Origin of the sequence: Mobilicoccus sp. (assembly GCF_032060985.1) — a bacterium.
Taxonomy (GTDB): domain Bacteria; phylum Actinomycetota; class Actinomycetes; order Actinomycetales; family Dermatophilaceae; genus Mobilicoccus.
This window is the reverse complement of the sequence record NZ_DAMBGD010000004.1, coordinates 115,344-230,686: the sequence shown is the minus strand read 5'-3', so window position 1 is coordinate 230,686 and position 115,343 is coordinate 115,344. Positions and strand designations below refer to the sequence as shown.

At 72.5% G+C, this 115,343-nt stretch carries 86 protein-coding genes and 1 riboswitch (2 of these 87 cut by a window edge); of the genes, 56 read left to right on the top strand and 30 right to left on the bottom strand.

The window, feature by feature from the left end; all coding sequences use genetic code 11:
• A protein-coding gene (locus RT054_RS05430) for a hypothetical protein (protein ID WP_312718195.1) crosses the window boundary here: on the bottom strand, positions 1 to 72 show its 5' portion. Its footprint begins 291 nt before the window's first position; the window shows 72 of its 363 coding nt (coding positions 1-72); it begins with the start codon at positions 70 to 72; the stop codon falls past the left edge of the window.
• Positions 73 to 366: 294 nt separating this feature from the next.
• Here RT054_RS05430 and dapB point away from each other — a divergent pair, with 294 nt between their 5' ends.
• A complete protein-coding gene (dapB, locus tag RT054_RS05425) occupies positions 367 to 1,110 on the top strand; it encodes a 4-hydroxy-tetrahydrodipicolinate reductase (protein WP_312718194.1) in 744 nt (247 codons plus the stop codon).
• Positions 1,111 to 1,120: 10 nt separating this feature from the next.
• Here dapB and RT054_RS05420 read toward each other — a convergent pair whose 3' ends face one another.
• The 11 genes from RT054_RS05420 to RT054_RS05370 all read right to left on the bottom strand — a co-directional run bounded on the left by RT054_RS05420 (position 1,121) and on the right by RT054_RS05370 (position 14,359).
• Positions 1,121 to 2,233: a glycosyltransferase gene (locus RT054_RS05420; protein ID WP_312718192.1), complete on the bottom strand. Its 1,113-nt coding sequence runs from the start codon at positions 2,231 to 2,233 to the stop codon at positions 1,121 to 1,123.
• Positions 2,230 to 3,210 carry an FkbM family methyltransferase gene (locus RT054_RS05415; protein ID WP_313022475.1) on the bottom strand — a complete coding sequence of 327 codons (981 nt, stop codon included), beginning with the start codon at positions 3,208 to 3,210 and terminating at the stop codon, positions 2,230 to 2,232. The genes RT054_RS05420 and RT054_RS05415 overlap by 4 nt, the downstream gene beginning before the upstream one ends.
• On the bottom strand, positions 3,207 to 4,649 hold the full coding sequence (locus RT054_RS05410) for a galactosyltransferase-related protein (protein WP_313022474.1): 1,443 nt from the start codon (positions 4,647 to 4,649) through the stop codon (positions 3,207 to 3,209). The genes RT054_RS05415 and RT054_RS05410 overlap by 4 nt, the downstream gene beginning before the upstream one ends.
• A complete protein-coding gene (locus RT054_RS05405; RefSeq protein ID WP_313022473.1) occupies positions 4,646 to 5,809 on the bottom strand; it encodes a hypothetical protein in 1,164 nt (387 codons plus the stop codon). The genes RT054_RS05410 and RT054_RS05405 overlap by 4 nt, the downstream gene beginning before the upstream one ends.
• The gene (locus tag RT054_RS05400) at positions 5,806 to 7,740 is read right to left on the bottom strand and encodes a galactosyltransferase-related protein (protein WP_313022472.1); all 1,935 of its coding nucleotides are present in this window, start codon (positions 7,738 to 7,740) and stop codon (positions 5,806 to 5,808) included. Before RT054_RS05400 ends, RT054_RS05405 begins: the two co-directional genes overlap by 4 nt.
• Complete coding sequence (locus RT054_RS05395) at positions 7,737 to 8,822, bottom strand: glycosyltransferase family 1 protein (protein ID WP_313022471.1); 1,086 nt, start codon at positions 8,820 to 8,822, stop codon at positions 7,737 to 7,739. Before RT054_RS05395 ends, RT054_RS05400 begins: the two co-directional genes overlap by 4 nt.
• Before the next feature lie 163 nt (positions 8,823 to 8,985).
• Positions 8,986 to 10,251: an MFS transporter gene (locus RT054_RS05390; protein WP_313022469.1), complete on the bottom strand. Its 1,266-nt coding sequence runs from the start codon at positions 10,249 to 10,251 to the stop codon at positions 8,986 to 8,988.
• A 143-nt stretch (positions 10,252 to 10,394) separates the two neighbouring features.
• Positions 10,395 to 10,616 carry a YbdD/YjiX family protein gene (locus RT054_RS05385; protein WP_313022467.1) on the bottom strand — a complete coding sequence of 74 codons (222 nt, stop codon included), beginning with the start codon at positions 10,614 to 10,616 and terminating at the stop codon, positions 10,395 to 10,397.
• Positions 10,616 to 12,892 carry a carbon starvation CstA family protein gene (locus RT054_RS05380; protein ID WP_313022466.1) on the bottom strand — a complete coding sequence of 759 codons (2,277 nt, stop codon included), beginning with the start codon at positions 12,890 to 12,892 and terminating at the stop codon, positions 10,616 to 10,618. The genes RT054_RS05385 and RT054_RS05380 overlap by 1 nt, the downstream gene beginning before the upstream one ends.
• 113 nt (positions 12,893 to 13,005) lie before the next feature.
• Positions 13,006 to 13,539: a dihydrofolate reductase gene (locus tag RT054_RS05375; RefSeq protein ID WP_312718179.1), complete on the bottom strand. Its 534-nt coding sequence runs from the start codon at positions 13,537 to 13,539 to the stop codon at positions 13,006 to 13,008.
• Between the two features lie 7 nt (positions 13,540 to 13,546).
• Complete coding sequence (locus RT054_RS05370) at positions 13,547 to 14,359, bottom strand: thymidylate synthase (protein ID WP_313022465.1); 813 nt, start codon at positions 14,357 to 14,359, stop codon at positions 13,547 to 13,549.
• 286 nt (positions 14,360 to 14,645) lie between these two features.
• Between RT054_RS05370 and dapA the strand changes: the two genes are divergently transcribed.
• The 5 genes from dapA (at position 14,646) to RT054_RS05345 (ending at position 22,298) form a co-directional block, all read left to right on the top strand.
• Positions 14,646 to 15,533 carry a 4-hydroxy-tetrahydrodipicolinate synthase gene (gene dapA, locus RT054_RS05365; protein ID WP_313022463.1) on the top strand — a complete coding sequence of 296 codons (888 nt, stop codon included), beginning with the start codon at positions 14,646 to 14,648 and terminating at the stop codon, positions 15,531 to 15,533.
• On the top strand, positions 15,530 to 17,215 hold the full coding sequence (locus RT054_RS05360) for a ribonuclease J (RefSeq protein ID WP_313022462.1): 1,686 nt from the start codon (positions 15,530 to 15,532) through the stop codon (positions 17,213 to 17,215). The genes dapA and RT054_RS05360 overlap by 4 nt, the downstream gene beginning before the upstream one ends.
• A 44-nt stretch (positions 17,216 to 17,259) precedes the next feature.
• Positions 17,260 to 18,231 (top strand): L-lactate dehydrogenase, encoded by a 972-nt coding sequence (locus RT054_RS05355; protein WP_312718172.1) that lies wholly within the window; start codon positions 17,260 to 17,262, stop codon positions 18,229 to 18,231.
• A 180-nt stretch (positions 18,232 to 18,411) separates the two neighbouring features.
• Positions 18,412 to 21,240, top strand: coding sequence for a DNA translocase FtsK 4TM domain-containing protein (locus RT054_RS05350; RefSeq protein WP_313022461.1), 2,829 nt, complete (start codon positions 18,412 to 18,414; stop codon positions 21,238 to 21,240).
• 65 nt (positions 21,241 to 21,305) lie between these two features.
• Positions 21,306 to 22,298: a hypothetical protein gene (locus RT054_RS05345; RefSeq protein WP_313022460.1), complete on the top strand. Its 993-nt coding sequence runs from the start codon at positions 21,306 to 21,308 to the stop codon at positions 22,296 to 22,298.
• Between the two features lie 70 nt (positions 22,299 to 22,368).
• Here RT054_RS05345 and RT054_RS05340 read toward each other — a convergent pair whose 3' ends face one another.
• Entirely contained in the window at positions 22,369 to 23,556 is a 1,188-nt protein-coding gene (locus tag RT054_RS05340) for a dipeptidase (protein ID WP_313022459.1), read from the bottom strand.
• Positions 23,557 to 23,652: 96 nt separating this feature from the next.
• On the opposite strand from RT054_RS05340, the gene rimO reads away from it, so the two are divergent.
• From rimO to RT054_RS05320, 4 genes are all read left to right on the top strand, one after another.
• On the top strand, positions 23,653 to 25,095 hold the full coding sequence (rimO, locus tag RT054_RS05335; RefSeq protein ID WP_312718167.1) for a 30S ribosomal protein S12 methylthiotransferase RimO: 1,443 nt from the start codon (positions 23,653 to 23,655) through the stop codon (positions 25,093 to 25,095).
• Positions 25,092 to 25,715, top strand: a complete 624-nt coding sequence (gene pgsA / locus RT054_RS05330) for a CDP-diacylglycerol--glycerol-3-phosphate 3-phosphatidyltransferase (protein WP_312718166.1) — start codon at positions 25,092 to 25,094, stop codon at positions 25,713 to 25,715. The genes rimO and pgsA overlap by 4 nt, the downstream gene beginning before the upstream one ends.
• Positions 25,716 to 25,731: 16 nt before the next feature.
• Positions 25,732 to 26,292, top strand: coding sequence for a CinA family protein (locus RT054_RS05325; RefSeq protein ID WP_396837214.1), 561 nt, complete (start codon positions 25,732 to 25,734; stop codon positions 26,290 to 26,292).
• A 140-nt stretch (positions 26,293 to 26,432) separates the two neighbouring features.
• Positions 26,433 to 26,735 carry a helix-turn-helix transcriptional regulator gene (locus RT054_RS05320; RefSeq protein ID WP_312718165.1) on the top strand — a complete coding sequence of 101 codons (303 nt, stop codon included), beginning with the start codon at positions 26,433 to 26,435 and terminating at the stop codon, positions 26,733 to 26,735.
• An 8-nt stretch (positions 26,736 to 26,743) separates the two neighbouring features.
• On the opposite strand, the gene RT054_RS05315 is transcribed toward RT054_RS05320, so the two are convergent.
• Positions 26,744 to 27,616 carry a DNA-formamidopyrimidine glycosylase family protein gene (locus RT054_RS05315; protein WP_312718163.1) on the bottom strand — a complete coding sequence of 291 codons (873 nt, stop codon included), beginning with the start codon at positions 27,614 to 27,616 and terminating at the stop codon, positions 26,744 to 26,746.
• Between the two features lies 1 nt (position 27,617).
• Entirely contained in the window at positions 27,618 to 32,561 is a 4,944-nt protein-coding gene (locus RT054_RS05310; protein WP_313022458.1) for a DEAD/DEAH box helicase, read from the bottom strand.
• Between the two features lie 126 nt (positions 32,562 to 32,687).
• Here RT054_RS05310 and RT054_RS05305 point away from each other — a divergent pair, with 126 nt between their 5' ends.
• Positions 32,688 to 32,924 (top strand): DUF3046 domain-containing protein, encoded by a 237-nt coding sequence (locus RT054_RS05305; protein ID WP_312718159.1) that lies wholly within the window; start codon positions 32,688 to 32,690, stop codon positions 32,922 to 32,924.
• Between the two features lie 85 nt (positions 32,925 to 33,009).
• Here RT054_RS05305 and RT054_RS05300 read toward each other — a convergent pair whose 3' ends face one another.
• On the bottom strand, positions 33,010 to 33,996 hold the full coding sequence (locus RT054_RS05300; protein ID WP_313022456.1) for a universal stress protein: 987 nt from the start codon (positions 33,994 to 33,996) through the stop codon (positions 33,010 to 33,012).
• Positions 33,997 to 34,453: 457 nt separating this feature from the next.
• On the opposite strand from RT054_RS05300, the gene recA reads away from it, so the two are divergent.
• The 5 genes from recA to dapF all read left to right on the top strand — a co-directional run bounded on the left by recA (position 34,454) and on the right by dapF (position 40,194).
• The gene (gene recA, locus RT054_RS05295) at positions 34,454 to 35,530 is read left to right on the top strand and encodes a recombinase RecA (RefSeq protein ID WP_313022512.1); all 1,077 of its coding nucleotides are present in this window, start codon (positions 34,454 to 34,456) and stop codon (positions 35,528 to 35,530) included.
• Positions 35,531 to 35,639: 109 nt separating this feature from the next.
• Positions 35,640 to 36,659 (top strand): regulatory protein RecX, encoded by a 1,020-nt coding sequence (locus tag RT054_RS05290; protein WP_313022455.1) that lies wholly within the window; start codon positions 35,640 to 35,642, stop codon positions 36,657 to 36,659.
• Positions 36,660 to 36,693: 34 nt separating this feature from the next.
• A complete protein-coding gene (miaB, locus tag RT054_RS05285; protein ID WP_312718154.1) occupies positions 36,694 to 38,241 on the top strand; it encodes a tRNA (N6-isopentenyl adenosine(37)-C2)-methylthiotransferase MiaB in 1,548 nt (515 codons plus the stop codon).
• A 16-nt stretch (positions 38,242 to 38,257) separates the two neighbouring features.
• Complete coding sequence (gene miaA / locus RT054_RS05280; protein ID WP_313022454.1) at positions 38,258 to 39,223, top strand: tRNA (adenosine(37)-N6)-dimethylallyltransferase MiaA; 966 nt, start codon at positions 38,258 to 38,260, stop codon at positions 39,221 to 39,223.
• Positions 39,224 to 39,285: 62 nt separating this feature from the next.
• Entirely contained in the window at positions 39,286 to 40,194 is a 909-nt protein-coding gene (dapF, locus tag RT054_RS05275) for a diaminopimelate epimerase (RefSeq protein WP_312718152.1), read from the top strand.
• 120 nt (positions 40,195 to 40,314) lie between these two features.
• Here dapF and RT054_RS05270 read toward each other — a convergent pair whose 3' ends face one another.
• Positions 40,315 to 40,950 carry a methyltransferase gene (locus RT054_RS05270; protein WP_313022453.1) on the bottom strand — a complete coding sequence of 212 codons (636 nt, stop codon included), beginning with the start codon at positions 40,948 to 40,950 and terminating at the stop codon, positions 40,315 to 40,317.
• 344 nt (positions 40,951 to 41,294) lie between these two features.
• Here RT054_RS05270 and RT054_RS05265 point away from each other — a divergent pair, with 344 nt between their 5' ends.
• Complete coding sequence (locus RT054_RS05265) at positions 41,295 to 41,942, top strand: SDR family oxidoreductase (RefSeq protein WP_313022452.1); 648 nt, start codon at positions 41,295 to 41,297, stop codon at positions 41,940 to 41,942.
• Positions 41,943 to 42,106: 164 nt separating this feature from the next.
• Here the strand turns inward: RT054_RS05265 and RT054_RS05260 are convergent, their stop codons facing one another.
• Both RT054_RS05260 and RT054_RS05255 read right to left on the bottom strand, forming a co-directional pair.
• Positions 42,107 to 44,182, bottom strand: a complete 2,076-nt coding sequence (locus RT054_RS05260; protein WP_313022451.1) for a hydantoinase B/oxoprolinase family protein — start codon at positions 44,180 to 44,182, stop codon at positions 42,107 to 42,109.
• Between the two features lies 1 nt (position 44,183).
• Positions 44,184 to 46,250, bottom strand: a complete 2,067-nt coding sequence (locus tag RT054_RS05255; RefSeq protein WP_313022449.1) for a hydantoinase/oxoprolinase family protein — start codon at positions 46,248 to 46,250, stop codon at positions 44,184 to 44,186.
• A 232-nt stretch (positions 46,251 to 46,482) separates the two neighbouring features.
• Here RT054_RS05255 and RT054_RS05250 point away from each other — a divergent pair, with 232 nt between their 5' ends.
• The 11 genes from RT054_RS05250 (at position 46,483) to RT054_RS05200 (ending at position 65,794) form a co-directional block, all read left to right on the top strand.
• The gene (locus tag RT054_RS05250) at positions 46,483 to 47,967 is read left to right on the top strand and encodes a helix-turn-helix domain-containing protein (RefSeq protein WP_313022448.1); all 1,485 of its coding nucleotides are present in this window, start codon (positions 46,483 to 46,485) and stop codon (positions 47,965 to 47,967) included.
• A 98-nt stretch (positions 47,968 to 48,065) separates the two neighbouring features.
• Positions 48,066 to 50,546, top strand: coding sequence for a sodium-translocating pyrophosphatase (locus RT054_RS05245; RefSeq protein WP_313022511.1), 2,481 nt, complete (start codon positions 48,066 to 48,068; stop codon positions 50,544 to 50,546).
• An 84-nt stretch (positions 50,547 to 50,630) separates the two neighbouring features.
• Positions 50,631 to 52,115, top strand: coding sequence for a GTPase HflX (hflX, locus tag RT054_RS05240; protein ID WP_312718146.1), 1,485 nt, complete (start codon positions 50,631 to 50,633; stop codon positions 52,113 to 52,115).
• A 137-nt stretch (positions 52,116 to 52,252) separates the two neighbouring features.
• The gene (locus RT054_RS05235) at positions 52,253 to 52,945 is read left to right on the top strand and encodes a type 1 glutamine amidotransferase domain-containing protein (RefSeq protein WP_313022446.1); all 693 of its coding nucleotides are present in this window, start codon (positions 52,253 to 52,255) and stop codon (positions 52,943 to 52,945) included.
• Positions 52,946 to 53,384: 439 nt separating this feature from the next.
• Positions 53,385 to 55,598 carry an ATP-dependent DNA helicase gene (locus RT054_RS05230; protein WP_313022509.1) on the top strand — a complete coding sequence of 738 codons (2,214 nt, stop codon included), beginning with the start codon at positions 53,385 to 53,387 and terminating at the stop codon, positions 55,596 to 55,598.
• Between the two features lie 86 nt (positions 55,599 to 55,684).
• Positions 55,685 to 56,686 carry a DNA polymerase III subunit delta gene (gene holA, locus RT054_RS05225; RefSeq protein WP_312718143.1) on the top strand — a complete coding sequence of 334 codons (1,002 nt, stop codon included), beginning with the start codon at positions 55,685 to 55,687 and terminating at the stop codon, positions 56,684 to 56,686.
• A 179-nt stretch (positions 56,687 to 56,865) separates the two neighbouring features.
• Positions 56,866 to 57,126, top strand: a complete 261-nt coding sequence (gene rpsT, locus RT054_RS05220) for a 30S ribosomal protein S20 (RefSeq protein ID WP_313022444.1) — start codon at positions 56,866 to 56,868, stop codon at positions 57,124 to 57,126.
• Between the two features lie 286 nt (positions 57,127 to 57,412).
• Positions 57,413 to 60,403 (top strand): class I tRNA ligase family protein, encoded by a 2,991-nt coding sequence (locus RT054_RS05215; protein WP_313022441.1) that lies wholly within the window; start codon positions 57,413 to 57,415, stop codon positions 60,401 to 60,403.
• A gap of 1 nt (position 60,404) precedes the next feature.
• Complete coding sequence (locus RT054_RS05210) at positions 60,405 to 61,265, top strand: DegV family protein (RefSeq protein WP_312718139.1); 861 nt, start codon at positions 60,405 to 60,407, stop codon at positions 61,263 to 61,265.
• Positions 61,266 to 62,017: 752 nt separating this feature from the next.
• Positions 62,018 to 62,866 carry a ComEA family DNA-binding protein gene (locus tag RT054_RS05205; RefSeq protein WP_313022440.1) on the top strand — a complete coding sequence of 283 codons (849 nt, stop codon included), beginning with the start codon at positions 62,018 to 62,020 and terminating at the stop codon, positions 62,864 to 62,866.
• 615 nt (positions 62,867 to 63,481) lie between these two features.
• On the top strand, positions 63,482 to 65,794 hold the full coding sequence (locus RT054_RS05200; protein WP_313022439.1) for a ComEC/Rec2 family competence protein: 2,313 nt from the start codon (positions 63,482 to 63,484) through the stop codon (positions 65,792 to 65,794).
• Between the two features lie 79 nt (positions 65,795 to 65,873).
• Here the strand turns inward: RT054_RS05200 and RT054_RS05195 are convergent, their stop codons facing one another.
• Positions 65,874 to 66,791, bottom strand: a complete 918-nt coding sequence (locus RT054_RS05195; protein ID WP_313022438.1) for a LysR substrate-binding domain-containing protein — start codon at positions 66,789 to 66,791, stop codon at positions 65,874 to 65,876.
• A gap of 202 nt (positions 66,792 to 66,993) precedes the next feature.
• Positions 66,994 to 67,719 (bottom strand): transcriptional repressor LexA, encoded by a 726-nt coding sequence (gene lexA / locus RT054_RS05190; RefSeq protein ID WP_312718133.1) that lies wholly within the window; start codon positions 67,717 to 67,719, stop codon positions 66,994 to 66,996.
• 440 nt (positions 67,720 to 68,159) lie between these two features.
• Between lexA and RT054_RS05185 the strand changes: the two genes are divergently transcribed.
• The 3 genes from RT054_RS05185 to RT054_RS05175 all read left to right on the top strand — a co-directional run bounded on the left by RT054_RS05185 (position 68,160) and on the right by RT054_RS05175 (position 72,767).
• Positions 68,160 to 68,618 carry a LysM peptidoglycan-binding domain-containing protein gene (locus RT054_RS05185; protein ID WP_313022437.1) on the top strand — a complete coding sequence of 153 codons (459 nt, stop codon included), beginning with the start codon at positions 68,160 to 68,162 and terminating at the stop codon, positions 68,616 to 68,618.
• A gap of 647 nt (positions 68,619 to 69,265) precedes the next feature.
• Positions 69,266 to 69,778: a transcriptional regulator NrdR gene (nrdR, locus tag RT054_RS05180; protein WP_313022436.1), complete on the top strand. Its 513-nt coding sequence runs from the start codon at positions 69,266 to 69,268 to the stop codon at positions 69,776 to 69,778.
• Positions 69,779 to 69,884: 106 nt separating this feature from the next.
• Entirely contained in the window at positions 69,885 to 72,767 is a 2,883-nt protein-coding gene (locus tag RT054_RS05175) for a vitamin B12-dependent ribonucleotide reductase (protein WP_313022435.1), read from the top strand.
• Positions 72,768 to 72,997: 230 nt separating this feature from the next.
• Here the strand turns inward: RT054_RS05175 and RT054_RS05170 are convergent, their stop codons facing one another.
• Both RT054_RS05170 and RT054_RS05165 read right to left on the bottom strand, forming a co-directional pair.
• On the bottom strand, positions 72,998 to 73,723 hold the full coding sequence (locus tag RT054_RS05170; protein WP_312718127.1) for a phenylalanine--tRNA ligase beta subunit-related protein: 726 nt from the start codon (positions 73,721 to 73,723) through the stop codon (positions 72,998 to 73,000).
• A gap of 39 nt (positions 73,724 to 73,762) precedes the next feature.
• Entirely contained in the window at positions 73,763 to 74,158 is a 396-nt protein-coding gene (locus tag RT054_RS05165; RefSeq protein ID WP_313022434.1) for a hypothetical protein, read from the bottom strand.
• Positions 74,159 to 74,395: 237 nt separating this feature from the next.
• On the opposite strand from RT054_RS05165, the gene RT054_RS05160 reads away from it, so the two are divergent.
• Both RT054_RS05160 and RT054_RS05155 read left to right on the top strand, forming a co-directional pair.
• Positions 74,396 to 75,385: a histidine kinase gene (locus RT054_RS05160; RefSeq protein WP_313022433.1), complete on the top strand. Its 990-nt coding sequence runs from the start codon at positions 74,396 to 74,398 to the stop codon at positions 75,383 to 75,385.
• Complete coding sequence (locus tag RT054_RS05155; protein WP_313022431.1) at positions 75,382 to 76,053, top strand: response regulator transcription factor; 672 nt, start codon at positions 75,382 to 75,384, stop codon at positions 76,051 to 76,053. Before RT054_RS05160 ends, RT054_RS05155 begins: the two co-directional genes overlap by 4 nt.
• Positions 76,054 to 76,108: 55 nt before the next feature.
• Here the strand turns inward: RT054_RS05155 and RT054_RS05150 are convergent, their stop codons facing one another.
• A complete protein-coding gene (locus RT054_RS05150) occupies positions 76,109 to 77,203 on the bottom strand; it encodes a hypothetical protein (protein WP_313022429.1) in 1,095 nt (364 codons plus the stop codon).
• A 270-nt stretch (positions 77,204 to 77,473) separates the two neighbouring features.
• On the opposite strand from RT054_RS05150, the gene RT054_RS05145 reads away from it, so the two are divergent.
• From RT054_RS05145 to RT054_RS05130, 4 genes are all read left to right on the top strand, one after another.
• Positions 77,474 to 78,364: a universal stress protein gene (locus tag RT054_RS05145; RefSeq protein ID WP_312718119.1), complete on the top strand. Its 891-nt coding sequence runs from the start codon at positions 77,474 to 77,476 to the stop codon at positions 78,362 to 78,364.
• Between the two features lie 317 nt (positions 78,365 to 78,681).
• Positions 78,682 to 80,463, top strand: a complete 1,782-nt coding sequence (locus RT054_RS05140; RefSeq protein WP_313022428.1) for a glycoside hydrolase family 15 protein — start codon at positions 78,682 to 78,684, stop codon at positions 80,461 to 80,463.
• Positions 80,464 to 80,543: 80 nt separating this feature from the next.
• Positions 80,544 to 81,884 (top strand): serine hydrolase, encoded by a 1,341-nt coding sequence (locus RT054_RS05135; RefSeq protein WP_313022426.1) that lies wholly within the window; start codon positions 80,544 to 80,546, stop codon positions 81,882 to 81,884.
• 12 nt (positions 81,885 to 81,896) lie between these two features.
• Positions 81,897 to 82,943 (top strand): pirin family protein, encoded by a 1,047-nt coding sequence (locus tag RT054_RS05130; protein WP_312718116.1) that lies wholly within the window; start codon positions 81,897 to 81,899, stop codon positions 82,941 to 82,943.
• Positions 82,944 to 83,084: 141 nt separating this feature from the next.
• Here RT054_RS05130 and RT054_RS05125 read toward each other — a convergent pair whose 3' ends face one another.
• Positions 83,085 to 83,516, bottom strand: coding sequence for a hypothetical protein (locus RT054_RS05125; protein ID WP_313022425.1), 432 nt, complete (start codon positions 83,514 to 83,516; stop codon positions 83,085 to 83,087).
• 321 nt (positions 83,517 to 83,837) lie between these two features.
• Between RT054_RS05125 and RT054_RS05120 the strand changes: the two genes are divergently transcribed.
• From RT054_RS05120 to RT054_RS05110, 3 genes are all read left to right on the top strand, one after another.
• The gene (locus RT054_RS05120; RefSeq protein WP_312718113.1) at positions 83,838 to 84,869 is read left to right on the top strand and encodes an NAD(P)H-binding protein; all 1,032 of its coding nucleotides are present in this window, start codon (positions 83,838 to 83,840) and stop codon (positions 84,867 to 84,869) included.
• 46 nt (positions 84,870 to 84,915) lie between these two features.
• Positions 84,916 to 85,428 (top strand): hypothetical protein, encoded by a 513-nt coding sequence (locus RT054_RS05115; protein ID WP_312718112.1) that lies wholly within the window; start codon positions 84,916 to 84,918, stop codon positions 85,426 to 85,428.
• 260 nt (positions 85,429 to 85,688) lie between these two features.
• Positions 85,689 to 87,011, top strand: coding sequence for an aspartate aminotransferase family protein (locus RT054_RS05110; protein ID WP_313022423.1), 1,323 nt, complete (start codon positions 85,689 to 85,691; stop codon positions 87,009 to 87,011).
• Between the two features lie 17 nt (positions 87,012 to 87,028).
• Here the strand turns inward: RT054_RS05110 and RT054_RS05105 are convergent, their stop codons facing one another.
• A complete protein-coding gene (locus tag RT054_RS05105; protein WP_313022422.1) occupies positions 87,029 to 87,418 on the bottom strand; it encodes an SRPBCC family protein in 390 nt (129 codons plus the stop codon).
• A gap of 228 nt (positions 87,419 to 87,646) precedes the next feature.
• Here RT054_RS05105 and hppD point away from each other — a divergent pair, with 228 nt between their 5' ends.
• The gene (gene hppD / locus RT054_RS05100; protein WP_313022421.1) at positions 87,647 to 88,852 is read left to right on the top strand and encodes a 4-hydroxyphenylpyruvate dioxygenase; all 1,206 of its coding nucleotides are present in this window, start codon (positions 87,647 to 87,649) and stop codon (positions 88,850 to 88,852) included.
• A gap of 121 nt (positions 88,853 to 88,973) precedes the next feature.
• Here hppD and RT054_RS05095 read toward each other — a convergent pair whose 3' ends face one another.
• Both RT054_RS05095 and RT054_RS05090 read right to left on the bottom strand, forming a co-directional pair.
• Positions 88,974 to 89,885 (bottom strand): alpha/beta hydrolase, encoded by a 912-nt coding sequence (locus RT054_RS05095; RefSeq protein ID WP_313022420.1) that lies wholly within the window; start codon positions 89,883 to 89,885, stop codon positions 88,974 to 88,976.
• A gap of 184 nt (positions 89,886 to 90,069) precedes the next feature.
• The gene (locus RT054_RS05090; RefSeq protein WP_312718107.1) at positions 90,070 to 91,623 is read right to left on the bottom strand and encodes a sugar transferase; all 1,554 of its coding nucleotides are present in this window, start codon (positions 91,621 to 91,623) and stop codon (positions 90,070 to 90,072) included.
• 440 nt (positions 91,624 to 92,063) lie between these two features.
• Between RT054_RS05090 and RT054_RS05085 the strand changes: the two genes are divergently transcribed.
• The 5 genes from RT054_RS05085 (at position 92,064) to RT054_RS05065 (ending at position 100,766) form a co-directional block, all read left to right on the top strand.
• On the top strand, positions 92,064 to 94,385 hold the full coding sequence (locus RT054_RS05085) for a glycosyltransferase (protein ID WP_313022417.1): 2,322 nt from the start codon (positions 92,064 to 92,066) through the stop codon (positions 94,383 to 94,385).
• Positions 94,386 to 94,727: 342 nt separating this feature from the next.
• The gene (locus RT054_RS05080) at positions 94,728 to 96,773 is read left to right on the top strand and encodes a malectin domain-containing carbohydrate-binding protein (protein WP_313022416.1); all 2,046 of its coding nucleotides are present in this window, start codon (positions 94,728 to 94,730) and stop codon (positions 96,771 to 96,773) included.
• A 213-nt stretch (positions 96,774 to 96,986) separates the two neighbouring features.
• Entirely contained in the window at positions 96,987 to 98,546 is a 1,560-nt protein-coding gene (locus RT054_RS05075) for a glutamine synthetase family protein (RefSeq protein WP_313022414.1), read from the top strand.
• A gap of 130 nt (positions 98,547 to 98,676) precedes the next feature.
• A complete protein-coding gene (locus RT054_RS05070; protein WP_312722698.1) occupies positions 98,677 to 99,393 on the top strand; it encodes a DUF6308 family protein in 717 nt (238 codons plus the stop codon).
• 119 nt (positions 99,394 to 99,512) lie between these two features.
• Positions 99,513 to 100,766, top strand: a complete 1,254-nt coding sequence (locus RT054_RS05065) for a DUF445 domain-containing protein (RefSeq protein WP_313022413.1) — start codon at positions 99,513 to 99,515, stop codon at positions 100,764 to 100,766.
• Positions 100,767 to 100,842: 76 nt separating this feature from the next.
• Here the strand turns inward: RT054_RS05065 and RT054_RS05060 are convergent, their stop codons facing one another.
• Positions 100,843 to 102,684, bottom strand: coding sequence for a long-chain fatty acid--CoA ligase (locus RT054_RS05060; RefSeq protein WP_313022412.1), 1,842 nt, complete (start codon positions 102,682 to 102,684; stop codon positions 100,843 to 100,845).
• Positions 102,685 to 102,884: 200 nt separating this feature from the next.
• Here RT054_RS05060 and RT054_RS05055 point away from each other — a divergent pair, with 200 nt between their 5' ends.
• From RT054_RS05055 to RT054_RS05025, 7 genes are all read left to right on the top strand, one after another.
• A complete protein-coding gene (locus RT054_RS05055; protein WP_312722640.1) occupies positions 102,885 to 104,387 on the top strand; it encodes an ABC transporter substrate-binding protein in 1,503 nt (500 codons plus the stop codon).
• A gap of 11 nt (positions 104,388 to 104,398) precedes the next feature.
• Positions 104,399 to 105,337: an ABC transporter permease gene (locus tag RT054_RS05050; RefSeq protein ID WP_313022411.1), complete on the top strand. Its 939-nt coding sequence runs from the start codon at positions 104,399 to 104,401 to the stop codon at positions 105,335 to 105,337.
• Entirely contained in the window at positions 105,334 to 106,251 is a 918-nt protein-coding gene (locus tag RT054_RS05045) for an ABC transporter permease (protein WP_312722636.1), read from the top strand. The genes RT054_RS05050 and RT054_RS05045 overlap by 4 nt, the downstream gene beginning before the upstream one ends.
• Before the next feature lie 11 nt (positions 106,252 to 106,262).
• The gene (locus tag RT054_RS05040; protein ID WP_313022408.1) at positions 106,263 to 108,083 is read left to right on the top strand and encodes an ABC transporter ATP-binding protein; all 1,821 of its coding nucleotides are present in this window, start codon (positions 106,263 to 106,265) and stop codon (positions 108,081 to 108,083) included.
• Entirely contained in the window at positions 108,080 to 109,162 is a 1,083-nt protein-coding gene (locus tag RT054_RS05035; RefSeq protein WP_313022406.1) for a P1 family peptidase, read from the top strand. Before RT054_RS05040 ends, RT054_RS05035 begins: the two co-directional genes overlap by 4 nt.
• On the top strand, positions 109,159 to 109,821 hold the full coding sequence (locus RT054_RS05030; RefSeq protein ID WP_313022405.1) for a YigZ family protein: 663 nt from the start codon (positions 109,159 to 109,161) through the stop codon (positions 109,819 to 109,821). The genes RT054_RS05035 and RT054_RS05030 overlap by 4 nt, the downstream gene beginning before the upstream one ends.
• Before the next feature lie 59 nt (positions 109,822 to 109,880).
• Positions 109,881 to 109,995: riboswitch (SAM riboswitch) on the top strand.
• A gap of 60 nt (positions 109,996 to 110,055) precedes the next feature.
• On the top strand, positions 110,056 to 111,366 hold the full coding sequence (locus RT054_RS05025; protein WP_313022404.1) for a bifunctional o-acetylhomoserine/o-acetylserine sulfhydrylase: 1,311 nt from the start codon (positions 110,056 to 110,058) through the stop codon (positions 111,364 to 111,366).
• A 169-nt stretch (positions 111,367 to 111,535) separates the two neighbouring features.
• Here the strand turns inward: RT054_RS05025 and RT054_RS05020 are convergent, their stop codons facing one another.
• Positions 111,536 to 112,033, bottom strand: coding sequence for an Lrp/AsnC family transcriptional regulator (locus RT054_RS05020; protein WP_313022402.1), 498 nt, complete (start codon positions 112,031 to 112,033; stop codon positions 111,536 to 111,538).
• A gap of 179 nt (positions 112,034 to 112,212) precedes the next feature.
• Between RT054_RS05020 and pdhA the strand changes: the two genes are divergently transcribed.
• The 3 genes in view from pdhA to RT054_RS05005 are tightly spaced (at most 1 nt apart) and all read left to right on the top strand, a layout consistent with a single transcriptional unit that may run on beyond the window.
• Complete coding sequence (pdhA, locus tag RT054_RS05015) at positions 112,213 to 113,406, top strand: pyruvate dehydrogenase (acetyl-transferring) E1 component subunit alpha (protein WP_313022400.1); 1,194 nt, start codon at positions 112,213 to 112,215, stop codon at positions 113,404 to 113,406.
• Position 113,407: 1 nt separating this feature from the next.
• Positions 113,408 to 114,463, top strand: a complete 1,056-nt coding sequence (locus RT054_RS05010) for an alpha-ketoacid dehydrogenase subunit beta (RefSeq protein WP_312719387.1) — start codon at positions 113,408 to 113,410, stop codon at positions 114,461 to 114,463.
• Positions 114,460 to 115,343, top strand: the 5' portion of a protein-coding gene (locus tag RT054_RS05005) for a dihydrolipoamide acetyltransferase family protein (protein ID WP_313022398.1). It continues 643 nt past the right edge of the window; the window shows 884 of its 1,527 coding nt (coding positions 1-884); its start codon is at positions 114,460 to 114,462; the stop codon falls past the right edge of the window. The genes RT054_RS05010 and RT054_RS05005 overlap by 4 nt, the downstream gene beginning before the upstream one ends.

The window sequence follows — 115,343 nt, the reverse complement described above, 5'->3', positions numbered from 1 at the left end:
CTCACCCAGATCACGCCGAAATCGGTCGAGGACGACGAGATTCGACAGTGTGGCGGGTGTTACGACAGACATGGTCACCAACTCGGCATGTGCGGGAAGATCCCATGCTAAGAGCTCGTCCCACCTCCTAGTAGGGCCCTCCGTCCATCGTCATCCCGACTTGCGTGCATCGTCATCGTCCCGTGACCACCGGCGGTCGGGTCGCGTGTGTCGGGGCCGGCCGGCGGGACCGACGGCCCTGGCGGAGGTGTCGGGAGAGACGTGACGCGAGGGGGTTGGGCGGCGCCGGGACGAACCTGCGAGGATCGGCACGGATCCGGTCGGCGACGGCGCCCCACCGGGGGCGCAGAGCGAGGAGTGCGTGACATGACGAAGATTCGGGTGGCAGTCATCGGGGCGGCGGGGCGCATGGGCAGCACCGTCTGCGAGGCCGTCGAGGGGGCCGACGACATGGATCTCGTCGCCCGCATCGACGTGGGCGACGAGCTCGGCGACCTCGGCGGCGCGCAGGTCGCCGTGGACTTCACCGTGCCGGAGGCCTCGCCCGGCAACGTCGCCCACTGCCTCGCCCACGGCGTGCATGCCGTCGTCGGCGCGACGGGCTGGACTCAGGAACGCCTCGACGTCGTCGCGCGCGACCTCGAGCAGCACCCGGAGCTCGGGGTCCTCATCGCCCCCAACTTCGCCCTCGGGGCGGTGCTGATGATGCGCTTCGCCCAGGAGGCGGCCCGCTTCTACGAGTCGGTCGAGATCGTCGAGCTGCACCATCCGCGCAAGGTCGACGCCCCGTCGGGGACGGCCGCGAACACCGCCCGGCTCATCGCGGCGGCCCGCAGCGAGGCGGGGCTCGGTGCCGTGCCCGACGCGACCGAACACGACCCCGACGGTGCCCGCGGCGCGCAGGTCGAGGGGATCCACACCCACGCCGTGCGCCTGCGTGGCCTCGTCGCCCACCAGGAGGTGCTGTTCGGTGCCGAGGGGGAGAGCCTCACGATCCGCCACGACTCCTACGACCGGGTGAGCTTCATGCCCGGCGTGCTCACCGGCATCCGCGAGGTGGGCGGTCGCCCCGGTCTCACCGTCGGCCTGGAGAACTACCTGGACCTGTGACGCAGGGCGTTCACAGGACGAAGGCGCGTCCGCCGATGCGGTGCCGGCCGCGACGGTAGACCGGCCGCATCTCGTGGAACAGGTCCTCGTAGGCGTCGAGCATCGCCGTGAACGACAGGCGCGCGACGGCGTCGGCGCGCACGGTGCGACGGTCGAGGGCCAAGGCCGCGTCGACGACCGCGGCGAGCGCGGCGCCGGCGTCCCCGGTCGGGCCGGGGTCGGGCACCGTGAGGCCGCCGAGCGCTCCGACGACCTCCGGCAGTCCGCCCCGGGCCAAGGCGACGACGGGCGTCGCGCACATCATCGCCTCGGCGGCGACCATGCCGAACGGCTCGTCCCAGCGGGGCGTGACGAGGCAGACGCCGCTGTGGGCGAGGACCTCACGGATCTGCGGGTGGGACAGATGCCCGAGGTAACGGATGCCGTCCCCGAGCAGCGGTTCGACGTCCTCGCGGTAGTGCACGGCGTCGCTCACCGGACCGACGATCGACAGGTTGCGCCCCGAGAGACGGGCCGCGCGGATCGCGATCGGCAGACCCTTCTCGGGGGTGATCCGGCCGACCCACACGAGGTCCGGCCCGCCCGGCCCGGCGCGGAACAGTGACTCGTCGACCCCGTTGGGGATGACGTCGACCTCGGGCAGCGTCGTCCACAGCCGCGCCATCGCCGTGCTCACGGCGACGTAGCGCGACTCCGGCGCGGCGAGGGAGGCGCCGTGCTCCATCCACGGCAGCGCCGGGGTGTGCAGGGTCGTGAGGACCGGCGCGGGGATGAGCGGGCTGAACGCGAGCGGCAGGTGGTGGAGGCTGTGGTTGAGGACGAGGTCGACGTCCCCCCGGCGCAGGATGTCGGTGACCGCGGCGGTGAAGACGTGGTGGTCGGTGAGGAACTTCGGTTCCGGCAGGTGGGGGTCGAGCAGGGCGGTGTCGCTGAGTGCGGGCGGGCCCGGGTAGGCGACGAGTTCGTCGGCGAGGTCGCGCGGCGTGGCCTCGTGCGCGTAGAGGCGGACGAGGTGGCCACGCCGTCGCAGACCGGAGACCAGCGCGGCGACGACGGACTCCATGCCGCCGGCGTACGGCTCCTCCAGGGGATTCCAGTTCGGCCCGATGACGGTCAGTCTCACCGGCGTCCTCCGCTCGAGTCGGTGTCCGGGTGGTCGGTGCGGGCCGGGTGGGGCGGGTCCTCGAGGCCGAGGGCGGTGGTGAGGAGATCACGGAGGCGGGTCTCGGCGTCCCGTCCGAGCGCCCCGCGACGGACGAGTTCCCGCACGCACACGAGCCCGAGGCCCATCGCCCCGTAGGCGCCGCAGGCGAGGACGGCACCGGCGCGCAGCAGATCGACGGGGAGCGCGGTGAGGCGGGCGAGATCGCGGACGTAGAGCAGATCGGCCTCGACGAGGTGGCGGGCATGCGCCTCGAGGGGGTCCTCCCAGATCACCGGGGCGAGTGGCCACGTGCGTGTCGTGACGAACGTGTGCGGGACGAAACCGGCCGCCCGCAGGCGGGTGTCGACGTCGGCGAGGGTGGGTCCGTCCTCGTAGAGGCGGTGGAACCCGACCTCGACCTGCACCGCGACGCACGTCCGAAGCACACGGGACGCGCCGTCGAGGATCGCGGGCTCACTGCCCTGCACGTCGAGCGCGAGCAGATCGGCGCGCGCGACCTCGGTGTCGTCGAGGCGCACGGTGTCGACCTCGTCCCGGCCGACCACCTCGGCGAGTCGGGGGAAGTCGGTGAGGACGGCGAGCTGGGCGGCGTCGGGTTCGAGGAGGGAGGAGAAGCCACCGGCCGCGCACCGGCGCAGGGTGTGGCGGCCACCGTCGCCGACGGCGTGCGGAAGGTACCGGGAGAGCTCCCCGGCGCGGGCCTGGAGCTCGGCGAACGCCGCCGCATCGGGCTCGAACCCGGTGACCGTCGCGAGACCGGCGGCGAGGAGGTCGGCGTAGGCGGGCGGCTCCCCGACGAGCGGGCTCGCGCCGACGTCGACGACCTCGACGGGGCGGTCGAGGCCGATGAGCGTGGCGAGGCGGGACAGGTCCGCACCCGTGAGGCGGGGGCCGAGATGCTCGGTGAGGGCCCTGTCGGTGCGCTGGGTCGTCATGCGCGCTCCTTCGTCGAGTGCGGGTGGGTCGCCGGTGTGGTCGGGGTGGCCTCTCGTGCCACCGGCAGGGTCCGGGGGGAGCGCCAGCCCCACTCCGCCTCGAGCGAGGCGTCGGGGCGGGCGGCGCGGACGTGCGCGTGCGGGGTCGGCGGGGCCGGGGTGAGCCCGCGGGCGAGGTCTCGGGTGCGGACGACGAGGAGACCGGGTGCGTGGAGCGCCTCGCCCGGCGTGGCGCTCTCACACAGGGCGGCCACGGTGGTGCTCAGGCGGATCGGGGCCTCGACGTACGCCCGGAATCGGGCGCGCCCGAGCGCGGACGCGGGGACGGGGCCGAGGCACACCCGCGGGTCGGATTCCGGCCACAGCCCGTCGCGGAGGATCGCACCGTCGGTGAGCCACACGCGGGCGTCGGTGCCGCGGACGAGGTCGGCGCAGGTGAGCAGGACGTCGACCGCGCGCAGACCTCGGTCGTCGACCGTCACCACGACGTCGGGGTGCTCCCAGATCAGACCCGGGTCGCGCGCACCGGGCTCCGTGATCGAGGCGGCGACGCGGCGGGTCTCGGCGAGCCGACGAGCCGCGGCCGGTGGCGTCCGCTGATGGGGGCCGTCGTCTTCCCGGTCGGCCCGGTCGTCGCGACCGGCGGCGTCGGGGCCGTCGTGCCAGGCGAGGGCCTCGGGGACGTGGACGAGGTCTGCGCCCGCGAGCCAGGCGCGCCAGGCCAGGTCCCAGTCCTCGCCGCCGTAGCCGACGAACGTGGGGTCGAAGCCGTCGACGGCCTCGAACAGGGCGGGGGAGAGCGCGAGGACGGCGCTGATGACGAATCGGTAGCTGCGCTCATCGGCGGCGCGCAGGTTCGCCGTGGCCGCGTAGCCCTCCTCCAGCCAGGCCGGGTCGGGGAGGAGACGCGCGGGGTCGGGGTCGTGGATGAAGGCGGTGACGCCGGCGTCGTCGAGCCCGTCGAGCTCGGCGTACCGCCGCCGTCCGACGGCGAGGGCGCGGCCGTGCGGGGCGGTGGACGCGAGCGCGGCGACGGCATCCGCGAGCGCCTCGACGTAGCCCGGGGTCGGCATCGTGTCGCCGTCGAGGAACAGCAGGGCGCGCACGTGGTCACCGGCGTCGGCCGCACGGGCGAGCAGATGGCGGGCCCCGAGGTTGCGCGCGGCCGCGGCTCGGAACCCCTCGTCCTCCTGGGCGACGAGCTCGACCCCGGGTCGATCCGACAGGTCCGGCGGGGTGGTCGAACCGTCGTCGGCGACGACGACGCGCACAGGGGTGTGCGTGCCACCTCGGCCGACCCTGCCGGTGGTTCCGGCGGCGAGGGGGGTGCCCGACGTGCCGAGTGCGTCGAGCACCCGCCCCAGGCCCACGGGGTCCTCGTAGTGGACGACGACCACCCCGATGACGCCGTCGCGGCCGATCCCCTCGTGGTGTGTCATGACGCGGCCTCCGCGCTCCAGCCGTCGACGATGCGGACGAGCCGCGCCGCGGCCTCGTCGCCGTCGGGGGCGAGCCGGGTGCCGGGGGCGAGCCAGGTGAGGCTCGGGTCGGCGAGGGCCGCGCGGGCGGCGGCGGCGAGGTCGGGGTACCCCGTGCCGGGCCCGTAGCGCACCAGGGCGCCCGGGCAGCGCGCGTCGAGCTCGTCGACGTACGCGCCCGCGGGGACGAGGGGACGCCTCCTTGCGGACAGCCACGAGGAGATCGAGCCCGAGGCCGAGACGTGCCGGTGCGGCGCGACGGGCACCCGGGCGCGGCGCAGGGCCTCCACCAGTCCGTCGTCGGGGACGTGTCCGGTGAGGACGACCGGGCGACCGAGATCCTCGGCGCGGGAACGCAGGTCTGCGACCTCGTCCTCGTGACCGGGGGAGACCTCCCCGAGCGCGGTGAGGCCGACGTCCTCGAAGCCGGGCCCGAGGTCGGCGAGCGCCTCGAGGGCGTCGCGGTGCCCCTTACCGGGGTAGACGTACCCGAACACGACGAGGGAGCGCGGCCCGATCGGACCCTCCGGTCGGTCCGGCACGGGCGGCAGGCCGGGAGCGTCCCGCCCGTGCGGGTCGAGGGGCTCGAGGGGGAGGGGGACGACGTGCGTCGGCGGCGGGGTGAGGCCTTCGGCCGCGAGGGCGGTGAGCAGGAGCGTCCGCTCGTGCTCACTGGCGACGACGACCCCGCGTGAGGCCGACGCCATCCGCGCGTACGCGGCCCGCCGCCGTTCGAATCGGCCGGGGCCGTCGGCCGGTTGTGGCAGGTCGTGGAGCGTGAGGGTGAGGGGGTGTCGCGCGGCGAACCGCGTGACCACGGTCGCGCAGGCCCCCGCGGTGGCGCCGAGGAGGTGATCGGTGAGGTGAACGTGCACGTGGGTGCGCCCTCGCCGGCGTTCGTCGCCACTCTCGGCCGGGACCACGACCGCGCGTTCGAGGAGGGCGAGGGTGGCCCGGCCGGTGGGGTCGTCGCCGAGGCGCGTGGGCAGGACCCGGCGCACGACATGCCCGGCCGCCGCCGGACGCGCGAGGAGGTCGACGGCGTGGCGGGTCACGCCGTGGCGGGTGGGGCCGGGCACGAGATGGACGACCAGGGGTGCCGACCCGCGGGACGTCGTCACGAACTCTCCTCCGCGACAGGAGCGCTCACGACCCACTCGGGGCCGTCGCGGTGGGCGAGGCCTCGCGCGGCGAACTCCTCGAGCCACCCCTCCATCGGGTGCCGACCCCACCGCCGGGCGAAGAGGTTGGCGTTGCGGACGATGTCGTCGAGGTGCTGCACCGGAGGCCGCTGCGTCGGGTGGTGTTGGTGATAGGCGTCCGCACCGCCGAGCCACCAGAGGGTGCCGCCGAGCTCGGCGAGGCGCATCGCGACGTCGGTGTCCTCGCCGCCGTAGCCGACGTAGTCCTCGCAGAATCCGCCGAGGGCCGCGTAGTGGGCGGGGGTGAGCGCGAACGACAACGACCAGAACAGCCGCAGGTCCTCGGCGCGCAGCACCTCACCGGGTGCCGGCGCCGGGCGGGCGGGATGCGGGTCGGCGGACGTGGCGATACGCGTGAGGTCGTACCGACCGGCGCGGGTGGCGTCGCGGGCCTCGTTCGCGGGCGCGGGCTCCGCGGGCGGCAGGTAGGACACCGGGCCGGACCACACGACGGGGCTCACCTCGTCGGCACGGGAGCGCACCGCCTCGGTGTACGTCGCGACGAGGTCGGGGCCCGGGATGCAGTCGACGTCGAGGAACACGAGGGTGTCGCAGCCGAGTCCGGCGGCGGTGGCCGCGCCGAGGTTGCGGGCGCGGGCGAGGGGGAGCCCGAGGGGCTCGGCGTCGATCTCGACGATCCTCGGGCGCAGTCCCGTTCCGGCGCAGGCATCGTCGAGAACGCGGTGGGCGTCGGGGTCGGCCATCGCGACGACGACGAACTCCTGCGGCACATGGGTTCCGGCGGCGAGGCCCGCGACGAGGCCGCGCAGGTGTTCCGCGCGCCCGTGGACGAGGGTGACGACGGCGGTCCCGGCGGCGAGGCGGCGTCCGCGTGCGGCGACCTCGAGCATGGCGGCGGCGCGGCGGGCACCGTGCCCGTCCGACCAGCGTGCCCACCGGCGCCCGTCGCGGGCCGCGGCGCGATCGAGCAGCGAGGGCCAGTCGAGCGACCGTGGTCCGTCGGCGGCCTCGGCGGCATCGACCGTCTCGGCGAGGTCACCGGCACGCAGTGCGGCGAGAGTCGCGACCTGCTCCCCGTGCGGACGGTCCAGGGCGACGACGACGGCGGGGCGCCGCGCGGCCGCGACCTCGGCGACGGCGTTCTGGCCGGCGTGACACACGACGACGTCCGCGGCGCGCAGCTCCATCCACACGCGGTCGGGCTCGGCGCCCAGGATCCACGTCCATCCCGGCGTCGTGGCCGCGACGGCGTCCCAGTCCGCGGCAGGGACGTCACCGCCACCCCGTCCCCACAGGACGAAGACCCGGCGCCCCGGCCCCTCCCCGCCGGTCCCGCCGTCGACGGAGGACCCCGTGGTCTCCGGGGCGAGCAGGCGCCCGTCGAATCGGGAGATGCCGCCGACGTGCACGGTCCTCGCGGCGACCTCGGGACGCAGGTCCGGTTCGGGCAGATGCGCGGGCCAGGGGGCGAGGAGACCGACGGCGACGTCGTGCGCGAGACGGTGGGGCAGGTCGGTGCGGTCGCCACGCATCGCGGCGACGACGACCGGCAACCCGAGCAGACGCGCGAGGAGCGTCACCTCCACCGACACGTCGACGTACAGCAGCTCGACACCCTCGCTTCGCAGGCTCCCGGCGAGCAAGGCCATCCGCGTGGCGTAGGGGTGCGGCCCGGTCGGCGCCCAGTGGAGGACCCCGCCCGCGGTCGGGTCGGAACCGGGGCCGGCCGTGACCGCGTCGTCGGGCAGGTCGATCCAGCGACCGGGCCACCCGTCGGGACGCGGCAGGGTGGAGAACCCGACGACGTCCGGACCGCACTCGACGGCGATGGCGAGGGCACGGGTGAGGTGACCGGCGCCATGGTGATGCACGTAGAAACCGATCGTCACCGTCGTCCTCCCCACGCGTCACGACGGGCCCGCGCACGGACCTCCGCGTGCAGGCGGGCATGGAGCGCCCGGACGTCCTCGCGTTCCCGTCGGCGGGTCCTCGCATCGAGGCGGCGGGGCCGCGTGCCCGGGTCCGTGGCGTGGTCGCGGTGGGCGCGAACGATCTCGGTCATCACGGACGAGGCGGAGCTCGGCTCGTACGTGCGGGTGCCGCGCTGCTGGTAGGCGTACCCCACGCGCGAGACGAGGGTGTCGGCGCCGAGGTCGTGGGCCATCTCCAGCCAACCCGAGTGCGTCCCGAACCGGTAGGGGAGCAGCGCGAGGTCGACGTCGAGCAGGTCGGCCCAGAGGGCGTCGTCGGTGAGGGGCGGGTGGACCCGCGCGTCGACCTCGGGGGAGTTGAGGATGACCCGCAGGCGCGGGTCGTGGCGCGGGTGGGAGCGGCACAGGACGTCCTCGTGGACGTGCAGCCGGAGGGAGACCGCCCCGCCGGCACGCGCGAGCCCGGCCACGGCCTGCTGCGCCCGGGCGAGGGCGGGGACGTCGAAGGAGGCCCGGAGCGACTTCGCGTGGACTCCGACGATCCAGGTGTCGTGGACGGGACGGGGCGCCTCCAGCCACGCGTCGTCGACGACGTGTGGGTGGGGGTGGACGACGGCCTCCCGGCCCCACCGTCGGGCGATCTCGCGGGCCGCGCCGGGGGTGAGGGTCGTGACGGCGTCCGCGGCGGGGACGAGGACCGAGAGGAGGTCGTCGTAGCCGTCGTCCGGGCCGAGGTGGGGGTTGATCAGGTCGTGGACGGTGACGACGAGGCCGATCCCGTGGGCGCGCAGGGCCTCCACCCAGGCGCGCATCTGCGCGGCGCTGCGGTGTTCGAAACCGAAGTGGAGGTGGACGACGTCGACGTCCGCGCTCGCGATCCAGGCGGGTTCGAGGGCGGGGTGGGGCCACCACTGCCCGGTCGGGGCGCCCGGGACGGGTGGATCCGGATGCACGTGGCCCTGCGGAGCGACCGAGCGGGCGTAGCCGTGCTGCGCGGGGACGTGTTGTACGCGGGGGGCGCCCGCTCTGTCGGCGTGCACCGCCTCTGACCTCCGTCCTCATGCCCATGCGAGGTGGGCGGAACACGTCCACGCCCAGGGTCTGGAGCCGGATCGGGGCTCAACCTAACCCCCCGGGGCCCCCTTCGCCACCGGAGCGACGCAGCCCCCGTCCGCCTGGAGGGCGCAGACGGGTGACCCTCGTTCAGAGAGGACGGATCCGGTCGCGGCGCGCCAGGGTGAGGAGTCCGAGGAGGGCGAGGAGGGTGACGCCGCCGTAGGCGAGGCCGACGCCGAGGTAGTCGATGCCCCCCATGACGAGGCCCGCGGAGGCTGCGGCCATGGCCCCCACGAGGGAGACGAGCGCGTCGGTGAAGCCCTGCGCCTCGACGCGTCGGGAGGGCGGCAGCGAGGCCGTGAGCATCGTCGCGCCCGCCACGGTGGCCGCCGACCAGCCCAGCCCGAGGAGGACGAGCGCGACCGTCACGAGCGGCAGATGCACGGCACCGAGGCCCGCGAGGAGTGCGGCGACGAGGGTGCCGACGAGTCCGACCACGGTCATGGTCCGGGAACCCAGACGGTCGGTGAGGACGCCCATGACCGGTGACAGGGCGTACATGCCGGCGATGTGCAGCGAGATCGTGAGCCCGACGACCTGCAAGGTGTCGGGGGAGCCCGCGTCGTGCATGTGGTGCGCGATGTGCAGCGGGGTCATCGCCATCACGCCGACCATCGTCGCGTGTGCGCCGATCATGCCGACGACGGCGGCGAGAGAGGTGGGGTTCGAGGCGACGATGCGCGCACCCGCCGCCCACGAGTGGGACCCCCGTGCGACCGGAGGCGCGTCGTCGAGCCGGCGCCGGGTGAGGAGGGGGTCGGGGCGGAGGAACACGATGATGATCGCGCCGCCGATCACCATCCCCGCCGCGGAGATGAGGAAGGCCCCCGCGTGGGCGGGCATGCCGATCGCGGCGGCGAGCACCGCGCCGGGGCCACCGGTGTTCGGCCCGAGGACGGCGCCGACGGTGATCGCCCAGACGACGAGCGACAGGTCACGGCCGCGCTGGTGCGGCTCGGCGAGATCGGTGACGGCGAACCGGGCCTGGAGGTTGACGGCGGTCGCGACCCCGACGAGGAGTGAGCCGAGGGCCACGAGCGGGAACGAGGAGAACACCACGGCGCCGACCATCGCGAACGTCCCGACGATGGCGACGAGCAGACCGGTGCCGAGGGCCACCCGTCGTCCGCGCAGGGCGGCGAGTCGTGCGAGTGGGACCGCCGAGAGCGCAGCCCCGAGACCGAGGGCCGTCGTCGCGGTGCCCGCGAGTGCCTCGTTCCCCGAGAGCTCGACCGCGAGGATCGATCCGAGGGCGAGCGTCGAGCCGTTGCCCAGGGAGGAGAACACCTGGGCGCAGGACAGCGCGATCCGGACACGGCGCTGGATCTCGGCCGTCGAGGTGGGGGTGGACACGCCCGCCATGGTGCCATCGTTCCCGGGCCAGCCGCGGCGCCCTCGGCAGTGGTGGGCGTCGAGACACCGGGGCCGACCCACGGGTGGTGGGTCGGCCCCGGTCGGTCGCGAGTGGCGGGTCGCGAGGTGAGCGGTTCGACAGGTCAGCAGCAGCGGGTGCCGGGATTGCGTCCCATCTCGACGTAGTGCTCGCGCCAGAAGTCCCGCTCGGTGGGGATCGGCTCGTCCGGGTGCGTCCGGCGGAGGTGGTCGACGTAGCGGTCGTACCGGTCCTCCCGCGTGACGCCGCGGACGAACCACCGCACCGTGCGTGCTCCCTCCTGTGCGCGGGCGAGAAGCCCCGCGCCGCCGGTTCGGGCCGACATCAGTGGTGCCCGTCGACGGGGGCCGGATCGAGGCCGGCCTCCTTCCACTCCCGCAGGACCTGCTTCTCGAGCGGGGTGGCGATGAACCCGCTCGGGGCGAAGATCCGCGACGGCGGCGCCTCGTGCTCGGTGACGGGGTTGCCGACCCCGCGCATGGCGCGGGTGACGACGACCATCGCCGAGACGAAGACGATGAGCACGAGCACGGCGTAGACGATCGAGAGCGTGCCCTGCACGGCGGTGTTGCGGACGACGGCCTCGATCTCCGCCGGCGTCTTGGCCGTCTGGAAGGTCTGCTTGCCCGCCGCGAGCGCATCGCGCGCCTGGTTGTGGATGGTCCAGTAGCCGATCTTGGGGTTGCTGCTGAAGATCTTCTGCCAGGAGGCGGTCATCGTCACGATGAGGACGAACGCCATGGGCAGACCCGGGATCCACGCCCACCGCAGGCCGACGCGCTTGACGGTGACGGCGAAGACGACCGACAGGGCGATGGCCGCGAGCAACTGGTTGGCAATGCCGAACAGCGGGAACAGCATGTTGATGCCGCCGAGCGGGTCGGTGACGCCCATGTAGAGGATCGACCCCCACGCGAGGACCATGACGGAGGTCGAGATCCACGCGCCGGGACGCCAGCTCGGGTCCTTGAAGGCGCCGAGGCCGCGGACGTTGCCGATGGCGTCGGAGAACATGAAGCGCGCGACACGGGTGCCGGCGTCGATCGTCGTGAGGATGAACAGTGCCTCGAAGAGGATCGCGAAGTGGTACCAGAACGCCTTGTCGCCGAGCAGGTTGAGCAGCGGCGTGCGGTGCATGACCTCGGACATGCCGAAGGCGAGCGTGGGGGCGCCTCCCGTGCGGGAGACGATCGACTTCTCGCCGACGTCGGCCGCGGCCTGGGAGTACAACGACGGGTCGACGTCCGGCAACGGAGCGCCGGAGCCGGAGACGAGGTTGAGGCCGTTGGTGTACGCGGCCGCGCTCTCGGGGGTTCCGCCGGTGAGGCCGGGAGGGGCGTTCATCGCGAAGTAGACGTGCTGGTCGATGATGCAGGCGGCGACGAGGGCCATGATCGCGACGAAGCTCTCGGTGAGCATGCCGCCGTAGCCGATCATGCGGGCCTGCGACGGCTTCTCGATGAGCTTGGGGGTCGTGCCGGAGGCGATGAGCGCGTGGAAGCCGGAGATGGCGCCGCACGCGATCGTGATGAAGAGGAACGGGAACAGGCTGCCGGCGAACGCCGGCCCGGTGCCGTCGTGGGCGAAGTGCGTGACCGCGGGCATCTGCAGGTCGGGCCGCACGACGAGGATCGCGAGCGCGAGCATGACGATCGTGCCGACCTTCATGAACGTCGACAGGTAGTCACGAGGCGCGAGCAGCATCCACACCGGCAACACGGCGGCGACGAAGCCGTACACGGCGAGGCAGATCGCGAGGGTCGGCTTGTCGAGGACGAAGTAGTGGGCCCAGTCGCTCTGCGAGACGTACCGGCCGCTGACGATCGCGGCGAGCAGCAACGCGACGCCGATGAGCGACACCTCCGAGACCCGGCCCGGGCGCAGGTAGCGCAGGTAGAAGCCCATGAAGACGGCGATCGGGATCGTCATCGCCACGGCCCACACGGCCCAGGCGCTCTCGGCGAGCGCGCCGATCATCACGACGCCGAGGACGGCGATGAGGATGACCATGATCGTGAGGACGCCGAGGATCGCCGCCCATCCGCCGATCGGGCCGAGTTCGTCACGCGCCATCTGGCCGAGGGTGCGGCCGCGGCGGCGGATCGAGAGGTTGAGGACCATGAAGTCCTGGACCGCGCCCGCGAGGACGACACCGAAGACGATCCACAGCGTGCCGGGCAGGTAGCCCATCTGGGAGGCGAGGACGGGCCCGACGAGCGGCCCCGCGCCGGAGATCGCCGCGAAGTGGTGCCCGTAGAGCACCCGGCGGTCGGTCGGCATGAAGTCCTTGCCGTTGTCGAACTCCTCCGCGGGCGTCATCCGCGTGTCGTCGGGCTTGTGGATCTTCAGCTCGATGAGGCGGGCGTAGAACCGGTACGCGATGAGATAGGTGCCCACCGCCGCGAGCACGATCCACATCGAGTTGACGTGCTCACCGCGAGACAGGCCGACGACACCGAAGCCGATCGCGGCGATCACGGCGATGACCGCGAAGACGGCCTTCTCCTTACCGGAGATTGCCGGCGACTCGATCACCGCCACGGGTGGCCGGTTCGGATCGGTACGGAGCGTCGTTGCTCCGTCGACTACCTCAGTGGACATGGCGGCTCCTGACGGACATGGCGGCTCCTGACGGGTGATGGGTCCGATGTGGCGAACGATAAGGGCCCGTGGGGCCCGCGGGAGGGAACACGCGCCGCGAGCATCGCACCGAGTCAGCGCCGCTCGTAGGTGACGAACGCGAACGCGAGCCGATCGTCGCGACGGACCTCCCGCCACGCGTCCGGGTCGATCGCGGGGAAACGGACCTCACCCCGTGCGGGCGCGTCCACCTCGGTGAGCTCGAGTCGATGGGCCCGGTCCATCGTCAGTCGGTAGATCTCGCCGCCGCCGAGCACCATGATCTGCTCGCCGCCGGGTAATGCGGCGGCGGTGGTGACCGCCGTGTCGAGGTCGTGGGCGACCTCGACACCGGGCGCCCTCCACGACCGGTTCCGGGTGAGCACGACGCTGCGACGGCCTGGCAGGGCCCGTCCGATGGCCTCGTGGGTGCGCCGACCCATGAGCAGGGGATGGCCCATCGTGAGGGCCTTGAACCGGGCGAAGTCCTCCCGGAGCCGGAAGGGCTGGTCCGCACCGTCGCCGATGACCCCGTTCGACGCGACGATCGCGACGAGGACGAGCTCGGGGTGCCCGGTGTTCGTGCCCGCCTCGCCGGCGCCGGTCGTCGCGCGACCCTCGTTCGTCATCGGGATCTCACACCGCGATGGGGGCGGAGATGGCCGGGTGCGGGTCGTACCCCTCGAGGGCGATGTCGGCGAGCTCGAACCCGTCGATGGTGGTGACCGCGGGGTTCAACCGCAGGGTGGGCAGCGGACGAGGGCGGCGACCGAGCTGCTCCCGGGCCTGGTCGAGATGGTTGAGGTAGAGGTGGGCGTCACCGATCGTGTGGACGAAGTCGCCGACCGCGAGCCCGGTGACCTGCGCGACCATGTGGGTGAGCAGGGCGTAGGAGGCGATGTTGAACGGCACGCCGAGAAAGGTGTCGGCGCTGCGCTGGTACAGCTGGCAGGACAATCGGTCGGGGCCGCCGCCTCGCGACGGGCCGACGTAGAACTGGAACATCGTGTGGCACGGCGGCAACGCCATCTGCTCGACCTCGGCGACGTTCCACGCCGAGACGAGGTGGCGCCGTGAGTAGGGCTCGGTGCGGATCGACTCGACGAGCCCCGCGATCTGGTCGACGGTGCGTCCGTCGGGAGTCGGCCACGACCGCCACTGGTGCCCGTAGACCGGCCCGAGGTCGCCGGACTCGTCGGCCCACTCGTCCCAGATCGTGATGCCGTGCTCGTGCAGCCAGGCGACGTTGGTGTCGCCCCGCAGGAACCACAGCAGCTCCCCGAACACCGACCGGAGGTGCACCCGCTTGGTGGTGACCACCGGAAACCCCCGGGCGAGGTCGAACCGCATGTGGTGGCCGAACACCGAGAGCGTGCCGGTGCCCGTGCGGTCGCCCCGTTCCGTGCCGTCGTCGAGGATCCGCGTGAGGAGGTCGAGGTAGGGCTGCATGGGATCACCGTAGCGACGCCTGCCGACAACCGTCCCACCTGCGCCGACGCGGTGACCGGGGAGGTGGTCGCGATGACATCGGCGCGCGCCGTGCCGCACGAATGTGACGGGCATCACGTCACGTCACCCTGCCGCGACGTAACGTCTGCGCGCCTCCGGCGATAACCCCCTTGAACACGGCGCTACTCGAACCCCCGAGCGAGTAGCGCCGCGTTCGTCGTGTCCCGGGTCCGACGCCTCGGCGCCACGGGTGAGTCCGTCGGTGGGTGGCGCTACCGTGTCTCCCATGTCGACACCTGCCTTCGGCCGCCTGCTCACCGCCATGGTCACCCCGATGGACGAGCGGGGGGCGCTCGATCTCGACGCCGCCGCACGTCTCGCCCGCCACCTCGTCGACGAGGGCAACGACGGGCTGGTCGTCAACGGCACCACGGGGGAGTCGGCCACCACCTCGGACGAGGAGAAGGCACAGCTCGTCGCCACGGTGCTCGAAGCCGTGGGGGACCGCGCGAAGGTCGTCGCCGGGGTCGGCACGAACGACACCGCGCACACCCTGCACCTCGCGGCGCAGGCGCAGGAGCGCGGCGCTCACGGGCTGCTCGTCGTCACCCCGTACTACTCGAAGCCGCCGCAGAACGGCCTCCTGCGGCACTTCCGTGAGGTCGCCGACGCGGCCACCGTGCCCGTCATGCTCTACGACATCCCCGGCCGTTCCGGGGTGCCCATCGCGACCGAGACCCTCATCGCCCTCGCCGAGCACGAGCGCATCGTCGCGGTCAAGGACGCCAAGGGTGACCTGTGGGCGTCCTCGCACGTCATGCGTGCCACCGACCTCATCTGGTACTCCGGGGACGACGGCGCCACCCTGCCGCACATGGCCCAGGGCGCGGTCGGTGTCGTCGGCGTGACGACCCACGTCGCCTCGCGCGCCTACGCCGCGATGGTCGCCGTCGCCGCCGGGAACGACTTCGACACCGCCCGCCGCATCCACCTCGACCTCGTCCCGGCCGTCGACGCCGTCATGGGCCTCACCCAGGGGGCGGTCGCGGCCAAGGCGGCGCTCGTCGAGCAGGGCGTGCTCACCTGCGCGACCGTGCGCGGTCCGCTGCCACCGATGGAGGACGACCAACTCGAGCGCCTGCGTGCCGGTCTGCGCGAAGCGGGTGTCCTGTGAGCAATCAGCACCTCGAACTCCCGCAGCCCGGTCCGCTCGCCCCCGGCGGAGTGCGGGTCACCCCCCTCGGCGGCCTCGGCGAGGTCGGTCGCAACATGACCGTCCTCGAGCATCGCGGGCGTCTGCTCGTCATCGACTGCGGGGTCCTCTTCCCCGAGGACCATCACCCGGGCGTCGACCTCATCCTGCCGGACTTCTCCTCGATCGAGGACCGCCTCGACGACGTCGAGGCCATCGTCCTCACCCACGGCCACGAGGACCACATCGGCGCCGTGCCCTACCTCCTGCGGCTCAAGCCCGACATCCCCCTGCTCGGCTCCACGCTCACGCTCGCGCTCGTCGAGGCCAAGCTCAAGGAGCACCGCATCAAGCCCTACACCCTCGGGGTCACCGAGGGTCAACGCGAGCAGCTGGGCGTCTTCGACCTCGAGTTCATCGCGGTCAACCACTCCATCCCGGACGCGCTCGCCGTCGCCGTCCGCACCGAGGACCAGCTCATCCTCCACACCGGCGACTTCAAGATGGACCAGCTCCCGCTGGACCGGCGCATCACCGACCTGCGGGCGTTCGCGCGCCTCGGCGAGGAGGGCGTCGACCTCTTCCTCGTCGATTCCACCAACGCCGAGGTGCCGGGCTTCACCGTCCACGAGAAGGACATCTACCCGGCCATCGAACGGGTCTTCGCCAAGGCGCAGCGCCGCATCATCGTCGCCTGCTTCTCCTCCCACGTGCACCGGGTGCAGCAGGTGCTCGACGCCGCGGCGGAGTACGGCCGCAAGGTCGCGATCGTCGGGCGCTCCATGGTCCGCAACATGGGGATCGCCGAGGACCTCGGGTACCTCCACGTGCCTCCGGGCGTCGTCGTCGACTTCAAGAAGCTCGACGACTACCCGGAGGAACGGCAGGTGCTCATCTGCACCGGGTCGCAGGGCGAACCCATGGCCGCGTTGTCGCGGATGGCCAACCGCGACCACAAGATCGAGATCGGCGAGGGCGACACCGTGCTCCTCGCGAGTTCGCTCATCCCCGGCAACGAGAACGCCGTCTACCGCGTCATCAACGGGCTCATGCGCCTCGGGGCCGACGTCGTCCACAAGGGCAACGCGCGGGTCCACGTCTCCGGGCACGCGAGCGCCGGGGAACTCCTTTACTGCTACAACATCATCCGGCCGCGCAACGTCATGCCGGTGCACGGCGAGTGGCGCCACCTCGTCGCCAACGGTCGCCTCGCCGAGCAGACGGGCGTCCCCAGGAGCAACGTCCTCCTCGCCGAGGACGGGGTCTGCATCGACCTCGTCGACGGTCGGGCGGAGATCTCCGGCGCCGTCGACTGCGGGTACGTCTACGTCGACGGGTCCTCCGTCGGCGGCACCACCGAGGCCCTGCTCAAGGACCGGCGGATCCTGCGCGACGAGGGGTTCGTCACCGTCGTCGTGGGCGTGGACGTGAGCACCGGGCGGGTGACGACGGGTCCGGAGATCCTGGCCCGCGGATTCGCCGAGGACCTCGACGTCTTCGGCACCATCGCGCCGCAGATCACGAAGGCGGTCGAGGAGGCCGCGGGCAAGGGCGTCACCGACACCCATCAGCTCCAGCAGGTCGTCCGGCGCACCGTCGGCAGCTACGTGGGCGGCAAGCTGCGCCGCCGCCCGATGATCATCCCCGTCGTCATCGAGGCCTGAGCGGCGGGCGGGGCCGCGCACGCGAGCGAGGAGAGGACGAAGCCATGAGGACCTCCGGGCACGGATCGAAGATCGGCGTCGTGGGCGCCGGTGCCGTCGGGACCGCCGTCGCGTACAACGCGCAGATCCGTGGGCTCGCCCGGGAGATCGCGCTGTACGACGTCAACCGCACCAAGGCCCGCGCCGAGGTGCGCGACATGGCCCACGGCAGCCAGTTCACGAACTGCCGCGTCATCGGCGGCGACGACCCGGACGTCCTCGAGAACGCCGACGTCGTCGTCGTCACGGCGGGCGCGGCGCAGAAACCGGGGGAGACCCGCCTCGACCTCGTCGCCAAGAACGTCGCGATCATGCGCTCGGTGCTGCCGCAGGTCCTCGCGCAGTCACCGGACGCGGTGATCGTCCTCGTGACGAACCCGTGCGACGTCCTCACCGCGGTCGCGGTCGAGGAGTTCGGGGTGTCCCCGGCCAGGCTGTTCAGCTCGGGGTGTGTGCTCGACTCGAGCCGCCTGCGGTGGCTCGTCGCGGAGATCGCGCGGGTTGCGCCCACGAGCGTCCACGCGATGGTCGTCGGCGAGCACGGCGACAGCGAGTTCCCGCTGTGGTCCTCCAGCCGCATCGGCAACATCCCGATCACGGAGTGGACCGAGAAGGGCACCCGCCTCTTCAGCCCGGAGATCCTCGCCGACATGACCCACGGTGTCGTCCGCGCGGCCTACACCGTCATCGAGGGCAAGGGCGCGACGAACTACGCGATCGGTCTCGCGGCGGGGCGCATCATCCAGGCGGTGTTGCGCGACGAGCACGTCGTCCTGCCCGTCTCCCGGGTGCAGACCGCCCGTGAGCTGGATCCGTCGCTGGAGGCCCTCGAGGGCGTCGCCATCAGCCTGCCGACGATCGTCGGCGCCGGGGGGGCCGAGCGGGTGGTGAGCCCGCCGCTCGTTCCCGAGGAACGCGAGATGCTCCTGGCCAGCGGCGCCGCGCTGCGCGAGGTCATCGATTCCGTGCGCCGATGACGAATCCGGTGCCTCCTGCGGGCGGTCCACGTCGTCCTGGTCCTGCCGTGGTCTGTCGGCAGCGGCCGTTCCCGATCGGGTCCGTCGGGCTGGAGGCGTCGGCGTGGGCCGGCGTTCCGCGGGGTCTCGGGGCGGGGTGTCGGGTGCGTCGCCCTGGGGGTTCTCGCCTAGTCTGCGACCGTGGCCTCTCGTAACACCTCCTCGACCCGCCGTCCGACCCGATCGGCCGGCGGCTCGAGTCGTGCGTCCGGGAGTCGCACGTCGGGACGCTCGACGGGCGGGGCCTCGCGCGGCGGGAGCCGGCCGGCCTCTTCGCGGGGGTCGTCGCGGCCGAGCGGTGGTCGCGGCGGAGGTCGACGCAGCAGCGGGCCGAGCTGGCCCGTGCGTGCGGTGAGTTCGACCTGGAACGGCATGGCCCACGTGGCCGGTGGGGCGGTGCGACGAGTGGGACGGAGTGCCTCGGACCTCGAGCCCGAGCATCAGCGCGACGGCATCGGGCTGTTGTTCCTCGCCGCCGCCGTCATCGTCGCCGTGCGCGAGTGGTGGGGTCTGCCCGGCGTCGTCGGTGACGGCATCCACGCGGTCGTCGCCGGCACCGTGGGTCTCGTGGCCCTCGCGTTGCCGCTCGTCTTCCTTCTCATCGGCCTGCTCATCCTTCGCGCCCCCGACGACGACCGTCGGGTCAACCGCATCTCGATCGGCATGACCGCGCTGCTGTTCTCCGCGTGCGGGATCACCCACCTCGCCACCGGGGCACCCTCGCCGGCCGACGGGTTCCCTCCGCTGCGCACCGCCGGCGGCATGATCGGCTACCTCGCCGCCGGGCCCCTGGAGGCCGGGCTCACCGTGTGGGGGGCCGTGCCGCTCCTCGTCCTGCTCGGCTTCTTCGGACTCCTCGTCGTCACGGCGACGCCCGTGCACCGCATCCCCGAGCGGCTGGGGGAGGCGGGCGACGCCCTCTTCGGCTCCGCTCATCGATCCTCGGCCGAGGACACCGAGGTGCTCCGCACGACCCGCGGGCGCCGCCGCGCCTCGGACGACGGTGAGCAGGCCTTCGAGCAGGCCGCCGAGGTCCATCGCCGCCGGTCACGGCGTCTCGCCCGCAAGGACGGCGACGATGACGGCGCCGGGTCGGGCCGCGCAGCCTTCGGCGACGATGCCGAGGCGCCCGCGCCGTCACGTGGCCGGGCCCGTGGCGCCACCGCCGCCGACCCCACCCCGCCGACGCCCGCGACAACCCCCGACACCGAACTGCTCGAGACCACGTCGGGTGCCGGCGGACGGGGGAGCGGTTCTCGGGCCGCGGGGAGCGCATCGGGCGCCTCGGCGCGCGCAAAGTCGGTCCCCGAGACCAAGGTCGATCTACCGGCGCCGCCCACCGAGCCGCTGCCGCAGCGGGTCGAGCAGCTCGTCATCACCGGCGACGTCTCCTACGCCCTTCCCGACGCGGCCCTGCTCGAACCCGGCACCCCGCCCAAGGCCCGCAGCGCGGTCAACGACCAGGTCGTCGAGTCCCTCACGGGGGTCCTCGACCAGTTCGGCATCGACGCCCAGGTCACCGGGTTCTCGCGCGGCCCGACGGTCACGCGGTACGAGGTCGAACTCGGCCCCGGCGTCAAGGTCGAGCGCGTGACGGCCCTGAGCAAGAACATCGCGTACGCCGTCGCGAGCGCCGACGTCCGCATCCTCTCGCCGATCCCCGGCAAGTCGGCCATCGGCATCGAGATCCCCAACGCCGACCGCGAGACGGTCTCACTCGGCGACGTGCTGCGCAGCGAGGTCGCGCGTCGCAACCACCACCCGATGGTCATGGGTGTCGGCAAGGACGTCGAGGGCGGCTACGTCATCGCGAACCTCGCCAAGATGCCGCACCTGCTCGTCGCGGGGGCGACCGGCTCGGGCAAGTCGAGCTTCGTCAACTCGATGATCACGTCGATCCTCATGCGGGCCACGCCCGACGAGGTGCGAATGATCCTCGTCGACCCCAAGCGGGTCGAGCTCACCGCCTACGACGGCATCCCGCACCTCATCACGCCGATCATCACCAACCCCAAGAAGGCCGCCGAGGCCCTCCAGTGGGTCGTGCGCGAGATGGACGCCCGCTACGACGACCTCGCGGCGTTCGGGTTCAAGCACATCGACGACTTCAACAAGGCCGTGCGCTCCGGGGCCGTCACGCCGCTGCCCGGGTCCGAGCGCGTCCTCCAGCCCTACCCCTACCTCCTCGTCGTCGTCGACGAGCTCGCCGACCTCATGATGGTCGCGCCCCGCGACGTCGAGGAGTCCATCGTCCGCATCACCCAGCTCGCGCGGGCGGCGGGCATCCACCTCGTCCTCGCGACGCAGCGGCCGAGCGTCGACGTCGTCACCGGCCTCATCAAGGCCAACGTGCCGAGCCGCATGGCGTTCGCGACGAGCTCGCTCGCCGACTCCCGCGTCGTCCTCGACCAGCCGGGCGCCGAGAAGCTCATCGGGCAGGGCGATGCGTTGTTCCTCCCCATGGGTCGCAGCAAGCCGATGCGCACGCAGGGGGCGTGGGTCAAGGAGTCCGAGATCCACGGGGTCGTCACCCACGTCACCGAGCAGCTCAAACCGGTCTACCGCGACGACGTCACCCTCAAGGCCGAGAAGAAGCAGATCGACGAGGACATCGGCGACGACCTCGAGCTGCTCCTCGCGGCCGCCGAGCAGGTCGTCACCACGCAGTTCGGGTCGACGTCGATGCTCCAGCGCAAGCTGCGGGTCGGGTTCGCGAAGGCCGGGCGTCTCATGGACCTGCTCGAGTCGCGCAACATCGTCGGACCCTCCGAGGGCTCCAAGGCCCGCGACGTCCTCGTCAAGCCCGACGACCTCGACCTCACCCTCGCCATGATCCGCGGCGACGAGCCCCCCGCGCCGGCGGCGGGCCCGGGTGGCCGGACCGAGGCGATCGACGAGGTCGAGTTCGTCGACGAGGAGGACGACGACAGCGAGGACGCCTGGGAGCTCACCGGGCGCGATCGCTTGTGAACCCCGCCCCGGGCGGACCGCGCATCCCGCGGCAGCGTCCCGTGGGTCGTCGTCGACGCGGGTCCGTGCTGGCGGCCCTCGCTGCGGCCTCCCTCACGGTGGGGGTGAGCGCAGGCTGCGGTGGGATCCCGCCCGATCCGACCCGTGGGCCTTCCGCCACGCAGGCACCCCCGGCCCTCACCGTGCCCGCGCTGCAGTCGGAGTTCGACGCCTTCGCCGCGCAGCACCCCGGCGAGCTCTCGCTGGCCTGGGCGCCGGTGGGCGCCCCCGACAAGGTGCAGACACTCGGCACCACGCGGGACGCCGATGCGTGGTCGACGATCAAGGTGCCCATCGCCGTCGCCGCACTCGGACATGCCGGGGGCGCCGAGAAGGCGCCGGAGTCGATGTTGACCTGGGTACGCGCCGCGATCGAGTGGTCCGACAACGACGCCGCGGAAGCGCTCTACACGAGCCTCGGCGCCGACAAGGTCGCCGAGGAGGCCGTCGAGACCGTGTTGCGGGCGGCCGGCGACACCCGCACCGACGTCGATCCCGACGAGGGCGAGAACCACGGCTTCGGTCGCTCGGTGTGGCGGGTGGAGGACTCCGCGCGGTACGCCGCCCACCTCCCGTGCGCGTCGGGCGACTCCGCGGTTGTCTACGACGAGATGGCGCGAATCGAGGCCGAACAGCGCTGGGGTCTCGGCGCTCTCGGCGACCGGGCGCGGTTCAAGGGCGGGTGGGGGCCGAGCGACCACGGATACCTCGTTCGGCAGATCGGCACCCTCGACCACGACGGGGGACGCACCGCCGTGGCGTTCCTCGTCGCCCCGTCCGACGACGCCCACGAGACCGCCACGACCACCGCCTCGGCCCTCGCCACGTGGTTCGCCGGGCGCCTCGGCCCCGCCGACGCGGGCACCTGCCCCGGCGGTGAACCCACGGCGCCCATCACCCTCACCCCTCGGCCCTCGGGCACGACGAGCGAGCCCGGCACCGCGACCCCCACGAGCACGACACCCGGCTCACCCGCGCCGACGGCCTCCTCCCCGACGGACGGGACATCACGCCGATGACGTGATCCACATGAGGGCGGCCGCGACGGGTGTGGGGGCGGAGGTGGGAGGCGACCGGCCGTGTGTCCGATCACCAGGCGCGGTGGAGGACCGCCTCGAACTCGGGAGCGACGTGTGCGGGCACGTCGTCGAGGTCCTCGATGCGGGCGAGGCTCGGGGACTCGTCGGCGCGGGATCGGGCGACGGCCTCGGCGTCGCGCATCACCCGCAGCACGTTGCCACCGGCGAGCAGGTCGAGTTCGCCCTCGCACCAGCCACGGTCGCTGAGCTCGGCGAACAGGCGGGGATAGCCCGCGACGTCCTCCAGGCCCGAGGGCAGCTGCGCGGTGCCGTCGAAATCCCCCCCGATGCCGACGTGCTCGAGCCCGGCGATCTCCCGGAGCGCCTCGACGTGGTCCGCGACGTCGCGGACCCCGACCGGCGGGGGCGTCTCCGACCCCTCCCGGAGGAACGCGACCATCGCCGCCCCGTCGTCGGTGTCGACACCGCGGGCGGCGGCGCGAGCGCCGACCTCCTGCTCCCAGGCGTGCCGTTCCGCGGAGCAGAACGCGGGGACGAACGTCGCGCAGCAGACGCCACCGTCCTGCGCCATCGTGCGCAGGACGTCGTCGGGCACGTTGCGCGGATGGTCGGTGAGGGAGCGGGCATTGCTGTGGGTGAAGACGACCGGCACCCCCGAGGCGTCCAGGGCGTCGCGCATCGTCCCCGGCGACACGTGGGCGAGGTCGACGAGCATCCCCAGCCGGTTCATCTCGCGCACGACCTCGCGTCCGAACGGGGTGAGACCGCCGGCGCGGTCGGGACGGGCGGCGGAGTCGGCCCACGGCACGTGCTCGTTGTGGGTGAGGGTGAGATAGCCGACGCCGAGCGCGTGCAGCATCCGGAGCACGCCGAGCGAGCAGGCGATCGCGTGCCCACCCTCCGCGCCGAGGAGGGAGGCGATGCGGCCCTCGGCGTGGATCCGTTCGACGTCGTCGGCCGTGCGGGCCAGGGCGAAGACGTCGGGACGGGCCGCGACGAGCCGCGTGACCGCGTCGATCTGCTCGATCGTCGCCGTCACGACCTCGTGGCCCGGCAGAGTCCCCGAGACGTACACCGACCAGAACTGCGCGCCCACTCCGCCTGCCCGCAACCGGGGGACGTCGGTCTGCGTGGGCGCGTCGTCGAGATCCAGCCCCGACCAGTCACCGCCGGCCACCTCCCGGCAGGCGAAGGGCAGGTCGTTGTGCATGTCGAGGAGGAGTCGGCGCTCGGACATGGCGCCAGCCTGCCACGGACACGGCGGGTACGGTCGGACGCCCCGACGGATTCGGGCGGTGCGACGACCCGCGCGGGGCAACCGTAGAGTAGGCGCATGTCGATGAACGGGTCGGTCGCGATCGTGACCCTCGGGTGCGCGCGGAACGACGTCGACTCCGAGGAGCTCGCCGGCCGCCTGCGTGCCGGTGGCTGGGATCTCGTCGAGGACCCGGGCGAGGCCGACGTGGCCGTCGTCAACACCTGCGGGTTCGTCGAGCAGGCGAAGAAGGACAGCATCGACGCCCTCCTCGAGACCGCCGACCTCAAGGACGCGGGACGCACGCAGAAGGTCGTCGCGGTCGGGTGCCTCGCAGAACGATACGGGGAGCAGCTCGCCGCCGAGCTGCCCGAGGCCGACGCGGTGCTCGGGTTCGACTCCTACACCGACATGTCGCGACAGCTCCAGGCGATCCTCGCGGGCGAGCGGCCGGAGTCCCACGTCCCGCGTGACCGTCGCACGCTGCTCCCGATCACCCCCGCGCAACGCCCCGCCGCCCTCGCCGCCGACGAGGTCGTCGTCCCCGGTGTGTGGATGCAGGCCACGCCGCGGGCGCGGCTGGGTTCCGCGCCGTGGGCGCCGCTGAAGATCGCGAGCGGCTGCGATCGGCGGTGCTCGTTCTGCGCGATCCCGGCCTTCCGCGGGTCCTTCGTCTCCCGCCGCCCCTCCGACGTGCTCGCCGAGGCGCGGTGGCTCGCCGAGAACGGCGTCCGTGAGGTGCTGCTCGTCAGCGAGAACTCGACCTCCTACGGCAAGGACCTCGGCGACCTCCGCCTCCTCGAGACCCTCCTGCCGGATCTCGCGTCGGTCGACGGCCTCGACCGCGTCCGCGTCTCCTACCTGCAACCCGCCGAGATCCGGCCCGGTCTGCTCGAGGTCATGACCGGCACGCCGGGTGTCGTCCCGTACTTCGACCTCTCGTTCCAGCACGCGAGCCCCACGCTGCTGCGCCGCATGCGCCGCTTCGGTGGCGCGGAGGACTTCCTCGGGCTCACCGACCGCATCCGCGCCCTCGCCCCCGAGGCGGGCATCCGCTCCAACGTCATCGTCGGGTTCCCCGGCGAGACGGAGGAGGACGTCGACGTCCTCTGCTCGTTCCTCGAGGGGGCGCAGATGGACGTCGTCGGGGTGTTCGGGTACTCCGACGAGGACGGCACCGAGGCCGTCGGACTCGAGGACCACCTGCCCGAGGAGGTCGTCGCAGAGCGCGTCGCCCACGTCTCCGACCTCGTCGAGGAGCTCATGAACCAGCGGGCCGCCGAGCGTGTCGGCAGCGAGGTCACCGTGCTCGTCGACGAGATCGAGTCGGCCGAGGACGACACCACCACGGCCCGTCGGGACCCGCGCCCGTCCGTCGGGCGCGCCGAGCACCAGGGGCCGGAGGTCGACGGCGTCTGCCGCCTCACCGCGCCCGTCGAGGTCGGCCGGTTCGTGACGGGGCGTGTGATCGACTGTGACGGCGTGGATCTCGTGGTGGAACCGACCGGGGAGGGGACATGAGCACACCGACCGCGCCGGCCTCCGGCGCATCCGGCCGCGCACCGAGCAACTGGAACGTCGCCAACGGACTCACGGTCCTGCGCATCGTCCTCGTGCCCGTCTTCCTGTGGCTGCTCCTGCGCCACGGCGGCCTCGACACCACCGACCGTTGGTGGGCCTTCGCCGTGTTCGTCGTCGCGATGATGACCGACCGCATCGACGGCGACCTCGCTCGCAAGTACGGGCTCATCACCGACTTCGGCAAGATCGCCGACCCCATCGCCGACAAGGCGCTCACCGGTGCCGCGTTCATCTCGCTGTCGGTCATCGGCATCCTGTGGTGGTGGGTGACGATCGTCGTGCTCGTGCGCGAGATCGGCATCACGCTCATGCGGTTCGCGATCATCAAGTACGGCGTCATGCCCGCGAGCAAGGGCGGCAAGCTCAAGACGGCCCTGCAGGCGCTGTCGCTCGCGCTGTTCATCGCCCCGCTGCAGGGTGTGTTCTTCTGGATCGCCTGCGCCGTGATGGGCGCTGCCGTCGTCGTCACGGTCGTCACCGGTCTCGACTACGTCCTCGCCGCCCGACGGCTCGTCAGCGAGGCGAAGGCCGGCGGCGGCACGACCGGCGAGTCGGCCTGAGGCCGGGGGGCGCGGCGTGAGCGACGAGGACATCACCGCCGCCCCGCCCAGGGGATACCGGCTCGACCCGGTCGTGCTCGAGCGGGCCGCGCGGTTGCTCGACCTCCTGCGGAGCCGGTCACAGACCCTCGCCGTCGCCGAGTCCCTCACCGGTGGCCTCGTGCTCGCGACCCTCACCGACATCCCCGGTTCCTCCGACGTGGTCCGCGGCGGCGTCGTCTCCTACGCCACCGACCTCAAGACCGGAATGCTCGGCGTCGACGCGGCGTTGCTCCGGAGCGGCGGACCGGTCCAGGCGGAGGTCGCCGCGCAGATGGCGGGCGGTGTGGCCCGGCTCTGCGGCGCCACGTGGGGACTCGCGACGACGGGCGTCGCCGGCCCCGGGCCCGCCGACGGGCACCCGGCCGGCACGGTTCACCTGGCCGTCGCCTCCGCCGACGCACGCTCCCACACCCCGCCCATCACGTATCTCGACCCGAGTCTCGTCGACCTCGCCGGTCAGGGCGCGGATCGCACTGTGATCAGAGCCGCGTCGGTGGCGAGGGTGCTGCGCCTCGCCCTCGACACGCTGAGCTGACCTCGCCCGGCGACATACGACGTGCCGGCCGCCCGCGCAGGTCGGTACCCTGGTGGGGTCGTCGAGCACGGTGGACGCGAGTCGCGCACACCGGCGTGCCGACGGCACCGGCACACACGTCGAGAGGAGGCGTCACGCACATGCTGCTCCGCACCCACCTGGGTGAGGTCATCCGGGACTCCCGCAAGGTCCAGGGCCGCACTCTTCGCGACGTGTCCGCCTCCGCCCGCGTCTCCCTCGGCTACCTCAGCGAGGTCGAGAGGGGCGAGAAGGAGGCGTCCTCGGAGTTGCTCGCCGCCATCTGCGACGCGCTCCAGCTCCCCCTGTCCCGTCTGTTCGCCGAGGTCTCCGACCGGTTCGCCGGCGAGGAGAACGAGACCCTCGCGACCCCCGTCGCCCTGCCGGTGCGCCCCCAGCCCGAGGCGCAGGCCCCGGCCGCCTGAGCACAGCCTCACCCCCGCCCGCGCGCAACGTACCCCCGGCGTCTCTTCGCGGGCCCGGTGCCGAGGGGACGTTGACGACCGCCGTCGTCGGTCGGGGCGAGACCGCCCTGACAGGTGGGGCAGTAGAACATCGTGCGTTCCTGCGGGGGCGTCCCGATCATCGCGACGCGCACGAGCGTGCGGCATCGTCGGCAGGCATGTCCGGAGCGGGCGTGGACGTAGACGCTCTCGCCCTGGCGGCGTGACCCGGTCGTCGACTGGACCGCGTGTTCGACGTTGGCGTGCAGGAGCCGGTGGGCACGACGGACCACTCGCCGCACGGCGTCCTCGCCGAGGTCGGCCGCGGGGGTCCACGGCTGCGTGGCTTCGAGGAAGAGGGCTTCGCTGCAGTACATCGTGCCGACGCCGGCGAGGTTGCGCTGGTCGAGCATCGCGGCGCCGATCGTCGCCCTCGAGGACAGCACGTGGGCGACGGCGAGGTCCTCGTCCCAGTCGGCGCCGAGGACGTCGGGGCCGAGGTGGCCGACGAGGCGGTGCTCGTCGTCGGTGCGGAGCAGGTCGAGCATTCCGAGGCGGAGGCCCAGACCGGTCCAGCGACCCGTCGAGAGCACCGCCCGGATGTCGCCGCGCCGCGGCACGGGTTCGCTCGCGGCCGTGATCCGCCAGCTGCCCTCCATGCGCAGGTGCGAATGCAGTGTCCAGCCGCCCTCGACGCGGTGGAGCAGGTGTTTGCCGCGGGCGACGACCTCGCTGGTGACGGCGCCGACGAGGACGTCGGCGTCGCGGTCACCCCACCGCAGTTCCGCCCGGGTCAGCTGGGCGCCCGCGAAGGCCGCGTGAAGACGACGGGCGGTGCGCAGGACGGTGTCTCCCTCGGGCATGTCAGGACCTCCTGATCCGCAGACCCTGAGGGCTCGTGTGGAACCCCGCGTCGATGAGCGCGTGCGCGAGTGGGTGCGTCGAGCCGAGGGCCTGATCTCCGTCGATCGTCGCGACCGTGAGCCGGGCGAGCGCACCCCCGCGGACGGCGTCGGCGAGCGCCGTGGCGGCGAGGGTCCACGCGGGATCCTCGGCGTCGCGGTCCGGCGTGGTCGCGCTCTCGCCGTCGTCCCCGCCCTCGGCGGGGTCGCGCGGGAAGGTGAGGACCGTGCGTCCGCCGCGTTCGAGGAAGCACACGAGCGCGCCGTCGACGAGGACGACGAGTCCGCCGGCCTTGCGGCCGGGCCGGTGACCCCCCTCGCCGCGCTCGGGCCACTCCAACGTCGCGCCGTAGGGGTTGGCGGGGTCGGTGGCGGCGAGCACGAGCGCCCGGACGTCGGTACCGCCGTCCTCCGCGCCGACGGGACGGGCGAGGGCCCGGAGACGATCGACGGCGCCGGCCGAGGCGAACTGGGCCGCTCCGAGGTGCTCGACGAAGTACCCGCGGCGCACGGCCCCGGCGTCCTCGGCCGCCGAGAGCACTTTGTACATCGCCGAGAACGCCCCCTCGACGCCCTCCGACTCGACCGCCCCGCGGGTGAGCACGCCGTACCGGTCGAGGAGCACCTCGGCGGTGGCGAGGGTGCGGGCAGTCGGGTCCGGGTCGACCGCAGGCAGCAGGGTCCACCGGCCCACCCCGCGCGGTGGCGTCGTGCGAGGCGGGCTCGCCACCGACCGGGAGCCCAGCGCGCCGATGCCGCGACGACCCAGGCGGGCCGGGCCGGGCCGTCGGCGGCTCTTGTGGGCACCGTGGCCACCGGCGAGCAAGGCCCTCACCGGCGCGAAGGTGTCGTTCGACAGCCGTCCGCTCCACACGAGGCGCCACAGCGCCTCGAGGACCGCGTCGTCCCCGGTGGCGCCGGCCTCCGCGCGGAGCGCGTCGAGCAGGGCGGGAAAGAAGTACCCGCCGCCCGCGCCGAGGAGGTCGCGCACCCGGGCGTCGAGGGAGACGGCGTCCGAGGGCTCCCCGGCCCCGGGGTCTCCGAGAGCCGGGTCGCCTTGGGCCGGGGCGCCGGGCGGCGACGGGTCCTGCGGAGCGGCGAGCGTGAGAGCGGCGGTGTCGGCGAGATGCAACGACACCCAGCCGTCGTCGCCCGCGATCGTGCCGTGACCCTGCCACAGCACGTCACCGCGTGCGAGGGCCTCATCGAGCATCGCCGGGGTGTAGCCGACGACGCGGGAGGGCAGCACGAGCGACTCCAGGGCGCTCGCGGGCACCCGTGCCCCCGAGAGCTGTTCGACGGCACGCAGAAGCCCCGCGGTGCCACGCAGTGTGGGGCGGGGTGCGCCGGTGTCGTCGGCCACGCCCTGCCACGCGGTGGAGAACCGGGCGTAGTCCCGGGGGGAGGCGGGTTCGACCTCGGCGCGGAGCGCGGCGAGGCTGCGGCGGCGGAGGCGGCGGAGGATCTCCGCGTCGCAGTAGTCGGTCCCACTGCCGGCCGGCCGCAGCTCGCCCTCGACGACGCGGCCCGAGGACACGAGGCGCCGCAGCGCATCCCGGACCACCGCGGCGCCGAGCCCGAGGCGATTCGCGAGGTCGGCGGCGGGGAAGGGGCCGTGACAGCGGGCGTAGCGGCCGACGAGGTCGCCGAGGGGATCGGCGAGGGGTTCGAGGAAGACGTCGGGCAGTCCGGGTGGGACGGCGACCCCGAGCGCGTCGCGCAACCGGCCGGCGTCCTCGACGGCGGCGCGGTAGGTCTCACCGGTGAGGCGGACCTCGACGAGTCGTCTCGCGCCGGTGAGCTCGGCGAGGAACGCCGGCACCTGGTCGCGGACCTCGTCCCTGGTGCGGGCACGGATCTCGGGGTCGGTGAGCGGGCCGATGCGTCGCACCATGTCGGCGATGTCCTCGGCGTGCCGACACCGGCGTTCGGGGTCGAGGTATTGCAGCTCGCGTTCGGTGTTCTCGACGATCCGTGGGTCGAGCAGGTCGCGCAGCGAGGCACCCTCACCGCGCCCGAGCAGTTCGGCGAGGAGGGTCGGGTCGAGGGCCAGGGCGGCGGCCCGACGTTCGGCGAGCGGGGAGTCGCCCTCGTAGAGGAACTGGGCGACGTATCCGAACAGGAGGCTGCGAGCGAACGGGGAGGGGTGCTCGGTGTCGACGGTGACGAACGAGACGCCGCGACTGCCGATCGCCCGCATGAGCTCGACGAGGCCCGGGACGTCGAAGACGTCCTGGAGGCACTCGCGGACGGCCTCGAGGACGATCGGGAACTCCGGATAACGCGAGGCCACCTCAAGCAGTTGGGCCGCCCGCTGACGCTGCTGCCACAGGGCCTGGCGCCGGCCGGGGTCGCGGCGGGGGAGCAGGAGCGCGCGCCCCGCGCACTCCCGGAACCGGGAGGCGAAGAGCGCCGACCCCCCGACCTGGGCGGTGACGAGATCGGTGACCTCCTCGGGGTCGAGGGTGACGAGGTCACCGATCTCGGCGAGCACACCGGCGGCGTCGGCCTCGAACTCCAGGTCGGGCAGGCGCAGCACGATGCCGTCGTCGCCGTGCATCGCCTGGACGTCGACACCGAAGCGTTCGCGCATGCGGGCGGAGATGCAGAGGGCCCAGGGCGCGTGGACCTGCGACCCGAAGGGGGAGTGGATGGCGATCTGCCAGTCGCCGATCTCGTCGCGGAACCGCTCCACGACGATCGTGCGGTCGCTCGGCACGACCGAGGTGGCCTCGGCCTGCTCCCGCAGGTAGGCGAGGAGGTTGCTCGCGGCCCACTCGTCGAGCCCCGCGGCGCGGGCGCGCCCGCGCGCGGCCTCGTCGGGCAGCGCGCTGATCTCCCGCACGAACGCCCCGACGGCCCGGCCCAGTTCGAGGGGGCGGCCGAGGGTGTCGCCCTTCCAGAAGGGCAGCTTGCCCGGCACGCCCGGCGCGGGGGAGACGAGCACGCGGTCGTGCGTGATGTCCTCGATGCGCCAGCTCGAGGTGCCGAGGGTGAAGACATCGCCCACGCGGGACTCGTAGACCATCTCCTCGTCGAGTTCGCCGACCCGGCGACCGGGCCCGTCGCCCGCGAGGAACACGCCGAACAGCCCACGGTCGGGGATCGTGCCGCCGCTCGTGACCGCGAGGCGCTGTGCGCCCGGGCGGCCGGTGAGGGTGCCGGTGAGTCGGTCCCACACGATGCGGGGGCGCAGCTCGGCGAACTCCTCGCTGGGGTACCGGCCCGAGAGCAGGTCGAGCACGGACTCCAGCACGCCGGGCGACAGGTCGGCGAACGAGGCCGACCGGCGGAACAGGGCGAGGGTGTCCTCGACGGTCCAGGCGTCGAGCGCACACATCGCGACGACCTGTTGGGCGAGCACGTCGAGCGGGTTGGCGGGGATGCGGAGCGCCTCGATCGCACCCGCACGCATCCGCTCGACGACCACGGCCGTCTGCACGAGGTCGCCCCGGTACTTGGGGAAGAACACCCCGGAGGACACCGCTCCGACCTGGTGACCGGCGCGCCCCACGCGCTGCAGCCCGCCTGCGACGCTCGGCGGTGACTCGACCTGGACGACGAGGTCGATCGCCCCCATGTCGATCCCCAGCTCCAGACTGCTCGTCGCGACGACCGCAGGCAGACGTCCGGCCTTGAGCGCACCCTCGATCTCGGCCCGTTGCTCCCGGCTCACCGAGCCGTGGTGGGCCCGCGCGAGCACCGGCGCGTCCGGATCACCGCCCCGCGACGCCCCGGCCTGGGCCATGATCTGCGCCGGGGCCCGCCTCAGCTCGGCGACCGCACGGGACAGCGGCACGGGGTCGCCGGGAGGCAGGTCGGCACGGCGACCGTCGGTCCCCTCGTCGCGGACGGCACCGGCGCCCCGGTCGTCCCCGTCGTTCGACTGCGCCGCGTGGCCTAGGGTCTCGGCGGCCGAGAGCCGGTCCTCGTGGATCTCGTTGAGGCGGGTGGTGAGGCGTTCGGCGAGTCGGCGGGAGTTGGCGAAGACGAGCGTGGAGCGCTGGGCGTCGATGAGATCGACGAGACGCTCCTCGACGTGAGGCCAGATCGAGGTGCGCTGTTCCGCGCCCGCGGCTGCACCCGAGAGGTCGCCGGTGACCTGGCCGAGAGCCGCCATGTCCTCGACCGGGACGACGACCTGCAGGTCCCACTCCTTGCGGGACGGGGGCGCCACGGTCGTCACCGGTCGACCGCCGGCGAGGTAACGAGCGACCTCCTCGAGGGGGCGCACCGTGGCGGAGAGGCCGATGCGCTGGGCCGGGGCCGGCAGGAGGGCGTCGAGCCGGTCGAGAGTGACCGCGAGGTGGGCGCCCCGCTTGGTCCCCGCGAGGGCGTGGATCTCGTCGATGATCACCGTCTCCACCCCCGCGAGGGACTCGCGCGCCTTGGACGTGAGCAGGAGGAACAGCGACTCGGGGGTGGTGATGAGGATGTCGCTGGGGCGCCGGGCGAAGGCGCGACGTTCGTCGGCGGGGGTGTCGCCGGAGCGCACGGCGACCGTGACGTCGGGCTCGGGCAGATCGAGGCGCCGTGCCGCGTGCCCGATTCCGACGAGGGGGGAGCGGAGGTTGCGTTCGACGTCGACCGCGAGGGCCTTGAGTGGGGAGACGTAGAGCACCCGACACCGCTTCCTGGGGTCGCGATCGGCCTCGGACGCCGGGTCGGATGCGAGCCGGTCGAGCGCCCAGAGGAACGCCGAGAGCGTCTTGCCGGAACCCGTGGGCGCGACCACGAGAGTGTGGTCGCCGCCGCTGATCGACCGCCACGCCCCGGCCTGGGCGGGGGTGGGTTCGCTGAACGAGGCCGTGAACCATTCCCGCGTCGCCGGCGAGAACCGCGCGAGCACGTCGGGATCGCCCGCGGTGTCGGCGGGCTCGGTGCGGGAGAAGGTGGTCTCGTTCATCTCAGGCACAGCGTGCCACCCGGCTCCGACAACCCTTCGGTCCGCGCGTCACCGGAGCCGCCGGCGGTCCGCGCGGGTACCGGGGCAGGAGGTCGGGCCCGGTCCCCGCGTGCTTGACTCCCTCGGGTGAGGGAAAGCGAATTCTGGATGCTCATGAACGACGAGTTCGGCGAGGCCTACGCGGGCGTCGTCGCCCGGTCCCAGCACATGGCGGCCCTCGACGGGCGCTCGGCGCAGGAGGCGCTCGATGCCGGCGTGCCGCCGCGCCGCGCGTGGGAGGCGCTCTGCGAGCACATGGGGATCCCGCCCGAACGCCGCCTCGGCAAGGACCGTCCCCTGCGCCGCGGCCCGATCGACGAGTGACCCGATCGACGGGTGACCCGATCGAGGACCGACCGGGTGGGCGCCGGACCCGGGCGGCACGTGCCCAGGGCGTCTCGACGTCTCGTCAGTGACGGAGCCGCGACACGACCGCCACGGGGCACTCGGCCCCCGTGAGCATGTGTTGGCTCACCGAACCGAGCATGAGTCCGGCGAACCCACCGCGGCCGCGTGATCCGACGACGAGCAGGTCCGCGCTCTTCGAGGCCTCGATGAGCAGTTCCGAGGCGGGGGCTCGCTCCACCCGGACCTCGACGCTCACCTCGGGGTGCTGTGCGGGGAGGTCGCCGATCGCGGCGCGGACCTTCGCCTCGTGACCGGCGACCACGCGCTCCCACGCCGGGGACTCCGGGGTCGTCACGACGACGCCGTCGACGACCTCGAGCCACCACGACTTCAGCGCCGTGACCCGGCCCGCGGGGGAGGCGCAGTCGAAGGCGAAGCGCAGGGCGCGTTCGGAGTCCCGGGACCCGTCGACGCCGACGACGACCCTGGCCGAGCCGTGCGTACGGGCATCCTCGCTCCGGTCCCCGCGGATGACGACGACGGGGCATCGGGCGTGTGAGGCGGTCTGCAGGGAGACGGTGCCGAGGATCGCGGCGGTCTTGCGACCCCGGCCGCGGGTCCCGACGACGACGAAGGACGCCCGTTCGCTCGCGGCGACGAGCACCTGAGCAGCACCGCCCCAGGGCCGCGAGCAGGTGATCTCGACGTCCGGGGCCACTTCGAGCGCATGCCCCCGGGCCCTGGTGAGCATCGCGTCCCCGCCGTCGTCGAGCACGACCTCCCACGGGATGGTCCCCTCGACGGACGCCGTCGGCAGGGCGTAGGACTCACGGGCACACAGGAGGTGGACGGGCAGACCACGGGAGGCGGCCTCACGGGCACCCCAGGCCAGGGCGGCGTCCGAGGCGACGGATCCGTCGATACCGATGACGACGCTGCCCTCGGGCACGTCGGCGACCTCCTCGAGCGGGGAGATCGGCGACAGGTCGCGCGGCGTCGCGCCGGAGTCGGAGTCGGATCCCGGGACGGTGGTCTCATGGTCGGTCATGACGGCAGTCTGGGCCGGACCCGGTGGGGAGGACAGGGCCCAAGTGCCCGCCTCGCCCGCTCCCCGACCTCGAGACGGAACGAGCCCATCCCGAGACGCCGAGGCGTCGGGCGAGAGGACGAGACACGGGTCATGGGTCCGGGCACGGCACGCCGCGAGCCGTGAGTGCGGCCGTGCGACGTGACGGCACGCGACCCGCCGCGACGCGCCGGGCCGGAAGTGTTGGCGCTCGAACATGCGTTCGGTAGGGTCATCCCCAGGTGGCGACACCGCCGGCCAGTCCTCCACAGGCATCGCCTGAGGTGAGAGGGCTGTCGGTGGCTCCACCTAGCGTCCGACCCGAGACGCCGACCGCGGCGCCAGGGTTGCCGGTGGGCGCGCCCGAATCGAACCGACAGAAGGCAGGTGCACGGCGATGGCCGCATCCAACTCCTCCACGACCGCCGAACAGCGCGCGATGGAACAGCGCGTGAAGTCCCTCGACACGGTCATGGCGCAGATCGAGAAGAACTACGGCAAGGGCGCGGTCATGCGCCTCGGCGACGACGTGCGCCCGCCCATCGGCACGATTCCCACGGGGTCGGTCGCGCTCGACATCGCGCTCGGTATCGGTGGTCTGCCGCGGGGGCGCATCGTCGAGATCTACGGCCCGGAGTCCTCCGGTAAGACGACCGTGGCGCTCCACGCCGTGGCCAACGCGCAGAAGGCCGGCGGCATCGCGGCGTTCATCGACGCCGAGCACGCGCTCGACCCCGAGTACGCCAAGAAGCTCGGGGTCGACACCGACGCCCTGCTCGTCAGCCAGCCCGACACGGGTGAGCAGGCGCTCGAGATCGCCGACATGCTCATCCGCTCCGGCGCGCTCGACATCATCGTCGTCGACTCCGTCGCCGCGCTCGTCCCGCGCGCCGAGATCGAGGGCGAGATGGGCGACTCGCACGTCGGGCTGCAGGCCCGGCTCATGAGCCAGGCGCTCCGCAAGCTCACCGGTGCCCTCAACAGCACCGGCACCACGGCGATCTTCATCAACCAGCTTCGCGAGAAGATCGGTGTCATGTTCGGTTCGCCCGAGACCACCACGGGTGGAAAGGCGCTCAAGTTCTACGCGTCCGTGCGCCTCGACGTCCGGCGCATCGAGACCCTCAAGGACGGCACGGACCCGGTGGGCAACCGCACCCGGGTCAAGGTCGTCAAGAACAAGGTGTCCCCGCCGTTCAAGCAGGCCGAGTTCGACATCCTCTACGGTCGTGGCATCTCCCGGGAGGGCGGTCTGCTCGACATGGGCGTGGAGCAGGGGTTCGTGCGCAAGTCCGGTGCCTGGTACACCTACGACGGCGACCAGCTCGGTCAGGGCAAGGAGAACGCCCGCAACTTCCTCACCGACAACCCCGAGCTCGCCGACGAGTTGGAGCGCAAGATCCTCATGAAGCTCGGCATCGGCCAGTACGCCCAGCAGGCGGAGGTCGACGCGGAGACCGACGCGGCGGCCGAGAGGTCGGCAGCGCCCGTCGGTGAGCCGGCCGTCTCGTTCTGATCGGTCTCGCGCGGCGAGGGCCCGTCCCCGCTGCCGGGGCGGCGGGGACGGGGCTTTCTGCCCAGGTCATCGGCCGCGGGGTGCTGATCGTCGATGAGGGGAGATCCTCGTGACCGGCTTCGGTCGTGCCATGCCGCCGGGGCGTGAGCCCGAGCAGGAACCGGATCGCGTCGTGCGGGACGGCGAGACGCCGGAGGAACGGCTCGCCCGTGCCCGCGCGGCTCTTGCCGAGGCGGAGACCCTCGCCACGGCGCCGCCGCCCGACGACGCCGAGCGCACCGCGTCACGGTCCACGCGCACGTCCGCGCGTGGCGCATCCGGACGACCCACGGGGGGCTCGTCCCGACGCGCTGCGCCCAGGTCGCGCCGCGGCGCACCGGCGCGGCGATCCGGCACGGCGGGCCGCCCCGAGCGCGAGGGTGGCCGTGGAGGTGAGATCGATCTGTCGTCGTGGCCGGGGGCCGGGCCGGCGCCCGACTGGGTGCCGGAGGCCCCGGCTCCCGACACCTCGTCGGATGAGTCCTCCGGAGGGGCGGGGCAGCCCGCAGGTCGGCGAGGTCGGGCCGCTCGTCCTCGCGACGCCGGTGTTCGTGACGTCGAATCCGGCGGGTCCGAGGACGCTGCCTCCGGCGTCGAGGTCGACCCGCACGAGGAGGCGGCGAGGGCGCGTCAGGTGGTGTTGCGGCAGTTGGCGATGGCGCCGCGGAGCCGGGCTCAGCTCGTCGACAAGCTCGCGGCCAAGGACATCGACCCCGACATCGCCGACGAGGTGCTCGACCGGTTCGAGGAGGTCGGTCTGGTCGACGACGCCGCGTTCGCCGAGGTTCTCGTGCGGTCGCAGCCGGAGTCGCGTGGTCTCTCCAAACGGGGGCTGCGGCACGAGCTGCGGAAGAAGGGCGTGGACCCCGACATCGTCGAGGACGCCCTCGCCCCCCTCGACGCCGAGAGCGAACGCGCACGGGCCGAGGATCTCGTCGCCACCCGCATGCGTCGCCTGCACGGTCTCCCGCGGGAGGTCCAGATGCGCCGCCTTGCTGGCTTTCTCGCCCGCAAGGGTTACCCCGGTGATCTCGCGTTCTCGGTCATCAGGCAGGCCGTCGACGCCGCAGAGGAACACCGGCGGGACTGACGGCGCCTGACGGCCCCGTACCCTGGAGGGTGCGATGACGACCACGAACCTGCTCAAGACCTACGACGTCCGCACCCACGGGTGCCAGATGAACGTCCACGACTCCGAACGCCTCGCCGGCCTCCTCGAGACCGCCGGATACGTCGACCTCGCGAGCATCCCGATGCCCGACCGGCCCGAGGTCGCCGACGTCGTCGTCTTCAACACGTGCGCGGTGCGGGAGAACGCCGACAACAAGCTCTACGGCAACCTCGGTCAGCTCCGGCCCGCCAAGACCCGCAACCCGGAGATGCAGATCGCCGTCGGCGGCTGCATGGCGCAGAAGGACCGCGACACGATCGTCGCGCGGGCACCGTGGGTCGACGTCGTCTTCGGCACCCACAACATCGGGTCGCTGCCCGCGCTGCTCGACCGCGCCCGGCACAACAAGCGGGCCGAGGTCGAGATCCTCGAGTCGCTCGAGACGTTCCCCTCGACGCTGCCGACCCGGCGCGACTCGGCGTACTCCGGGTGGGTGTCGATCTCCGTGGGCTGCAACAACACGTGCACCTTCTGCATCGTGCCCAGCCTGCGCGGCAAGGAGCAGGACCGCCGTCCCGGCGACATCCTCGCCGAGGTCGAGGCGCTCGTCGCCCAGGGCGTCGTCGAGGTCACCCTGCTCGGTCAGAACGTCAACTCCTACGGCGTCGAGTTCGGTGACCGACAGGCGTTCTCCAAGCTCCTCCGCGCGTGCGGGGAGATCGACGGCCTCGAGCGCATCCGCTTCACGAGCCCCCACCCGGCCGCGTTCACCGACGACGTCATCGATGCGATGGCCGAGACCCCCACGGTCATGCCGAGCCTGCACATGCCCTTGCAGTCCGGGTCCGACCGCGTCCTCAAGGACATGCGCCGCAGCTACCGCAGCACGAAGTTCCTCCGCATCCTCGACGACGTGCGAGCCCGCATCCCCGACGCGGCGATCACGACCGACATCATCGTCGGATTCCCCGGCGAGACCGAGCAGGACTTCCAGGCCACCCTCGACGTCGTCGCCGCGTCCCGGTTCTCCAGCGCGTTCACGTTCCAGTACTCGATCCGCCCCGGCACCCCGGCGGCGACCATGGGCGATCAGATCCCCAAGGCCGTCGTGCAGGAGCGGTTCGAGCGGCTCGTCGCCCTCCAGGACGAGATCTCGTGGGCGGAGAACCGCCGCATCGAGGGCCGCGAGGTCGAGGTGCTCGTCGCGCCGTTCGAGGGTCGCAAGGACCTCGAGACCGCGCGCATGTCCGGCCGCGCCCGCGACAACCGCCTCGTCCACTTCGCGCTGCCGGAGGGGTTGCCCGAGTCCGAGCGACCGCGCCCCGGCGACGCCGTCACGGTCGGGGTCACCTACGGTGCGCCCCATCACCTCGTCGCCGATTCGGCCCTCCGGGGCGGGGCGTTCTCCGTCCGCCGAACGGCCGGTGGCGACGCGTGGGCCGCGAGCCAGGACAACCCCGTGCCGGGGCGCCCGGCGGTCTCGCTCGGCCTTCCCTCGATCGGTCGGCCACAGGCCGCCTTCCCGCCTGCGGGAGGGTGCGGAACGGCGTCGTGCGGCTGAGGGGGGAAGCTGCGCCGTGAGCACAGACCCGCCCACGCCGCACCTCGTCGTCGCCGTCGTCGGTGCCACCGCGACGGGGAAGTCGGCGCTCGCGCTCGACCTCGCCGAGCGGCTCGGCGGCGAGATCGTCGGCGCGGACGCCTCGCAGCTCTACCGGGGGATGGACATCGGCACGGCCAAGGTGCCCGCGGAACAGCGCCGGGGCGTGCCACACCACCAGATCGACGTCCTCGACATCGAGGAGGACGCGAGCGTCGCCGCCTACCAACGCGAATCACGGGCCGATCTCGACGGCATCCTCGACCGGGACCGGTGGCCGATCCTCGTGGGCGGTTCGGGCCTGTACGTGCGCGCCGCGACCGACCGTCTGGAGATCCCCCCGACCGACCCCGAGGTCCGCGCCCGGCTCGAGGCCGAGGCCGAGCGGGTGGGCACGCCGGAGATGCTGGCGAGGCTGCACGCGCTCGACCCGGAGGCCGCGGGCCGCCTGGAGCCGAACAACACGCGCCGCATCGTCCGGGCATTGGAGGTGGTCGAGCTCACCGGACGGCCGTTCTCGGCGACGATGCCCCGGCGCGAGTACCTGCGTCCCACGATCACCCTCGGCCTCGGTCTCGACCGGCACCTCCTCGACGAGCGCATCGCCCGCCGGACCGCCGCGATGTGGGCAAACGGGCTGCTCGACGAGGTCGCCGCGCTGGAGGAGCGGGGGCTGTCGCGCACGCGGACGGCCTCCCGCGCCGTCGGCTACCGCGAGGCGCTCGCCGAACTCTCCGGGCGCCTCACCCGCGGGGAGGCGATCGAGGCGACGACGACCGCGACCCGTCGCCTCGTCCGCCGACAGGAGAGCTGGTTCCGCCCCGACCCCCGCATCGTGTGGCTCGACGCCACCGACCCCCGGTTGCTCGAGCACGCCCTCGGGGTCGTCGAGGCGGCGGGCCGGGGCGACCTCGGCGTCCCCGGCCGGTCCGACGACGGGTGAGCGCGGTGGCCCGGGCGCCACGGGGGCGGGGGCTGTCGGAGGCGGATGTCAGACTTTCACCCGTGACCACCGAGAGCGCGCCCACCCACCAGCGAGTGCCCTTCACCAAGGGGCACGGCACCCAGAACGACTTCGTCCTCGTGCCCGACGTCGACGGCGAGCTCGACCTCTCCGATGCGCAGGTCCGGTTCCTCGCCGACCGCCGCGGCGGCATCGGGGGCGACGGGGTGATCCGCGTGGTCCGCACGCGGCACGCCGAGGAGCCGGAGGTCCGGGCCCTCGCCGACGAGGCCGGGTGGTTCATGGACTACCGCAACGCCGACGGCAGCCGAGCCGAGATGTGTGGCAACGGGACCCGGGTCTTCGCCGCGTATCTGTCGCGCGAGGGGCTCGCCACCGGGCCGCGCATCCCGATCGCCACCCGCGCGGGGGTCAAGGTCGCCGACGTCGCCGAAGCCGAGAACGGCGAGACCTCCTACGCGGTGGATCTCGGCCCCTGGCGACTCACGGCGTCGGAGGCGATCACCGCGCAGGGGTACGACACGCTCGTCGCCGTCCCCGGGCTCGACCCGCTGCCCGGCATGAGCCTCGACCTCGGCAATCCGCACGTCGTCGTCGTGCTGCCCGAGAGCGCCGACGTCATGGACCTCGATCTCACCACCGCGCCGGTGCTCAACCCCGCGCCGAGCTCGGGCGCGAACGTCGAGCTGGTGCAACCGCTCGGGCCCGGACACCTGCAGATGCGCGTCCACGAACGCGGCGTCGGTGAGACGCGCTCCTGCGGCACGGGTGCCGCCGCCGCCGCCCTCGCCCTCATGACGTGGAGCGGAGCACCGCGCGAGAACGACCGGTGGCGCGTCGACGTCCCCGGCGGCACCCTCCACGTCCGCGCCCTGCCCGGGCAACGGGTCGAGCTGGCGGGACCGGCCGCCCTCGTCGCCGACGGAGTGGTCGACGTGCCACGACACTGACGACGGGACCTGCCGGCACGGGGCGGCACGCATCGGGAGGCGGCGACGCGACCCGATGCGCGTTCCCGGCGTGTTCGCCGCGGTCCTACCTCGTTCCGGGATCGCGCGGATGCCGGCGCCTCAGGCGCCCTCGACGGGCGGCGTGAGGTGGCGATGCACGGTGAGCACCCGGAAGCCCTTGGCCGAGGCGAGGCGGGCGGTCGAGAAGGACGACCCGAGTGTGCCGCCGAGCCAGGCGTGCAGGGAGTCGGCCCCGAGGTTCTTCTGGACGACGAGAGAGGCGGTGCCGCCCGGCGCGAGGCGCGGCAGCCACTGCAGGAGCATCTCGTGGAGCGCCGCCTTGCCGACGCGGATCGGGGGATTGGACCAGATCGCCGCGAACGACACGTCCTCGGGCACGGCGCCCGGTTCGGCCGCGCGCACGTTGTCGAGCCCATGACGTGCGGCGTTGCGGGCGAGCAGGTCGAGGGCGCGGCGGTTGACGTCGACCCCCCACACCGTGGCCTCGGGAGAGAGGGAGGCGAGGGTGAGGCTGATCGGACCCCACCCGCAGCCGAGGTCGAGCAGGTGGCCGTGCTGGGGCGGGTCGGGGACGCTGCGCAGGAGGACGGACGTGCCGAGGTCGAGCCGCTCCGGGCAGAAGACGCCGGGCGCGGTCTCGACCGTCATCGGTGCTCCGGCGATGGGGACGGTCAACGCCCGGCGCTGGTCGGCGCTCGCGGGGTCGGCCGTGAAGTAGTGCTCCTGCGCGTCCACACCGCCGGAGCCTAGTCGGGACCGACGCGGTCGGGCGCCCGCGACGCGTCGCCGGGCGCGGACCGCGGTCCCCGAGACCGGCGCAGACGTCGGCGGGAGTCCCCTCCGGCCCGACACCGTCCGCAGGCGACCCGTCGAGCGCCTCACCCGAGCATGCCGAGCACACCGTCACGGCGCTCACGGACCGGACGACGTCCACGCACCGGGACCACCACCACGGACCGATGACCGCTCGCCGCCTCCGGCGCCCGATCACGGCCACCTCGCGCCCGCGACGGAATACCCGAGGCCGGATCCGCCTTGAAGAGAAGGCACCACACACCGTCGTCTTGGAGGTTTTCCCCATGTCCCGCATCGTCGTCATCGGTGGCCACGGCAAGGTCGCCATGCGTCTCGCGCCGCAGCTGGTCGAGGCCGGGCACGAGGTGATCTCGCTCGTGCGCAACCCCGACCACGTCGCCGAGGTCGAGCAGACCGGCGCCCACGCGCAGGTGGCCGACGTCGAGTCGCTCAACGTGGCCGGTATCGCAGAGGTGTTCTCCGGGGCGGACGCCGTCGTGTGGTCCGCGGGTGCCGGGGGCGGCGCACCGGAGCGCACGTACGCCGTCGACCGCGACGCCGCGATCCGCTCGATGGAGGCCGCCGCCCAGGCCGGCGTCGACCGGTACGTCATGGTGTCGTACTTCGGTGCGGGCCCCGAGCACGGTGTCGACCCCGACGACGGCTTCTACGCCTACGCCGAGGCCAAGGCCGCCGCGGACGCCCACCTCAAGGGCACCGACCTCGCGTGGACCATCCTGGGCCCGAGCGCCCTCACCCTCGAGGCCGGCACGGGCCGCATCGAGACCGGTGCCGGCGTCACGGGCAGCGAGGCGAGCCGCGACAACGTCGCCCAGGTCATCGCCGCCACCCTCGCCGACGATTCCACCGTCCGCCGGGTCATCGAGTTCAACGACGGCGACACGCCGATCGCGGAGGCCATCACCGCCTGAGGCGGCCGTCCCCCAGGGGCGCCACGTGTCACCGCACTCATCACGCAGGGGTGCGACCCACGGCCATGAGCCGAGGGTCGCACCCCTGCGTCGTCCCGTGCTTCATCCGTGCCGCGTCCCGTGCCCGATCGAGCAGGGGCGTCGCGCGGTCGGAGGGGCCGGGATCAGTCCTCCCAGGCCGCGGTGACGCGCCGGGTGACGGATTCGCGGAACTGGCGCGTCGTCTCGGGGAGGAGTTCACCCGTCCCCCAGTCGACGATCACGGCGTACCGGCGGATGAGGTCGAGGGTGTCGAGCTCGCCCTCGCGGTACCGTCGGGCGACGTCCTCGGGGTCCTCCTCCAACCACCCACGGCGGGCGCCGCGGATCTCGGTCCGCAGCCGCCGGGTGGCGTCCTCGTCGAGGCGGTAGTCGTCGAGTTCGGCGTCGACCTCCTCGATGACGACCCCGTAGTCCGTGCCGGCCCGGACGAGCGAGACGTATCCGTCGATGACGTCCTCGAGCACGTCGCGGGGGTCGCGGTCCAGCGGGTCGCCCAGGCCGCCGCCACCGGCGGAGGGACGCTCGAACGTGTCGCCCGGCCCCACCGGCACCGAGGAGAACACGCTGCCGAGGAAGCGCTCCTGCGGGGTGCCCCGGTTGAGCCACACACCGTGGGGGTTCGAGGCGAGCCCGCCGTCGATCCCCCACGTGATCGACCGTGCGCGGTCGCAGCAGTAGGACATCACCGTGCGGTCGGCGTCGGTGAGGGTGCCGCCCTTCTCGATGCCCACCCCGCCGCGGTGCCGGCCGGGACCACCGGAGTCGGTCGCGATGGCGTGCTTGGTGGTGAGGACGGGGGACAGCCGCTCCTGCCCCTCGACGGGCTGGACGGCGAGGCCGACGCCGAAGACGGGGGCCGAGGTCCCCGACCCGTCGCGGTCGCTGCGACCGCCCCAGCCGCCGGCCATCCAGTCGTACCACATGAAGAACGGCTTCTCCGGGGAGCGCCCGTCGCGCCCGCCGACCAGCAGGTATTCCAGGTTGAAACAGCCGGCGAGGGCGCGCTCGGGCATGAGACCGGACCAGATCTCGAAGATCGCGTTCATGATCTTCTCGTAGGGCCCGGAGCAGAACCCCGTGACCGCGTACGGCCAGCCGGCGTTGACGACCGTGCCCTCGGGGCCGATGTCCGCCGAGACCGCCCGGTAGAACCCGGAGTTGAGCGGGACGTCGGGGAAGAACGTCTTGGTCCCGGCGTAGAGCGCCGAGTGCGTCGTCCCGTAGCCGGAGTTGAGGAACGAGGCGACCGCGGGGGCAGATCCCTCGAGGTCGTAGTGGATCTGGTCGCCCTCGATGTGCAGGTTGACGACGATCGGGACGAGGCCCTCCCCGCGACCGGGGTCGGCGTCGAGGTAGTCGGTCGTCGACCAGGTGCCGTCGGGCAGGTCCGCGACCCGCTTGCGGACGAGGGTCTCGACGTAGTCCTGCACCTCCTGCATGGCGGCGACGATCGTGTCCTTGCCGTAGCGCTCGACGAGCCGGAGGATGTCGCGCTCGCACACGGCCGTCGCCTCGGACTGCGCGTGGAGGTCGCCGAGGCTGATGCCGGGGGAGCGGGTGTTCTCGACGAGGAGTGCGGCGACGTCGTAACGCAGGGTGCCCCGGTCGAAGATCCGGATCGCGGGGATGCGCAGACCCTCGCCGAAGTGCTCGGTGGCGTTGACGTCGAAGCTGCCCGGCACGTTGCCGCCGATGTCGGCCCAGTGACCCTTGTTCTGGGCGAACGCGATGATCTCGTCGCCCACGAAGATCGGGCGGATGAAGCTCACGTCGTTGAAGTGGGTGCCGCCGCGGTAGGGGTCGTTGATCGCGAAGACGTCGCCGGGATGGATGTCGTCACCGAACTGCTCCAGCACCGCCTGGCACTGGAAGTGCAGGGTGCCGACGTGGACGGCGATGTCCTGGCTGCCCTGCATGACGGTGTTGCCGCGTGCGTCGCACAGGGCGGAGGAGAAGTCCCGGCTGTAGATGACGAAGCTGTAGCAGGTCCGCAGGATCTGCTCGCTCATGAGGTCCACCGAGGTGGTGAACGCGTTCTTGAGCACCTCGAACGTCACCGGGTCGAGGGTGCGACGTCGGTCCGAGGACGAGGTGGTGGTGGCGGCGGTCGAGGGCGTGGTGCCCCTCGTCCCGTCGGTCGTCGGACCGTCGTTCTCGCCATGTGCCGTGGTGCCGCGGTCGGTGAGCTGTGTGGTCATGTCAGGCCTCCTTCGAGTCGTGGCCGGGCGCGCTCGAGGCGTCGAGGTGGATGCGGATGTTGAGCCACTCGTCGATCTCCGCGCGGGTGCCCGGCGGGACGACGGTGGTCGAGTCGAACTGGTCGACGATCGCCGGGCCGGCGAACGTCGTGCCGACGGGAAGGGCGTCGCGGTCGTGGACGGGGACCTCGACCCAGCCCGTCTCCTCGAACCAGGCCCGCCGCCGCGAGGCGGGCTCGGGGTCGGCCGTGCCCGTGCGCTCGTGGGGCGGGAAGGCCGGCTTCGGCGTCCGGCCGACGGCACTGAGTCCGATCTGATAGAGCTCGACGGGCGCGTCGTCGCGCCGGAACGCGAACTCCCGCTCGTGCTGTTCGTGGAAGCGGGCGACCGCCTCCTCGAGGGCCTCGGCCCCCGAACCCACCTCGACGGCCAACGACCGCCACTGCCCCGCGTAGCGCATGTTGATCGAGCGCTGCAGGACGGCGTTCTCGGCCGTCACGCCCTCGTGCAGGAGGCGCTCGGTGGCCTCGGCCTCGAGGGCGGTGAACGCCTCCTCGAGCTCGTCGTGGTCGACCTCGTCGGCGTGGTGGCTGAACATCGTCGAGAGGTCGTGTCGGATGTCGACGAGCAGGCAGCCGAGGGCGGAGGTCACGCCCGGGTTCGGCGGCACGATGACCGTGGGGATCGAGAGCTCCTTGGCGACCTCGGCCCCGTGGAGGGCGCCCGCACCGCCGAACGCGACGAGGGCGAAGTCGCGCGGGTCGAGGCCCCGTCGGATCGACACGAGGCGCACGGCGTCGGACATGTTGGCGTTGGCGACCTTGAGCACCGCTCCCGCGGCCTCCTCGAGCGACATGTCGAGCGGCTCGGCGACGTGCTCGGTGAGCGCGCGTTCGGCCCGTTCGGGCTCCAGGGCCTTGGCGCCGCCGGCGAGGGTCGTCCCGAGACGTCCGAGGGCGAGGTTGGCGTCCGTGTTCGTCGCCTCGGTGCCGCCCGTGGCGTAGCAGGCCGGGCCGGGGTCGGCGCCCGCCGACTGAGGACCGTTGCGCAGCGAGCCCGCCGGGTCGATCCACGCGAGTGAACCGCCGCCTGCGCCGATCGTGAGGACCTCGATGCTCGGGAACGTGATCGGGTGGCCGTACTCGACCTGCCACTCCTTGGTCACCCGCAGCTCGCCGCCGTGGACGACGCAGATGTCGGTGCTCGTCCCACCCATGTCGAGGCCGATCGCGTTCTCGAACCCGCACTGCGTCGCGATGGCGCGGCACGCGATGGCCCCCGCCGCGATGCCGGAGGCGGCGAGGCGCACCGGGTACTGCGAGACCATGCGGGGAGTCATCGAGCCGCCACCGGAATGGAGCAGCAGCAGGTCTCCCTCGTATCCGCCGTCGGCGAGCTCATCGGCGAGGCGGTCGACGTAGCCGCTCACGAGCGGGGCGAGCACCGCGTTGGCGACCGTCGTGTTGAAGCGCTCGAACTCGAAGATCTCCGGCAGGATCGACGCCGACGTCGAGACCGAGGCCTCGGGCATCTCCTCGAGGAGGATCTCCCGCATCCGCTCCTCGTGGGCCGGGTTGGCGTAGGAGTTGAGGAAGCAGACGGCGACGGTGGTCGCGCCCCGACGCCGCAGGAGCCGGGCGACGCGGCGGGCCTCGTCCTCGTCGAGCGGGGTGACGACCTGACCGTCGTACCCGATGCGCTCGGGGACCTCGAACCGGTCACGTCGGCGGATGTAGGGCGGGGTGACGTCCTGGTAGGCGTCCCAGAGGTCGTCCCGCGTCCCGTCGCGGATCTCGAGGACGTCGCGGAAGCCCGTCGTCGTCACCATGGCCGCGGGCGGGAACCGCCGCGTGATGAGCGCGTTGGTCGCGACGGTCGTGCCGTGGGAGAAGAGGGAGACCGACGACAGGTCGATGCCTGCACGGTCGACACCCGCCATCACGGCCCGCATGGGGTCGTCGGGGGTGGAGGGGACCTTGCTGACGAAGAAGTCCTTCGTGTCCTCGTCGACGACGAAGACATCGGTGAACGTTCCGCCGACGTCGACGGCGACTCGCTGTGCGCCCACGGGCACCTCCTGGTGAATCGGGTTCCGGCCGTGAGGGATGACGGCGAGCGGACCGGTCGCGTCGCCGTTGGTGAGTCACCCTGCGGTAGCCGCCGCCGGCTCGTCACTAGCGGATTCACGAGGCGGGGTGAGATTCTTTGTCCGATCCGACAAAGGTCGGCCCCGGGCCTGGGTGCCTCGGGGGTGATCGGGAGGGGCCGACCAGCACCCCGGGAGGGAGGAGAGCAGGCGCATGACGACCGACGACGTCGCGGCAGGCGAGGTCGAGATCCGGCGGCTGAGGCGGGAGATCTGGTTCCATCACGAGCTCCTCGCCGCGCTCGGCGACGAACGTCCGCTCCAGGCCCTCATCGCCCGGCTGGGGCAACTCGTCCGTGGTACCGCCGTGCTCTACGACGAGACGGGTCGCATCGCCGCGTCCGTGGGCGAGGGTCCGGTGCGGCTGCTGTGGCACGAACTCGACCACCGCGAACGCGTGTTCACGAGGTTGGACATCGGCCGCTACCGCGTCCTCGCCACCCCGATCGTCATGCGGGGCGCAGGCTTCTGGGTGGCGCTCGCCAGCCGCGACGCCGACGCGATCGAGGCCTCGGGCGAGCCTCTCCTCCTCACCGCCGGGCGGATGCTCTCGGCGATGCGGGGAGCGAGGACCCTCGCCCTCACCCAGGAGCTCACGAGGGCGAGGCACCTCATCACGATCCTGCTCGGTGAGGTGACCGCCGACCGCGTCGCCTCCCTGTGGCGCCGTCTGCGCGAGCTGCGGTTCACGGTCAACCAGCCGCTGCGGGCCGTCGTGGCGACCCCGGTGTCCCCGGAGTCCGAGACCCCACGGCGACGGGTCGACCGGCTCGAGGCCATGCACGAGCGCGCCTATCTCGCGGGGCTGCCCCTCGTGCTCTCCGACGCCCCGACCGGCGCCCCCCTCGGACCGGGACGCCGCAGCGGTGCCGTCCTCGCCCTCGTCGCCGACGAACCCGCGCTCGGCGCCTGGTTGGAGCGCCTCGCCGCCACCCATGTCGTCGGCGTGAGCGAACCCTTCATCGACCTTCTGCGCGCACCCGCCGCCTACCGGGACGCCGGAATGGCCCTGCGCGTCGGACTCGTCACGCAGGCCGGTGGGAGCCCCGGCCGGCCCGAGACCGGCGAGGGTCGGGGCGCCGGGACCGGGACCGGGCAGGGGCCCCGCAGGGAAAGGGCAGCCGACACCGACACCGGTTCACGTGGTGGCACCCCGGAGGCGACCGGTGCCGTCGTCCACTTCGAGGACGTCGACCTCGCGACCTGGCTGACCTCCAGCCGCCCGGCGGCCGACCTCGAGGCCCGCACGAGGCGCCAGTTCGGAGCTCTGCTCGACAAGGAGGACCTCCGCGAGACGCTCGTCGTCCACCTCGCGCTGGGATCGGACGTCAACGCCACCGCGCGGCGGCTGTATCTGCACCCCAACACCGTCCGTTATCGCCTGCGTCGGGTCGAGGACGAGATCGGTGGCCCGCTCGGCTCCGCCGCGACGATCGCCAACCTCTATCTCGCGTTGCAGGAGGAGATCGCCGCCGTGCCGCGGCCCGCGCCGCCCTCACCGCCGCCCCCCGGACCGTCGGCGAGGCCCTCCACGGCGCCGCGGCCGTCCGCCCCGCGGGCAGCGCCCCCGGCGCCCGGCGCGGCCCCCTCCACCGCTGCACGCAGCGGCGACGCCCGGGGGACGCGAGGAACCCGATGAGGCCGTTCGCGCCTGTGAGCCGACGTCGTGGTCCAGACTGTGACGATCCCACGACGACGTGAGCGTGATCCCAACGGCGGGAGGCACAGATGGGTCCGATGCACCTGGCGGCATCCCGGCTGGAACTGAGCGGGGGTGATCTCACCCTCGTCCTCGTGATCGGGGCCATCGCCCTGGTCGCCCTGGTCGTCGGCGGACTCTTCCGCGCCGAGGTCCTCCGCGCCGATGCCGGCACCCCGGGGATGCAGGAGATCGCCCGGGCCGTGCAGGAAGGGGCCTCGGCCTACCTCGACCGACAGATGCGCACCCTCGTGTGGTTCGTCGTCGCCGCGGTCGCGCTGCTGCTGGTCCTGCCCGCACCGGACCTGTCGAGCCGCCTCGGACGAAGTCTCGCGTTCGTCGTCGGCGCCGGGTTCTCCGCGGCCATCGGCTACCTCGGCATGACACTCGCCGTGCGCGCCAACGTCCGGGTCGCCGCCGCCTCCCGCGACGGGGACCGGACGCCGGGGTTCCGCCTCGCCGTCCGCACGGGTGGGGCCGTCGGCATGGTCACGGTCGGCCTCGGGCTGTTGGGCGCGGCCGTCGTCGTCGTCCTGTTCCGCGACCGGGCCCCCACGGTGCTCGAGGGATTCGGGTTCGGCGCGGCGCTGCTCGCCATGTTCATGCGTGTCGGGGGCGGCATCTTCACCAAGGCCGCCGACGTCGGCGCCGACCTCGTCGGCAAGGTCGAGCAGGGCATCCCCGAGGACGACCCCCGCAACGCCGCCACGATCGCCGACAACGTCGGCGACAACGTCGGCGACTGTGCCGGCATGGCGGCCGACCTCTTCGAGTCCTACGCGGTCACGCTCGTCGCCGCGCTCATCCTCGGCAAGGCCGCCTTCGGGGCGCACGGTCTCGTGTTCCCGCTCATCGTGCCCGCCGTCGGCGTGCTCACCGCCGTCATCGGGATCTACCTCACGCGGGTCCGACCGGGGGAGAACGGGCTCCGCGCGATCACCCGCGGTTTCGCGATCGCGGCCGGGGTCTCGGTCATCGGCTGCGGGATCGCGGCCTTCGCCTATCTCCCGGACGCGTTCTCGGGACTCGTCGGCGTGAACGCCGAGATCATCGGCCTGACCGGCGACCCCCGCCTCCGCTCCTGGGCCGCGGTGACCCTCGGGATCGTCCTCGCCGCGGTCATCCTCTTCCTCACCGCGCACTTCACGGGCACCGACAACGAGCCCACCCGCAACGTCGCCCGCACCTCGGTCACCGGCGCCGCGACCGTCGTCCTCGCCGGTATCGGCGTCGGGTTCGAGTCGGCCGTCTACACCGCCGCGGTCATCGGCGCCGGGGTCTACGGCGCCTACCTGCTCGGCGGTGGATCGATCCTCGTGTCGCTGTTCTTCGTCGCGCTCGCCGGTTGCGGGCTGCTCACGACGGTCGGCGTCATCGTCGCGATGGACACCTTCGGGCCGGTCAGCGACAACGCACAGGGCATCGCCGAGATGTCCGGCGACGTCACCGGCGACGGCGCCCAGGTGCTCACCGAGCTCGACGCGGTCGGCAACACCACCAAGGCCATCACCAAGGGCATCGCGATCGCGACCGCCGTCCTCGCCGCGACCGCGTTGTTCGGCTCCTACAACGACTCCGTGAGCGAGACCCTCGCCGCCCGGGGCGAGGACGTCATGGCCTCGATGCACGACTACGCGATCGTCCACCCCGCGACCCTCGTGGGCGTCATCGCGGGCGCCGCCGTCGTGTTCCTCTTCTCCGGTCTCGCGATCGACGCCGTCACCCGCGCCGCGGGCGCCATCGTCCTCGAGGTGCGTCGGCAGTTCCGCGAGCACCCCGGGATCATGGAGGGCACCGAGAAGCCCGAGTACGGCCGCGTCGTCGACATCTGCACCCGAGACTCGCTGCGCGAACTCACCACGCCGGGCCTGCTCGCCGTGCTCGCCCCGGTGGCCATCGGGTTCTCCCTCGGGTTCGGCGCGCTCGCCGGGTTCCTCGCCGGCGCCATCGCGGCGGGCGTCCTCATGGCCGTGTTCCTCGCGAACTCCGGCGGCGCCTGGGACAACGCGAAGAAGATCGTCGAGGACGGCGCGCACGGCGGCAAGGGCTCCGAGGCCCACGCCGCGACCGTCATCGGTGACACCGTCGGCGACCCGTTCAAGGACACCGCCGGACCCGCCATCAACCCGCTCATCAAGGTGATGAACCTCGTCGCGGTGCTCATCGCGCCCGCCGTCGTCGCGCTGTCGACCGGCTCCGGGTGGGCGCTCGCCGCGCGCCTCGGCATCGCCGCCGTCGCCGCGTTCGTCATCATCCTCGCGGTCGACCGCACCCGGTTCCGCGCGACCAAGACCCTGCCCGACGTCGAGGCCGCGGTCGATGAGCAGGGGAGCCCCGTCGAGTCGATCCACGTGCCGCCGGACTACCCGATCCTGCAGCCGCGGGTGCCGCACCTGCCCACCGTGCGACACGAGGAGAAGGGCGAACGGGGCCGCCCGCTCGTGCGGGTGGAGGGCCAGGATCCCGCACCCCCGGAGGACGCCGACGAGGAGCCGGAGGCCCCCCGCGGGCGGACCTGAGCGGTGTTCCCCGGGGAGGACGGCCCGGCTGCCGCGGAAATCGCGTCGACGCACGGTGACGCGAGATGTCATCCTGAAGGGGATATGACGAACGACATCCAGGCAGAACAGCGCCGCGACATCCTCTCCGGGCGCGCCAGTGCTCTCTCCGACAGCGACGACTGGCACACCTCCGACCCCGACTTCGTCTCCTACGACGGCGACCAGCTCGAGCGCGAGGAACGTGCGGCGATGCGTCGTGTGGCGGGCCTCTCCACCGAGATCGAGGACGTCACCGAGGTCGAGTACCGGCAGTTGCGTCTCGAGCGGGTCGTGCTCGTCGGTGTGTGGTCCGACGGCACGCTCGAGGAGGCCGAGAACTCCCTGCGCGAGCTCGCCGCACTCGCCGAGACCGCCGGTTCGACCGTGCTCGCGGGCGTCGTGCAGCGTCGCCACCGTCCCGACCCGGCGACCTACGTCGGCTCCGGCAAGGCCGAGGAGCTGCGCGACATCGTCGTCGCCGAGGGCGCCGACACCGTCGTCGCCGACAGTCAGCTCGCCCCCAACCAGCGGCGTGCGCTCGAAGACGTCGTCAAGGTCAAGGTCATCGACCGCACCGCGCTCATCCTCGACATCTTCGCCCAGCACGCGAAGTCCAAGGAGGGCAAGGCGCAGGTCGAACTCGCCCAGCTCCAGTACCTCCTGCCGCGTCTGCGTGGGTGGGGTGAGTCGATGTCCCGGCAGGCCGGTGGTCAGGTCTCCGGCGGTGCGGGCATGGGCTCGCGTGGCCCCGGTGAGACGAAGATCGAACTCGACCGCCGCCGCATCAACAGCCGGATCGCCAAGCTCCGCCGCGAGATCCGTGAGATGAAGACCGTCCGGGACACCAAGCGCAGTGGCCGCCGGGCCAGCCACATGCCCGCCGTCGCGATCGCCGGGTACACCAACGCGGGCAAGTCCTCGCTGCTCAACCGCCTCACCGGCGCGGGGGCGCTCGTCGAGAACGCCCTGTTCGCCACCCTCGACCCGACCATCCGCCGCGCCCAGACCCCCGACGGGCGCGAGTACACCCTCGCCGACACCGTCGGGTTCGTCCGCTCGCTGCCGCACGAACTCGTCGAGGCGTTCCGCTCCACCCTCGAGGAGGTCGGCGACGCCGACCTGCTCCTCCACGTCGTCGACGGCTCCCACCCCGACCCCGAGGGGCAGATCACCGCCGTGCGGGACGTGCTCGCCGACGTCTGGGATGACCCGAACGAGCACCCCAAGGAGATCGTCGTCGTCAACAAGGCCGATGTCGCCGAACCCGAGGTGCTCGACCGTCTCCTGCGCACGGAGAGGTACTCGATCGCCGTGTCCGCGCGCACGGGTGCCGGCATCGAGGAACTGCAGGCGCTCATCGCCGACGAACTGCCCACCCAGGACGTCGCGCTCACCCTTCTCGTGCCCTACGACCGCGGTGACGTCGTCAACGCGCTGCACACCGACGCCGAGGTCCTCACCGAGGAGCACCTCGCCGAGGGAACACGACTGCAGGTCCGGGTGTTCGCACACCAGGCCGACGCGTTCGCCGAGTTCGTCGAACGGTGACGTGCCCGCCGTGGTCCGGTGCCACGGCGGGATCCCGGACGCGGGCCCTGACATGAATCGTGGGCCGCTCTCGCCTCGCGCGCGTCGTGGCGGTCGGCGGTGGGTTTGTCCGCCGCGGCCACGGGAAAGAAGAAGTCATGGGTAAGAAGACGAGCAAGCGCATCCTCGCGATCACCACCAGTGCCGGGGAGTACGAGAAGAAGGGGTACCGCACGGGCCTGTGGCTCGGGGAACTCACCCACTTCTACGACGAGGTCACCAAGGCCGGGCACGACGTGGTCATCGCGAGCATCGACGGTGGCGTGGTGCCACTGGATCCCGAGAGTCTCTCGACCGGCGTCCTCGCCATGGGGGGCACGAAGAAGCGGTACGCGGATCGTGGGTTCATGAACCTGCTCGACACGACCCCGGCCGTCGCGGACCTTCAGGCCGAGGACTTCGACGCGATCTACCTCACCGGCGGGCACGGCACGATGTTCGACTTCCGCAACCCCGCCCTCGCGCGTCTCGTCGCCGACTTCTGGCGCCAGGGCAAGATCGTCTCGGCCGTCTGCCACGGCCCTGCCGGGCTGCTCGACGTCCAGGTCGAGGGCAAGCCCCTGCTGCGGGGTCGTAAGGTCACCGGCTTCTCCTGGCCCGAGGAGAAGCTCGCCGGCCGCGACGACGCCGTGCCGTTCGACCTCTCCAAGGCACTCCAGGAGAGGGGCGCCAAGTACAAGAAGCCGTTGCGCCCCATGGCCAAGAACGTCGTCGTCGACGGCCGTCTCATCACCGGTCAGAACCCCATGAGCGCCAAGGCCGTCGCCAAGGCCGTGCTCAAGGCGCTCTGAGCCCACCACGACCGGGAGCAGACCCGGCGCCACGGAACGCGGTATCCCCGGTCACCGGGGGTGCCGCGTTTCTCGCGTGCCGGCAACCTCCGGGGGTCGGTGGCCGGCTCGCCTGGGTCGCGTGTCGCGAACGATGTGGCAATGTCGGCGGAGTCGAGGGCTCGACCCGCCGTGGCGGCCTGGCCCGATTGCTGGTCAGCGGGTCGGCACCGTCACGGCCCCGGCGCCGACGCCGCTGGAATTGCCACATCGTTCGCGGCACCTCACCGGTGGCCGGCCACGGGGCGCGGGGGCGCGAGGGCCCCACCCCTGTGGAGGGCGGACCTGGACGGCGAGCTCGAGGCACTAGCCTGTGCGGGTGCGTGGAGCCCGAGTCGATGACCTGCTCGCCGCCGCCGTCGAGGCGGTCGGGGGTACCGAACGACCTGGTCAGAAGCGCATGGCCCTTGCCGTCGAGGACGCCGTCGCGGCCCAGGAGCACCTGCTCGTCCAGGCCGGGACGGGTACCGGCAAGTCCCTCGCCTACCTCGTCCCCGCCGTCGCCGACGCGGTGAACACGGGCACGCCCGCCGTCGTCGCAACCGCGACTCTCGCCCTCCAGGCCCAGATCGTCGACCGCGACATGCCTCGCGTCGCCGACGCGCTCGCACCGATGCTCGGGCGACGACCCACCTACGTCCTCGTCAAGGGGCGCCGCAACTACGTGTGCCTCCACAAGCTCGCCGGCGGATTCCCCGAGGACGACGGAGCGCTCTTCTCCTCGGCCGGCCTCGTCCGAAGCGACGCCGGGGAGGCGAAGGAGGACGCCGACCGCGGGGGTGCGCGCGGCGAGGGGCCCTCCCGGCTCGGCGCCGAGGTCCTCCGCCTGCGCGAGTGGGCCGAGAGCACCGAGTCCGGTGATCGTGACGAGCTCGTCCCCGGCGTGAGCGAGCGGGCGTGGCGGCAGGTGTCGGTGGCCGCCCGCGAGTGCCTGGGCACCAAGTGCCCGATGCGCACGGAGTGCTTCGTCGAACGCTCGCGTGAGGCGGCCAAGGACGCCGACGTCGTCGTCACCAACCACAGCTTCATGGCCATCGACGCCTTCGAGGGCCGGGCGATGCTGCCCGAGCACCACCTGCTCGTCATCGACGAGGCCCACGAACTCGTCGATCGGGTCACCGCCACGGTGACCGACGAGCTCTCGCCCGGCATGGTGACGAGCGCGGCGCGCAAGGCGGCCTCGTACACCGGGACCGACGACCTCGTGGGCGCGGGGGAGGTCTTCGCGCAGGCCTTGCAGCCCATCCCCGAGGGCCGGTTGATCACGGTGCCGGAGTCCCTGGCCGGCGCCCTCGCCGTGCTGCGGACCGATGCCCGCGCGGTTCAGAGCGGTATGAAGTCGGACTCCAAGGGCCGTGATGACACCGACGGCGCCCGGGCCGTGGCGAAGGCGGCGGTCGACGAACTCGTCGACGTCGTCGACCGACTGCTCGAGGAGCGCCACCTCGACGTCGCCTGGGTCAACCAGAACCCGCAGCGGGGTGCGGTGCTGCGGGTCGCGCCGATGAGCGTCGCGATGGACCTGCGCGACAAGCTCTTCGCCGAGCGCACGGTCGTCCTCACCTCGGCGACGATCGAGCTCGGCGGCTCGTTCGACGCCGTCGCCGGCACCCTCGGTCTGCGGGGGGAGGGCGCCCCGGACTGGCAGGGCCTCGACGTGGGCAGTCCCTTCGACTACCCGGCCCAGGGCATCGCCTACGTCGCCGCCGGATTGCCCGCACCGGGGCGCGACGGGCCGAGTCCGGCGATGTTCGACGAACTCGAGCAGCTCATGCGTGCCGCAGGCGGCCGCACGCTGGGGCTGTTCTCCTCGATGCGCGCCGCCCAGGCGGCGGCCGAGGAGATGCGCGAGCGCCTCGGGGACGACATGCCGATCCTGTGCCAGGGCGAGGACCAGATCACGACGCTCGTCCGGCGGTTCGCGGCCGACGCGCGCACGTGCCTGTTCGGCACCCTCACGTTGTGGCAGGGCGTCGACGTGCCCGGGCCGGCATGCCAACTCGTCGTCATCGACCGCATCCCGTTCCCGCGGCCCGACGACCCGCTCGCCTCGGCCCGCACGCAGGAGATCGGCCGCATGGGCGGCAACGGGTTCATGGCGGTCTCGGCGACCCATGCGGCCCTGCGCCTCGCCCAGGGGGCGGGGCGACTCATCCGCCGCTCCGACGACCGGGGCGTCGTCGCGTTCCTCGACTCCCGCATGGTCACGGCCCGCTACGCCGGGTTCCTCCAGCGGTCGTTGCCGCCGTTCTGGCCGACGACGAACACGGCCGTCGTCCATGAGGCGCTGCGACGTCTCGACGCGTCGGCCGCGCCGGTCGTTCCCGTGGCCCCGCCTCCGGCGCGGGGGGTCGTCGCGGGCGAGAACGAGCACCCGCCGCCGAGCGGGGCCGCCACGCCCGTCGTCGAGCGGGTCAGCGACGCGGTCGCCACCGGCGCACCGGCGGCAGCCGACTCCCGCACCGCGGTCACGAGCGGTCACGCCTGGTCCCGCGAGGACGACGAGGAACTCAAGGACGGCCGCGATCTCGGGCTCGACGCCGACGAACTCGCCGACCACCTCGGCATCCCGGTCGAGGCCGTCCAGGCGCGCCTCACGCTGCTGCGCCTGTGACGACCGCGCCCCCCACGCCACGCCTCCGGGGTGGGTGCTGGGTGGGGCGACGAAGGGGTGTCGGGACGTTTTGACATCCTGACCCCGTGAACACCGACGACGACTGGTCCCCGAGTTCGCCGCGTGGGGGAGTCCCGCCCCTGGTGCTCGTCACCGGGCCCGAGCAGATCCTCGCCGAGCGCGCGATCACGGCCACGATCGAGGCACTGCGGTCCCTCACGCCCGACGTCGAGTACATCCGGGTCGACATGGAGTCCTACGAGCCCGGCCAGATCGGGATGCACTGTGCCCCCTCGTTGTTCGGTGGGGACAAGTGCGTCGTCGTCCGGGGCGCGGATCAGGCGGGGGACGAGGCGCAGGCCGACCTGCTCGCTCAGATCGAACGCCCCGAACCGGGGATCACGCTCGTCGTCGCGCACGCCGGGGGCAACCGCGGCAAGAAGGTCCTCGACGCGATGAAGAAGAACGGTGCGCGGGTGCTGGAGGCGCCGGCGATCAAGTCCGACCGGGAGAAGGCGGAGTTCGCCCAGCACGAGTTCCGCCGGGCCCGCCGCAAGGCGACTCCCGAGGCGATCCGTGCGCTCGTCGAGGCCGTCGGCAAGGACGTGCGTGAACTCGCTTCCGCCTGCACCCAACTCATCGACGACACGACGGGGGTCATCGACGAGCACGTCGTCGCGACCTACCACGGCGGCAAGGTGGAGGCGAGCGGGTTCCGTGTCGCCGACGCCGCGCTCGCGGGCAACGCCCCGGAGGCCCTCCGGCTGTTGCGACACGCCCTCGCGAGCGGCGTGGACCCCGTTCCCATCGTCGCGGTGCTCGCCGTGCAGCTGCGGCAGCTCGTCAAGGTCGCCGGCGCGGGGCGGTCGAGTTCGGGCTCCCTCGCCAAGGCCCTCGGCATGGCGCCGTGGCAGATCGACCGCGCCCGGCGGGCGTTGAACGGGTGGGACGTCGAGGGCCTCGGCCAGAGCATCCAGGCCGTCGCCGCCGCCGACGAGGCGGTCAAGGGCGGTGGCCGCGACCCGCTGTACGCCGTCGAACGGGCGGTGCTGACGATCTGCGCGAACCGATCCGGCCGGGGGCGGTGAGGACGCCGCCGTTTTGGGGAGGCGTGGACGGCGCTGGTAACGTGGGTCCTCGCGTGTGCGCTCAGGTCGTGCGCCGACACGCACCACACAGTCCGCCCTTGACCGGAGCCCGACCAGCACCGGACCCGAGGGCGGGCCTGTCCTTCCTGACAGCCGAACGACCGGAAACGAGAGTCACCATGGCGAACATCGCCTCGCAGATGAAGCGGATCAAGACCAACGCCAAGCGCACCGAGCGCAACAAGGCCTACAAGTCCGAGCTCCGCACCTGGATCCGTCACTTCCGTGACGCCGCCGCCACGGGCAACAAGGAAGAGGCGGGCAAGGCTCTCGCACTCGCCAGCCGCAAGCTCGACAAGGCCGTGAGCAAGGGCGTCATCCACAAGAACCAGGCCGCGAACAAGAAGTCGGCGATGGCCAAGGCGTACAACGCGCTCTGAGTCACGTCGCGTCGGTGGCCGCGGGCCACTCGCGCCAGGCGGGCCGCTCCCTTCTCGGGGGCGGCCCGTCGTCGTACCCGGGGTGTCGCAGGCGTGGCGACGGCACGTCGCGGGCGCCGGGCGGCGGAAGGACGAGCCGCCCTCGCAGGGCGGTGGATATGCCGGATGGCGCGTCGAGGCGCTGGGTTAGGCTGACTCACCGGCCCGAGCACCGCGGGCCGATGGCCGCTCTCACCGGCCGGCGCCGGGTTCGCCGCCGGAGAGCACCCGAGGAGCGAAGGACGCGATGAACGACACCCCCTACCGGTACGACCCCGCGCTGGCCGAGCAGATCGAGCTCTCCTGGCAGGACCGGTGGGCGGAGGAGGGGACGTTCCGCGCCCCCAATCCCGCCGGGCCGTGGGCCGACGCCCAGGGCGTCGGCGACCGCGAGAAGCTCCTCGTCCTCGACATGTTCCCCTACCCCTCGGGCGCGGGTCTGCACGTCGGTCACCCGCTCGGGTACATCGCGACCGACGTGTGGGCGCGATACCACCGCATGATCGGCAAGAACGTCCTGCACTGCCTCGGCTACGACGCGTTCGGCCTTCCGGCCGAGCAGTTCGCCGTCGCCACCGGACAACATCCGCGCGAGACGACCGAGGCCAACATGGTCGTCATGAAGCGGCAGCTGCGTCGCCTCGGCCTCGGCCACGACGACCGCCGCACGATCTCGACGATCGACCCCGAGTACTACCGCTGGACCCAGTGGATCTTCCTGCAGATCTACGAGTCCTGGTACGACCCCGACGCGGAGCGCGCAGACGGTGGTCGCGGCAGGGCCCGGCCCATCGCCGATCTCGTCGCGGCCCTGGAATCCGGTGAGCGGCCTTTGGACGGCACATTCGCCGGGCGGGCCTGGTCCGACCTCGACCGCACCGAACAGCACGCCTACCTCGACGAGCACCGCCTCGCCTACACCGCGGAGGCGCCGGTCAACTGGAGCCCGGGCCTCGGCACGGTCCTCTCGAACGAAGAGGTCACCAACGACGGGCGCTCCGAGCGCGGCAACTACCCCGTCTTCCGCGCCAACCTGCGTCAGTGGATGATGCGCATCACCGCGTACGCCGACCGGCTGGCCGACGATCTCGACCGTGTGGACTGGCCCGAGAAGGTCAAGCTCATGCAGCGCAACTGGATCGGGCGCAGCCACGGTGCGCGGGTCGACTTCGCCGTCGCCGACCGGGGCGGTGCTGCGGGCCCCGGCGCCGCGCCGCGGACGGGCGTCGACCCCATCACGGTGTTCACGACCCGCCCCGACACCCTCTTCGGCGCGACGTTCATGGTCCTCGCGCCCGAGCACCCGCTCGTCGACGAGCTCGTCGAGGACGTCTGGCCGAGCGACGTGCCGCAGGCCTGGCGCGGCACGACGGTCGACGGTGCGCCGGTCGAGGCCGCCTCGCCGCGCGAGGCCGTCGCCGAGTACCGGCGTGCGGCCGGTCGTAAGTCCGACGTCGAGCGGCAGGTCGAGGACAAGACGAAGACCGGCGTCTTCACGGGCGGGTACGGCATCAACCCCGTCAACGGCGAGGCCATCCCCGTCTTCGTCGCCGACTACGTCCTCATGGGGTACGGCACCGGCGCGATCATGGCCGTCCCGGCCCACGACGCCCGCGACTATGCGTTCGCCTCCGCCTTCGAGCTGCCGATCCGCGACGTCGTCGCGCCTTCCGACGCCGACGTCGCCACGTTCTCACCCACGACGTCGCTCGATGCGGGAGCCGCCTTCACCGCCGGGGGAGTCGCGGTCAACTCCGCCAACGACGAGGTGAGCCTCGACGGCCTCGGCCTGGAGGAGGCCAAGGAACGGATCTCTGCGTGGTTGTCGCAGAAGGGCCTGGGTGAGAGCACCGTCACCTATCGCCTGCGGGACTGGCTGTTCAGCCGGCAGCGGTACTGGGGGGAGCCGTTCCCCATCGTCTTCGACGAGGACGGCCTCGCCCACGCGCTCCCGGACTCCGCGCTGCCCGTCGAACTGCCCGACGTGCCCGACTACAGCCCCAAGACCTTCGACCCCGACGACGCCGACACCTCCCCGGAGCCGCCGCTGTCGCGGGTGCCGGAGTGGGTCGAGGTGGAACTCGACCTCGGCGACGGGCCCAAGCGGTACCGCCGCGAGACGAACACGATGCCCAACTGGGCCGGGTCGTGCTGGTACTACCTGCGCTACCTCGACCCGGCCAACGACGAGGCGTTCGTCGACCCGGCGGTCGAGGAGTACTGGATGGGGCCGCGCCCCACGACCGTGCCCGGTGCTCCCGCGGGGGTCGCCGACCCGGGCGGCGTCGACCTGTACGTCGGCGGCGTCGAGCACGCGGTCCTCCACCTGCTCTACGCGCGGTTCTGGCACAAGGTGCTCTTCGACCTCGGTCACGTGAGCAGCGAGGAGCCGTTCCGGCGGTACTTCAGCCAGGGCTACATCCAGGCCTACGCCTACCGCGACCACCGCGGCCAGCCCGTCCCGGCCGCGGAGGTCGAGGAGAGCGCGGCCCCGGACGGCACGGCGACGTACTCGTGGCGGGGCGAGTCCGTGTTCCGGGAGTACGGAAAGATCGGCAAGTCGCTCAAGAACGTCGTCAGTCCCGACGAGATGTACGAGGCCTACGGCGCCGACACCTTCCGCGTGTACGAGATGAGCATGGGCCCGCTCGAACTGTCCAAGCCGTGGGAGACGCGGGCGGTCGTCGGCTCGCAGCGATTCCTCCAGCGGCTCTGGCGCAACGTCGTCGACGAGACGACCGGCGAGGTCGTCGTCACCGACGACGCCCTCGACGACGAGACGGCCCGGCTGCTGCACCGCACGATCGACGGCGTCCGCAGCGACTACGCGGGGCTCCGCTTCAACACGGCCGTCTCCAAGCTCATCGAGTTCAACAACCACCTCACCAAGCGCGACGCGACGCCCCGCTCGGCGGCCGAGCCGCTCGTGCTCATGGTCGCGCCCGTCGCACCGCACCTCGCCGAGGAACTGTGGCGTCGGCTCGGGCACGAGGAGAGCCTCACGTACGAGTCGTTCCCGGAGGCCGACCCGGCGATGCTCGTGGAGGACACGGTGACGTGCGTCGTCCAGATCAAGGGCAAGGTGCGGGCCCGCATCGAGGTGCCGGCCGACGTGAGCGAGTCGGAGCTCGAGGCGACCGCGCTCGCGGAGCCGCGGGTGGCGGACCTCATCGCCGGTCAGACGGTGCGCAAGGTCATCGTCCGCGCGCCGGGTCTCGTCAACATCGTCACGGGCTGACGTGCCGGTCGCGCTCGTCACCGACTCCACGGCCTATCTCGCGACGGAGTTCCTGGAGGACCTCGGCATCGCCGTGGTGCCCCTGCACGTCTTCGCCGACGAACACGAGTACACCGAGGGCCTCGACCTCGACGACGACGAGCTGGTGCGTCTGCTCAGACGCGCGAAGACCCTCACGTCGTCGAGGCCGTCGCCGCAGGCGTTCCGCACCGTCTACGAACGGCTCGCCGCCGAGGGGGCGACCGGGATCGTCTCCGCACACCTCGCGGAGGGTCTGTCGGGAACGTGTGACGCCGCGCGTCTGGCTGGCGAGGCGGTCGACGTCCCCGTCACCGTCGTCGATTCCGGGACGATGGGGATGACCCTCGGGCACGCCGTCGTCGCGGGCGCCCGCGCGGCGGCCGACGGAGCCGCCGACGCGGAGGTGGCCGAGGTCGTCCGCGCGCGGGCCGCAGCCGGAGATCTGCTCTTCTACGTCCACACCCTCGAGTTCCTCCGCCGTGGAGGGCGCATCGGCAACGCCGCGGCGTTCTTCGGTTCGGCCCTCGCCGTGCGGCCGCTGCTGCGCCTCACCGACGGGCGCATCCAGCCGGTCGAGAAGGTGCGGACCACCGGCCGTGCCCTCACCCGCCTCGTCGAGCTCGCCGGCGACGCCTGCCCTGGTCAGTCCGTCTCCGTCACCGTCCACCACCTCGCCGATGAGGTCGGTGCGCACCGCCTCGCCGCGCGGCTGGAGGAACGCCTGGACGGACGCCTCGTCGCCGACGTCGCCGTCCGCCCCATCGGGGTCGTCGCCGCGGTCCACCTCGGTCCCGGCGCCATCGCCGTCTCGCTCAGCCCGGTCGTGACGCCGGGGTCGTGAACCGCGTCGGCCGGTTGCTCGTGCCCCTGCCCGGGGCGCCGCCCGCCGTGGTGCCGTCGCGGCCGGCCGGGGGCCGGTCATCCACACCCTCGCTGGGTGGAGGTCGGTCGTCCCCAGGACCGCGCGACCCGGACCGGGGACCGTCGGCGCATTTCTAGCGTGTCGTCATGCCCGTCGACCGCGCCACCGCCCTGCTCACCGCCGCCCGAGCCGCGCGGCAGGAGAGTGCGCCGTTCGGCGCCGCGCCCGGTGATGCCGACGGACGCTCTTCGGGGGCCCATCGTGACCATGTCGATGACCCACCGTGGCGCGGGTCGAGGTACCCACGCGGCTCGGACGAAGGCGGGGACGAGGTCGCGGACGGCGCTGAGGGCGAGTGGCCCGAGCCGTCGGGCGCGGCGAGGGGGCCGGCGTCGTTCCCGGGGCGTCGCGAGACCGAGACCGGCGAGGATGTCGGCCATGGGGGAGGCGAGTCCTCGGGGCGGGTGGGGGACGGCGCCGATCGACGCCGACGCCTCGACCGGCCGGGGGACGGCATCCCGGCCGACCTGTGGGGGCCGGACACCGAGGCCCTCCCGGCCGTCGTCACCCCCGCCCGCGCGCCGTCGACGCCGATGAGCAGGCGCGCGCGCAGAGAGGCGGAGGAACGGGGACGACGGCGCCCGGCGGACCGGGGCCGCACACCGGGGCGATCGCGGGTGATGCCGTCGCAGTCCTGGGAGGAGCCCCCGGAGTCGTGGGCGCCGGGACCCATGGAGGCAGAGCCATGGCCGTCGGCGACGGGAGAATCGTCGACGACGCGCGAACGGTCGACACTGCCGTCGGAGGCGCTCGTGCGTGGGCGGGACGGAGTGTGGGAGTTGCCGGTGACCCTCGCGGGGGCGCGCGTGTCGCCGCCGTGGCTCGCCGTGGGGGGTGCGGCCCTCGTCGTCGTCGCGGCGGTCGCCGTCGTCGTCCTCGCGTTCGTTCGGGGAGAGCCCGCGTCCGAGCCCGTCCCGACGCGTGTTCGCCCGGCGGCATCCGCCACGGCCGCCCGGAGCGCGACGAGTGAGAGCGGCGCCGGAGGCGACCGCGGCGGCGCGACGATGACGGCCCCGCCCTCGGCCAGCGGCAGCCCAGGGGCCGTGGGTGCCGCTGCCACGCCCGCGGGGGAGTACCTCGTCCACGTCGTCGGCAAGGTGCGCCGCGCGGGCGTCGTCGCGGTCCCGGCGGGGGCGCGCCTCTCCGATGCCATCGCCAAGGCGGGAGGCGCGGCACCGGGGGCGGTCCTCACCGGGGTCAACCTCGCGCGTCCCGTCGTGGACGGGGAGCAGATCGTCGTGCCCGACAAGAACGGCGCCCCCATCCCCGTCAACACCATGCCCCCGCCCGCGACACCCCGGCCGGGTGCGGCTCCGGCGCCCCCGGCACAGCTCATCGACCTCAACACGGCCGACCAGGCCGCGCTCGAGTCACTCCCGGGCGTGGGCCCGGCGCTGGCCGGTCGCATCCTCGCCTGGCGGACCGAGCACGGACGGTTCACGTCCGTCGACGAGCTCGGTGAGGTGAGCGGGATCGGAGAGAAGCGACTGGAGGACATCCGGCCCAAGGTGCGGGTGTGAATGAGAAGAGGGGTGCGCGGTGCTGGGCCGATCGGTCGAGCAGGACCGAGGACGTCAGCCGGCCGCGAGGTGGCCGGCAGCGCCCGGTGGCCGACAGGACGAAGTGGCCGACAGGGCGAAGTGGCCGACGACGTCGCGATGGGCGACTGGGCCGGGCCGATGAGAGCGACGAGGGCTGTCGAGCCGACAGGAGAGATGAGTGCGGCAGCGCCCGCGCGAAGCCGCCGGGTGGGCGGGAAGACCGGACCGGCTCGTCGTGGCGGGGATGACCGTGATGGTGGGGATGACGGTGCCGTCGAGGTCGGGGCGTCGGGCGCGATGCTCCGCGACCGGAGGGGGCCGACGCGGGAGGGGGCGCGTCAGGATCACCCCCCGGCGGACCTGCGCCTGCTCGGCCCGGCGCTGCTGGCCTGGGCGACCTCCGCCGCCGCGCTGGGGCGTGGGCCGGGGTGGCCTCTGGGAATCGGTGCCCTGCTCGGCGTGACCGGGCTGGCGCTCGCGCTGTGGGCGAGGCGTCCTCGGCACCGCGGCGGCCGTGGTGCCGGGCCTCCGCGGACCACCCGCGCCGCGCGGTGGAGAACCCGGGACGGAGGGGCCCCGGCCCCACATACGATCGTGGCGCGGTCCGCAGGCCTCGCCCTGGGGCTGCTGCTCTCCTCCGCCCTGCTGCTCCGGGTGGCCGCGGAGGAACACCGATCCGGCGCCGGGCCCCTCACCGATCTCGCACGGGACAGGGCCACCGTGCGTCTCGAGGGCCGGGTCGCCGGGGAGCCACGCCCGCTCCGGCGGAAGGAGGCCGGGGCGGCACGGGTCGCCGTCGTCCTCACGGCGAGTCGGGTCGACGCCCGTGGGTCGAGTACCCCGGTCCGGACACCGGTGCTCGTGCTCGGGGGGACCGAGTGGGCGGACGTCGGCTGGCGTGACGTGGTCGAGGTCCGGGGTCGTCTGGCCCCGGCCCAGCCTGGCGATCAGGTGCGCGCACTGGTCGTGACAGGCGACCCGCCGACGATCCGCGCCGGCCCGGGCGCGGTCGTGGCCGCCTCCGACGTCGTGCGTGTCGCGATGCGCGAGGCCACCGCGCCGCTGCCCGCGGACGCCCGGGGCCTCGTGCCCGCGATGATCATCGGCGACCGACGGGCCGTCCCCGAGGACCTCGACGACGCCATGCGGGCCACGGGAATGACCCACCTCACGGCCGTCTCGGGGACGAACTGTTCACTCGTCGTGGGCGGCGCGATGTGGCTCTGCGGCTGGGTGGGGGTCCGGCGCCGCTGGCGTCCGGCGGTGGGACTGTGCGTCCTCGCCGGCTTCGTCGTCCTCGCGCGTCCGGACCCGAGCGTCCTGCGCGCCGCCGTCATGGGGGCGGTCGGGCTCGTGGGGTTCGCGCGGGCGCGGCGGGCGGTCGGACTGGCGTCCCTGGCAGGCGCGGTCCTTCTGTTGCTCGCCGCCGACCCCTGGCTCGGACGATCCTTCGGATTCGCTCTCTCGGTACTCGCCACGCTGGGGCTGCTCGTGTTCGCGCGACCCTGGTCGGACGCCCTCGCCACCGGACTCCGCCTGCCGCGGGTGGTGGCGATCGCGCTAGCGATCCCCCTCGCCGCCCAGGTGACGTGCGCACCGGTGATCGTGCTGCTGCAGGACGAGATCAACGTTGTGGGCGTCCTCACTAACGCCCTCGCCGGCCCACTCGTGGCGCCGGTGACGCTCCTCGGTGCCGGCGTCGCCGTCCTCGCGCCCGTGTGGGCGTGGGGCGCCACGGCCGTGGCGTGGGCAGCGGCACTCCCCGCCCTCGGGATCGCGACGACGGCTCGAGTCGGGGAGACCGCGCCGCTCCGGGCCATCCCGTGGCCGGGTGGCCCCGGCGGGGCCGGCCTGCTCGCGGTGGTGCTCCTCGTCCTCCTCCTCGGCGGGCGGCCCCTGTGGCGCCGGCTGCGGGGCGACCCGCATCGCGGTCCCGGTCGCCCTCGCCCACGGGTGGCACTCACCCTCGTCGCCGTGCTTCTCGTCTCGGTCGGGGCCGCTCTCCTCGTCCGCACGCGCACCGGTTTCCCGGGGCCGGCTCCCCAGGTCGTCATGTGCGACGTCGGGCAGGGAGATGCCTTCGTGCTCCTGTCCGGTCCCGGCCGGGCGGTGGTCATCGACGCCGGACCCGATCCCGACCTCCTCGACGACTGCCTCGACGAGGTGGGCGTGCGCGTCGTGGAGGCCGTGGTGCTCACGCACTTCGACACCGATCACGTCGGAGGGCTCGGGGGTCTGGCCCGGGGCCGCGAGGTCGGGGACGTCGTCGTGTCGACGGCGTCGATGGTCGACGTCCGCCCGCGCGTGGAGCGGTGGTGGCACGACCACGGACACCCCGTCCACGAGGTGGCCCAGGGCGACCGGCTCGCCTGGGGAGGAGTGTCGGCGCTCGTGCGCGGACCACGCCGGACGGGGCCGGCGCGGTCACCCAACGACGGCTCCCTCGTGCTCGACGTCGTCATCGACGGACCGGGCGAGGATGACGCCGTCCGTGGGCTCTTCCTCGCCGACGCCGGTCAGGAGGCCGGCACCGTCGTCCGCACCGACCTACGCAGGTCGTGGGCACCCCCGAACGGTCGCGACATCGGCGGTCCCGCGCACGACAGCGGGGCCGGCGGGACCGAGGACGCGAAGGGGAACGCGGAGATGCCGTTCGACGTCGTCAAGGTCGCCCACCACGGATCGGCCGACCACGATGCCCGCCTCCTCGACCTCGCGGCGGCACCCGTGGCACTCGTCAGCGTCGGCGAGGACAACACCTACGGACACCCCACCCCGAGCCTTCTCTCCCACCTGCAGTCCGCGGGCTCGGTCACCTATCGCTCCGATCACGACGGCTCGGTCGCGGTGCGTAAACAGGAGGGCCGCCTCCTCGTCGTGAGACAACGGGGCCGGGGCTGGTGGTGACCGTGTCGGTCGATCGAGGTGCCGGGGGAGCGAGCGCGAGGTCGAGAGCGTCTGCGGGAACGGCGGGCGTCGCCGAGGGTCAGGCCCGGGCGCGCAGGTCCCGAGAGCTCTCGCAGAGGGCATCGAGTGTCGCCCTCACCGCGGGCACGCGCTCGAGATCGGGGGTGGTGACGACGTGCACGGTGCGGTGCGACGGCGGGTCGAGCGGACGGATCGCGACCCCGGGGTTGGTGATCGCCGCGAGGATGAGATCCGGGATCAGCGCGACGCCGAGGCCTGCGGCGACGAACCCCTGGACGGCGACGTAGTCCTCGGTCTCGTAGCGCACGGCGGGCTCGAAGCCCGCCGCGTGACCGAGGGAGAGCAGATGACCCCGGCAGCGCGGGCATCCCGCGATCCACGTCTCCCCGGCCAACTCGGCGAGGGGGACCACGTCGGCCTCGGCGAGCGGGTGCGTGGGGGGAAGGGCGACCCGCACGGCATCGTCGAGAAGTGCGTGCGTCGTGAGTCCCTCGAGGTCCTCACCGCGCGCCACGTCGGTGCCCTCGTAGGCGAACGCCACGGCGAGGTCGCAGTCTCCGGCCCTGAGCGCGGCGAGCGATTCCGGGGGCTCCGCCTCGGTGAACGTGACGGAGACGTCGGGGTGTCGCTCCGCCATGAGCGCCAACGCGTGGGGGAGCAGGGTGCTCGAGGAGGAGGGGAACGCCATGAGCCGCACCCGCCCCGCCCGGAGACCGGCGATGGCGGCGACCTCGTCCTCGGCCTCGTCGAGGGCCGCGAGAACCGGGCCGGCGTGCCGCACGAGCACCTCGCCGGCCTCGGTGAGCCGGATCGAGCGACCGATGCGCTCGACGAGGACGGTGCCCAGACGCTGTTCGAGTCGCCGCACCATCTGCGAGACCGCCGGCTGGGAATAGCCCAGGGAGGTGGCGGCGCCGGTGAAACTGCCCTCGTCGGCGATGGCTTTCATGACTCTCAGGCCGCCGGCGTCGATCATGCCCCCAGCCTACGGGTGCGTCCGGCCGGGGACACCAAAGCACGGACAACCCGGGCTGAGTGGGCGCCGCCGGGCACCGGGCCACGGCGGGTCACTGCGCCTCCGCCCTTCTCACGAGCAGTGGCGACGACGACCGGTCGGCGGCCGCGTGGTCGAGCCCGCCGTCCCGCGACAGGCGGGCCTCCGGGGGATCCCGAGGACGTCAGATGCTCCGCATGACGGCCGTGACCTTGCCGAGGATCGTGGCCTCGTCCCCGTCGATGGGGTCATAGCTGGGGTTGTGCGGCAGCAGCCAGACGTGGCCGTCGCGTCGCTTGAAGGTCTTGACGGTGGCCTCACCCTCGATCATCGCCGCGACGATGTCACCGTTCTCGGCTGTGGGTTGGGAGCGCACGACGACCCAGTCCCCATCGCAGATCGCGGCGTCGATCATCGAATCGCCCGCGACCTTGAGGAGGAAGAGCCGGCCGTCGCCGACGAGCTCCCGGGGCAGGGGGAAGACGTCCTCGACCATCTCCTCGGCCAGGATGGGGACCCCGGCGGCGATGCGGCCGAGGAGCGGGACGTACGTCGGCTCCGGGCGTGCGTCGCGGTCGATGAGCTCGTCCTGGCCGGAGACGATGGCCTGCGCGATGGCGGCCGCGTCCGCGCCGGGCGGAGGAGCGACGATCTCGAGGGCCCGGGGCCTGTTCGGGTCCTTGCGCAGGTATCCCTTGCGCTCCAGTGCCGAGAGCTGGTGGGCGACGCTGCTCGGGCTGGTGAGCCCCACGGCCTCCCCGATCTCCCGCAGGCTCGGCGGGTACCCGCGCGAGTCCACCGAGATGCGGATGAAGTCGAGCACCTTGCGTTGGCGAGGCGTGAGCCCCGGGGTGTCGCGATGGCGGATCGTGCGGACCTTCTCCACGGCGTGTCCTCTCTGCGTGCTCATCCTGCCGACCGCCGCGCCCCCGGGCCGGCGGACCGCACGCATGGACCGGACCGACGGACGGACCGGTGGCCCGACCCACGTCCGTGGGGGTGTCCACCGCGCTGTCGCGTCGCGTGCCTGTGATGCGTCGTCGCAGGTCGAAGGGTTGTCGGAGGGCTCTGGTCGAATCCCTGCATGGACATCCTACGGTTGCTCGCACAGATGTTTCAAACATCTGTGCGACAGGTGTGGACAGCGTGTCGCGAGTGCGCGATGATCGTAACTGAGTTCGAAGGACACGTGCACGGGTCGACATCGTGCGCGTCGCTCTTCGTCAGGACTGTCTCGCGGTGGTCGCGATGACGGTGGCGACGGTTCGAACGCACTTCCCAGGGTCACGGCGCCCCGCGTCGGGTGACTCGGAGTCGGTGATCGTGAACGTCCGTGACAAGGAGGCTTCGATGACGATTCAGGCGTACGAATGTCGAGCGGCCCGCCGCGAGCAGGTGGCGGTCGCCTCGATCCCGGCGATGGGCGGGGAGATCGTCCTGGGCGGGGAGGAGGTCGTCGGTGGGTCCGTTTCCCGGGCGCCCCGACATCTCCGCGTGGTGCGCGAGGACGAGCGCGTCGCCCGCCCCGGGTTGCGGCTCACGCGTCGGGGCAGGCTCGTCCGCACCCTGCTCGTCTTCGGTGCACTCAGCCTGCTGTCGCTCGTCCTGGCGGCGCGGTGGGCGGCTCCCGACCTGCCACCCACCCACTCGGTCACGGTCCGGGAGGGGCAGTCCCTGTCGCAGATCGCCGAACAGGAACTGCCCATGATCCCCGCCCAGGCCGCGGCGCTGCGCATCCGCCTCGCCAACGGCATGAGCAGCTCGGTCGTCATGAGTGGCCAGTCGCTCGTCATCCCGGGAGATCAGTGACGGTGCGATCCGGCCGGATCCGCACCATGTCGAACGCCCTCGAACGGCGCGCCGGCCACCCTCGAACGGGTGGTCAAGAGTTGGTCAGGTGCGTCCCGAAAGGGCCCCGAGGGCGCCATGGCCCAGGCGGCGGGCAGTAGTCTTCCCGAGGCGCCGGACGCCGGACCTGTCGGGCACCGCCGCACCCTCTCGCAGCTGCCGTGGAATGTGGCCGAATCCGGGATCGCGTCGGCATCGGTGCCCCCGCCATTCGGCGAGATCCGGGCGGTGCGCGCCGGGCGTCGCGGGGTCGCACTCCTGGTGACGCGCGCGACGCGCCGAGGTTTGGCAGCGGGCGCCCGGGGCTCTAACATCCTAGATGTAGTGCTTACACGGATGTGATTCCCCTACATCTAGGGGTTGGGGTAGCGTTCTCGCCCAGGGGTCGGCGGTCATCGGACCGATGTCGCGACCGCTCTCACGGCGTTTCCCCGTGCTGACCAGTTCCACGCCGGTCGGTGTCGCGCCGGGCAGTTCCGCGCAGTCTTCGTCGTTCCGACCCTCGTCCCGTCCTCACCGTTCCAACCGGTTCGTCTCCAGCCGTCTCGTCCGCTCCACCCGGGCCCGAACCCGGGTACGCAGGTCCGTCGCCACCGAAGGGGGTTCTCGTGCACTGTCCGTTCTGCCGCCACACCGACAGCCGCGTCGTGGACAGCCGCCTCGTCGACGATGGCGCCGTCATCCGTCGCCGTCGCCAGTGCGCGTCGTGCGGACGCCGGTTCACCACGACCGAATCCGCGGGCCTCACCGTCATCAAGCGCTCCGGGGTCACCGAACCCTTCAGCCGCACGAAGGTGCTCGTCGGGGTCCGTAAGGCCTGCCAGGGGCGCCCGGTCGACGAGGACGCCCTCGCCCTCCTCGCCCAGCAGGTCGAGGAGGTCGTGCGCTCTTCCGGCCAGGCCGAGATCGACGCGCACGAGGTCGGCCTCGCCGTCCTCGGCCCGCTGCGCGCGCTCGACGAGGTCGCCTACCTCCGCTTCGCCAGCGTCTACCAGAACTTCGAGACTCTCGAGGACTTCGAGGCGGCCATCGCCCTGCTTCGCCTCGACAGGTCCAGCCAGAGCGAGGCGGCCTCGGCCACCACGACCAGCGAGGCGGCCTCGGCCACCACGACCACGTGACTTCTACGGCCGGTTCCTCGGCCCCCTCCCGGCGCAGTCCTGCGCCCCCGCGACCCCGGTACCCCGGCGTCGTCCCCGACCCGATCCGCGACCACGAGGAGACAACATGACGGACACCACGGGCACGCGGGCAGGATCCCGCAAGCGCGCCGGCAAGGGCATCAGCGTGGAGCGGATCTTCACCACGCCCGGCGAGCACCCCTACGACCAGGTCACCTGGGAGCAGCGGGACGTCGTCCAGCAGAACTGGAAGACCGGGGCCACGATCTTCGAGCAGCGCGGCGTCGAGTTCCCCGACTTCTGGAGCGTCAACGCCTCCACGATCGTCACCACCAAGTACTTCCGCGGCGCCCTCGGCACCGAGAAGCGGGAGCGGTCCCTCAAGACCCTCATCGACCGGGTCGTCCTCACCTACGTCGCGGCCGGCAAGCGTCACGGTTACTTCGCCACCGACGAGGACGCCGAGATCTTCGAGCACGAGCTCACCTACGCGCTGCTGCACCAGGTCTTCAGCTTCAACTCCCCGGTGTGGTTCAACGTCGGCACGCCCAGCCCGCAGCAGGTCAGCGCCTGTTTCATCCTCTCGGTCGACGACTCGATGGACTCCATCCTCAACTGGTACAAGGAGGAGGGGTTCATCTTCAAGGGCGGCTCGGGCGCCGGCCTCAACCTCTCCCGCATCCGCTCCTCCAAGGAGCTGCTCTCCTCCGGTGGCACGGCTTCCGGCCCGGTCTCGTTCATGCGCGGCGCGGACGCGTCCGCGGGCACGATCAAGTCCGGCGGCGCCACCCGCCGCGCGGCCAAGATGGTCGTCCTCGACGTCGACCACCCCGACATCGAGGAGTTCGTCGAGACCAAGGCGCGCGAGGAGGACAAGATCCGGGCCCTGCGCGACGCCGGGTTCGACATGGACCTCGGCGGCAAGGACATCGTCTCGGTCCAGTACCAGAACGCGAACAACTCCGTCCGGGTCTCCGACGAGTACATGCGCGCCGTCGAGGAGGGCACCGACTTCGGTCTGCGGGCCCGCATGAGCGGAGACGTCATCGACACCGTCGACGCCCGCGACCTGTTCGGCAAGATCGCCAAGGCCGCGTGGGAGTGCGCCGACCCGGGCATCCAGTACGACGACACGATCAACGACTGGCACACCAACCCCGAGACGGGCCGTATCACGGCGAGTAACCCGTGCTCGGAGTACATGAGCCTCGACAACTCCTCGTGCAACCTCGCCTCGCTCAACCTCCTCAAGTTCCTCCGCGACGACGACACCTTCGACGCCGAGACCTTCCAGAAGGTCAGCGAACTCGTCATCACCGCGATGGACATCTCCATCTGCTTCGCCGACTTCCCCACGGAGTCCATCGGCGCGACGACGCGGGACTACCGCCAGCTCGGCATCGGCTACGCCAACCTCGGGGCGCTGCTCATGGCCACGGGCCACGGCTACGACTCCGAGGGAGGACGCGCCCTCGCCGCGTCCATCACCTCGCTGCTCACCGCCTCGGCGTACAAGCGGTCCGCGGAACTCGCGGGCGTCGTCGGCCCGTACGAGGGGTACGCCCGCAACTCCTCGGCGCACCTGCGCGTCATGCGCAAGCACCAGGCCGCCAACGACACCGTGCGGACGTTGGAGGAGATGGACGGCTCGATCCACCGCCTCGCGACCCGCGCCTGGGAGGACGTCGTCACCCTCGGTGCCAAGAACGGGTTCCGCAACGCGCAGGCGTCGGTGCTCGCCCCCACGGGCACGATCGGCTTCATGATGGACTGCGACACCACCGGCATCGAGCCGGACTTCTCGCTGGTCAAGTTCAAGAAGCTCGTCGGCGGCGGGTCCATGCAGATCGTCAACCTCACGATCCCGCGTGCCCTCGCCCGCCTCGGCTACCAGCAGGAGCAGATCGAGGCGATCGTCGAGTACATCGCCGAGCACGGTCACGTCATCGACGCGCCGGGTCTCAAGACCGAGCACTACGAGGTCTTCGACTGCGCGATGGGCGAGCGGGCGATCTCGCCGATGGGGCACGTGCGGATGATGGCGGCGTGCCAGCCGTTCCTCTCCGGTGCGATCAGCAAGACGGTCAACCTGCCCGAGAGCGCCACGGTCGAGGACATCGCCGAGGTCTACATGCAGGGCTGGAAGCTCGGCCTCAAGGCCCTCGCCGTCTACCGCGACAACTGCAAGGTCGGTCAGCCGCTGTCGACCGAGAAGACGAAGAGCAACGAGGCGGAGGCCGTCGTCGAGAAGGTCGTCGAGTTCCGCCCGGTGCGCAAGCGCCTGCCCAAGCGTCGTAGCTCGGTGACGACGTCGTTCACGGTCGGGGGCGCCGAGGGCTACCTCACCGCCAGCTCCTACCCGGACGACGGCCTGGGCGAGATCTTCCTCAAGTTCGGCAAGCAGGGGTCGACCCTCGCCGGTCTCATGGACGCGTTCTCCCTCGCGGTGTCCGTCGCGTTGCAGTACGGCGTGCCGCTCGAGACGTACGTGGAGAAGTTCACGAACCTGCGCTTCGAGCCCGCCGGCCTCACCGACGACCCCGACGTGCGGATGGCGCAGTCGATCATGGACTACGTGTTCCGCCGCCTGGCGCTCGACTACCTCGACTTCGAGACGCGCTCGTTCATGGGCATCCACACCGCCGAGGAGCGTGCGCGTCAGCTCGAGACCGGCTCTTATGCGCCGGCCACCTCCGAGGAGGACGACGAGGACTACGAGGAGGAGCTGGAGAACTACAGCCAGACTCCGGCACCCTCGACCCGGCGCTCGGGGGTCGAGGAGGCCCGCCGACTGTCGGTGTCCTCGGGCAGCGGCGCCGCGGCCGCGAAGTCGGTGAGTTCCGACGTGCACTCCTCGGCCGAACTCATGGAGAAGTTCCAGGGCAAGGCCGCCGACGCGCCGATGTGCATGACGTGCGGCACGAAGATGCGCCCGGCCGGAAGCTGCTACGTCTGCGAGGGCTGCGGCTCCACCAGCGGCTGCAGCTGACGGACCGTGGAGGCGGGACGCGGGGGTCGACGATCACGGTCGGCCCCCGCTTCGCGTGTGCGCACTCCCTCCCGTCGGGCCTGCGTTCTCGTCCGGCCCACCCCTGGCGTCGGTCCTGCCCTCCACCGGGTCCGGCCCGTCGCTCGCCCCGCCGCCCTCCGGGCCCCGCTCGTCGCGACCCGATGGGCGCGCGGGAGGACCCGGACCGGGCGGAGGGGAACTCGGCGCACTCAGCGGGCGTCGGCGGCGAGGAGGACGCGGGAGTCGAGGGTGGCGCCGGGGCTCACGTGCTCGAGGGCCTGAAGGAGTGCCTCCCGGACCGCAGCGGCACGCGCGGCGCCGTCGCCGGGCTCGACGTCGAGGACGTCGCCGATGAAGACCGCCTCGGTCGTCTCCCCGTCGAGACGGGTGCGGTCGCACTGCCGCCAGTTCCATCGGCGGCACGTGACACCCAGATCGTCGCGCCAGACGACCTCGCCCGGTTCCGGGTGTTCGACGACCTCGGCCCCCGAGGCGAGGGTCGGGAACTCCTCCTCCCCGGTCGCGCGCACGAGGCGGAGCGGCCCGCGGTATGCGGCGAGGTTCTCCCCGCCGACGGGCACCTGGAGGCGGATCGAGACGGCGTTGTACGTGTCGGTGAGACGGTCGATGCGCGGAACCCCGCGCCCGACCCGACGCACCAAGGCCTCAGCGCTGTTGCGGGTCCGTTGTGGCTTGGCGCCGAAGGCGCGGAAGGCCTCGCGCCAGGCGGCGATGTGGGGGAGCTGGTCGGCCGGGATCGTGGCGAGGGCGGCCTGGGCCACGTCCTCGGCGGCGGTCAGCAGGGCGTCACTCACGGCGTCTCCGGGACCCGGCCTCAGCTCGGTGGCCGTGACGAGGACGCACCGGTAGTCCGGTCGGAGCGCGGCCACCTCGGGGGCGATGAAGGCGCTGCTGAGCCAGGTGCCGTCGACCATGGACGCATCGTCGCACCCGGCCCCCCGGGTCGGGTGCGGTCAGCGACCCTGGATGTGGGGGTCGCCGTCCCGCCGCACGGAGTCGCGGCGGGTGCGGTTGTTCTTCGGCTCCAGGCGCGTCGTGGTCTCGGTGAACTGCGTGAGCACCCGGTGGCTCACCTCACCGAGAGCCGTCTCCAGGTCGGGCCGGTCGGAGGTCGCGACGAGGCGGGGCAGCCCGGTGATCCAGACCTCGAGGGTCGTCTTCATGTCGCGTCCGTCCCGGTCCTTGACGCTGAGTTCGGCGTCGACGCCGTCACCTCCACGGTGGGCGAGCCGGTCGAGGAGACGGCTCGTCGCGTCGTCCACGAGGGGGCGGTCCTCCTCGGTGAGTCCGCCACCGAAACGGATGCGGGGATGGGTGCTTTCGCCGACGGTGGGGGTCGTGTCCGACATGGGCTCTCCTGGGATCGTCGTGCGGGTGGTGAGTCGTGGACGCCGGAGCCGCGATGTGGCCACGGGTTACGGTGGCCGCATGGATCGACCCGGGCGGCCGTGCGACACCTTCGATCGTCTCCCGCGGCGCAGGACCCCGGAAGGGGGTCGGACACCCATCTCCGGCTGGATCGACGTGCAGGGGTGGCGCGAGCGGCCGCCGCGGCTCGGCATGCGGTCGGAGCGCACGGTGCGGTCATGAGGGCACGGTTCGTCGGCCTGTTCTGGCGGGTGTTCCTCGGCAACGCCGCGATCCTCGTCCTCGCCACCCTCACCCTCGCGCTCACGCCGGCGACGGTGTCCTACCCCGTGGAGGTGCGCGAGGTCGCGGTCCTCGTCATCGGGTTGCTGCTCATGTCGGTCGCGAACCTGTGGTTCCTCCGCTCGGCACTCGGGCCGCTCGCGCGGCTGCAGGCCGCCGTGGAGTCGCTGGAGACCCCGGCGCGGGACCGTGCCGTCCCCGTCGTACGGGACGACGAGGTCGGCCGGGTGACCGCGGCCTTCAACGACATGCTCACGCGCCTCGAGACCGAGCGGCGGCGGGCGACGGGGGCGGCGCTGTCGGCGCAGGAGCGCGAGCGCAACCGGGTGTCCCGCGACCTGCACGACGGGGTGGGGCAGACCCTCACGGTGCTCTTGTTGCAGCTGGCAGGCCTGCGGGCAGCGGCGCCGCCCGGGTTGGCCCCGGAGATCGACGCGGCACGGGAGCAGGCCCGCCAGGCTCTCGACGCGGTGCGGCAGGTCTCTCGCGAGCTGAGGCCGGGGCCGCTGCGGGAACTCGGTCTCGGCCCGGCGTTGCGGGGCCTGTCCGAAGAGATCACCGACGCCTCGGGGGTGGGCGTGACGGTTCACCTCCCGCCCGGGGTGGACCTCGACGACCTTCAGGACGCCGTCCAGCTCGGGATCTACCGGATCGTCCAGGAGAGCCTCACCAACGTCGTCCGGCACGCGGAGGCGAGCCGGGCCGACGTCGATGTCGGGGTGGACGAGGACCAGGTGGTGGTCGTCGTCGCCGACGACGGGCACGGTGGCCGGGCCGAGCCCGGGACCGGTCTTCTCGGCATGTCCGAACGGGCAAGGATTCTCGGCGGGCGGCTGTCGGTGAATTCCCGCGCGGGCGAGGGGACTACGGTGACCGTGACGGTGCCGCTGCGCACCGACCACGCCACCGGAGAGAACCCGTCATGACCACCGCCGTCACGGCGCCGCCCCCGCCCCGGCGCATCCTGCTCGCCGACGACCACGCCCTCGTCCGACAGGGCGTCCGTCGCATCATCGACGCCGAGCCCGATCTCGTCGTCGTCGCCGAGGTCGACGACGGCGCCGAGGCCCTCGAGCGACTCGCACACGGTGACGTCGACCTCGCGATCCTCGACATCTCGATGCCGCGCATGACGGGTCTGCAGGCCGCCCGTGAGATCCAGCGGCGCGGCCTGGACTGCCGGATGCTCATGCTGTCGATGCACGACAACGAGCAGTACCTGTTCGAGGCGCTCAAGTGCGGCGCCGCCGGATACGTGCACAAGTCGGTCGCGGACCGCGATCTCATCCGGGCCTGCCGGGCGGCGCTGCGGGACGAACCGTTCCTCTACCCGGTCGTCCTCACCACGATCATCCGGGAGTACGTCGCGAAGGGCAACGGTCTGCCGGACCGCGAATCGCTGTTGACCGCGCGGGAGGAGGAGGTCCTCAAACTCATCGCCGAGGGCCACAGCGGCAAGGAGATCGCCGAGCTGCTGTACATCAGCCCGAAGACGGTGGAACGGCACCGCGCCAACCTCCTCGAGAAGCTGGGGATGCGGGACCGCCTCGCCCTCACGCGCTACGCCATCCGCACCGGGCTCGTCGAGGCGTGAGCACGCCGGACGAGCCCGGTCCGGGAAGGCGGTGGGGCCAGGTCGCTCGCGCCGGTCAGTAGCGCAGGATCGCAGCCGCCGGGGCACCGTCGGGCAGCGCGGTGAGGGTGTGGACGCCCCCTCCCTGGGTGAGGGTCTGCATGACGGCGCGGTCGAGGTCGGCCTCGGGGGCGTCGATGACCTCGGGGTCGAGGACGAGCGTGTCCACCCGGCCCTCGGCCGCGACCGACATCACCTCCTGGGACGTGGCGAGTCGGCGCCGCCCGGCGGCACTGTCGAGGGCCTCGCGTAGACGGGCGTCCCGGGCCTCCCGGTCGGCGGCGATGAGGGGCCGGACGCGCTCGAACAGCTCGTGGCCCGGGGTGCCCTCCGGGCTGCCGGTGATGACGGCCGGGCGCAGCGTGGGGATCTGACCGGTGCTCCGCAACCGGGGGAGGTACTCCTCGACGGCCGCGAGGTAGACCGGCGCCTGGGAGGCCGCGCCGATGCGGCGTCGGACCCCCGCGGCGACCTCGGCGATGAACTTGCCGAGGACGACGTCACTGATCTCCCGACCGCCGTGGCCGTGGAACGTCGCCGTGCCGCGGGATGCCGGGGTGTGCTGGTGCTGCAGTTCGGGCTCGGTCTCGTGCCGGCGCTCCATGTCCTCCACCGAGGCCGGGATCGGCCCCAGGTCGAGGGGCTCGAGGGCGGACCAGGACCCCGCGAACAGCCGCACCTCACCCAACGCGAGCGCGAGCAGGTAGAACGGCCCGTGGTGGTCGACCGCCTCGACGAGGGGGACGAGGTGGGGGTCGTCGGCGACGGACACCCGGCGTCCGGGGTCGCCCGCGAGCCGGATGACCCGCATCGCCTCCGAGGAGGCGAAGACCGCCAGTCCCTCGCCCTGGTGCTGCCAGAAGTCTCGATCGTCGAGGAGGGCCCGGGGCCGCTCGAGGATCTGCTCGATCTCCTCCGTGGCGACGGACGACGCGAGTTCCCGCGCCGCCTCGTCGACGAGCGAGCGGAGCTCGAGGACCGCGCGGGGGGCGTCGAGGTGGGTCCGACCCGTGGGGAGGTAGAAGGAGACGCAGGGCGAACCCAGCTCGCTCAACCCGGTGAGGTCGAGGACGTCGAGCTCGTCGACCAGATCACGGATGGTGGTGGGCATGGCAACTCCGATCGGTCCGGGGGCGGGGTGCTCACTCCAGCCTGGCCGCCGCGGGGGCCGGGCGACATCGGGGCGGACACCCATCCGGGGTGGGACGACACCCATCGGTCGCGGGGGAGTGACTCCACCGGTGGGGGCGTCCACGCTCGATTCGCCACGGCCCCGACTGCACGTCGGTCGGTGCGCACCTGGGTGTCGGCACCGATGTCGGTCGCGACGTCGCCGGGGCAGGCTGGGGGAGACGACGACCGGGAACGAAGAGGAGCACACATGTCCACGCACAGGGTTCTCGTCGGCACCGACGGCAGCGCGCAGGCCCGCGTGGCCGTCTCGTGGGCGGCGTCTCAGGCGCGCCGACGGGGCTGGCCGCTGGTCATCGCGATGGCCCACGAGCCGCTGCTCATGTGGGGGATCGCCGGCTCGCCCGGCGTGATGGCGTCCGCGGATCTTCCCCCGATGCGCAACGACGCCGCGGAGGTCCTCGAACGCCTCGCCCAGGAGGTACGTGGGGAACATCCCGGCCTCGAGGTATCCGTCGCCGACGTCATCGGCGCCGCCGCCGGGTACCTCACCGAGGCCTCGGCCGAGCCGGGGCTGGTCGTCATCGGCACCCGGGGGCTCGGCGGGCTGCGCGCCTCACTTCTCGGCGGGGTGGCGGACGAGGTCGTCACCTACGCGCGCGGCCCCGTCGCCGTCATCGGTGAGGAGGGTGTGGACACGGGGACGATCGTGGTCGGCGTCGACGAGGGGGACGCCTCCGCCGCGGCCGTGGAGTTCGCCGCCGACGAGGCGCGTCTCCGCGGCGCCACCCTCGACCTCGTGCGATGCCTCGACGTCGCGCCGCACGTGCCCACGACGAACGCCCTGGCGGTGATGCCGCCGGCCGACGAGGAGGTCGAGGAGGCCGCGCGCGCCTCCCTCGCGACCCTCCTCGGCACGGTCGCCGACCGACACCCCGATCTCGCGGTCACCGGCAGGGTCGTGTGCGGTGCGGCCGCCCCCACGCTCGTCGACGCCTCGCGCGAGGCCTCCCTCGTCGTCGTCGGCAGCCGTGGACGCGGCGGGTTCACCGGCCTCCTGCTCGGCTCCACCAGCCGTAAGACGGTGCGGGACGCACACGGCCCGGTCGTCGTCGTGCCCTCCTCCGCCGCAGCCGGCTGACGCCCGTGCACCCCGCCGACGTCCGTGCACCCTGACGACGTCCGTACACCCCGCTGACGTCACGGCACCCGCCGACCTCGCCGCACCCGGCTGTCCGTGCCGCACTCGATCGGGGTCGCGTGCCCCGTGCAGTGGCGGCCTGCGGCGGCGTCGGGAGAATTGGGACCGGGAACGGGCGCCCTTCCGATCGACGGAGAGCGACCCCGCGACGACCGAGTGCCCCTCCACGATCAGCCACCACCGCCGACGTCCGACCGCCGATCCCACCGCCGCCCCGACCGCCGACTCCCGGCCGCCGCCCCCGAGAGAGGACACCCATGCCCACACCGATCGCCGACTACGCCTTCATCGGAGACCGCAGGACGGGGGCCCTCATCTCGCCGGAGGGGTCGATCGACTGGTTGTGCCTGCCCGACTTCGATTCGACCGCCTGCTTCGCCTCGGTCCTCGGCACCCCCGATCACGGTCGGTGGGTGCTGAGCCCCGTCGAGGAGGCCACGACGACGCGACGCTACGTCGGCGGCAGCCTCGTGCTGGAGACCGTGCACGAGACCGCCTCGGGCGCGGTGCGCATCTGCGACGTCATGCCGGAGGAGACGGGCCGCGCCGACGTCCTGCGGCGCATCGAGGGCGTGCGGGGACGGGTGACCCTTCGTCACGACTGGCAGATCCGGCCCGGGTACGGCCTGCAGTGTCCGCTCGTGGTCCAGGAGGGGCAGACGCTCGTCGCCGTCGCCGGCCCCGACCGGTTCACGCTCCGCGGCCCCCACCTGCCCCCGGTACGGAGGGGACGGGTGGAGGAGACGCGGTTCGAGGTGGGTGAGGGCGAGGTCATCGACCTGCACATGACGTGGCAGTGGTCCCACCGTGAGCCGTGCGACGCGGTCGATGTGAGCCGCGCCGTCGAGGCGAGCGTCGAGGGTGACGAGCAGTGGCTCGCCGAGGTCACCTACGAGGGGCCCTACGAGGAGGAGGTCCGTCGCTCACTTCTCGTGCTGCGCCACCTCACCCACGCCGACACCGGCGGCATCGTGGCCGCGCCGACGACCTCCCTTCCGGAGGAGATCGGCGGATCGCGCAACTGGGACTACCGCTACGTGTGGTTGCGCGACTCCGCACTGACGCTCGAGGCGCTCGTCCGCGCCGGGTACACGAGGAAGGTCGCCGCGTGGCGCGACTGGCTCGTGCGGGCGATCGCCGGTGACCCCTCCGACATGCAGATCATGTACCGCGTCGACGCCGGCCGAGAACTGCCCGAGCGGGAGCTCGAGCACCTGCCCGGGTATGCGGACTCGCGTCCGGTCCGGGTGGGCAACGGCGCGGTCGACCAGCTGCAGACCGACGTGCTCGGCGAGGTCATGCTCGCGCTCGCCCAGGCCCGCGCGGCCGGCAACCCCGAGACCGACCTGTCCGGTGCGCTCCAGGTCGCACTCGTCGACCACCTCGCCGATCACTGGGAGCAGCCGGACAACGGCATCTGGGAGATCCGCGGTCCGCTGCGTCACTTCACCCATTCCCGGGCGATGGTGTGGGCGGCGATGGACATCGCGATCCGCGGCGTCGAGGACGGGGAGCTGCCCGAGGGCGGCGACCTCCAGCGGTGGCGTCGGGTCCGCGAGGAGGTGCGGGCCGAGATCGACCGGCGGGGAGTCGGCGAGAAGCGCGGGTCCTTCGTGCAGCACTACGACACCGACGAGGTGGACGCCTCACTACTGCTCATGCCGCATCTCGGGTTCTGCACCGCGGACGACCCCCGCTACGTCGCGACGGTGGCGGCCGTCGAGGAGGACCTGCTCGTCGACGGCCTCGTCCTCCGCTACCGCACGACCTCGGGGGTCGACGGGCTCGACGGCGACGAGCACCCCTTCGTGCTGTGCACCTTCTGGCTCGTCCAGGCCTACGCGTGGATGGGCCGGCACGACGACGCCCGCCGGCTCATGGAGAAGGTCCTCGGGCTCGCCGGCCCGCTCGGCCTCTACGCCGAGGAACTCGACGCCTCCGGGGAGATGCTCGGCAACTTCCCGCAGGCGTTCAGCCATCTGGGCCTCGTCATGGCCGCCTACGAACTGGCCGACCCCCGCCCCCGCGGCGCCGAGTGACCGAGGAGGTGGCGCGAGGAGGAGTGCGCGCGGCCGCCGAGTCCGTGGTCCGCCGGTGGTCCACGCGATAGCGTCGCGTCATGCGCCGCCGCCGTCGACCCACGGTCCTGCTCGGCCTGCTCGTCCTGCTCCTCGCCGGCGTCGTCGGCGGCTACTGGTACGAGCGCCCCCTGCTCCGGACGGGCACGGGTTACGCCGCCCACAACGCGTGCGCCGTGACCTTCATCGCGGGGCGCGGCCGTCCCGAGAGCGACCTCCCGCCGAACCCACTGGTCCCCGTCCTCACGACCCGCGTGACCGACGGCGAGGCGTCGACCTCGATCGCGGGACTGCTCGCGAGACAGTCGGCGACCTACGACCGGGCGACGGGCTGCACCCTCGGCGGCGTCGAGAAGGACCCCGACCCGGCGCCGATCCCGCCGTTCGGCGCCGCCCCCCTCGAGTCGCAGGCCGTCCCGAAGGCCGACCCGGCCACCGAGGCGCTGCTCGACGAGGCGTTCGGTGACGACCTCACCGACGCCGCCCGCGCGGACCTGGGGACGCGTGCCGTCGTCGTCGTCGAGCACGGCCGGGTGGTCGCGGAGCGCTACGCCGACGGGTTCACCAGGGACACACCCCAGCTCGGCTGGTCGATGACCAAGAGCGTGACCAACCTGCTCACCGGTCGGCTCGTGCTCGAGGGGACGGTGAAGGTCACCGACGCGGGGCTGCGGCCGGAGTGGATGGACGATCGGTCGAGGATCACCGTCGACGACCTGCTCCGGATGACGAGTGGTCTGGCGTGGGACGAGACGTACGACCTCGGGACACCGATCACCCGGATGCTGTACGACGAGAGGGACATGGGCGCCTTCGTGGCCTCGCAGAGGTCGGCGCACCCGGTCGGCACCTATCAGCAGTACAGCAGCGGGAGCACGACCCTGCTCTGCTCGGTCCTCGGCGCCAAGACCGGCGCGAGCACCTCGCTCGTGCCGAGTCGGCTCCTCGCCCCTCTCGGTCTGCGGCACGCCGTCATGGAGACCGACGGTGTCGGCAACCCCGTCTGCTCCTCCTACCTGTGGGCGACGCCGCGCGAGTGGGCCGCGATCGGTCAGTTCGCGCTGCAGGACGGCGTCTGGGAGGGGCGGCGGCTGCTGCCGGAGGGGTGGATGAGGGAGTCGACGACCGTGAAGGCCGTCGCGGCGTCCGAGGAGGTCGGCTACGCCTCGAGCTGGTGGGTCAACCGGTTGCCCGACGGGACCCTGGTCCAGCCCTCGCTGCCCGCCGACACCTACTGGATGCAGGGGCACGACGGGCAGCGCCTCTTCGTCGTGCCGAGCGCCGGGCTGGTCGTCGTCCGCCTCGGCTTCAGCCCCGCCATGTCGGGCCGGGACCCGGCCGTCGTGCCGCTCGTGGCGGCGCTCGCGAGCACCCGAGGGTGAGAGGCTGGTCGCATGACGAGCGACCAGAGCGACCCCACCGTCGAGGGGCCGGTGCGAGAGTGCCCGGCCGATCCCCGCGTCGAGATCCTTTCGCCGCGTGAGGTCCCCCTCGGTGGCCTTCGGGCGATCACCGTACGCCGGACCCTGCCCCACCGCACACGCTCGTTCGTCGGCGCGTGGTGCTTCGTCGACCACTACGGGCCGCACGAGGTGTCCGCCGACGGCGAGGGGGCGATGCACGTCGCGCCGCACCCGCACACCGGCCTGCAGACGGTGTCCTGGCTCTTCGACGGCGTCATCGAACACCGCGACTCCGGTGGGGTGATCGGCCTGGTCGAGCCGGGAGCGGTCAACCTCATGACGGCGGGGGAGGGCATCGCCCACTCGGAGGTGACGACCGCGGACACCCGTCGACTGCACGGGGTGCAGTTGTGGGTCGCGCTGCCGGACGCCGACCGCCACACGGCCCGCGCCTTCGACCATCACGTTCCCGAGGTCGTCGAGCTCCCGTCGGACGCGGGTCGGTTGCGGGTCTTCATCGGTGAACTCCGCGTGGCCGGGGACTCCGTGCCGGGTGACGAGGGCGAACGCGGTGGGTCCGACCTCGTCTCGACCTCACCCGTGCGGACCTTCACCCCGCTGCTCGGGGCGCAGCTCGATCTCACGGCAGGTGCCCGCGTCCGTCTGCGGACCGACCCGGGTTTCGAGCACGCCGTGCTCCTCGACACGGGCGGGGTGGCGGTGCAGGGGGAGCCTTTGTCCTTCGGCGATCTCGCCTGCCTGGAGGCGGGCATGGACGAGGTCGTCCTCGAGGCGGGCGACGACGGGGCCCGCCTCGTCCTGCTCGGCGGGGCCCCCTTCGAGGAGGAGATCGTCATGTGGTGGAACTTCGTCGGTCGCGACCACGACGAGATCGTCGCCTTCCGCGAGGCCTACGAGGCCGGTGACGAGCAGTTCGGCGCCGTGCCCGGATGGACCGAGGGCGACCGCATCCCGGCCCCGCCCCTTCCCGGCGTCCGCCTCCGACCCCGCAACCGTCACGGCCGGGTCGGCGGCTGACGCCGGGGCACCCGTCCGGCCGGGGCCGGTGGTCCTCCCCTCACGGGACAGGACGCCCGTGGTCGAGGTGGCCGACAGGCGTTCGCGCCGGTGTCAGTCCTCGCCGGTGTCAGTCCTCGCCGGTGTCAGTCCTCGCCGGTGTCAGTCCTCGTCGGTGTGACGCTCGGGGAGCGCCGCCCCCCACAGGGCCGCGGCGACGAGGGCGGGCTGGAAGGCGAGGCGCACGAGCCGCTTGGTGTCGGTGTCGAGACCGAACGCGTCGCGGTGCTCGACGTACTGGGCGACGTTGCCGGGGAACACGGCGACGTAGAACGCCGCGAGCGCGAGACCGGTGAGACGGCGCTGGCGGGGGAGGGCGAGCAGAGAGGCGCCGAGCGCGATCTCGACGACGCCGGAGCCGACGACGACGAGGTCGGCGTCGGCCGGGAACCACGGCGGCACCTGGGCCTGGAACTCGTCGCGTGCGGTGGTGAGGTGCGCGATGCCGGCGTAGGTCATGAACGCGCCGAGCGCGAGGCGGGTGAGGTCCTGGGAGCGCGTCGCGCGCGGCTTGTGGGTGAGCAGCTTCTTCATGCGACCGACGGTACTCCTCGGTATTCCTCGGTCACCGGGGGCTCCGGCGACGCACCCGCCTCCACCGGACGCGGCCCACGACACACCTGATCGGGCTCGCCGCGTGCCGGGGACCGGGATATCGTCCCAGGTGGTGCCGGGCGCACCGTGGTCCTCGGGTCGGTGGCAGCGACCCGACGGCCGGGTCGACAAGGTCGGTGGCAGCGACCGGACGGCCTCGACCGACCCCGTCCCCCGCCAGGGTTCGGACGGCGCCCTCCGCCGACCTCGATCGAGGCCGGTCGTCGACGCCTGCCCGGCAGGCCCGAAGGAGTGGGGAACATGAAGATCTTGGTCACGGGTGCGACCGGATACGTCGGGGGGCGGCTCGTGCCGTTGCTCCTCGACCGCGGCCACGAGGTGCGCACGACCACCTCGGATTCCACCAAGGAGCAGCCCTGGTGGTCCGACCGCGTCGAGACGGTCGAGATGGACATCCTCGACGGCGACGAGGTCGAGGCCGCCTGCGAGGGCATCGACGCCGTCTACTACATGATCCACGGCATGGCCGGGGACGACTTCGTCGAGAAGGACCGTGAGGGCGCCACGAACATGGCGAACGCGGTGCGCGACAAGGGTGTCGGGCGCATCGTCTATCTGTCCGGCCTCGTCCCGCCCGTCGATCACGACGAGCTGTCGCGCCACATCGCCTCGCGCCTGGAGGTCGAGGAGATCCTCAGCTCGAGCCCGGCGGTCACCGTGACGTTGCGTGCCGCGGTGCTCATGGGCAGTGGCTCGACGAGCTTCGAGGTCATCCGCCAGGTGAGTGAGCGGATGCCGGTGCAGACCGTACCGGACTGGATGCGGTCGGAGGTGCAGCCGATCGCGATCGTCGACGTGCTCGAGGCGCTGTACGGCGCGCTCTCGGTGGACGGCCCGTCGCGGTCCTACGACGTCGGTGGTCCCGACCGCATGCCCTACCCCGAGCTGTTGGAGACGTACGCCGAGCTCGCCGACCTCACCCGCCCGCAGGTGACGATCCCGCTGCTGCCGACCCAGCTCGTCGGCACCCTCGTCGGCTCGTTGACCGACGTGCCGTCGGCGACGGTCGAATCCCTCATCGAGAGCCTCCACCACGACATGGTCTGCAGTGAGGACGATTTCGTGCGCGACCTGCTCCCCGAGGGCTATGAGCTCATCGGCGTGGAGGAGTCCATCCGTCGCTCCCTCACCCCGCGGACCGCCGCACCCGAGGACGCGGACCCGATGGGGCCGATGCCCCAGGACCCCGCGTGGACCGACGGCGGCGACGCCAGACCGCCGGTCGCGAAGGTCGTCGACGCCGTCAAGTCCGTCCTCCCGGGCCAGGAGTGAGCACCCGGCTCGGCGCCTGCCGCACCCTCCCCAGATCGGAGCACCCATGAGCGTCCTGTCCACGACCATCCGCGCGACCCACCTGCTCACCAACGCCGCCTGGTTCGGTGGCTCCCTCATGGGGGCCGTCGCCCTCAACCCGGCGTCGCGTGAGCCCGACACCGGCGAGGAACGGCGGCGGGTGGCCGACACCGGTTGGAACCGATGGGGACCCGTGCAGGGTGCCGCGATCGGCCTGCATCTGCTCTCCGGCCTCGGGATCGTCGCCGACAACCGTCGGCGCGTCCGGCGCCATGCGCCCACGACGAGCGCCGTCGTCCTCAAGACCGCGACGACGGGACTGGCACTCGCGTCGTCGGCCGCCGCGTGGAAGGTGGGGGAGACGGTCGGCGACACCGGCGCCTCGGCGACGGAACGGGCGCAGGCCCGTCGCCGGATCGAGTGGCTGCAGTGGGCGACCCCGGTCACCACCGGCGCGCTGCTCGTGCTCGACTCCTATCTCGGTGAGCAGCAACGGGGCACGGCCGGTCTGCTCGACCGTCCGCTCGGCACGCGCTGAGGAACGCGCGTCCGGACTCGGGGGCCGGGTGGCCGACCGCCCGGCCCCCCGACGGTCGCGCCGGGCACCGCCCCCCGGGGCGCGTGGCGCGTGGCAGCAGGGCATCGCTGCGCCTCGTGTCGGCCGACCCCGGACGTCGTCGCCGGGGGAATCCGCGTACCGTGCAGGCAGGCCGCCCGCACCGGTCGCCCGGTGTCACACGGACGACGGTGTCGCACGGACGACAACGCGACGATCGCTGCCCAGAGGAGAACACCGCCATGGCCCTCACCGACTCCACCGACGGCACCATCCGCAGCGCCGACGTCATCGAGGCGGACCACGCCGCGGTGATGCACTCGTGGTCCGCGCAGGGCCACCTTCCCCCGTTCGAGATCGCGGGCGGATCCGGCAGTGAGCTGTGGGATCACGACGGCCGCCGCTATCTCGACTTCTCCAGCCAGCTCGTGTTCACGAACATGGGCCACGGGCACCCCCGCATCGTCGAGGCCATCGCCGACCAGGCCCGGCAGCTCGCGACCATCGCCCCGGCGACGGCCAACGCGACCCGTGCGAGGGCGGCGCAGCTCATCCTCGACCGTGCTCCCGAGGGGTTCGACAAGGTCTTCTTCACGAACGGCGGGGCCGACGCCAACGAGAACGCCATGCGCCTCGCGCGACTCGTCACCGGGCGCGACAAGATCGTCAGCCGCTACCGCTCCTACCACGGCAACACCGGCGCCTCGATCGTCGCGACGGGGGACTGGCGGCGGCAGTCGAACGAGTACGCCCGGGGCCACGTCCACGTCTTCGGCCCCTACCTCTACCGCAGCGAGTTCTGGGCGAGCACCCCCGAGGAGGAATGCGAACGTGCGCTGCACCACCTCGAGCGGGTCATCCAGTGCGAGGGGCCCGGGTCGATCGCCGGCGTCCTCCTCGAGACGATCCCCGGCACCGCCGGGATCATGGTTCCCCCGCCCGGGTACCTGTCGGGGGTCCGGGAGATCGCGGACCGCTACGACATCGTCCTCATCCTCGACGAGGTCATGGCCGGATTCGGTCGCACGGGGGAGTGGCTCGCGCTCGACGCCCACGACGTGCGCCCCGACCTCGTCACGTTCGCCAAGGGGGTCAACTCCGGCTACGTCCCGGTCGGCGGGGTGATGATCGACTCCTGGATCGCGCACGAGTTCGACGAGCGCGTCTTCCACGGCGGACTCACGTACTCGGGGCACCCGCTCGCGGCCGCCTCGATCGTCGCGAACCTCACCGCGATGGCCGAGGAGGGGGCGGTCGAGAACGCGGCGACCATCGGCCGCGACCACCTCGGGCCGGCGTTGCACCGTCTCGCCGAGACGCACGCGGTCGTCGGTGAGGTCCGCGGCACGGGCGTGTTCTGGGCCGTCGAACTCGTCGCCGACGCCCGGACCCGCACCCCGCTCGCGGACGCGCAGGTCGCCGCCGTGAAGAAGGCCTGCCAGGAGCGGGGCGTCCTCGTCTTCCCCTCGGCGAACCGCATCCACATGGTTCCGCCGTGTCTCGTCTCGCCCCAGGAGGTCGAGCGCGCGGTGGCGGCGCTCGACGAGGCGCTGGGCACGCTCTGATCGCGTCTCGGACGGGCTCAGATCTCCCGTCGGCAGAGGCGTCGGAGAGCGACCCGGGCCGGTGGGCCGTAGGTGAGGGCGACGACGGGGGGTGCGTCCATCGTCAGTCCCGCGGTGGTGCCGCCGTCGTGCTCCCGCAGGTCGTGGCGCATCCGGATGTCCAGCCCCGCAAGGGCCACGGTCCAGGACCACGACAGGTCTGCCTCGTCGACGCGATCGACGCGGAACGGCACGGCGGTGCCGAGCGGTCCGCGGACGAGGCCGTGCAGCCCCGGGACGAGGTGAGTGCCGTCGGCGTCGACGGCACGGATCTGCGGTGACCACCGCGGCCAGACCGACAGATCGGCGTACCGCGACCAGGCGGTCGCCACATCGACCGGGCCGTCGACCTCGATGCGCCGTCTCATGCGCGGGTCCCTCTCTCCTGCGGTCGGCGATGTCCGCCGCCCTCGTGCGTCGGCGCTCCACGTCGGGGCGTCCGACCCTCCCGCCGAGGAGTCGCGCCTCGGCGGTGTCGGGGTCCCAGCGTCTCAGACCCGGGACGCTGACCTGCGACGGCACCCGGGAACCGGTGTCCACGACCGAGTTCCCCGGTTCTTCTCGCCCGGCGATGCGATCTGCGACACACTCGAGGCATGTCAGAGACCTTTGAACTCACGAACCAGGAGCGCGAGGCCGACCTCTCGCCGGAGCAGCTCAAGCAGCTCGTCGGACTCGTCGAGTACGACGTCGAGAAGGACCCGTTCCCCGTCACCGGGTGGGACGCGATCGTCTTCGTCGTCGGCAACGCCACGCAGGCGGCCCACTACTACCAGTCCGCGTGGGGCATGACCCTCGAGGGTTACTCGGGCCCCGAGACCGGCAACCGCGACCACAAGGCGTTCGTGCTGCGGTCCGGCTCCATCCGCTTCGTCCTCAAGGGCGGCGTCGACCCCGACAGCCCCCTGCTGGACCACCAGCGCCGCCACGGCGACGGTGTCATCGACATCTCGCTCGAGGTCCCCGACGTCGACAGGTGCATCGAGCAGGCGAAGCGCGCCGGTGCGACCGTCGTCGAGGAGCCGCACGACATCAGCGACGGCCACGGCACCGTGCGCCTCGCGACGATCGCGACCTACGGCGAGACCCGCCACACGCTCGTCGACCGTTCGCGCTACGACGGCCCCTACCTGCCCGGCTACGTCGAGCGCACCTCCTCCTACGAGAAGCGCCCCGACGCGCCCAAGCGCATCTTCCAGGCCCTCGACCACATCGTCGGCAACGTCGAGATGGGCAAGATGGACGAGTGGGTCGCGTTCTACAACCGGGTCATGGGCTTCGTCAACATGGCCGAGTTCATCGGCGACGACATCGCGACCGAGTACTCGGCGCTCATGAGCAAGGTCGTGGCCAACGGCAACCACCGGGTCAAGTTCCCGCTCAACGAGCCTGCGGTCGGCAAGAAGAAGAGCCAGATCGACGAGTACCTCGAGTTCTACCGCGGCGCAGGCGCCCAGCACCTGGCCCTCGCCACGGGTGACATCCTCCGCACGGTCGACGAGCTGCGCAAGGAGGGCGTCGAGTTCCTCTCCACGCCCGACTCCTACTACGAGGACGAGGAACTGCGCCGCCGCATCGGTGAGGTCCGCGTCCCCATCGAGGAACTGCAGAGCCGCGGCATCCTCGTCGACCGCGACGAGGACGGATACCTCCTGCAGATCTTCACCCGCCCCCTCGGCGACCGTCCGACGGTGTTCTTCGAGCTCATCGAACGCCACGGGTCGCTCGGGTTCGGCAAGGGCAACTTCCAGGCCCTCTTCGTCGCGCTCGAGCGCGAGCAGGACCTCCGCGGCAACCTCTGAGTGTCCTGGCGCCGGCACGCCCGACGAGGGCGCCGGTCCTCCTTCCGGGGAGGGGCCGGCGCCGTCGTCCGCGTGTCCCGGCGCGACCGGACGGGCCTCGAGACGGCCGCGGTCGATCCCGTCAGCGGTCGGCGTTCCGGCTCGTGCGCCGGAGGAACCCGTCGACGAGGGCGATGTAGGCGGGCCGATCCTGGAAGTAGGCGCCGCAGTGGTCCACGCCGGGGTAGGTGACGAACTCGACCGTGCCCGGCGCGGCGGCCTCGACGAGTTGCTCGGCGTGCGAGTAGGGGATGACCCGGTCGTCGGTCCCGTGGAGCAGGAGGACGGGTCGGGGGGCGAGCCGGTCCATGACGTCGAGGGGTCGCACCTGAGCGAAGCCGTATCCGTACCGCAGGCGGTTGACGAGGTTCGCCGCCGGAACGAGCTGCCCCGAGGGCAGGCGATACCGGCGGATCGCGGCCCCGACGACGTCGCTCATCGTCGCGAACGGGGAGTCGAGGACGAGGGCCTCGATCCGGCGGTCGTACGCCGCGGTGAGGGCCGCGGTCGCCGCCCCCATCGAGAAGGCGACGACGGCGATCCGCGCGTCGGGGCGCCGCTGCGCGACCCAGTCCAGGGCGGCGGTGAGATCGAGCTGCTCGTGGTGCGCGAGGGACTGCCGCCCGTCCCCGGAGTCGCCGTTGCCGCGAAAATCGAACATGAGGACCGAGTGCCCGGCGCGGTACAGCCCCGAGCCGATGCCGAGCATGTCGGCCTTGTTGCCTCGGTGCCCGTGGCAGCACACGACGACGGTGTCGGAGTCGGGATCGTCGAGATACCAGCCGACGAGCGGGACGCCGTCGGTTGCGGAGAAGCGCGCGTCCTCGGCGTCGAGCCCCAGCTCGAACGGGGAGAACGTGTAGGGCAGCGGGGGCCGTCGGGGTTCGTTGAGGGTCCACGCCGCGAACGCCCCCACGGCGGCCGCGCTCAGACCCAATCCACTCGTGAGCAGACCCGCCGCCCCCGCGATGCGTCGACCGTGCCTGGTTGCCATGTGTGTCCCTCCTGCGGTCCGTCGCCGCACCTCGCCGGGTCGGCCCGAGGGGACCTTAGCCCGCCGTCGGCGTCGGTGGGACGCGGGGTGGGCCGGACGGGACATGGCCGAGGCGGGGGAGTCACGAACGGGGTGGCCCACCAGGTCGGTGGGCCACCCCGTTCGTGGTGGGTGCGGTCGGGCGTCAGTAGGCACCGTTGCTGGTGACGACCGCCTTGAAGGTGCGGAACAGGATCTGCAGGTCGACGATGGGCGACCAGTTGTCGACGTACCGCAGGTCGAGGCGGATCGACTGCTCCCAGTCGAGGTTGCTCCGACCACTGATCTGCCACAGGCCCGTCATGCCCGGGCGGACGTGCAGACGACGCATCGCGTCGGGCTCGTACTGCTCGACCTCGGCCTGGCTCTGCGGGCGCGGACCCACGAGTGACATGTTGCCGATGAGCACGTTGAGCAGCTGGGGCAGTTCGTCGAGGGAGAACCTGCGCAGGAACGTCCCGATCGGGGTGATGCGCGGGTCCTTCTTCATCTTGAACTGCACCGCGTTGCCCTCGTTGTGCTGCAGGAGCGAGGCGAGCTGCTTCTCCGCGTCGACGACCATCGTGCGGAACTTGTAGATGGTGAAGAACTCTCCGCCGACGCCGACGCGCTTCTGCCGGAACAACACCGGGCCGGGCGAGGTGAGCTTGATGGCGGCGGCGATCCCCAGGAACACCGGCGCGAGCAGCACGACGAGGATGCCCGCGATCGTGCGGTCCATGAGGCTCTTGAGGATGACCGAGCGGCGCGTGGCCGCGGGGCGCTCGATGTGCAGCAGCGACATGTCGTTCGACTGGCGAAGCGAGAGCCGCGGGCCGGCGACGTCGAGCAGGCCGGTGGACACGACGAGTTCGACGTCACGCTCCTCCAACGCCCAGGCGAGGCGGCGCAGACCCTTGCCGTGGAGCTCGGGGTGGCTCGTGACCGCCACGACCTCGGCGTCGCACAGGTCCACGGCGGAGACCGCGTCGAGCGCGGACCCCATGACCGGCACGCCCTCGATGGTCGTCGTGGTGTTGAAGTCGTCACTGACGCTGGAGGTGCACACCGCGACGACGTCCAGACCCTGGTCGGGGGAGGACTTGATGTTGCGGATGAGGTCGGCCGCCGCGTCGGCCCGGCCGACGACGACCGTGCGCTGCGTGAGGCGACCCGCTCGACGGTGGCGGTGCAGCCACGTGCGCATGAGACGCCGCACGAGCAGACCGAGCGCGAACAGCCCGATGACGAGGGTGATGACGTAGAGACGGCTCCACTGCGCCTTGACGAAGAGGCCGCCGATGGCGAGCAACGACAGGAGCCCGACGACGGCGCGGCCGACGGCGCGGTACTCCTCCTCGCTGACCCCCAGGTAGCGCCGCTCGTAGGCGCGGGACAGCCCGAGGGCGAGGACCCACAGGAACGGCATCACGAGACTGGCCGCGATGTAGGACGCGTTCATGTCGGCGCGGCCCGGGCCGACCGCGAGTGCCAGCGCGACGGTGGCGCAGGCGGTGATGACGTCCCAGAAGACGAGGCGTTGCAGATAGGTGTGCGACCACGACCCGGCGCGGGACGCGACCGAGAAGATGTCGCCGTCGATCGATGGCGCGAATGCGGTGCTTCCCCCCGGCACCTGCACGCGCTCGGTCGCGACGCGCGGACGACGGGCACGGCGGTGCACCGGCCGCGTGGCGGCTTCGCGTTCGTGAATGGACAAATCAAGCCTCCGTGTTTCGACACGGCCCGAGTCGATCGGCATCGCTCGGCCCCCAGATTCCCCTTGGAGTCCGCGTCGGGTTCCTCCCCGCTGCGCCCCGAGGCGACCCCCGCCCGCGCCGTACGGCCTCGCGAAGAGCGAGCCGTGAGGGCGTGGACAGCACCTCGAAGAACAGACGACCGACTTGGACGGTGGTCCCACTCTAGCGAGCCACACGGTCTCGATCCAGCCGATCTCCACCGATGTGGCGCACGGGCGTCCGTCCTGGTCGGGCGCCCTGATGGGCACCTTACTGCCCCAACGGATCCGACACGCGGGTGGGGGGTGACGATGTCGTGTGCATCCCAGCGCGGTTGCTGCGTGTCATACCCCGGCGGCTAGGGTGAACGTCGCCGTCTGCAGCGATCCGGCTGCAGCCGCACGACCTGGGGGGAGAGGTCATGACCTCATCGACGACGCCCGTCGCGGGAGCGAGCGGGCGGACCGCGAGCGCGGATCGGGCGCATTCCGTGCACACCGATCACGCGGACCACGAGAGCCGGACGACCGGCGGGGCCGCGACGCCGCAGGGGCACTCCTACGAGGTCGTCCTCGTCACCTACAAGAGCCGTGCGCACGTCGAGGACCTCGTGGGCGGCTGGGGGCCCGACGTCGCCGTCGCGCTCGTCGACAACGGTCGTGGCGTCGACGGCCTCGCCGAATGGGCCGCCGCGCGACCGCAGGTCCGCTACCTCGACGGCGGGTCGGTCGGGTTCGCCCGTGCTGCGAACGCCGGGGCGTTCTCCTCGAGCGCCGAGTTCGTCGTCTTCGTCAACCCCGACTCGCGCCCCGCCGTCGCCGACCTCCACGCCCTCGTCGACGGCCTCGCGGCCGATCCGGTGTCGGCGTCGCACGCGGCGACGATGGCGGGACGCGAGGGCGACGTCGAGATCGGCGTCGCCGGCTGGGAACCCGACGTGTGGCGCACCGCCGCCTACGCCGCCGGACTCCACAAGGTCTGGCCGCGGGTGGGCGTCTACGCCAAGCCCGAGCTCGGCGACCCGCTGCGCGTCGACTGGACGACCGGGGCGTGCATGGCCGTCCGCACCGCGCAGTTCGTCCGCCTGCGCGGGTTCGACGAGTCCTTCTTCGTGTACTCCGAGGACATGTCGTTCGGTCGCCGAGCCCGCGCCGCCGGGCTGCGGCAGGTCCTCCGCCCCGACGTCGTCGTCGCGCACGGCGCCGGGTCCTCCGGCGCCCCCTCGGCCGAGATGATGCGCCTCAAGGGCGCCTCGTTCCGCAACTACGTCCACCGTTACCACCCGGGCGCCCCGGCGAGCGTCATGTCGGGGAGCCTCGCCGTGGGGTACCTGGCGCGCTCGGTGCGCGAGCGGGCGCGGGGCGACGAGGCGTTGGCGTCGCTCTTCCGGGCCCAGGCCCAGGGGCTGTCGACCGGGCGCGCGTTCGTCGGCGGCCAGGAGGTCGCCCAGGCCCGGATGGTCGAGACCGCCGCGGCCGAGGGGCACGCTCCTCGGGCCCGCCGCGCTCGTGGCGCGCACGGGACCCCGGCGGAGGCCGTCGAGGTGGCCGCTCGCCCGATCCTGCTCGTCACCAAGGAGTTCGGTGAGCCCGCCACCTCCGGCGGGATGCTGCGCACGCTCGCGCTGGCCCGGTGGCTCGCGCGGCGCGCGAACGTCGTCGTCGTCGCCCCGACGGGCGTCACCGGTGTCCGACGACTGCCGGAGAGTGGGGAGATCGTCCTCGAGGAGCTCCGCGCGGCGCCGACCCGGTCGCCGTTCGCCGACGCCCTCACCCTGCCGCGGTACCGCTCCATCGGCGCACCCCGTACGTGCGGGGCGGCGCTGATCGAGGGGCTCACCGACACCCTGGGTGAACTCGGGCCGTTCGGTGTCGCCGTCGTCGACCACACCTGCCTGTTCGGCGTCGCCGACCTGCTGCCCGCGGACCTGCCCGTCGTGCTCAGCACCCACAACGTCGAGTCCGACCTCATGCGGCAGCGGGCCGGGGCGGAGAAGGGCGCGATGAAGGTCGCCGCGCACGTCGAGGCGGGCCTGCTCCGTCGTCTCGAACGATCCGTCGGGGCCGGGTACCCGACGGTCGTCTGCACCCGGCACGATGCGGAGGCCGCCCGTGAGGACGGCGCCCCCGAGGTCGTCGTCGGCCGCAACGGCGTCACCCCGCCCAGCGGTCTGGACCGGGAACGCGCCGTCGCCGACAACCCGCTCGGTGTCGAACTGCTCTTCACGGGCGCCCTGGACTGGCGGCCCAACGTCGGCGGCATCCTCTGGCTCGTCGAGAGCCCCCAGTGGGCGCGGTTCGTCGCCGCCCACCCCGGGGTCGTGCTCACGGTCGCCGGGCGCAACCCCTCGGCGGACTTCCGTGCCCGTCTCGAGGCCGCGCCGGGGGTGCGGGTCGAGGCCGACGTGCCGAGCATGCGTCCGCTCCTGGAGCGCGCCCGTCTCGGTGTCGCGCCGCTCCTCGAGGGCGGCGGTTCGCGCATCAAGCTGCTCGAGTACATCGCGCACGGCCTCCCCTCGGTGTCGACGCTCGTCGGGGCCTCGGGTCTCGACGGGCTGCCCGAGGGCGCCGTGCGGCAGACCCCGCAGGATCTGGACGCGTTCTGCGCGGCGCTGCACTCCGAGCTCGCCGGTGGTCCCGTGACCCTGCCCCGTGCGCAGGTCGAGGAGATGCTCGAGGTCTACGGCTGGGACACCGCCCTCGAACCGGCCGCCGCCGTGCTGCCGGCCGGGTACGCCGGCTGACGTCCCGACGCCCGCCCGGCCGATCTCGCGTCCGCTCCCGGCCCAGGCGTCGCCGGGCCGGATCCGCGTTCGTCGGGCGCGCGGGAGGCGCGGGCCGTCTCACGGCCGGTCTCGGATGCCGGACACGGGGTTGCCTGGCCGGTCCGTCGTCGCCGAACGGTCGCCTCCACGACGGCCGGCCGTAACCTGATGGGAGGCAGCGTCGTTCGTCACTCGCAGGGTCGGCGGAGGCGGTGTGGGCGCGGATGGTGATGCATCCTTCGGCAGATCCCGTCCTCATGGGCGTGTCGGCGTGGTCGATCGGCAGGCGTCTCGACCCCCTGCCGAAGGATCACCCGCCACATGCCTTCCACCGCCACGCTCCGCCCTGCTTCCGTGATGACCGCGGTCGCGATCGCCCTGTCCGCCACCGCCACCGGCGCCCTCCTGGTCGCCCCGAGCGCCGAGGCCGCGCCCGGGGACAGCTTCCGCATGACCGTCGCGCCGTCGAGCTACACGTCCTCGGACGGCACCGCCTGGGCCGCCCGCTCCGGGTTCGACGGGGGTGACTACTCGCCGTCGTACACCTCGGGGACCATCCGTGGGGCCTCGGACTCCCGTCTCTACTACCCCGAACTCGTCCGCTTCCGCAGCTGGTCCAAGCCCGTCGAGAACGGCACCTACCGCGTCACGCTCAAGATGCGTGAGCAGTGGTGGACCCAGCCCGGTCAGCGCGTCTTCGACGTGACGGCCGAGGGTGCCACGGCGCTGTCGAACGTCGACATCGTCGCCGCCGTCGGCAAGGACGCCGCCTACGACCGCAGCTTCGACGTGAAGGTGAGCGACGGCCGCCTCGACCTCGGGTTCCCGTGGAAGAAGGACTCCGCGCTGCTCTCGGCCCTGCAGGTCACCCGCATCGACTCGACGCCGACCCCGACGCCGACACCGACGCCGACCCCCACGCCCTCCACGGGCTCGGTCGTCGCGCGCGTCGGGGCGACCTCCACCCCCGTCAAGGACGCCGCCGGGAACACCTACGAGGCCGCGTCGGGCTTCAACCGCGGCGACGTGTGGTACGCGCAGAGCACCATCGCGAAGACCCCCGACCAGACTCTGTACCGCCCCGAGAAGGTGCGCCTCGACACGTGGAGCAGGGCTGTTCCCAACGGCACCTACGACGTCACCCTCAAGATGCGGGAGGCCTACTTCTCCTCGGCCCGCCAGCGCGTCTTCGACGTGTACGCCGAGGGCACGCGGGTCATCGCCGATCTCGACATCCTCGCCGCCGCGGGCCGCAACACCGCCTACGATCGCACGATCCGCACGACGGTGACCGACGGCCGGCTCGACCTCAAGTGGGTCGCGAAGGTCGACAACGCCCTCGTGTCCGCCATCGTCGTCACCAAGGCCACGGGTGGCTCGACGCCGGCGCCCACCCCGACCCCCACCCCGACTCCCACCCCCACCCCCACCCCGACCCCGACGAAGCCCTCGAACCCCACGCCTCCGTCGAGCGGCACGGGCAAGATGAGCGGCATGTACTGGGACTCGGGGATGTACCCGATGAACCGCGCCGCCGAGGTGAGCAAGTGGGAGGCGAACCGGGGCCGCAAGGTGGACGTCGTCACCGTCTTCCCCAGCCGTGAGTCGTGGGACTCCATGCAGAGCACGTGGTTCATGGACGACCAGCGCATCCCGGCCGGCTACAAGGGCACCCTCGACGTCGGCGTGCCGCTGTGGCCCAACGACGGCAATCTCGCCACCGCCAAGGCCGGCGGCTACAACGCGCAGTGGGAGCGCCTCGCCCGCAACATCGCCGCGGAGTACCCCGACGCCTACATCCGCCTCGGCTGGGAGATGAACCTCCCCGGCTGGAAGGCCGCTGCCTGGGCGAACAGCGCCGAGGACTGGAAGACCGCCTACCGGCAGGCCGTCACGTCCATCCGCAAGGGCGGGCCGAACCTGCGCATCGCCTGGGTCGTCAACGAGGGCCCCGGGCAGACCGGAACCCGCGACGCCCGCATGTTCTACCCCGGCGACGCCTACGTCGACTACATCGGCATGGACGCCTACGACTGGGACCCGCGGTACACGACGGACGCCAACATCGCCTACCACCGCGACGGCGACTACGGCTGGAACTTCTGGCTCAACTTCGCCAAGCAGCACAACAAGAAGTTCGTCCTCCCCGAGTGGGGCATCGCCCGCGCCAACCCCAACGGCGGCGGCGACAACCCGAAGTACATCAACTTCGTCTACGACTGGATGCTGAAGAACCGCGACTGGATCCAGTACGAGAGCTACTTCGACGAGACCGAGGCCTACATCCGCTCGGACCTCTTCACCGGCTACAACCCGCAGGCCACCGCGGAGTACAAGCGGTGGATGTCCCTGCTCGGCCGCTCCTGATCGTTTCGGCCCCTGCCCGCCGACGGCCCGTCACCCTCTGTGGTGGCGGGCCGTCGCCCGTGGGGTGGATGAACCCTCGCGGGTGTCGGGGCGGGCGCGGGAGGCGTGCGGTCCCGCGTGAGGGGAACAGGGGAGGGCTCTCGGGAATCCCGAACGCGGGACGCGGGAGCGTCGGTCGGGCGAGGATGAAGGCCCCGCGTGAAGGAGACGACGATGTCCGACCGGCCCGCCCGACAGAGCACCACCGCCCCCTCGGCGCAGCCCGGCGCGACCCGGGCGCCCGCGGCAGAACGACCGGACCTGCACCCCCACCCGCTCGTGCGGCTGCTCGGCAAGCCGGCCGCGGAGTTCACCCGCGCCGACCTCGTGCGGGCGGTGGAGGAACTCGGCATCCGCATGCTCGACCTGCGGTACGTCGCGGGGGACGGCAGGCTCAAGAAGCTCAACTTCGTCATCAACGGCCGCGACCATCTCGAGTCGATCCTCACCTACGGGGAACGCGTCGACGGCTCGAGCCTGTTCTCGTTCGTCGCCGCGCAGTCGAGCGACCTCTACGTCGTCCCGCGCTACCGCACGGCGTTCCTCAACCCCTTCGCCGAGGAGCCGACGCTGGACCTGCTGTGCTCCTTCTACGACGGCAGCGGCGCCCCGCTCGCCTCGGCCCCGGAGTACGTCCTGCGCAAGGCCGCCCGGTCGCTCGCGGAGCGCACGGGTACCCGACTCGAGGCCCTCGGGGAACTCGAGTACTACGTGTTCGACGAGGTCGATTCCATCTACCCGGTCGTCGAGCAGCGCGGCTACCACGAGTCCCATCCGTTCAGCAAGTGGGGCCTCATCCGACGCGAGGCGATGCGGCACCTCGCGCAGATGGGCGCGCAGATCAAGTACGGCCACGCCGAGGTGGGCAACATCATCCAGGGCGGCCGGGAGATGGTGCAGGGCGAGATCGAGTTCCTGCCCGTGCCCGTCGAGGACGCCGCCGACCAGATCGTCCTCGCCAAGTGGGTGCTCCGCGAGGTCGCCTACCGCCACGGTCTCGAGGTGAGCTTCGCCCCCAAGATCGTCGTCGGGCAGGCCGGCAGCGGCTTCCACGTCCACACCCGCCTCGTCCGCGGTGACGAGAACGCCTTCGTCGGGGAGGACGGACTCTCCGACGACGCGCGCAGGGTCATCGCCGGGTACCTGAAGCTGGCGCCCTCGCTGACGGCGTTCGGCAACACCGTCCCGACCTCCTACCTGCGGCTCGTCCCCCATCAGGAGGCGCCGACGAGCATCTGCTGGGGCGACCGCAACCGCTCGGTGCTCGTGCGCGTCCCGCTGGGCTGGGCCGGGGTCGGCGACTCGATGCTGCGCGACGCCAACCCGAACGAACCCGCCGACGCGATGCCCCACCGCATCGACCCGCAGACCGTGGAGATCCGCAGCGGCGACGGGTCGGCGGCGGTGCACCTCTACCTCGCGGCGCTGACGGTGGCGGCCCGCCACGGACTGGAGAGCGAGGATTCGCTCGAGGAGGCGCGCCGGCTCTACGTGAGCGAGGACGCGAGCGAGGTCCCCGACCTCGCCCAGCTCCCCGCCTCGTGCGTCGAGTCGGCGAGGGCCCTGCGTCGGATGCGCGAGGTGTACGAGGAGGACGACGTCTTCCCCGCCGGCCTCCTCGACGCGACCGCCGAGAAGCTCGAGGGCTACGACGACCTGGGCCTCAGCGAACGTCTCGAGGGCGACGTCGAGGCCCTCGGCGCGCTCGTGGAACGGTACCTGCACTGCGGGTGAACCCGCGCCGGGCGCATCCCCGGTCCGTGCGGCCGTGATGCCCGCCACCGGGGACGCATCCGTGCGCAGCAGGTCCACGCGCCCCTCTACGCTGGTGGGGCAGAGACGTCGACGAGGGGAAAGAGTCACCATGGCCGAGTTCACGCTGCCCGTTCCGGAGGACTGGCGCCGCGCCGAACCGTTCTACGAGGGGGCCCTCGACCGCGCCCTCACGGTGCTCCGTGACCCGCGCACCCCCGAGCGTCTGTCGCGGTACTACAGCCGTTCGAGCAACTACGCCGGTGCGGCGTTCACGCTGCTCGGCGACGACGAGCCGGGTCAGGTCACCGAGCGCGACCTGCTCGCGGTCAGCCTGCTCGACGCCCCCATCCCACCCGCGATGCTGCGCGCGCTGCTGTACGAGGACGAGACGCGGACCCGGGTGGCCGCGCTGCTGTCGGAGGACCGGCTCCCGGTCGGGGCCAAGCTCGAGGAGGTCACCCCGGAGCTCCTCGCCGCGATGGACGAGCTCTACACGACCCTGCGCGCCCTCGTCCCCACCGGCCGGGTGCGGGAGGGCTACCAGGTCGACTGGATCACCGCGGCCAAGCTCTGCGCCCGCAAGCGGCCCGACCTCTTCCCGATCCGCGACGAGATCGTCTGCCGGTATCTCGGTACCTGGCCCTCGCGGTACCAGATCGACTGGCAGGTGTTCGCGCGCGTCATCGGCGAGCAGGAGGTCAGGGACCGCCTCACCCGCCTCGTCGCGCGTGTCGCCGAGAGCCCGGGCGTCGACGTCGGCGACCCGACGCACCTCCTGCGACACCTCGACGTCTGCCTCTGGATGCACGCGCCGCACCGCTTCTGAGCATCCGCGCGGTGCGGAGGGCCACCCTCCCGGCGCCCCGCCTCGGAGACAGGAACTCCATCGACGTCGTCGGTCGACCCCGGCCGACGACGCCGGTGTCACGGGGGGAGAATCGGCCCATGACCACCACCCTTGCGCTCACCGAGGCCGACGAGGAACGTCGGGCCGCGCTCACCCGGATGCGCACCCTCGCGAGCGGTCTCTTCGTCCTCGCGATCGTCGTGTTCGTGCTCACGCTGCACCGCGGCGGGGCGCTCGGGTACGTCAACGCGACGGCCGAGGCGGCGATGGTCGGTGCGCTCGCGGACTGGTTCGCCGTCACGGCGTTGTTCCGCCACCCTCTCGGCATCCCGATCCCGCACACGGCGCTCGTGCCCCGCAAGAAGGACACCTTCGCGAAGTCCCTCGAGGACTTCGTCTCCGGTCACTTCCTCACCGGCGATGCGGCCCGCGCCCGCTTCCTCAGCTCCGACGCCACGTCGCGGTTCGGCCGGTGGCTCGCCGTTCCCGCCAACGCCGACCGGGTCGTCGTCCACGGCGCGAGCCTCGCCTCGCGGGCGATGGATCACGTCACCGACGGTGAGGTCCGCGAGATCGTCGTCCACTCGGTGCTGCCGCGGTTGGTCGCCGAACCCCTCGCGCCCCTCGTCGGCACCCTGCTCGAGCAGGTGGTCGAGGACGACGTCCACCGGCACCTCGTCGATCTCTGCGTCGTCGAGGCCCACGACTGGCTGCTCGACAACCCCGAGAAGTTCGCCGCGGTCGTCGGGGAGCGGGCGCCGACGTGGACCCCTCTCTGGGTCAACACCCTCGTCCTCGACCGGTTGCACACGGAGGCCCTCCGGTGGGTCGCCGACGTGCGCGACGATCCTCGCCACCGCATGCGCCTCGCCGTCGACGACCTGCTGCGCGATCTCGCCCGCAACCTCCGCGAGGACCCCGCGACGATGGCGCGCGCCGAGGAACTCAAGACGACCTTCCTCGAGCACCCGCAGACCCTCGAGACCGGGATGGGGCTCTGGGCCATCCTGCGCCGCACGCTCCTCGACGCGCTCGACGAACCCGACGGGCGCCTCCGCACCCGGGTCCACGCCGAACTCGTCGAGCTCGGCGGGCGGCTGCAGACCGACCCCGAGCTCCGCGCGCGCGTCGATCGTCGGGTCGCCGACGCCGTGGCCGGCATCGTCGACACCTACGGCGCCGAGCTCGTCCCCGTCATCTCCCAGGTCATCGAGCAGTGGGACGGCAAGGAGGCGGCCGACCGCATCGAACTCCACGTCGGACGCGATCTGCAGTTCATCCGCATCAACGGCACCGTCGTCGGTGGTCTCGCCGGTCTGCTCATCCACACGGTGAGCCAGCTGGCGCTCTGAGCCGGGCCACTCGGCGCCCACGCCGGTTGCCGGGTCGGTGGCCCGGGTCGGTCGACGCCGTGGTCGACCGCCGTGGTCAACCGCCGTACATGTCGTCGACGAGGTGGGCGTAGCGCCGCTCGACGGGACCGCGCTTGACCTTGAGGGTCGGGGTGAGTTCGCCCGCGTCCATGGAGAGGGGCTCGGCGAGCAGCCGGAACTTCTGGATGCGCTCGTACCGCGCCGAGTTGCGGCCGAGGCGACCGATGAGCTCGTCGTAGTAGGCCTCGACCTCGCCCAGGGCGAGCAGATCGTCGTCGGTGTCGGCGTCCCACCCCTTGTCGTCGGCTCGGGCGCGGAGCTCCTCGAAGGCCGGCTGGATCAGTGCGGTGAGGTAGGGGCGTGCGTCGCCGATGACGACCGCGGCCTCGACGAGCGGGTCGGCGGTGAGGGCGGACTCGATGGGGCCGGGGGCGACGTTCTTGCCCTGCATCGTGACGATGAGGTCCTTGATGCGGTCGGTGATGACGAGGAACCCCTGCGTGTCGATGTGCCCGATGTCGCCGGTGTGGAACCACCCCTCGGCGTCGATGACCTCCGAGGTCCCGTCGGGGCGCCCGAAGTACCCGGGGGTGACGTTGTCGCCGCGCACGAGGATCTCGCCGGACTCGGCGGCGATGCGCACCATCGTGCCGGGCACGGGGCGCCCGGCCGTGCCGCTCTTCACGGCCCCGGGGGCGTTGCACGAGACCAGTGGTGAGGTCTCGGTGAGGCCGTAACCCTGGTAGATCGGCAGGCCCGCGGCGAGGAAGAACTCCTCGACCTCGCGGCGCAGCGGCGCGCCCCCGGCGGCCATCACGCACTTGGGTCCACCGACGACGTCGCGGACGTTGTGGAGGACGAGCCGGTCGGCGAGCTTGTGTCGCACGGCGAGGGAGCGCGGGATGGGGCGGCCCTCGCGGCGACGCTCCTCGTAGTCGGCCCCGACGCGCAGGCCCCAGTCGAACAGGCGGCGCTTGGCGCCCTCACCGGCGAGGGCGTACGCGCCGGCGTAGACCTTCTCGTACAGCCGGGGGACGGACACGAACGACACCGGCTGGATGTCGAGCATCGCCGATGCGACGACCTTGGGGTCGGTCACCGAACAACTCTGCATGCCGGCGCCGAGGACGACGTACGTCCAGGCCCGCTCGTAGGCGTGACTGAGCGGCAGGAACGACATGTTGCGCTCGCCGCGGGGCATGTCGAACAGCGTCTCGATGGCCGTGAGCTGGTGGACGTAGGCGCGCTGGGTGATGACGACGCCCTTGGGATCGCCGGTCGTGCCGGAGGTGTAGACGATCGTCACCGGGTCGTCGTCGTCGACCTCGGACTCCCGGGCGCGCAGGTCGGCCTGGATCCGCGAGAGCGTGTCGGCGTCGTCGGGCACGGTGCCGAGCAGGTCGGCGAGAGTGCGCACGTGGGCGCCCTCGGTGCCGTCGTCGGCGCGGCCGCCGTCGTCGTCGGCGTGGCGGTCACCGGGCAGGAGGATGCAGGGCATCGCCGCGTCGAGGTCGTCGTTCTCCGTGAGGGCGACCTGCGCCCGGGCCAGGAGGTCCGGGGTACCGCAGACGAGGACGCGGGAACCGCTGTCGCGCAGGCCGTGCGCGATCTGGTGGGGCGTGTTCGTCGTGTACACGGGCACGCTGACGAGGCCGGCGCGCAGGCACGCGACGTCGACCATCGACCACTCGGGGGAGTTGCCCGCGAGGATCGCGACCCGGTCGCCCGGCGAGAGCCCGAGCGCGAGCAGCGCGGTGGCGAGCCGGGCGGAGACCGTGTCCAGCTCTCCGTAGGTCGTCGTCACCCAGTCGCCGCGGCGGCGGACGCGCAGAGCGACGAGGTCGGCGTTCTCGCGGAGGCTGGTGGCGATCCACGACGTGAGGGTGCGGTGCGACACGTGAGCTCCTGGGAGGATGTGGGGCGGCTGACCTACTCCACCGTAAGTTACGCGATTCGTGGGTCCCTGGGTGGGGAACGTCTCACCTGCGGAGGCGACGGGTGGGCTACCGTCGTCTGGGCCTGCCGCCTTCCCCGGTACACCCGCCGGTCACGTCGCATCAGGACCTGCCGCTCACGTCTCACCAGGAGTCTCACCCCATGCGCCGACTCGCCGCGCTGCTTCTCGCAGGATCCGTGACCCTCACCGCCTGCTCGGCCGGGGCCGGTGACTCCGGGCAGGGTCCCTCGAGTGCGCCGTCGACCGACCTCGCGGTCGGGATGGTGGCCGAACCCGCCAACCTCGACTTCACGACGACCGACGGTGCCGCCATCCCGCAGGCGTTGCTCGACAACGTCTACGAGGGCCTGGTCGCCGTCGACGACGAGGGCGGGATCGTGCCGCGGCTCGCCAAGAGCTGGGACATCTCACCCGACCGCCGGACCTACACCTTCCACCTCGTCGAGGGCGCGACGTTCAGCAACGGGGCGCCGTTCACCGCCGAGGACGCCGTGTTCTCCCTCGACCGGGTGAAGAAGGACTGGACCACCTCGCTCGCGGCCGCGATGAACGTCGTCGAGAAGGCCGAGGCCAAGGACGACGCCACGCTCGTCGTCACCCTGGCGCGCCCGAGCAACGACTGGCTGTACCGCATGACGACCCGCGTCGGGGCGATGTTCAGCCGCACCGGGGTGGCGGACCTGGCGACCAAACCCGTCGGCACCGGTCCCTACACCGTCGACGCCTGGACGCGGGGCGACTCCCTGCACCTCGCGCGTCGCGGCGACTACTGGGGCAGCGCGCCCTTCTTCTCCGGGGTCACCCTCAAGTACTTCAAGGACCCGACGGCGCTCAACAACGCACTCCTCACCGACGCGATCGACGTGGTCTCCACGGTCCAGGCGCCCGAGTCGCTCGGGCAGTTCACGAGCGACGACCGGTTCCAGGTCATCGAGGGCACGACGAACGGCGAGGTCGTCCTGTCGTTCAACCAGGCCAGGGCCCCCTTCGACGACCCCAAGGTGCGTCGCGCCGCCCGCCAGGCCATCGACACGAAGTCCCTCATGGAGAGCTGCTGGGCGGGCCGCGGCACGCTCATCGGCAGCATGGTCCCGCCGACCGACCCGTGGTACGAGGACCTCACCGGGGTGCGTCCGTACGACCTCGCCGCCGCCAAGGCCACCCTCGCGAGCAGCACCCACCCCGGCGCCACCGTGCGTCTCCGGCTGCCCACGCTGCCGTACGCCACCTCGTGCGGTCAGGTCGTCAAGAGCGACCTCGAGAAGGCCGGCTTCACCGTCCAGCTCGACCAGCTCGAGTTCCCCGCCGCGTGGATCACGCAGGTGATGAAGAACGGTGATTACGACGCCTCGATCGTCGCGCACGTCGAGCCCCGCGACCTGCCCACCCTCTACGGCAACCCCGAGTACTACCTGCACTACGACAACCCCGCGGTGAAAGCGGCGATCGCGGCCGCCGACGCCGGGGACGAGAACACGCAGATCGCCAAGATGAAGGAGGCCGCCCGCCTCATCAGCGAGGACGACGCCTCCGAGTGGCTGTTCCTCCTGCCCAACCTCATGGTGGCGACGAAGGACATCAAGGGGCTGCCCGAGAACGCCGTCGGTGAGTCCTTCGACGTCACCGGGCTGTCGAGAGGCTGACCCGGCCCACCATGCGCATCCTCCGACGCGTCCTCGGCCTGCTGATCGCGGTGGTCCTCGGCTCCGTGCTCGTCTTCGCGTTCATGCAGATCCTGCCGGGCGACCCCGCCCGGGTGGCGCTCGGACTCAACGCCAGCGAGGAGGCCGTCGCCCGCCTGCGCGCCGACTTCGGGCTCGACCAGCCCCTCCTCGCGCGGTACCTGTCATGGGTCGGTGGCCTGCTCACCGGCGACTTCGGCGTGAGCTACCTGTCGCGCATGCCGATCGGGCCGCAGATCGCCGACCGTCTCGGCGTCACCGCCTGGCTCGTCGGCACGGCGATGGTCGTGGCCGTCCTCCTCGCGGTGCCGCTCGGCACGATCGCCGCGTGGCGGCACCGCCACCCGCTCGGGGTGAGCCTCTCGGCGCTCTCGCAGGTCGGCATGGCGATCCCCTCGTTCCTCGCGGGCGTGCTCCTCATCGCCCTGTTCGCGGTGCGGCTGCGATGGTTGCCCGCGGGGGGATGGGCCGCTCCGTCGGCCGATCCCGTCGCGTTCCTGCGGGCGCTCGTCCTCCCGGCGCTCGCGCTCGGGCTCGTCCAGGCCGCCGTGCTCACCCGCTACGTGCGTTCCGCCGTCCTCGACGTGCTGCGGGAGGACTACCTGCGCACCGCGCGCGCCAAGGGGTTCCCGCCGCTGGCCGCCCTCGTGCGGCACGGTCTGCGCAACGCCTCGATCCCCGTCGTCACGGTGCTCGCCCTCCAACTCACGACGATGCTCATCGGCGCCGTCGTCGTCGAGCGGGTCTTCGTCGTGCCGGGCCTCGGCAGCCTCCTGCTCGACGCCGTCGGCAACCGCGACCTGCTCGTCGTGCAGAACGTCGTCATGGTGCTCGTCGTCTCCGTCGTCGCCGTCAACCTGCTCGTCGAGGTGCTGTACGCGCTGCTCGACCCGAGGTCGGTGCGGCGATGAACACCCGGAACACCCGGAACACCCGGAGAAGGCGGCGGGCGGTCGAGCTCGGGCCGGTCGGGTCGCGTGAACTCGTGCGCCTCGTGCCGCGTCGGCGCCGGCGCATCGACGCCTCGTTGTGTGTCGGGGCGGTCCTCGTGGGACTGCTCGTGCTCGTGGCGCTCGCCTCGTTCGTGTGGACGCCGCACGACCCCGTCGCGATGGAGGCCTCGACGAGGCTCGCGCACCCCGGGCCCGAACACTGGCTCGGCACCGACAAGTTCGGCCGCGACGTCGCGAGCCAGATCATGGTCGGCGCCCGCACGACACTGCTCGTCGGGTGTGTCGCCCTGGGGGTCGCGGCGCTCGTCGGGGTGCCGCTCGGCATCCTCGCCGCGATGGGACCGGCGTGGCTCGGGCGGGTCCTCATGCGCGGCTCGGACATCCTGCTCGCGTTCCCCGCGCTCCTGCTCGCGATCATGCTCAGCGCCGTCTACGGCGGCAGCACGACGATCGCGATGATCGCCATCGGCATCGCCTCGATCCCGACGTTCGTGCGAGTCACGCGCTCGGGGGCGTTGACCGTCCTGCACGCCGAATTCGTCCTCGCGGCGCGCGCGGCCGGGCGTTCCGGCCTCGCGATCGCGTGGCGGCACGTCCTCCCCAACGTCATCGGGCTCGTCATCGTGCAGGCCTCGGTCGCGTTCGCCATGGCGATCCTCGCGGAGGCCGCGCTCAGCTTCCTCGGCCTCGGCACCCCGCCCCCGACCCCCTCGTGGGGTCGGATGCTGCAGGAGAGTCAGGAACTGCTCTGGTCCGCGCCGCGCCTCGCCGTGTACCCCGGCGTCGCGATCGCCCTCGCGGTGCTCGGCTTCAACCTTCTCGGCGACGGTCTGCGCGACGTCCTCGACCCGCGCCTCGGGGACCGCTCATGAGGACGGCGCACGTGACTCCCGACACGCGGACCGCCGCGTCGGGCCCGGTCGAGGTCCTCCGTGTCGAGGGTCTGGGCGTCACCGCCCGGGGCCGCGACCTCGTCAGCGGGGTCGACCTGCACATCGAACCGGGGGAGCGGGTCGGGCTCATCGGGGAGTCCGGCTCGGGCAAGTCGCTCACGGCCCTGTCGATCATGGGGCTGCTCGGCGAGGGCCTCACGCCCCGCGGCTCGATCCGCGTCGCGGGGGTCGAGCACGACGTCGTCGGGGCGGGCGAGCGGGAGCTGTCGGCCATGCGGGGACGCGACGTGTCGATGGTGTTCCAGGAGCCGATGACGGCCCTCGACCCCACGATGCGGGTCGGGCGACAGATCGCCGAGACGATGCTCATCCCGCGCCAGGTCGGCCGCGGACGGTCGGCTCGCCGGGTCGACCCCACGCACACCGAGGAGTCCGCGAGGAGCGCCGCGCTCGTCCTCATGGACGAACTCGGCATCCCCGACCCCGAGAACGCCTACCGCGCCTACCCGCACCAACTCTCCGGCGGGCAGCGACAACGGATCGTCCTCGCGATCGCGCTCGCCAACGACCCCGGGCTGCTCATCTGCGACGAGCCCACCACCGCCCTCGACGTGACGGTGCAGGCGTTCGTCCTCGACCGCATCGTCCGGGCGACCCGTGATCGCGGTGCGGCCGTGCTCTTCATCAGCCACGACCTGCCGGTCGTCGCCTCGGTGTGCAGCCGCGTGTACGTGATGAACTCCGGACGCCTCGTCGAGTCCGGGCCCACCGAACGCGTCTTCACCCGGCCCACGCATCCCTACACCCGTCGCCTCATCGACGCGTCCACGCTGCCACCCCGAGCCCCGGCCATGTCCCCGTCGGTGACCCCGACCGTCCGGGCGATGTCGGGGACGCCGGCCGTCGAGCCCCCCGCGGCGGGTGCCCCGGCGGCCGGTCCACCCGCGTTCGAGGTCACCCGCCTCACCCGGACCTATCGGCGCGGCGGGTGGTTCGGGGGCGGGCGGCGCATCGAGGCCCTGCGCGGGGTCGATCTGCGAGTCGAGGCGGGCGAACGGGTCGGGATCGTCGGGGAGTCCGGCTCGGGCAAGTCGACGTTGCTGCGGATCATCGCCGGGCTCGACGCACCGACCTCGGGTGCCGTGAGCGTCGACGGACGCCCCACGCGCTCCGCGGCCGACGTGCGGCACGTCCGCGAGCGGCTGCAGCTCGTGTTCCAGGACCCGATGAGCAGCCTCGACCCGAGGATGCGGGTCGCCGACATCGTCGCGGAGCCGCTCGTCGGACTCGGCCGGCCGGGCGGGCGCGAGCGCGTCGATGCGGTCCTCACCTCCGTCGGCCTGCGGCCGGAGATGGGCGAACGGTTCCCGCACCAGTTCAGTGGCGGTGAACGCCAACGCATCTCGATCGCCAGGGCCCTCGCGCCGTCGCCGGGCATCCTGCTCGCCGACGAGCCGGTGAGCGCCCTCAGCGTCTCGGTCCGCGCCCAGGTCCTCGCGCTGCTCTCCGGGCTCGTCGACGACCTCGGCCTCACGCTCGTCATGGTGAGCCACGACCTCTCGGTCATCCGCCACGTCTGCGACCGGGTCCTCGTCATGCGTGACGGCGAGGTCGTCGAGTCCGGCCCGACCGCCACCGTCTACGAGCATCCCGAGCATCCGTACACCCAGCGTCTCGTCGGTGCGATCCCCACGCTGGAGAAGGCGCTCGCCGGCGTCGACGCCACCCGCCTCGCACGGCCCCCGCAGGCGGGGGCTTCCCGTCACCGTCCGCGCCACGCCCACCACGGACCCCAGGGGGGCTCCCGATGACGACCGGCCCCACGAACTCCCTCCTCGACGTCGCCGGGCTGCGGGTCGGGCATGCGAGCGCCTCCGCACCGGGGGCGCTGTCGGGCAGCACCGTGGTGCTCGCCGACCCCGAGCTGCTCGCCTCTGCGGCCGGTGGCGGCATGGTCGCGGGCGTCGACGTCCGCGGCGGAGGCCCCGGCACACGGGAGACCGATCTGCTCGACCCCCGCAACGTCGTCGAGCGCGTCCACGCCGTCTGCCTCACCGGTGGGAGTGCCTTCGGGCTCGGCGCGGCCGACGGGGTGATGGCCGGCCTCCACGCCCGCGGGATCGGCCTGCCCATGGGCGGGCCGGGCGACGTCGTCCCGCTCGTCCCCGCCGCGGTGATCTTCGACCTCGGGCGGGGCGGGACGTTCGCCGCCCACCCCGACGCCACGACCGGGGCCGCGGCCCTCGAGGCGGCGCTCGCCGACGCCCCGGGCGGGAGGGTCGAGATCGGATGCGTCGGCGCAGGGCGGGGGGCCAAGGCCGGCGGGTTCAAGGGCGGCATCGGTACGGCGAGCGCGGTGTGCCCCGACGGGAGCAGCGTCGCGGCCCTCGTCGTGTGCAACTCCCTCGGCGAGGTCGTCGCGCCCGACGGCACGTTCCACGCCGCCGACGTCCTCCTGCGCGAGGACGGTGGACCGGTGCGTGCCCCCTCGGCGACCGACCTCGAGGCCTCGCGGGAGGCGGCGACCCGGGTGCCCCCGCAGCCGGTGGGGATGCCGGGGCTCGCGACGACGATCGGCGTCGTCGCCACCGACGCGACGCTCACCAAGGCCCAGTGCGCCAAGCTCGCCGGAGTCGGGCACGACGGTCTCGGCATCGCGATCCGCCCCGCGCACACGATGCTCGACGGGGACACCCTCTTCGGACTCTCGACGACGCAGCGGCCTGCTCCCGACCTCCTCGCGTTCTACGAGATCCTCACCCGGGCCTCTCTCGTCGTGGCCCGCGCGGTCGTGCGGGCCGTCCTCGCGGCGGAGAGCACGACGACGCCGATGGGCACCTGGCGCTCCTACCGCGAGGCGTTCCCCAGCGCGTTCGAGGACGGCGCGTGAGCGGCGCGCCGGAGCTGCTCAGCCTCGTCGCGCCCGTCGAGGCCGAGATCGAGGTCAAGCGGTCGCGGTTCCTCGCGCGCCTCGAGCCGGTTCTCGACGAGACCTCGGCGCGTGCGGTCGTGGACTCGGCGCGCAAGCGTCATTGGGACGCCCGGCACCACTGCTCGGCGTTCGTCCTCGGTGTCGAGGGGGCGCCCGGGCGCGCGGGGGAGTCCGGGGTGATCCAGCGGAGCTCGGACGACGGTGAGCCGGCCGGTACCGCCGGGGCCCCGATCCTCGAGGTCCTCACCGGACGGGGACTCACCGACGTCGTCGCGGTCGTCACGCGGTGGTTCGGCGGGACGCTGCTCGGCACCGGCGGGCTCATCCGGGCCTACGGCGACGCCGTCCGCGAGGCGTGCGAGGCCGCTCGGCCCGTGCGCTACCGCCTCCTCGACCGGGTCGAGGTCGACGTCCCGGCCGCCGACGTCGGCCGCGTCGAGAACGAGCTCCGGTCCCGCGGGGTGAGCGTCGCGGGCACCGACTACGGCGTGCTCGCCACCCTCCACCTCGACGTCGACCCGACGGCGCTCGCCGAGGTGGGGGCCCTTCTCGCCCAGGTCACGGGCGGTGCGGCCGACCCGCGCCGCGTCGGAGCATCCTGGTCGCGGGTGGGCTGAGGGGAGTCCGAGGTGTGGACCGTTGTCCGTACCTCGGACTCATGGGTATGCTCGCGCCAGGTCAAGAGCGCCAGCGACAAGCCCCGGCTCGCTGGTCGGCAACCCTTCACCTGCGGTGGGGTGCCCCGGGTGACGACCTGGCCGACCGCACCCGTGTGTCGGCAAGCGCGGGAGTCCGCGCACCTTCGTGCATTCGTGCCATCGCGCACCCCATGCCCATCGAGGAGCAGCGACATGAGCAACTGGGCCTTCGAGACCCGACAGATCCACGCCGGCCAGACCCCCGACCCCACGACGGGTGCCCGGGCGCTGCCGATCTACCAGACGACGAGCTACGTCTTCGGCGACGCCCAGGTCGCGGCCGACCGGTTCGCCCTCAGCGACCTCGGCCCCATCTACACCCGGCTCGGCAACCCGACGACCGAGGTCGTCGAGAACCGCATCGCCGACCTCGAGGGCGGTGTCGGGGCGCTGTTGTTCGCCTCGGGGATGGCGGCGACGACCGCGGCGATCCTCAACATCGCGCAGGCGGGTGATCACGTCGTCGCCGGTGCCGCCCTCTACGGCGGCACCTACAACCTGCTCAAGTACACGCTGCGTCGTCTCGGCATCGAGACGACGTTCGTCCAGGACCAGGGAAACCTCGACGCCTGGCGGGCGGCAATCCGCCCCGAGACCCGCCTCGTCTACGGCGAGACGATCTCCAACCCCGACCAGCAGGTGCTCGACATCGCCGGGATCGCGTCGGTCGCCCACGACGCCGGGGTGCCTCTCATCGTCGACAACACCGTCGCCACCCCCTACCTCATCCGGCCGATCGAGCACGGCGCCGACGTCGTCGTGCACTCGGCGACGAAGTACCTCGGCGGCCACGGCACGAGCATCGTCGGCGCCCTCGTCGACGCGGGGGCGTTCGACTATGGCGCCGAGCCGGGCAAGTTCCCGCAGTTCACCGAGCCGAGCGAGAGCTACCACGGCCTCGTGTACGCCCGTGACCTCGGCAAGGACTCCGCGTTCGGGGCCAACCTCAGCTTCATCCTCAAGGCCCGGGTCGACCTGCTCCGCGACACGGGAGCGGCCGTGGCCCCGTTCAACGCGTTCCTGCTCGCCCAGGGGCTCGAGACCCTCAGCCTGCGCATGGAGCGCCATGTCGAGAACGCCCGTGCGGTCGCGGCCTTCCTCGAGACCCACCCGCAGGTCGAGTCGGTGAACTACGCCTCCCTGCCGGGCAACCGCGACCACGAGCGGGCGGAGACGTACTGCCCCCGCGGTTCGGGCGCGGTGTTCAGCTTCGAGATCGCGGGCGGCATCGACGCGGGCCGCCGGTTCGTCGAGGCCCTCGAGCTGCACAGCCACGTCGCGAACATCGGCGACGTGCGCTCGCTCGTCATCCACCCGGCCTCGACGACCCACAGCCAGGGCAGCGACGAGGACCGCCTCGGCGCCGGCGTCACCTCCGGCCTCATCCGCCTCGCCGTCGGCATCGAGCACGTCGACGACATCCTCGCCGACCTCGAGAAGGGCTTCGCCGCCGCCGCGGGGTGAGCGGCCGTCGCGATCGCCCGACCTCGCCGGACCACGCGGGCCCGACTCCGCCCGGTCCGGCTGGACGGCGCGGCCGGCTCAACCCACCCGGCGCCCGCCGACCCACCCGGTCGGCGGGCGCTGCGCGCCTCCCCGCCTCGCCCAGTCGCCGATGACGCGATTGCTGACGTCATCGATCCGGGGGGTGGGTGGGGTCGTCGACCCAGGCGCCGGGGCCGGGGGAGTCGGCGAAGACGAGCCAGGTGCGGGTGGAGCGGACCCCGGGGATCGACTGGAGCTCGGTGAGCACGACGACGCGCAGAGTCTCGTTGTCCGGCGCGCGGACGAGGACGAGGACGTCGAACTCGGCCGCGACGAGGGAGACGTGCTCGACGTATCGCACCGCGGCGACGCGGCTGCTGATCTCCCGCCACGCGTCCTGCTCGACCGACAGGGCGACGTAGGCGCTCGTCGCGAGTCCGGCCCGCACCGGGTCCACCCGCGCCGAGAAGCCCGTGATGACCCCGGACTCGACGAGACGGTCCAGGCGGGAGTAGGCGCTCGCCCGGCTGATGTGCACGCGTTCGGCGAGGGCGCGGATCGAGAGCCGTCCGTCGCCCACGAGTTCGGTGACCATCCGTCGGTCGACCACATCGAGCGTGGGCCCCGAATCGGATGAACGGTCCATCGATGACCCTCCTCGTCGCAATTCGTCCGGTCTTCGCCGGTCCTCTTGAGCCGAGCGTACGTCGGGCACGACGATCGGGCGAACGAGTCCTCCCTGCAGGCACGCCCGACCTCGCCCCGCAGCGGCGGACGCTCGCACCGTCGCCGACGACGTCGTCGGCTCGACCCGCAGGAGGTCGCATGGCTCCCACCCGCAAGGCCGCGAACGCGCGTGCGTCCAAGGCCGCCGAGCAGGCCGCACCCGACGGGGTGGAGGCGCCGTTCCAGAAGGGCCTCATCCCCGCGCCGACCCCCGTGTCCTTCCTCGACGCGCACGGTGAGCGGGTCACCCCGGTCACCGACGACTACGTCGCCCCGGACGACGACGACGTCCTCGAGTGCTACCGGCGGATGGTGATCGGTCGGCGGTTCGACGCTCAGGCGACGGCGCTCACCAAGCAGGGCCGTCTCGCGGTCTACCCGAGTTCCCGTGGGCAGGAGGCCTGTCAGGTCGGCTCCGTCCTGCGGATCCGCGAGGACGACTGGTTCTTCCCCACCTACCGGGACTCCGTCGCGCTCGTCTCCCGGGGCATCGATCCCGTCGAGGTGCTCACCCTCCTGCGCGGGGACGCCCACTGCGGCTACGACCCCGCCGCCACCCACACGGCAGCGCAATGCACGCCGCTCGCGACGCAGCTGCTCCACGCCGCCGGCGTCGCCTACGGTGAGCGGCGTCAGGGTCGCGACCGCGTCGCGCTCGCGTTCATCGGCGACGGGGCGACGAGCGAGGGCGACTTCCACGAGGCGCTCAACTTCGCGGCCGTGTTCAAGGCGCCGGTGGTGTTCGTCGTCCAGAACAACGGGTGGGCGATCTCCGTGCCCCTCGAGAAGCAGACCGCAGCCCCCAGCCTCGCCTACAAGGGCATCGGCTACGGCGTCGTGTGCGAGCAGGTCGACGGCAACGACGCCCTCGCCGTGCTCGCCGTCGTCGGCAAGGCCGTCGACTGGGCGCGTTCGGGCAAGGGGCCGGTGCTCATCGAGTTGCACACCTACCGCGTGGAGGCCCACACCAACGCCGACGACCAGACCCGCTACCGCACCTCCGACGAGGTCGAATCCTGGAAGCAGAAGGACCCCGTCGAGCGTCTCGCCACCTATCTGCGCTCGGTCGGCAGGCTCGACGACGACCTCGACGCGCAGTACGCGCAGGAGGCCGAGGACTTCGCCGCCGACCTCCGCGACCGGATGAACGAGGACGCCCAGCCACAGGTGACCTCGATGTTCGCGCACGTCTACGACGGCCCCACCGCTCAGCTCGTCGAGCAGCGGGACATGGTGCTCGAGGAGATCGAGGCCGAGCGCGAGACCCTCCCCGCCTCCGGAAAGGACGCCTGACATGGCTGCGACGACGTTCGCCTCCGCCCTCAACCAGGCCATGCGCGACGCCCTCGCCGAGGACGAGCGCGTCCTCGTGTTCGGTGAGGACGTCGGCGTCGCCGGTGGGGTGTTCCGCATCACCGACGGCCTCGCCCGCGACTTCGGCGACGACCGCTGCTTCGACACCCCCCTCGCCGAGTCCGGCATCGTCGGGTTCGCGATCGGTCTGTGCATGGCGGGTCTGCGCCCGGTCGTCGAGATGCAGTTCGACGCCTTCGCCTACCCGGCGTTCGAGCAGATCACGAGTCACGTCGCGAAGATGCGCAACCGCACGCGCGGCGCGTTGCCGATGCCGATGGTGATCCGCGTGCCGTACGCCGGCGGGATCGGCGGAGTCGAGCACCACTGCGACTCCTCGGAGGCGTACTACGCCCACACCCCCGGCCTGCGGGTCTACACCCCGGCCACCGTCGAGGACGCGTACGTCATGCTCCGGGCCGCGATCGAGGACCCGGACCCCGTGGTGTTCATGGAGCCCAAGCGGCTCTACTGGAGCAAGGCCGACGTCGACCTCGAGGCCCTCGCCGCCGGCGGGGGGACGCCGATCGGACGAGCCGTCGTCCGCCGCGAGGGCACCGACGTCACCCTCGCCGCGTACGGCCCGAGCGTCCCCGTCGCGATGGAGGCCGCCGCGGCGGCGCAGGAGGAGGGGTGGAGCTGCGAGGTCGTCGACCTCCGCACCATCAACCCCTACGACGACGACACGCTCGTCGAGTCGGTCCGCCGGACCGGTCGCTGCGTCGTCGTCCAGGAGGCCCAGGGCTTCGCGGGTGTCGGGGCCGAGATCGCCGCGCGGGTGCAGGAGCGGGCGTTCCACAGCCTCGCGGCACCGGTGCTGCGGGTGTCGGGACTCGACATCCCCTATCCGCCACCGAAGCTCGAACACCACCACCTGCCGGGTGTCGACCGGGTCCTCGACGCGGTCGCCCGCCTCCAGTGGGACGACGAACCGGACGACCGCCACCTGCGGGTCGGTGCCGGGGCCGGTGGCGGGATGAGCGAGGTCGGACGATGAGCGTGCGCACCTTCGACCTTCCCGACCTCGGCGAGGGCCTCACCGAGGGTGAGGTCATCAGCTGGGACGTCGCCGTCGGCGACACGGTCGCGGTCGACCAGATCATCGCCGTCGTCGAGACGGCCAAGGCCCAGGTCGACCTGCCGTGTCCGTTCGCGGGGACGGTCACCACCCTGCATGCGCAGGCCGGTGAGGTGGTCGACGTCGGCAAGCCGCTCATCAGCGTCGAGGTCGCGGGCACGAGTTCGGCCGACACCGCCCTCGTCGAGGACGCCACCGAGCGCAGCACCGCGACGCAGGAGCGGATGGACGAGGAGCGGGCCGGGTCCGGCAACGTCCTCATCGGATACGGCACCTCCGAGGCCAAGCGCGGTCGGCGCCGCCGCGTGGGGCGCCGCCCGTCCTCGAGCGCCCCGGCCGGAGCCCCCGCGGCCGAGATGGCGCTCACCCTCTCCGAGGACGACGCGACCCCCGAGCCGTCGGCGCCGTCGCCCGTCTCCACCGAGGGCACCTCCGCTGCGGACGCGTCGACGCGCGGAGGTCGGGACGAGCCGGGGTCCAGGCCGGGGGAGGCCGTACGCGTGATCTCCCCGCTCGTGCGTCGTCTCGCCCGGGAGTACGGCCTCGACCTGTTCTCCGTCACGCCCACCGCGCCGGGCGGCATCATCACCCGCCGGGACGTCGAGGCCGCCCGCGCCGCACGTGACGACTCCGGCGCGGGGTCCTCGGGTGAGTCGCGACGGGCCGCCGAATCGGTGACCTCCGTCGCGTCCGACGCTACCGGGCCGAGCGCCGGTGGGACGACGCCCACGACGGCGACGACGGGTCTGCGCGACGAGCGGGTGCCGCTCACGGGCATCCGGCGCACGATCGCGGACCG

Coding starts and splice junctions, on each gene's coding strand:
- dapB (WP_312718194.1), top strand. CDS start 367: ATGACGAAGATTCGGGTGGCAGTCATCGGGGCGGCGGGGCGCATGGGC.
- RT054_RS05415 (WP_313022475.1), bottom strand. CDS start 3,210: ATGACGACCCAGCGCACCGACAGGGCCCTCACCGAGCATCTCGGCCCC.
- RT054_RS05410 (WP_313022474.1), bottom strand. CDS start 4,649: ATGACACACCACGAGGGGATCGGCCGCGACGGCGTCATCGGGGTGGTC.
- RT054_RS05385 (WP_313022467.1), bottom strand. CDS start 10,616: ATGTCGGCCCGAACCGGCGGCGCGGGGCTTCTCGCCCGCGCACAGGAG.
- RT054_RS05380 (WP_313022466.1), bottom strand. CDS start 12,892: ATGTCCACTGAGGTAGTCGACGGAGCAACGACGCTCCGTACCGATCCG.
- RT054_RS05375 (WP_312718179.1), bottom strand. CDS start 13,539: ATGACGAACGAGGGTCGCGCGACGACCGGCGCCGGCGAGGCGGGCACG.
- RT054_RS05370 (WP_313022465.1), bottom strand. CDS start 14,359: ATGCAGCCCTACCTCGACCTCCTCACGCGGATCCTCGACGACGGCACG.
- dapA (WP_313022463.1), top strand. CDS start 14,646: ATGTCGACACCTGCCTTCGGCCGCCTGCTCACCGCCATGGTCACCCCG.
- RT054_RS05355 (WP_312718172.1), top strand. CDS start 17,260: ATGAGGACCTCCGGGCACGGATCGAAGATCGGCGTCGTGGGCGCCGGT.
- RT054_RS05340 (WP_313022459.1), bottom strand. CDS start 23,556: ATGTCCGAGCGCCGACTCCTCCTCGACATGCACAACGACCTGCCCTTC.
- rimO (WP_312718167.1), top strand. CDS start 23,653: ATGTCGATGAACGGGTCGGTCGCGATCGTGACCCTCGGGTGCGCGCGG.
- pgsA (WP_312718166.1), top strand. CDS start 25,092: ATGAGCACACCGACCGCGCCGGCCTCCGGCGCATCCGGCCGCGCACCG.
- RT054_RS05320 (WP_312718165.1), top strand. CDS start 26,433: ATGCTGCTCCGCACCCACCTGGGTGAGGTCATCCGGGACTCCCGCAAG.
- RT054_RS05315 (WP_312718163.1), bottom strand. CDS start 27,616: ATGCCCGAGGGAGACACCGTCCTGCGCACCGCCCGTCGTCTTCACGCG.
- RT054_RS05310 (WP_313022458.1), bottom strand. CDS start 32,561: ATGAACGAGACCACCTTCTCCCGCACCGAGCCCGCCGACACCGCGGGC.
- RT054_RS05300 (WP_313022456.1), bottom strand. CDS start 33,996: ATGACCGACCATGAGACCACCGTCCCGGGATCCGACTCCGACTCCGGC.
- recA (WP_313022512.1), top strand. CDS start 34,454: ATGGAACAGCGCGTGAAGTCCCTCGACACGGTCATGGCGCAGATCGAG.
- miaB (WP_312718154.1), top strand. CDS start 36,694: ATGACGACCACGAACCTGCTCAAGACCTACGACGTCCGCACCCACGGG.
- RT054_RS05265 (WP_313022452.1), top strand. CDS start 41,295: ATGTCCCGCATCGTCGTCATCGGTGGCCACGGCAAGGTCGCCATGCGT.
- RT054_RS05260 (WP_313022451.1), bottom strand. CDS start 44,182: ATGACCACACAGCTCACCGACCGCGGCACCACGGCACATGGCGAGAAC.
- RT054_RS05250 (WP_313022448.1), top strand. CDS start 46,483: ATGACGACCGACGACGTCGCGGCAGGCGAGGTCGAGATCCGGCGGCTG.
- RT054_RS05245 (WP_313022511.1), top strand. CDS start 48,066: ATGCACCTGGCGGCATCCCGGCTGGAACTGAGCGGGGGTGATCTCACC.
- hflX (WP_312718146.1), top strand. CDS start 50,631: ATGACGAACGACATCCAGGCAGAACAGCGCCGCGACATCCTCTCCGGG.
- RT054_RS05235 (WP_313022446.1), top strand. CDS start 52,253: ATGGGTAAGAAGACGAGCAAGCGCATCCTCGCGATCACCACCAGTGCC.
- RT054_RS05230 (WP_313022509.1), top strand. CDS start 53,385: ATGGCCCTTGCCGTCGAGGACGCCGTCGCGGCCCAGGAGCACCTGCTC.
- rpsT (WP_313022444.1), top strand. CDS start 56,866: ATGGCGAACATCGCCTCGCAGATGAAGCGGATCAAGACCAACGCCAAG.
- RT054_RS05215 (WP_313022441.1), top strand. CDS start 57,413: ATGAACGACACCCCCTACCGGTACGACCCCGCGCTGGCCGAGCAGATC.
- RT054_RS05205 (WP_313022440.1), top strand. CDS start 62,018: ATGGAGGCAGAGCCATGGCCGTCGGCGACGGGAGAATCGTCGACGACG.
- RT054_RS05195 (WP_313022438.1), bottom strand. CDS start 66,791: ATGATCGACGCCGGCGGCCTGAGAGTCATGAAAGCCATCGCCGACGAG.
- lexA (WP_312718133.1), bottom strand. CDS start 67,719: ATGAGCACGCAGAGAGGACACGCCGTGGAGAAGGTCCGCACGATCCGC.
- RT054_RS05185 (WP_313022437.1), top strand. CDS start 68,160: ATGACGATTCAGGCGTACGAATGTCGAGCGGCCCGCCGCGAGCAGGTG.
- RT054_RS05175 (WP_313022435.1), top strand. CDS start 69,885: ATGACGGACACCACGGGCACGCGGGCAGGATCCCGCAAGCGCGCCGGC.
- RT054_RS05170 (WP_312718127.1), bottom strand. CDS start 73,723: ATGGTCGACGGCACCTGGCTCAGCAGCGCCTTCATCGCCCCCGAGGTG.
- RT054_RS05165 (WP_313022434.1), bottom strand. CDS start 74,158: ATGTCGGACACGACCCCCACCGTCGGCGAAAGCACCCATCCCCGCATC.
- RT054_RS05160 (WP_313022433.1), top strand. CDS start 74,396: ATGAGGGCACGGTTCGTCGGCCTGTTCTGGCGGGTGTTCCTCGGCAAC.
- RT054_RS05155 (WP_313022431.1), top strand. CDS start 75,382: ATGACCACCGCCGTCACGGCGCCGCCCCCGCCCCGGCGCATCCTGCTC.
- RT054_RS05150 (WP_313022429.1), bottom strand. CDS start 77,203: ATGCCCACCACCATCCGTGATCTGGTCGACGAGCTCGACGTCCTCGAC.
- RT054_RS05145 (WP_312718119.1), top strand. CDS start 77,474: ATGTCCACGCACAGGGTTCTCGTCGGCACCGACGGCAGCGCGCAGGCC.
- RT054_RS05140 (WP_313022428.1), top strand. CDS start 78,682: ATGCCCACACCGATCGCCGACTACGCCTTCATCGGAGACCGCAGGACG.
- RT054_RS05135 (WP_313022426.1), top strand. CDS start 80,544: ATGCGCCGCCGCCGTCGACCCACGGTCCTGCTCGGCCTGCTCGTCCTG.
- RT054_RS05130 (WP_312718116.1), top strand. CDS start 81,897: ATGACGAGCGACCAGAGCGACCCCACCGTCGAGGGGCCGGTGCGAGAG.
- RT054_RS05125 (WP_313022425.1), bottom strand. CDS start 83,516: ATGAAGAAGCTGCTCACCCACAAGCCGCGCGCGACGCGCTCCCAGGAC.
- RT054_RS05120 (WP_312718113.1), top strand. CDS start 83,838: ATGAAGATCTTGGTCACGGGTGCGACCGGATACGTCGGGGGGCGGCTC.
- RT054_RS05115 (WP_312718112.1), top strand. CDS start 84,916: ATGAGCGTCCTGTCCACGACCATCCGCGCGACCCACCTGCTCACCAAC.
- RT054_RS05110 (WP_313022423.1), top strand. CDS start 85,689: ATGGCCCTCACCGACTCCACCGACGGCACCATCCGCAGCGCCGACGTC.
- RT054_RS05105 (WP_313022422.1), bottom strand. CDS start 87,418: ATGAGACGGCGCATCGAGGTCGACGGCCCGGTCGATGTGGCGACCGCC.
- hppD (WP_313022421.1), top strand. CDS start 87,647: ATGTCAGAGACCTTTGAACTCACGAACCAGGAGCGCGAGGCCGACCTC.
- RT054_RS05095 (WP_313022420.1), bottom strand. CDS start 89,885: ATGGCAACCAGGCACGGTCGACGCATCGCGGGGGCGGCGGGTCTGCTC.
- RT054_RS05085 (WP_313022417.1), top strand. CDS start 92,064: ATGACCTCATCGACGACGCCCGTCGCGGGAGCGAGCGGGCGGACCGCG.
- RT054_RS05080 (WP_313022416.1), top strand. CDS start 94,728: ATGCCTTCCACCGCCACGCTCCGCCCTGCTTCCGTGATGACCGCGGTC.
- RT054_RS05075 (WP_313022414.1), top strand. CDS start 96,987: ATGTCCGACCGGCCCGCCCGACAGAGCACCACCGCCCCCTCGGCGCAG.
- RT054_RS05070 (WP_312722698.1), top strand. CDS start 98,677: ATGGCCGAGTTCACGCTGCCCGTTCCGGAGGACTGGCGCCGCGCCGAA.
- RT054_RS05065 (WP_313022413.1), top strand. CDS start 99,513: ATGACCACCACCCTTGCGCTCACCGAGGCCGACGAGGAACGTCGGGCC.
- RT054_RS05055 (WP_312722640.1), top strand. CDS start 102,885: ATGCGCCGACTCGCCGCGCTGCTTCTCGCAGGATCCGTGACCCTCACC.
- RT054_RS05050 (WP_313022411.1), top strand. CDS start 104,399: ATGCGCATCCTCCGACGCGTCCTCGGCCTGCTGATCGCGGTGGTCCTC.
- RT054_RS05045 (WP_312722636.1), top strand. CDS start 105,334: ATGAACACCCGGAACACCCGGAACACCCGGAGAAGGCGGCGGGCGGTC.
- RT054_RS05035 (WP_313022406.1), top strand. CDS start 108,080: ATGACGACCGGCCCCACGAACTCCCTCCTCGACGTCGCCGGGCTGCGG.
- RT054_RS05025 (WP_313022404.1), top strand. CDS start 110,056: ATGAGCAACTGGGCCTTCGAGACCCGACAGATCCACGCCGGCCAGACC.
- RT054_RS05020 (WP_313022402.1), bottom strand. CDS start 112,033: ATGGACCGTTCATCCGATTCGGGGCCCACGCTCGATGTGGTCGACCGA.
- pdhA (WP_313022400.1), top strand. CDS start 112,213: ATGGCTCCCACCCGCAAGGCCGCGAACGCGCGTGCGTCCAAGGCCGCC.
- RT054_RS05010 (WP_312719387.1), top strand. CDS start 113,408: ATGGCTGCGACGACGTTCGCCTCCGCCCTCAACCAGGCCATGCGCGAC.